The organism is Glutamicibacter sp. ZJUTW, assembly GCF_008370855.1.
Classification (GTDB): Bacteria; Actinomycetota; Actinomycetes; order Actinomycetales; family Micrococcaceae; genus Glutamicibacter; species Glutamicibacter nicotianae.
In genome coordinates this window covers 2118444-2233786 of sequence record NZ_CP043624.1, presented here as the reverse complement: position 1 = coordinate 2233786, position 115343 = coordinate 2118444, and the positions used below count along the sequence as shown (strand labels likewise).

Here is a 115343-nt window from a genome sequence, read left to right as displayed (position 1 = left end):
GGCTGGCCGACGGAAAATTCACCTTCCTTGGCTACCGCGACTACTCGCTGGAAACCATCAACGGCGAAGACGTGCTGGTAGCCCGCCCGGGCAGCGGCCTGGGCCTGATGCGCGACCTGGCGGACCAAGGCCCGCAGCACCTGACCAAGCGCGGCCGGATCACCGCCCGTGACAAGCGCGCGCTGATCGTCACCAAAGCCAATTCCCGTTCCACTGTGCACCGTGGCGTGTACCTCGACTATGTCGGCGTCAAGAGCTTCGATGCCAACGGCGAGGTCAACGGCGAACGCCGCTTCATCGGACTTTTCTCCTCCAGCGTTTACACCTCCAGCGTGAAGACCGTTCCGCTGGTGCGCGAAAAGGTGGAAGCCGTCCTGAAGCGCACCGGCTTCGCTCCCGATTCGCACTCGGGCAAGGACATCACGACCATCCTTGAAAGCTACCCTCGTGACGAGATGTTCCAAATCTCCGTCGATGAGCTGACCAAGATTGCCCTCGGAATCCTGCGCCTGCAGGAACGCCGGCGCACCTCGGTCTTCCTGCGCAAGGACGATTACGGCCGCTTCGTCACGGCCATGGTCTTCCTGCCGCGCGACCGATTCTCCACGGCAGTGCGCCTGCGAGTGGAGCAGGAGCTGCAGCGCAGCTTCAACGCAGAATCCGTTGAATACGAAGCGCAGCTGGGTGCCGGCGCATTGGTTCGCCTGTTCTACCGCCTGCGCTTGCAGCGCCACGGCCTGGCACCGGTGGTCGACCGCAAGGCACTGGAAGATCGAATCGCCAAGGCGGTGCGATCCTGGTCCGATGCTATTGTCGACACCGCACGTGCGCGTCTGGAACTGGGCGATGCGAACACGCTGTCCAACGCCTGGGCCGAAGCTTTCCCGGCGTCCTACAAAGTGCAGTTCGAAATCGAAGATGCGCTGAAGGACATCGATCTGCTCGCCGAGCTGAGCGAGCAGGACGCCGATGGTCCGGTGGTCTCGTTCTACGATGACGAGAAGCAGGACGAGGATTCTGCTGTTTCCAAGCGCATGAAGATCTACGTGACCAAGCCGCTGCTGCTTTCGCGCATACTGCCAGTTCTGCAGCATCTTGGCCTCGACGTCGTCGATGAGCGGCCATATGAGCTGAATCCCGAAGGAATCGGCGAACGCTACATCTACGACATGGGCTTGAAGATCGATGAGGAGATCAACTTCGAGGCCGTGGAAGCCAAGTTGGCTGACGCCTATTGCGCAGTGGTGAGCAACCTCGCCGAATCGGACAGCCTCAACGCCTTGGTCCTGCACGAAGGGCTTACGTGGGAGGAAGTCGCGATGCTTCGTGCCTACGCCCACTACCTGCTGCAGCTCGGTGTTCCGAATTCCACCGGGTTCATTGCCAACACCCTGGTCGGCAACCCGTCGGTGACCCACGCCATCGTGGAACTGTTCCAAGCGACCTTCGACCCGAAGCTGAGCTCCGAGGAATCCGAAGCTGCTCGGGAGGAAGCGCACGCCAAGATCACCGAAGCACTGGAATCAGTGCCGACGCTGGATGCAGACACGCTGCTGCGCCGTTTCGTGAAGGTGATCGAAGCGACCAAGCGCACCAACTACTTCACCACTCACCAGGCGTTGGCATTCAAGCTCGCGCCGGAAGAGATCGACTTCGCGCCGTTCCCGCGTCCCAAGCACGAACTGTGGGTCTACTCGCCGCGTGTGGAAGGTACCCACTTCCGCTTCGGTGCGGTGGCCCGTGGCGGCCTGCGCTGGTCGGATCGCCGAGAAGACTTCCGCACTGAAGTGCTGGGCCTTGTCAAGGCGCAGATGGTCAAGAACTCCGTCATCGTGCCAACGGGCGCCAAGGGCGGTTTCTACGCCAAGCAGCTTCCTAATCCAGCCTTCGACCGAGGCGCTTGGATGGAAGAGGGCAAGGGCGCGTACAAGGTCTTCATCCGCACCCTGCTGGACCTGACCGACAATCTGGTGGCCGATGAAAACGGGGAGCACATCGAGGCGCCGGCCAACGTGGTCCGCCGCGATGGCGATGATTCCTACTTGGTGGTTGCTGCCGACAAGGGCACGGCGAGCTTCTCCGATATCGCGAACTCGATCTCGGCCGACAAGGGACATTGGCTGGGCGATGCCTTCGCATCGGGCGGCTCGGTGGGCTATGACCACAAGGGCATGGGCATCACCGCACGCGGTGCCTGGGAGTCGGTCAAGCGCCACTTCTTCGAGCTGGGCATCGACACGCAGAAGGACGAGTTCACCGCCGTTGGCGTGGGAGACATGTCCGGAGACGTGTTTGGCAACGGCTTGCGCCGTACCCCAACCGTGAAGCTGGTGGCCGCCTTTGACCACCGCGACATCTTCCTGGATCCGAACCCGGATCCCCAGGTCGCTTTCGACGAGCGCCAGCGCCTGTACGACCTGCCGCGCTCCAGCTGGGCAGACTACAACAAGGAACTGCTGTCGGCCGGCGGCGGCGTGTACTCGCGCAGCCTCAAGTCCGTGCCGGTCAGCCCCGAGGTCCGCGAGGTCTTGGGCCTGGACGCCGGCATCACCCAGCTGAGCCCCAACGAACTGCTCAAGGCCATCCTCTCTGCGCCAGTGGACCTGCTGTACAACGGCGGTATCGGCACCTACGTGAAGTCGGCGGCCGAAACCCACGGCCAGGTCGGAGACCGTGCCAACGACGCCATCCGCGTCAACGGCGCAGATCTGCGCGTGAAGGTAGTTGGCGAAGGCGGCAACCTGGGCATGACCCAGCTGGGCCGTATCGAGGCAGCACGCAAGGGCGTCCTGCTGAATACCGATGCCATCGACAACTCCGCTGGCGTCGACACCTCCGACCGCGAAGTGAACATCAAGATTTTCGTGGACCGCCAGATCAAGGCCGGAAACCTCTCCGAGGCCGAGCGCACCGAGTTCCTGCTGTCGATGACCGATAACATCGGTGACCTGGTGCTGAAGACCAACTTCGAGCAGAACGTGTTGCTGTTGAATGAAAAGCACGCGGCATTGACCTGGACTCCTGCCTATGAGCGCTTGATGCAGTGGTTGGAAGCCCATGCTGACTTGAACCGCGGCTTGGAGTTCCTGCCGAACGCGGAAGAGCTGGAAGAACGCCGTGCCGCTGGCGACGCGATGACCACTCCAGAGCTGTCGGTGCTTGCCGCCTACGCGAAGATCCAGCTGGCGAACGCGCTGGCCGAATCCGATCTGGCCGATGATCCGTACTTCAACCAGACGCTGCGCCGCTACTTCCCAACAAAGCTGGTGGAGCGTTTCGGGGATCAGCTCGATAGCCACCCATTGCGCCGCGAGATCATTGCGACGGTGATTGCCAACGATATCGTGAACATGGGCGGCATCACTTACGTCTTCAGGGCCATGGAAGAAACCAGTGCCAGCGAAGTCCAGATTGCCAAGGTCTTCTGCGCCCTGCGTGAGATCTATGGCTTCGACCGCCAGTTCGATGCAATCAATGCACAGCCGGCCGGAACCGATCTGGAACATTGGGGACGCCAGCACCACGACATGCGTCGACTGCTGGATCGCGCCACGCGCTGGTTCATCAACCGCGTCGACCAGCAGCTGCTGGTCACCGAAGCGGTCAATCGCTACGAAGCGACCGTGACCGAACTGCGCGAGGCACTGCCAACCCTGGTCCGCGGCAACGACCTGCAGCGTTTCCAGGAATGGCGGGAAGAAGCCATAGCCCAGGGCATCCCGGAGCGTCGTGCCAGCATGTGGGCGACCCAGTTCGAATCCTACGCGCTGCTGGATGTGGCAGAGTACGTCCACCGCACCGGAACCGCTCCGGTCAAGGTCGCAGAAACCTACTACGTGCTCTACGACCTGTTCGGCGTGGACAGCCTGCTGAACCGCATCACCAACCTTCCTCGTTCGGATCGTTGGCAGGCGTTGGCCCGTGCAGCAATGCGCGATGATCTGTACACCACGATCATCGACCTGACCGACAACATCCTGGATGCCCACGGCGATATTGCGGACCCGGCAGAGCGTGTTGCTGCGTGGGAAGAAGCAAACGCGGCTAACCTTGATCGTGCGAAGACTATGTTCGCGGAAGTGAACAGCCTGGAACGAGACGACATGGCCTCGCTTTCCGTGGCGCTTCGCCTCTTGCGTTCCATCGTCCGAAGGTAAACACCGCTAATGGCCCTCATCACCGAAGAACTACGTCAACGTGCCGCACTTGCACCGGGTGATGAGGATTGGCTCCATCTTCTGGTGGGGGACTGGCAGCTGGTCTCGGATCTCGCATTCGCAGACCTTGTGCTCTGGTTCCCCACCGGGGACGGCTCCTACACGGCCCTGGCACACGTGCGTCCTTCTACCTCGCATACCGCGTTTCATAGCGACTTCGTGGGCGAACGCATCCGCAAGGACCTGCGCATCATGGTTGACCACGCCTGGGAAACCAAAGAAGTGCAACGCTCTGCGGAACAGGCCGGCAAAGACATCATCATGGGCTTGACTACTGTGCAGGCGATTCCGCTGGTGCGCCAGAACCGCCCGGTTGCGGTGATCACCTCCCACTTCGACCCCAACCAGTCCCGCACGCCCAGCAACCTGGAATTGGTCTACCGGCAAAGCGCGGATGACCTGTTGCAGATGGGCACCCAAGGACTGTGGCCTGACTTCGCCAGCCCCACGGGATCGCGCCGAGGAGCGCCACGCGTCGGCGATGGCTTCATCCGTCTCGGTGTTGATGGCGCCGTCGAATTCGCCAGCCCCAACGCTGTTTCAGCTTTCCGCCGTCTAGGCGCAGCCGACGTACTGCAAGGCCAGCCGCTGGCTGACCTGACGATGGCGCTGGTCAGCGACCGACGCGTCGTCGATGAAACTCTTCCACTGGTTCTCCAAGGCAAGATGCCATGGCGTACCGAGGTGGAACACCGCGGAGTCACGCTTTCGCTGCGCGCCATCCCGCTTCGCAACGAATCAAAGCGCTGGGGTGCTCTAGTGCTCTGCCGCGATGTGTCTGAACTGCGCCGCCGCGAAAAGGAACTGGTTACAAAAGACGCGACAATCCGTGAAATCCACCATCGTGTGAAGAACAACTTGCAGACTGTCGCGGCGCTGTTGCGCATGCAATCTCGCCGGATGAGCTCGGAGGACGGCAAGCAGGGGCTTGAGCAGGCCATGCGCCGGGTCTCCACTATCGCTTCGGTCCATGACTTCCTGTCCAAGGGCCTGAACGAAACCGTGAAATTCGATGATCTGATGGATCGCCAGTTCCGATTGATCGTGGAAATTGCTTCTCCGGAACAAAGGGTCTCTACCCGCCGTGAAGGCGATTTTGGCATGCTTGACGCTGATTTGGCAACACCGTTATCGCTGGTGATCAACGAGTTGGTGACCAACGCGGTGGAACATGGACTGGCGCATCGTGATGGCGAGGTTGCCCTGGTCGCAGAACGATACAAGGGTGCCGATAGCAAAGATTGGCTGCGTGTTGTCATTGAGGATGACGGCCATGGCTTGCCGGAGGAACCGCGCCGCGAGGGTCTTGGGCTGCAGATTGTGCGAACCCTGGTGACTAGCGAGCTATCGGGTGAAATCCGTTGGCTGCAGGGCGAGAAAGGCGGCACCAAAGTGGTGATCGACATGCCGCTGGATCTTGACCGGCGTACAGCCTAAAGACCGGATCTAGCCGCAATACGAAGAGGCGAACCAAGCACTCTACGTGTTTGGTCCGCCTCTTCTGTGTCTTTTTAGCGGTAGTTCTTCATGTGAGCCTTGATGCTGGCTACATAATGCTTGGTGTCTTCGTACATGCCGTTGTTGCGAACGCCAGCCAACCCCTGGTAGTAGGATGCGATTGCATCGTCCAGGTTGTCGGTGTTGTCCAAGTTGTAGGCAATAACTGCGACGCCAGCAACGACGTTGTCGCGAGGGTTCAGGACATTCAGGTCCTGGCCAATGACCGATGCGATCCAGTCACCAGTGCTTGGCAGCACCTGCATGGCGCCAACGGCGTTTGCAGGGGATACCGCGCGCATGTTGAAACCAGACTCCTGGTATGCGTGTGCCAATGCCAGTGCAGGGTCAACGCCCATGCTCTGTGCAGTGGAACGGATCAGGGCCTGCATCTCGCCGCGACTCGGCACATCGATCGAGTCAAGGTAATCCTTGTTCGAGTTCGCGTTGCTCACAACGTGGTCTGGATAGGTGCGACCAGCAAAGGTATTGCCGATCTTCTGCTTCTTGACCTCGCCAGACGGCGCAACCGACGAGCCCGATACCTTCAGCTTGGCGCCGATCTTCAGAGGCGAGCTCGCGCTGAACTCCGGGTTCAGATCAAGCAGCGCAGCCAGCTTCATACCGTGGCTGGTCGCGATGCCACTGAGGGTATCGCCGGACTTGACCGTGTAGGTCGAGCTCTTTGCTTTAGGCGCAGCGTTGCTCTTCGGTGTGGAGCTTGACGATGAACCGCCGGATACCTTGATCTTGGCGCCTGGGAAGATCGGCTTGCTGGCTGAAATGTCATTGATCTTCAGCAGATCGGACAGACTCATGCCGTGCTTAGCGGCGATGCCGCTGAGGGTATCGCCGGACTTGACGGTGTAGCTCGAAGAAGCAGACGAGGAGGACTTCTTCTGGGACGACTTCGGAGACGAGCCGGAGGAGGACGAACCCTTGACCTTGATCTTGTCGCCGGGGAAGATCACCTTGCTTGCCGAGATGTCGTTCTTGCTCAGGAGCGACGACAAGCTCATGTTGTGCTTGATGGCGATGCTTCCGAGGGTGTCACCGCTCTTCACGGTGTAAGTCGAAGAACCAGAGGACGAAGACTTCTTCGCATGGGTTGCACCGCTGGAGCTCGAAGCCGAACCCTTGACCTTGATCTTGTCGCCGGGGAAGATCACCTTGCTTGCCGAGATGTCGTTCTTGTCTAGCAGGTCCGACAAGCTCATATTGTGCTTGCTAGCAATGGCGCTGAGCGTATCGCCATTTTTAACCGTGTAGGTGGACGCCGATGACGAAGAGCTTGAAGACTTGCGCTTGGAGCTGCTCTTTGAAGCGTGACCGGAGACCTTGAGCGTCTTGCCGGCAATGATCGAATCGTTCTTGAGGTTATTGAGCTTCTTCAGCTCGGATACCGTGGTGTCGTATTCCCGAGCGATACTCCACAGGGATGCGCCTGCTGGAATCTTGATCTCGGAAACATCTCGTTTCGCTGGCAAGCCCAACGTAGATACGCGCGAAGCGATCAGGTGGGCTTTTATCTGGTCCTCAGCAACCTTGATGGTCTCTGGAGTTACCGCCTTGGCAAAGCTTCCTGAGGTGTTAGGAATAATCGTCGGTGCTGCCTGCGCTGCTGGAGCCAAGGCGAGACTACCGATGACCGCAGCGGGAATGGCCGCGCCTGCTACAACGCCTAACGCATGCTTGGAAGCATGTTTGGATTCGTGGGCCATGAAGTCAATCCTCATTTATACGGTGAAAATAACGGGCTTTGCTCCGCAGGTAACAAAGGGAAATCGTTCCTCATGTTGTCTGTGATGCAATTGTTATCAAAGTGATACAAGAAAATTTACACTACTACTGTGACTGATGGGAACTACTGAGGTGGGTTTCATCCAAATTTCTGCGCGGATCAGGAATTTGTGGGAACCTTGAGAGGTGAAGGAAACCGTAGAACTCGTCGGCCAGTGGCTGACCCTGCCCGATGTGGCTGAAGAATTAGAAGTAGACATTCGCCGTGTGCACCGCCTGCTTGATGAGCGTGCCATTGTTTCGTTGAGAATTGGCGAACGCAATGTCCGTTCGATCCCTGCAGATTTTCTCCAAGACGGCATCGTGGTTGAAAGCCTGAAAGGCACCCTCTCGGTACTGTCGGATTCCGGCTTCTCGGATGAAGAAGCCATTGTATGGCTGTTCACCGAGGACGAGTCGCTGCCTGGCACGCCAATGAATGCTTTGCGTACGGGGCGAAAAACCGAGATCCGCCGCAGGGCGCAGGCACTGGGCTGGTAGGTCCGAAAGAAGTTGCCCCAGCATAAACAAAAGGTCTCAACCATCATCCTGACGGATGCATGGTTGAGACCTTTTGTTTAGTTTTAGTAACGTTTCGCTATTTACTTCTCTTTGTCACGGCGTCGCTAAGCTGTTGCATTCCCGCCAGGGCCAAGGGGGAGACCTGCAATGCTTCGAGCGCGAGATCTGATTGGGTAGTCAATTCGCTAATGCTCTGCTCCGTTGCCGCCAAAGCACCGCTATCACGCAGAATATTGCTGAGCCGTGCAACTTCCTCTTGAGAGAGATCCGCTGCGCCGAGACGCCCCTGAATGAAGTCCTGTTCGTCAGGAGTTGAAAGCAGCAGTGCATGGGCAATCAACTCAGTCCGCTTGCCTTCCAGCAGATCGCCGCCTGTCGGTTTGCCGGTGATTTCTGGATCGCCAAACACGCCCAGGACATCGTCACGCAGCTGAAACGCCTCGCCCAGTGGAAGCGCGAATTCAGAGTAGTGATTCAAAAGCACTTCACTGGCCCCTGCCAACGCGCCGCCAAGTAAGAACGGGTTTTCGGTGGAGTATTTCGCTGACTTGAAGCGCACGATGGTGCGAGCGCGCTTGACCGCTTCCTTCGGATCGTAGGCAGGACCTGCAGACTCTTCGAGAACATCGAGATATTGACCGGCCATCACTTGGGTGCGCATTTGATTGAAGATGGTTCGCGCCCGAGGGGTGAGGGACGTAATGCCCGAGAAAACTTCCTCGCTTAGTGACAGGCATAGGTCACCGGCAAGGATTGCGCTGGCCGTGCCGTAGCTCGAAGCGCTCCCTGACAGTCCAAGCTGCAGGTGCTGGGCCTCGAATCGCTTATGGACGCTCGGCTGGCCGCGTCGGGTATCCGAGTTGTCAATGATGTCATCGTGGATAAGCGCTGCACCCTGGAAGAGCTCCAAGGCGGCCCCGAGGCGAACAATGTCGCGATCTTCAGGTTGTCCGCCGGCGCCAAGGTAGCCCCAGAAGGCGAACAGCGCACGGAGACGCTTGCCGCCACGGGCCAGCGAGGTGATTGCATTGACGATTTCGATGGCGCTGCTGGTGATTTGACCAACTTCATCGCTTTTCGCAGCCAGAAACTCCTCCAGTAGTTGAGCAACATCAGAGGTGTAGCTGCGGCTCAAGCCCTGGGCTTCACTGCTGAGGGCCGGCACGGAATCAGGCATCGACATGCAAAATCATTTCTACGGGTAAGCAACTGGTGGTTAGCAACAACTCTACCGGTGATTCTCGTCTGGCAAAGAAGGCACTGCTGGATTCAGCTCGTGGGCTAAACTCGAATATACATTCGAGCACGCTGATGGTGCGGTCATAAGAAGGGGAGAGGGTTGGAATGACGGAGCGAGCGATCCTGCATGTCGATATGGATGCCTTTTTCGTTTCCGTGGAACTGCGCGACAGCCCTGACCTGGTGGGCAAGCCAATCATTGTGGGGCACCCTTCAGGACGCAGTGTCGTGCTCTCTGCCTCTTATGACTGCCGAGCCCGAGGGATCCATTCGGCGATGCCGATGAGCCAGGCCATCCCGCTGATGCCGGAAGCTACTGTGATCGAGCCAAGCCATCACAAGTACTCGGAAGCCTCAGCGCAGATCATGGCCTACTTCCACACGTTGACTCCCCTCGTTGAGCAAGTCAGTGTTGACGAAGCATTCCTGGACGTTACGGGAAGCATGCGCATGCTTGGCGGTCCGGTGCAAATTGCCCAGAAAATCCGCGAATACATACGCGCGGAAATGGGCCTGACAGCAAGCGTGGGCATCGCAAGGAACAAATTCGTTGCGAAACTGGCCTCGACCTACGCCAAGCCAGACGGATTGGCTGTAATTGCCCCCGAGAGAACCGAGGAATTCCTGCACGAATTGCCGGTGTCAAAAATGTGGGGCGTGGGAAAACGTACCGCCGACCAGCTCCATGCCTTGGGAATTGAGACCGTTGGGCAGCTTGCTACCGAGCCGGAAACGCGATTGATCAGCCGGCTGGGGGAGCATGGCCGGGCCCTGCGCCTGCTCTCTCGGGGGATAGACAACCGTCCGGTGGAAGTTAGCAGGGATGAAAAAAGCATCTCCTCTGAACACGCGTTCGCGGTTGACATCACCGAGCCGCAGGTGCTTGAGGGTGAGCTATTGCGGCTAAGCCATAAGGTCGGTCAGCGACTGCGGCAGCACGGCAAATCAGCCAACGGTGTTGGGATCAAGATCAAGTACAAGGACTTCTCTGGAATTACGCGTTCGAAGGCTCTTGCTGCCGCTACAGATTCATCTACGAAAATTAGCGAGTCCGCTCTGGCACTGTTGCGGAAATTGACCCCGTTGGCCCAACCAGTCCGGTTGATCGGAGTGAGAGCTGAAAGATTGCAAGATTACGAGTTGGGTCTGCAATTCAGCTTGGACCCGCGTGAAGAGAAAGCGCGAGAAGCAGAACGGATCGCTGACCAGATCGGACAGAAATTTCCGCAGTCCATTGTGACCCCGGCTCGTTTTCTGCGACCCAAGGAATAAACGCATTCTGTGTAGAACGTATGGATATCTGGACAGTGGTGAAGATCAACTAGCAGGGCGAGTGCAAAAGAGTCTATCCTTGAAGTAAGTTCAATCGAATCCGGGGAACTTTTCCCATTGGCGCGACGTTGAACTTGGAGACGGTGGACGACCGTCAGGTTTGCCTTTGGAAGGAGAAGACGATGCCGCTATCGGAGCACGAGCAGCGTTTGTTGGAGCAGTTGGAAAAGCAGCTGCATGAAGACCGTCGCTTCGCTTCCAGCATGAAGGGCCCATCGGGCACGGGGCGCCTGTCGACCCGCAATATTGTTTTGGGCATCTTGCTGGTAATCGCCGGCCTTGCGGGGCTCATTTTTGGAATATCCCAGCACATCATCATCGTTGGCGTCCTCGGTTTCGCCGTGATGTTCGCAGGTGTACTGCTCGCCTTGACAAAAACGGCTACCGGAAAAATCGGTCCTTCCAAGGGAGCGGGCGCAAAATCGGCCAGCAAGAATAATTCGCAGTTCCTTTCCGGCCTGGAGGAAAAATGGAACCAGCGGAAACGTGATCAATCCGATAGCTGATCAGCAATAGATATTGAGGTGTGACCCTAAGGGTTGCACCTCTTTTTCGTTTAAGCTGTGCTCCTTGCGCCGCGGCAGCCCCTGTGCGCCAGATGCCGCGATGCGAGAGATTTGGCTTAGTGCCGAGAATGGTTGCCCTGGATACTCGGCATGCCAGCGTCGGGGGAACGCACCAAATTCTAGTGATCTTGAATTCTCTGCAGATTCCAAGGTTCGGTTCCACCTGGTTGGCCGAGCCGGCCTCCACTTTCCACCACAGCGCCTGAAATTAGCTATATTCCGGGGATTCTGCGCGTCAAATTTCTGAATGATGCTCGACCGGGCCGACTGCTGATCCAATTCCCTCCACCTGAGCATAGGCTGAGCACCCGCTAGATTCAGCTGTTTTTTAAGTCCATACCCTCGCGAAACCACTGAAATTGCATTGACAGTGGAGGGTTGTGGAGTAAAGTGGAGGCAAGTAGAGAAGAATGGGGCTTCCGGCCACTTCACGCGAAAGGTGGTGTGCATGTTCTTAGGAACCTACACACCGCGTCTCGATGAAAAAGGCCGGTTGATTCTTCCAGCTAAATATCGGGATGAGCTGTCCTACGGGCTGGTTCTCACCCGTGGCCAAGAGCGTTGCATTTACGTTTTCAGCCAGCGGGAGTTTGAGAAGCAGCACGAGCAACTGGCGCAGGCTTCCTTGACTTCTCGGCGAGCACGCGACTACGCACGTGTGTTTCTCTCAGGGGCCTCGGATGAAGTTCCGGATAAGCAGGGACGCGTAACGATTCCGCAAGTGCTGCGCACTTACGGAGGCCTGGATCGGGAGGTCACAGTTATCGGTGCGGGTAACCGTATTGAAATCTGGGATTCAACTGCATGGCAGCAGTACTTGGACGAACAAGAAGACGTGTTCTCCGATACCGACGAAGACTAGGCCCTCGGGCGCTAGGCCGACAAGACACACCGTTTGTTGGGATGAGATCTCCAGCCACCATGGGGTAGACAATCGTCTGGCTTCACTTCCCCGGAGCCAGAAGATTGGATCGCCACTTGGTTGGAGGGGGATCTGATCTCAACAGCAGATCGAAAGCGAAAGGGGGCGCAGTGCCAAATCAGGATTCCCAACGACCAGCATCCGAACGCCACGTTCCAGTACTTCTGGACCGATGCGTTAATTTGCTAGCTCCAGGTATTGAGCGAGCCAATGCTGAAGGCCGTCGGGCAATTGTGGTTGACTGCACCCTCGGCATGGGCGGGCATTCCGAAGCCATTTTGCGACGGTTCGATAATTTGCACCTGATCGGTCTAGACCGTGACGAGCAGGCGCACGAACTTGCGGGTGCTCGACTCGCTCCGTTCCAAGACCGGATCGACCTCGTGCACGCCGTGTACGACGAAATTGCGGATGTCGTGGAAGACCTTGGATTCCCTGGCGTTGACGGCGTCTTGTTTGACCTCGGCGTATCTTCGCTGCAGCTCGACGAACGCGAACGCGGTTTCGCCTATTCCTATGATGCTCCGCTGGATATGCGCATGGACACTTCGGTCGGTCCAACTGCCGAGGACCTCGTCAACGACTTGGAACGCGACGAACTGCTTCGAATTATCCGGCAGTGGGGCGAAGAGAAGTTTGCCGGCCGCATCTCAACGGCAATCGTCGAGGCGCGTGCCAAGAACCGCATCACCAGCACCGCTGAACTCGTTGACGTGATCCGCAGCGTCGTGCCGGCAGCGGCCGCCCGAAACCATGGCCACCCTGCCAAGCGAACGTTCCAAGCCCTGCGTATTGCGGTGAATGAGGAACTTGACGTCCTGGAACGCGCCATCCCGGCTGCAATGGGGGCCTTGAACGTCGGCGGACGCGTTGTCGTCATGAGTTATCACTCTTTGGAAGACAAGATCACCAAACGGCACTTCGTCCAAGGATCAACCTCGTCGGCTCCTCCGGGGTTCCCGGTGGAACTGGATGAACACAAAGCTGAATACAAGGTGCTCACCAAGGGCACCGAGAAGCCAAGCGATCACGAAATAGCAGAAAATTCACGTGCAGCCTCAGCCCGCCTGCGTGCTGTGGAACGAGTGTTGAAGAGGAGCTAGCATGAGCCAACGAGCCCAGCGCCGCGTGCAGAAGACCGCAGCCGTGAACAGCCAGCCGGTTGTCGACGGTAACACTGCGCGTGTAATGCGACCCGAGCCCGTCCCAGCTAGCAACCTGCCTAAAGGGGATTCGCGCCAGCGCGTAACGCTTTCGCTGGTTCCCAAAATGAACGAGACCAACAAGCGCTCCATGTTCACCATGTCTGCGGTGCTGATCTTCTTGGCCTTCAGCGTGATCGTCACGCTGGTGCTGCTCAATACTTCGGTAGCTCAGCGGCAGTACGACATTGTGAACTTGCGATCGCAGGAACGAGCACTCTCCCAAGAGAATCAGGCGCTGCTGAAGGAAGCACAGTCTTTGGCAGCACCGCAGGCGCTGGCCGCAAAGGCAAAGGACCTCGGCTTGGTTTCGCCAGGCGCTCCAGGGTTGATCAGCCTCTCCGAGGGCAAGGTTACCCAGGACGCTGAGAAGGCCGTCAAGGCCAAGAACAGCAAGCAGGAATACGGAACTATTCCGCTGCCAGGCGACAGCATCCGCAAGGGCGAAAGCAAAACCGATGCCAACGCATCAAACACGCCGAAGACCACTGTGGGTAAAGCCTCAGCAGATTCACAGAAGGAATCAGGAGCGACTGAAGGTTCCAAGGAACCTGAGGTGAAGGCCGAGAAAACCGAACGTGAAATCGACAAGGACGGCCGCCCAGTGTTCCAGGACACTGAGCTAAATGGGGGCACGATCCCTGCACCAAGCATCAAATCCCCAACAGAGTAGCCAGCTCTTTCTAAGCTAGATACAGGTGGCTTTCGCTGCTGGAAAACCGCGCTGAGGGAAAGTTAGGTTCTTTTGTGAGCTCGACCGCAATCGACACTGCAAAAAAGCGAATGCGCTTAGTGCTGATCCTCTCCGTGGTTTTGCTGCTGGTGATCCTCGGGCGGCTTGTCTGGGTTCAGGGCATCAACTCGGCAACCATTGCCAACGCCGCGCAAGAGAATCGCGAACGCGTAGAAACCATTGCGCCCAATCGCGGATCCATTGAAGACCGTAATGGCACCACGCTCGCTGTCTCCGTGGACCGCTACGATCTGGTCATCGACCAGCGCAAGCAGGGCGAGACCATTCGCCGCGCCAAGCGGGACGGCACCAACGGCCAAGAACGCATTACATGGGACCAGGCCATTGATGAACTAGCCGAAACCCTGGACCAGGACCGCGAGGAACTGGCCAAGAAGGTGCGTCCGCAGGGGGATGCCGAGCCGAAAGGCTACGTCGTGCTGGCCAAGAGCGTGACCCCGGAAGTGCGCAACGAAGTCCTTGAAATTGGCATCCCGCGCCTTGCCTCTTTGCTGCGCAGCGAACGCCAATACCCGCAAGGCGTGATCGCCGGACCATTGCTGGGCTTCGTGCGCAACTCCGAAGACCAGACATCCGTGGTTGGTGCCGAAGGCCTGGAATTGAGCCAGGAAGAACACCTCGCCGGTAAGGCAGGCAGCCGCAAATACGAGATCAGCGCCGATGGCGTGCGCATTCCTGTCACCGAGGTCGAAGAAACCCCGGCCGTCGATGGGCAGGATGTCATCCTCACCATCGACTCGGACATCAACTACGTCGCCCAGCGCGCAGCGGAAAAGAAGCAGGCCGAATTCAATGCCGAATGGGTTTCCGTGGTGGTCATGGAAGTCGACACCGGCAAGATTCTGGCCATCGGCGACTCCGCGGAATTGGATCCGAACGATCCAAGCGCCACCAAGCCCGAATTCCGCCGGTCCACCTCCATCACCCGTGCCTTTGAACCGGGTTCCACCGGCAAGGCCCCGATCTTCGCTGCCGCTATCGACCAGGGCGGCGTGGATCCGCTAACCGAGATGCGCGTGCCGCACAAGAAGACGTTCACCAAGGAAACCATCAACGACTCCTTGGAACACCCGACGTACGACATGACCGTTTCGGGCATCTTTGCCCGCTCCTACAACACCGGTACCGTGATGGTCGGCAACACGATGAGCAAGCAGACCCGCTACGACTACATGCGTGCTTTCGGATTGGGTTCGCCCATCCGCGTAGGGCTCAACGGCGCCAGCGCTGGTCAGCTCGCCCATCCCGAGAACTGGGACCGGCGCCAGCAGTACACCACCATGTTCGGCCAGGGCTATTCGCAGACCGTGCTGCACACCGCCTCGATTTTCCAGACCTTGGCCAACGAAGGGGTTCGGCTTTCACCGAGCCTGATTGAGGGCTACCGGAACGAAGATGGTTCGATCACCAAGATTCCGGTGCCTGAAAAGAAGCGCGTGGTCAAGAAGAGCACAGCTGAGGAAATGCTCAAGCTCATGGAATCGGTCGTGGACCACGGCACCGGCTACAAAGAGCGCATTCCCGGGTACCGAGTGGGCGGCAAGACCGGTACCGGCCAGGCGGCAAGCGCCAAGGGCTATGACGGATATACTTATTCCTTTGCGGGTGTTGCCCCGTTAGAGGATCCGCAGTTCGTGGTCGTGGCAACAATGTACCGGCCAAAGGGCAACTGGAAAGACTTCTCGGTAGCGGACACGTTTACCGATGTCATGAGCCATACTCTCAATACATTCAATGTGCCGCCGAGCACGACTAAATCAGAGGCGTACGACGTCTTTGTAGGTGAGGATCAGAAGAAATCTTGGTAGTCCAGAACCCCGACACTCCGCGTGAGCTAGAACGGTACCTACGCCCGGACAGCACCGCCGGCATTGGCTTCGACCAGCTCTGCGGAACAGCAGGTGCCGTGCGAACTGGAGCATTGCTCAACGCCGCTCCGCAAATTCTCGGTGTCAGCCTCAACCCGCAGATCGTCCAGCAAGGAGACGTCTTCCTCGGCATCTCCGGCGCCAAGCGCCACGGAGCCGAATTCGTGGACACCGCAATCGGCAACGGCGCAGTGGCGATGATCACCGATACCGCCGGACTCGAATTCCTCGGCGATGATCTCGCAATCCCGGTGGCTGTCGTGGCCGACGTCCGCAAATCCGCCGCAGTGATCGCGCAGGCCGTCTACGGAACGGACCAGCGCAGTCCGAAGCTGTTCGCCGTGACCGGCACCAACGGCAAGACGACCACCACCTTCATGATCCGCGCAATCCTGGATGCCCTGGGCGAAGAAACCGGCTTGATCGGCACCATCGAGATGTCTGCCCGCGGGCAGATCATCCCCAGCGTGCTGACTACCCCGGAATCCACCCAGCTGCACGGGGTGCTTTCGCGCATGGCCCAGCAGGAAGTGGCTTCGGTGGCCATGGAGGTCTCCAGCCACTCGTTGAGCTACGGACGGGTCGATGCCCTGCGCTTCGCCGTGTCCGGATACACTAACTTGACGCAGGACCACTTGGACCTGCACGGCACGATGGACGAGTACTTCGAAACCAAGGCCGAACTGTTCACCGCCGAACGCTCCGATCGCGCCGTGGTCATGGTCGATGACGAATACGGCCAGCGTCTGGCCGATCGCGCCCTGGTGCCCACCGAAACACTGAGCCTTGATGGCGATCATGCCACGGCGCACTGGCGGGTCACCGAGCTGGAGCACTGCGGCCTGGGCCACAGCTTCACCCTGGTCCACCGCGACGGGCGCCAGCTGCGGACCCGTACGCTGCTGCCAGGCATGTTCAACGTCGCCAACGGCGCCCTAGCGGCCCTGATGGTGCTCGCTGGCGGCGCAGACCTCGACGCCTTGCAGCGTGCCCTCGATTCCAAGGACCCGCTGTCGGTCGCCGTTCCCGGACGCATGCAGGTCGTAGGCGAGTCACCGGTCGCCGTTGTCGACTTTGCCCACAATTCAGATGCCCTGGCCAAGGCCTTGGATTCCATCCGCCCGGGGGAGCAGGGCCGTCGCATCGTTGTCTTCGGCGCCACCGGAGAACGCGATAAGACCAAGCGCCCGGATATGGGAGCGGTAGCGGCCCGTCATGCCGATATCGTGATTGTCACCGACGACGATCCCCATGGCGAAGACCCGGCGCCGATCCGCGACCAGGTCGCCTCCGGCGCACAGCACGTGCTCGAATCCGAGCGTCCGCAGGTGCAGCTGTTCAACATCGCGCCACGCGCCAAAGCCGTAGAGTTCGCTGTGAGTTTGGCCGGTGCCAACGATGCGATTCTGGTGGCCGGGCGCGGACATGAAGTCAGCCAAGACGTCGCGGGAATTGACGTGGAACTGGATGATCGGGTGGAACTGGCGAACGCACTGAATCTTCATGGATTTGTGACCAAATCCTAGAACGTACAAGACCACTATCGCCACCGCTCAAGTGTAAAGTCCTTATTGCCATGATTGAACTGTCTCTGACCGACCTGCTGGACATCACCGGAGGAAAGGCGACTGCCACAGCCGCCTCCGACACGGTGATCACTTCCGTGACCACTGACTCGCGCGAAGTCGTCCCGGGTGCCTTATTTGTTGCCAAGCCCGGAGAATTCTCCGACGGGCACGCCTTTATCGACCGTGCACGCGCCGCCGGCGCCGTGCTGGCCCTAGCCGAACGCGTGACCTATGACGAAGACCGCAGGGAGCACCCGGCGGTCATCGTTGACGATGCGGTGGAAGCGATGGGCAAAATCGCCGCCCGCATCGTTGCGCATCTCAAGGAAAAGAACGACGCCAAGGTCGTGGGAATCACCGGCTCGGCCGGCAAGACCACCACCAAGGACCTGCTCGCAGGCATCTTGTCGCAGGTGGCGCCGACCGTGTCGCCCATTGGCTCCTACAACGGCGAAGTCGGCGTACCGCTGACGGTTTTCAACGCCACCGAAGAGACCAAGTATTTGGTAATCGAGATGGGTGCTACCGGCATCGGCCACCTGACCTACCTCACCGATATGGTGCATCCCCAGGTCGGCGTCGTATTGTGCGTCGGCACCGCGCACGCCGGCGAATTCGGCGGGGTGGAGAACATCGAGAAGGCCAAGGGCGAGCTGGTAGAGGCGCTGGACGCCGACGGCATCGCCATCCTGAATGCCGAAGACCCTCGCGTGGCCCGCATGGACTCGCGTTCCGGGGGAGCAGTGCGCTTCTTCGGCACCGGAAGCAGCAAGCCGGAGAACGCTGGAGTCTGGGCCACCGACGTTGCCGTGAACAAGCACGGGCAGCCAGAACTCACCCTTGAGTTCCCCGGCGGCTTCAGCAAGCGGATCACCTCGGGCCTCTTGGGCCGCCATCATGTCACCAACATCCTCGCCGCAGCCAACGCAGCACTGGCGCTGGATGTTGCCCCGGAGCTGATCTGCGCCGGCCTTGAAGGCCGAGCCGCTGGCAGCCGCTGGCGGATGGAACGCATCGAGCGCCCTGACGGCGTGAGCATCATCAACGACGCCTACAACGCGAACCCCGAATCAATGCGTGCCGCGCTGGTGACCCTGGCCGAATTGGGCCTAGGCGCCGACGGAGCACCAGGCCGGCGCACCTGGGCGGTGTTGGGCGAAATGCTGGAACTGGGAGATGACAGCATCCACCAGCACGACCTGCTGGGCCGCATGGCAGTTCGCATGAACATCAAGAAACTTGTAGTGGTAGGCCGCGGGGCCAAGCCCGCCTACAACTCCGCTGTGCTCGAAGGCAGCTGGGGCGACGAGGCCTTCTACGTGGAAGACGTGGATGAAGCCCGCGCACTGCTGCAGGAACAGCTGCAGCCGGGTGATATCGCGTTGTTCAAATCGTCCAATGGGGCAGGTCTGCGTTTCCTCGGCGACGAGATCGCGGCATTCGCGAAGGAAGGCGATAACGCATGATCGCATTGATCCTGGGGGCAGGCATTGCCCTCGTGCTGACCATGGTGGCCATGCCGCTGTACATCCGCCTGCTCACCAAGAAGCAGTACGGCCAGGTCGTCCGCGATGACGGGCCGAACTCGCACGCCATCAAGTCCGGCACCCCCACCATGGGCGGGGTGGTCTTCGTGCTGGCCGTGTTCGTGGCGTACTTCGCCACCCATGGCATCCTTTCGCTGATGGGGCGCACCTCGTCGGGAATCACCGCCAGCGGCCTGCTGGTGCTGATGCTCTTCGGCGGCATGGGCCTGGTCGGCTTCCTCGATGACTTCATCAAGATCTTCAAGAAGCGGTCATTGGGCCTGCGCGCCTGGCAGAAGATCGTCCTGCAGGCTTTCTTCGGCATCAGCTTCGCCGTGCTGGCCTTGCAGTTCCCGAACGAGCAGGGCCTGACCCCCGGCTCCACCGCGATTTCCTTCCTGCGCGACACCAACATCGACCTGGCATTTGCCGGGCCGCTGCTGGGCATGGTGCTGTTCGTGCTCTGGGCAAACTTCATTGTTACCGGCGCCACCAATGGCGTGAACCTCACCGACGGCCTGGACGGGCTGGCTACCGGTGCCTCGATCATGGTCTTCGGCGCGTACACCCTGATGGGCATCTGGCAGCAGAACCAGGCCTGCAGCAACATCGACTCGCTGGATGTCTGCTACTCGGTGCGCGACCCGCAGGACCTCGCGCTGCTGGGAGCCACGCTCTCCGGTGCGCTGATCGCCTTCCTCTGGTTCAATGCCAAGCCGGCAAAGATCTTCATGGGCGACACCGGCTCGCTGGCCATTGGCGGCGCCGTGGCGGCCTTCGCGATCCTCTCGCGCACCCAGCTGCTGCTGGTGGTCATCGCCGGCCTGTTCGTGATCATCTCCCTGTCGGTCATCATCCAGGTGGGCTACTTCAAGATCTCGGGCGGCAAGCGCGTGTTCAAGATGGCACCGCTGCAGCACCACTTCGAGCTCTCGGGCTGGTCCGAGGAAAACGTCGTTATCCGATTCTGGATCCTTGCCGGCCTGTTCGTCGCCGCGGGCCTGGGTCTCTTCTACTCTGAATGGGTTGTCGCACTGTGAGCGCAAACGCTGGCAAATCACTGGACTCGCTGAACAGCTGGGATGCTGATTGGAAAGGCCTGCGTGTTGTCGTCGCAGGATTGGGGCTCTCCGGATTCTCGGCAGCCGACACCCTCATCGAACTCGGCGCCATCGTCACCGTGATCGATGGCCGTGACGACCAGATGAACCAGCAGCGCGCCGAGACCCTGAAGATCGTCGGCGCCCACGAGGTGCTGCTCGGCACCGCCAACGTCCAGTCCCTGCCGCTGGTCGATGGCCAGCAGGCCCAGCTGGTGATGGTTTCCCCGGGCTGGAACCCCCGCAACCCGGTCATCGCGGAAGCAGAGTCCAAAGGCATCGAGATCTGGAGCGATATCGAGTTGGCATGGCGCGTGCAGAACCGTGCCGGCCACACAGCGCCGCAGTGGCTGGCCATCACCGGCACCAACGGCAAGACCACCACCGTGGGCATGACCGAAGCGATCCTGCGTGCCGAGGGGCTGAAAGCCGTCGCCGTCGGCAATGTCGGCACCCCGATCCTCGATGCGGTGCGCGAACCGGTGGACTACGACGTGTTCGCCGTCGAGCTCTCCAGCTTCCAGCTGCATTACACGCACAGCATCTCGCCGGTCGCCTCGGTGGTCCTGAATCTGGCCGAAGACCACGTGGACTGGCATGGCGGTTTCGAGAACTACAAGGCCGCCAAGGCGAAAATCTACGAACGCACCCAGGTGGCGGCGATCTTCAACGCGGCTGACGAAGTCACCATCACCATGGTGGAAAATGCTGACGTCATCGAAGGCTGCCGTGCCATCGGCTTCACGACAGATACCCCCGCGGTGTCGATGGTGGGCGTTGTCGAGGGCCTGCTGGTGGACCGCGCCTTCATCGAAGAGCGCAAGACCAGTGCGGTGGAACTCATCGCGCTGAAGGACATCGGCGAGATTGTTCCGCGCCATACCGCCGCCAACGCCGCCGCCGCCGCGGCGCTGACCCGCGCCTACGGCGTGAGCCCGGAAGCAGTAGCTGAGGGCTTGAAGAACTTCGACTCCGGAGACCACCGGATCCAGGCCGTGGCCCGCAAGGACGACATCCTGTGGATCAATGACTCCAAGGCCACTAACCCGCACGCGGCCGACGCTTCGCTGGCGGCCTTCACCCGTGTTGTGTGGATCGCCGGCGGAGTGTCCAAGGGCGTGGAATACGGGGAGCTGATCGCCAAGCATGCCCAGCGCCTGGCCAAGGTGCTGCTCATCGGCACCGACACCGCGGGCCTGCGCGAAGCGCTGGCCACTCACGCACCAAAGGTCGAAGTCATCGACATCACCGGCGAGGCACAGGGCAACGACGGATCAGCCCCTAGCGGTGCGCAGGTCATGACCCGTGCGGTGTCCAAGGCCGCCGAAGTTGCCGAGGCAGGGGACACGGTGCTCATGGCACCGGCCGCGGCCTCGATGGACCAATTCAGTTCCTACGCCCAGCGTGGCAACGCATTTATCGCTGCCGTCAGTGATCTGATGGATAAAGCTGGCGAAGAGAAGTAGTCGAGAGCTGACCGAACAAACCAAACCAAGGCAGGAGGCACCGATGGCGATGAAATCGAGCAAGAAGCCAGCGGGATCCAAAGCCAAGATTCCTTGGTACGCGCGATTCGGCAAAATGCTCAGCACCGTGGAGAACTCCAGCCGGCGCATGGCCTCCACCGACTACTGGCTGGTGCTCGTGGGTTCCATCGCGCTGGCAGTCTTCGGCGTGATCATGGTCCAGTCATCGGCATCGGTGGAAGCGATCGCCAAAGGCCGGGACGGCTTCACCGTGGCACTGGCCCAGGGCGGCTTCGCCGCGCTGGGCATTGTCTGCATGCTGATCATGCAGCGCATCAAGCCGGAAGTGCTGAAACGGCTGGCGTGGCCCTCCGTGATCGCGGCGTTCACCCTGCTGTTCCTCGTCGCATTCACGCCACTTGGCCACACGGTACTCGGCAACCGGAACTGGATCCGCATCGGCGGCTTCGGCTTGCAGCCCAGCGAGTTCGCCAAACTCGCCTTGGCAGTATTCGCTGCATTCATGCTGGAAAAGAAGCAGCACATGCTTCACGACATCAAGCACCTGATCGTCCCCGTCGTGGCTCCGGTTGGCGTCCTCATCGTTGGCCTCGTAGTGGTCGGCAAGGATGTGGGTACCGCCCTGGTCCTGTTGATGATCATTGCCGCGGCGATGTTCCTTGGCGGCATCAGGATGAAGTGGCTCGCGGCGTTCTCCGCGGTTGGCGTCGCGGGCTTGTCCATAGCGATCCTGGCTTCGTCCAACCGCCGGCAGCGCATCCTCGCCTGGCTGGATACCGATTGCGGTCCGAGCAATGACCTTTGCTACCAGGCCAGCATGGGCCTGCATGCCTTCGCCTCTGGCGGTTGGTTCGGCGTGGGTGCCGGCCAGTCCCGCATGAAGTGGTCCTATGTCCCCGAAGCGCAGAACGACTTCATCTTCTCCATCCTGGGCGAGGAATTCGGCTTGATCGGCGTGCTCTTCGTCCTGGTCATGTTCATCCTGCTGGCCTTGGCGATGTATCGCATCGCTGCGCGCGCCAACGACCTGTACACCAAGGTGCTCATGGGCTGCTTGATGTCATGGGTAATCGGCCAGACCTTCGTCAACCTGGGTACCGTCACCGGAGTGCTTCCGGTGATCGGTGTTCCGCTGCCCTTCATTTCCTCCGGCGGCTCGGCAATGCTCGCGATCATGCTTGCCATGGGGTTTGTCCTCTCTTCAGCCAGAGCGCAGAAACGTGAATTCGAAGCGAAGCTGGAAGAGAAGCCGGCCAAGAGCAAGAAAACCAAATAGCGGGCCGCAACCGGCCGTTATCAGAAGCAGAGACCATCGCCGGATATGCGGTGGACATTGATCCTGCCCCAGGCAGGTCGAAGGAGTACAGCAACAAATGAGCGAAGCACTTCGCCTAGTGGTCGCCGGCGGCGGAACAGCCGGGCATATCTCGCCCATGCTGGCCATCGCTGATGCCGTGAAGACCGAGCAGCCTGACGCACAGGTCACTGCCCTGGGATCTCCCGGAGGCCTGGAAACGAAGCTGGTGCCCGAAGCCGGCTACCCGTTGGAATTCGTTCCGAAGGCACCGATGCCGCGAAGCATCAACGCCGATCTGCTCAAGTTCCCATTCCGTTTCATCACGGCAGTCAATAACGCCAAGAAGGTTCTGCGCGCCACCAAGGCCGAAGCGGTTCTGGGCGTAGGAGGATACGTCTGCACTCCGGCCTACCTGGCCGCGAAGCAGCTGAAGCTGCCGATCTTCGTGCACGAGGCGAACTCCGTTGCGGGCATGGCCAACAAGCTGGGCGCAAAGAACGCTGCATTTGTCGGAACCACCTTCGCCAACACAGGACTGCCCGGCGAGGTGCAGGTAGGCATGCCGATGCGCTCCAACGTGGCGACCATGGTCAAGGCGGAATTGCGCGAAGCAGCCCGCGAGCACTTCGGTGTCACCGGCGAGAAGCCAGTGCTGCTGGTTACCGGTGGATCTTCCGGAGCGCAGAGCATCAACACAGCCATTGCGCAGTCCCTTGACGAGCTGGACGCAGCTGGCATCCACACCATCCACATCACCGGACGCGACAAGCAGGTTCGCGATGCCGCCGGCGAGCAGCTCGTCCATGAGGGATACACCCAGATCGAATACGTGGATCGCATGGACTACGCGTACGCAGTCGCGGATTTGATGATCTGCCGCTCCGGTGCAGGCACCGTCTGCGAATTGGCCGTCGCCGGTACCGCCTCGGTTTTGGTCCCGCTGCCTATCGGCAATGGCGAGCAGAAGCTCAACGCCCGTGAACTGGTAGCCGCCGGGGGAGCGGTCCTGGTTTCTGACGCTGAATTCACAAAGTCCTATATCACCGAAAATGTCATCAATCTGCTGGCCGATCAGCATAAACTTGAAAAGATGTCTCACGCCGCCGCCTCACTGGGGCAGCGCGACGCCGCGCAGATCATGGCGCGACGGATTATTGAAGAAGTTTCAACCCGCCGCCGTGCGGGTCAGGAAGGCTAGAACCATGGCACTGCGAGCCGACGAACTGAACTCCGATCTGGGCAAGGTGCACCTGATGGGTGTAGGCGGGGTTGGCGTATCAGCGGTTGCACGGCTGATGCTCGACTACGGACTGACCGTCTCCGGAACCGATGCCAAGGATCTGCCGGTGCTCGACGGGCTGCGCGAGCGAGGAGCACGCATCCATGTAGGCTACGATGCCGCGAACCTGGGCGACGCTGACACCGTGGTGATTTCCTCGATCATCAAAGCAGGCAATCCGGAATACGATGAAGCCGTGCGTCGCGGACTGCGCATCCTGCACCGCTCCGAAGGCCTGGAAGCAACGATGCGCGGCCACGAGAAGATCGTGGCCATCGCCGGCACCCACGGCAAGACCACCACCACTTCGCTGACCGCGCACATGCTCAAGACCATCGGCGCACGTCCAAGCTTCGCGGTAGGCGCGAACATTCCAAGCCTGGGCACCAACGCCGAACTCGGTGCCGGATCCTACTTTGTGGCGGAAGCCGACGAATCCGACGCCTCCTTCCTCAACTACCGGCCGGACGTCATCATCGTGACCAACGTAGAGGCCGATCACCTGGACCACTACGGCACTGCTGAAGCGGTGCACCAGGCCTTCGCCGACTTCGCCCGGCTGCTGCCAGCCGACGGCCTGCTGATCTGCTGCGCCGACGATGAAGGAGCCAATGCCTTGGCGCACAAGATGCGCGCAGAGCGCCCGGATATCCGGGTCCAGACCTATGGCTTCAGTGAACATGCCGACCGCAGGCTGTCCGACGCCCGCGCCACCGACGATGGCCGGTTCACCGCGACCATCGAATGGGGCAGCGGACAGAGCCGCATCATGGACCTGGCAGTGCCCGGCCAGCACAATTTGCTCAACGCCGCCGCCGCGCTGTCAGTCGGCATCGACGCAGGCGTGGATGTCGACGAAGCGCTGCAGGCGCTCTCCAGCTTTTCCGGTGCAGCCCGTCGGTTCGAATTCAAGGGAGAGGCTGCTGGTGTCCGGGTCTACGACGACTATGCGCACCACCCCACCGAAGTGCAGGCTGCTTTGACTGCAGGTCGCACCGTGGCAGGCAACGGCCGGCTGCACGTTGTTTTCCAGCCGCACCTGTTCAGCCGCACCCAGGAGTTCTACCGCCAATTTGCGCAGGCCTTGTCCTTGGCTGATTCGGTAGCCGTGCTGGATATCTATCCGGCACGTGAAGAGCCGATCGAAGGGGTAACCAGCGAATTGATTGCCTCGCGCATCGAAGTCCCGTCGCAGGTTCTGGTGCCGGCAGCCGCGGTTGCGCATGCGGTTGAGCAGGCCGAGCCGGGAGATGTCATCATGACCATTGGCGCTGGAGATGTTACCGCGCTGGGCCCAGACATCGTGAAGTCCCTGAGCTGACAACTTCCGTCCAGAGTCCCGGGCCGCAGCGATCGGCCCCATTCCGTCTACCAAGGTGATCCATGGGTGAAGCAGCAAAAGTCGTAGAACTTCCGGAGAACCCGGAGAAGAAGCGGCGCAAGATCCTGATTATTGTCGCGGCCTGCATTGTCGTGCTCAGCCTCGCTGCAGTTCTGATCTTGAGCTTCTCGCCGGTGATCGCTGCCAAGAAGATTGAAGTCACTGGCACCAAGCTGGTGGATTCCAAGAAGTTGGGGGAGTCCCTGGAACCGCTGAAGGGCACCCCGCTGCCGCGGATCTCCGAAGCCAAGGTCCAGGAGCTCATCGGAGACCAGCCCGCCATCAATGAGATCGTAGTCAAGGCGCAGATGCCCAATACCTTGGTGGTGGAGGTGATCGAAGCCGTCCCGGTGGCGATCTTGCTGGAAGGCAAGAAGGAATACCTGGTTTCCGAGACAGGCAAGAAGCTTCGCACCGTCGGCAAGAAGGACAAGGACAAGCTTCCCAAGATTAAGGCCAGTGACGTCACTGCCGATGCTGAGCAGTTCAAGCTGCTGACCGGTATCTTGAGCACGGTTGACAAGAAAGTGCTCGAAGAAGTGTCAACCGCATCGCTGTCCAAGGCCGGCTTTGCCGAATTGGCATTGCCGAAGAACCGCACGTTGATTTGGGGAGACGCGAAGAAGGCGGCCCTGAAAAATGAAGTTGCACTGATTTTCTTGAAAGAGCTCGAGAAAAAGCATGCGGCCAAGACGACAATCGACGTCACCAACCCGGAAAATCCCGTGGTGTATTAAGTCGCGGCGCTCTGGGCGCGGGAAGACCAATAAGCCAAGAAATTCTGGAAAGATAGTCTTGAATAAGCGACACGCCTAGGCGGTCGTTGCAGAAAGACCACTCGACTCATAGCGTTTCTAATAACGACAGCTTGACAGATTCTTAACCTTAAGGCTAAAGGTTAAGGTTTTTGGCTGGAGTCGTGAAATATGTAGCACATCTAACAAGGGAAGCGGGACGTGGCAGCTCCACAGAATTACCTCGCGGTCATTAAAGTCGTCGGAATCGGCGGTGGCGGTGTAAACGCAGTCAATCGAATGATCGAAGTCGGTCTCAAGGGCGTGGAATTCATCGCCATTAACACCGATGCCCAGGCTCTGCTTATGAGTGATGCCGACGTCAAACTGGACGTAGGACGCGAACTGACTCGTGGCCTGGGCGCTGGCGCCAACCCGGATGTGGGACGCCAGGCAGCAGAAGATCACGTAGAAGAAATCGAAGATGTCCTGCGCGGCGCCGACATGGTCTTCGTGACCGCCGGCGAAGGCGGCGGCACCGGTACCGGTGGCGCGCCGGTCGTGGCACGCATCGCCCGCTCGCTTGGTGCGCTGACCATCGGTGTGGTCACCCGTCCATTCACCTTCGAAGGCCGTCGTCGTGCGAACTCCGCCGAGTCGGGAATCGAAGCTCTGCGTGACGAAGTCGATACCCTCATTGTTATCCCTAACGATCGACTGCTCTCCATTTCGGACCGCAACGTATCGGTGCTGGACGCATTCCGCCAGGCAGACCAGGTTCTGCTCTCCGGTGTTCAGGGCATCACCGACTTGATCACCACCTCGGGTCTGATCAACCTCGACTTCGCCGACGTGAAGTCCGTCATGCAGGGCGCCGGCTCGGCATTGATGGGCATCGGTTCGGCGCGGGGCGAAGATCGCGCAGTGAAGGCCGCCGAATTGGCTATCGCTTCGCCATTGCTCGAAGCTTCCATCGATGGCGCCCATGGCGTTCTGCTCTCCATCCAGGGCGGCTCGGATCTGGGCCTGTTCGAAATCAACGAAGCTGCACGTCTGGTGCAGGAAGTTGCCCACCCGGAAGCCAACATCATCTTCGGTGCCGTCATCGACGACGCCCTGGGCGATGAAGCACGCGTCACCGTGATTGCTGCCGGCTTCGACGAGCCAGATGTCACCAGCAAGCCAATGGCCCCGGCCGCAGCAAAGCCAGCTGTGTCCTCGCGCCCGGCCGAACAGGTGCCAGCAAGCATTCCTGAAACCCCGGCACCGGCTCCAACCGAAGCTGCGAAGCCGGCCCAGGCTGCCCAGGAGAAGCCAGCTGCCGCAGAGCAGTCCAGCTCCTTCCAGGACCTTCCAGATGTTGTCGACTCGGACCTGAACGGCTCCAACGACGACCTGGATGTCCCGGACTTCCTGAAGTAAAAACAGCAAGAAGCTGAGCAGTGCTACATTTCGCGTCGAACCTCGATCCGAGTATCCAACTGGCATTCACTTCGCAGGCCGAGGGCAACCTTGCCCTGCACGTGAACGACGATCCCCGCCTCGTGGCGGAGAACCGGGCCAGGCTGGAAGACTTGATCGGGGTTCGACGCTTCTCGCTGAACTTCATGAACCAGGTGCACTCCGCCGATGTCCATGAAGTGCAACCGGTGCAACGCACGTCCTGGCTGGAACCAGCAGCGCCAACTTGCGACGGCTTGCTGGACGCCACGGGTGCCCAACCCCTGGCGGTAATGGTGGCCGATTGCCTTCCGGTTCTGTTCGTTGGCCGGAACTCGCAAAGCGGGCAGACCCTGAGTGCGGCGACCCACGCCGGGCGGCGCGGTCTGCTCGACGGGATTCTGGAAAATACCGTCGAGGCCCTGAGAGCCCATGGTGCCGATGTGATGGAAGCTGTGATTGGCCCTTCGATCTGCGGGCGATGCTATGAAGTTCCCGAAGATATGGCCCAGGAATCCGAGCAGTTGAGACCCGGGATTCGCACCGCGACGCGCTGGGGAACTCCGGGACTGGATCTTCCGGCATCAGCCGAAGATGAGCTGCGCGGACTCGGAGTCGATGTCCGGCAATCCGGAGTCTGCACTTTGGAAGATGAGAACTACTATTCCTACCGACGCTCAAGCCGTTCCGGACGCCTTGCCGGTCTCATCTGGACCGCTGCGTAGGCGTGCGCGACACACCGCCAATAATTGAACGAATGAACGATGCCAGCATTATTTTGTGCGGTAGCGTCGAAGTTAGCGGAAGCATGCAATGGGGTTGCATGCATGGGATAAACGAGGAGAAACATCGTGGCTGACGGACTGCGTAAGGCAATGGTCTATCTCGGCTTGGCGGATGCCGTCGAGCAGGACGAGACCCAGACACAAAACGCTGAGCCCAAAACCCAAGTTCGGGTGGTTGAGGACACTGCTCCGAAGCGACCTGCCGAAGCCCCACGCCCACAGCCTGCCGCGAGGCCAGCTGCGCCGCAAACTCAAGCTAGAGAACCAGAGACGGAATACCGTGCTCCGGTCACCCCTATTAAGCGTGCCCCTTCAGTACGGGATGAGGATTCCGAATTGCGTCAGATTACTACCGTCCACCCTCGTTCTTACAACGATGCCAAGATCATCGGTGAGAACTTCCGTGACGGCATCCCGGTGATTATGAATGTCACCGACATGGGTGAAACCGATGCCAAGCGCCTCGTAGACTTCTCGGCGGGTCTTGTTTTCGCCCTGCATGGCTCCATCGAGCGAGTTACGAACAAAGTCTTCCTGCTCTCGCCGGCAACCGTTGAGGTTCTCGGCGAAGACCGCAAGCAGTCCGAAGCGCAAGCAACCTTCTTTAACCAGAGCTAAGACACCAGGAGCAAACGCACAAAATGGTGTTCGGGATCATCTATCTCGCGTTAGCCATCCTCCAAATTCTGCTTTTGATGAGAATTGTGTTGGATGTAACGGAAAGCTTTGCTCGCCACTGGCGACCCAAAGGCATCGCATTGATTGTCGCAAGTGCAATCGTGTCAATTACCGATCCTCCGCTGCGTTGGTTGCGCCGGAAGATCAAACCCCTAGATCTTGGCGGAATCCGCCTTGACCTGTCGTTTCTTGTGTTGTTTATCGTCGTAATCATTCTTAAAGCGGTGGTAGGTAACCTTGGGCTCAGTACAGGGATCTGATTAGGGCATTTCCGTGCTTCACGGGGATTGTCCTGAACAGTCAAAAGCTGTAGATTCAGAGAATAAGAGACTCGCGCGAAAGCTCGATTTCGTAATAATTGTCCAAATCGTTATATCCTTTAGGAAATGGTGCTCCGACTTCACCGGTCGCGACACTGACAAAAACGGTAAGTGTTTCGCAAGGCAAGACAATGGTCGTGCGGAAATGATCCCAGTATTGAGGTGACCCAATGGCTCTTACGCCAGAAGACGTAGTCAATAAGCGGTTTCAGCCGACCAAGTTCCGTGAAGGCTACGACCAAGACGAGGTAGATGACTTCCTCGACGAAATCGTTGTGGAACTGCGTCGCCTAACCGGTGAGAACGAGGCTCTGCGCAGCCGCCTTGCCGAACTCGGCGAAGATGCGGGTTCAGTATCGAAGGAACAGGCTGTTCCTGCGCCGGTATCGGCCGCTCCAGCTACTCCTGCTGCCAAGCCAGCTGAAGAGAAGAAGGCAGAAGCCAAGCCTGCAGAGCCCGCAAAGGCAGAAACCCCGGCTGCCAAGCCAGCCGAGGAAAAGAAGTCCGAAGCAAAGCCAGCTGCCGCAGAGAAGGCACCTGCAGCTCCGGCCGCGGCAGCGGCACCAGCTGCAGCTCCGCGCACCGAATCCGCAGAATCTGCCGCCAACGTGCTGTCCATGGCTCAGCGCCTGCACGACGAATACGTCGCCGCCGGTGTCGAGCAGCGCGACAAGATCATCTCCGAAGCGAAGACCGAAGCCAACACCTTGGTCACCACCGCTGAAGAGAAGAGCCGCAAGACCCTCTCGGCACTTGAGCAGCAGAAGTCGGTACTGGAGCGCAAGCTCGAGCAGCTGCGTGGCTTCGAACGCGACTACCGTGCTCGCCTGAAGACCTACATCGAAGGACAGCTGCGCGACCTTGAGTCCCAGGGTTCGATCGATGCTGGCGCAGCAGGCAAGACCAACTAGTCGCTGACAGTTCATGGCTTGATCTAGCTATCAAGTAAGATCAACGGTGGTGTACGGATTTACTCCGGTCACCACCGTTGACGTTTAAGAGGAAATCATGGGTACCACTGTGGACGCAGTTCAATCCGGGAGCACGGGCGCTAAGGCCAGGAAATACGTAGGCCTTGGCCTTGTGATCGCTCTGATTGCGCTGGTATTGGACCAATCGGTCAAGATTATCGTTGAGCAGAACATGCGGCTTGGGCAGTCGATCGAAGTGATTCCCGGGTTCTTCAACATCCACTACATCCTGAATCCCGGTGCAGCGTTCTCCATTGGCGAAGACTTCACGATCGTCTTTGCGATCCTGCAATCCGCTGTGGCGATCTATGTCATCTACCTGCTCTTCCGCAAGGTGCTAGCCAGAAGCTGGGCCATCGCCCTGGGCTGTCTGCTCGGAGGCGTGCTGGGCAATGTCGTGGACCGGCTCTTCCGTGAACCGGGTTTCGGATTCGGGCATGTGGTGGACATGCTGTCCGTCAACCACTTCGCGATCTTCAATGTCGCAGACTCGTTCATTGTCTGCTCCATGATCGCCGTGGCGTACATGCTCATCCGTGGCCGCAACCTGGATGGCAGCATTGGCGATCCTCCCAAGAAGGACCAGGCGGATAAGGGCGAAGCAGAACCAAGCGCATGATCTCGAAGGAAACCGCCATACACGAACTGCTGGTCGAACCAGCCGATGCCGGCACGCGCCTTGATGCCTATATCTCCCGATCCCTGCAGATCCCGCGAACCTTGTCCGCTAGCCTCTGCAAGGACTCGCAGATCCAGGTCAACGGGCGCACCATTACCAAATCCTTGAAAATCAAGGCGGGCGACCGGCTGGTTGTCACCATCCCGCCGCAAGCAGACCCATTAGAAATTAAGGTTGAGAAAGTGGAAGAGCTGAAGATTGTCGCGGACGACGATGACTATGTGGTCATCGACAAGCCCGTGGGCGTCGCAGCCCATCCATCCCCAGGCTGGGTCGGCCCGACAGTGGTCGGCGCACTCATGGCCGAGGGGTACAACATCACCACTTCCGGTGCCGCCGAACGCCAAGGCATCGTGCACCGCCTGGACGTGGGTACCAGCGGCCTGATGGTGGTAGCGAAGACCGAACGCGCCTATACCGAATTGAAGCGCGCCTTCAAGGAACGCACCCCGAAGAAGATCTACCACGCGGTAGTGCAGGGCTTGCCCGACCCGATGGAGGGCACCATCGACGCGCCGATCGGACGCCATCCGGGCCACGACTGGAAGTTCGCCGTCCTGGAAGGCGGACGCGACTCGGTCACCCACTACAAGGTCATCGAAGCCTTTGGCCGGGCCTCTCTGGTCGAGGTGCATCTGGAAACCGGACGCACCCACCAGATCCGTGTCCACTTCTCGGCCTTCGGCCATCCCTGCGCCGGAGACCAGACGTACGGCGCGGATCCCAAGCTGGGGGCCGCCCTGGGCCTGACCCGCCAGTGGCTTCATGCCAAGCGGCTGGGCTTTTCCCATCCGGTGACCGGCCAGTGGATGGAATACGAAAGCGAATATCCTGCGGATCTGGCAGGGGCCGTCGAGCTGCTTCGCGACGGCGGATACTAGCCTCCAAGGTGCTGCTGGCCACTGGCCGTCAGCACCCTGTGTCGCGCTAGCCACAGCACCGCGCCGAGGTGAGCCCAAGACCAGGATTGATCGCTAGACTGGTTGGGTGAGTGCTACACGTGACGGATTTGTCCATCTTCATACCCACACCGAATACTCCATGCTGGATGGTGCGGCGCGGCTTGGCGAACTCTTCGCTGAAGCCAACCGGCAGGGCATGGAAGCCATGGCGATTACCGACCATGGATATCTGTTCGGTGCCTTCGATTTCTGGCGCCAGGCCACCGGCGCCGGCGTCAAGCCGATCATCGGTGTCGAAGCCTATGTCACCCCCGGTACCGCACGCGATGACAAGACCCGCGTGAAATGGCGTACCGACGAATCGCAAAAGGGCGATGACGTCTCCGGTGGCGGCCTCTACAACCACATGACCTTGCTCTCGTACAACAACAAGGGCATGGACAACCTCTTCAAGGGTTCTTCCCGCGCCTCGCTGGACTCCGTTTTCGGCAAATACCCCCGCTGGGACCGCGAGCTGCTCAACGACCACCACGAAGGCATAATCGCCACCACCGGCTGCCCATCGGGTGAAGTGCAGACCAAGCTCCGCCTGGGCCAGTACGACGCTGCCAAGGCCGCCGCAGCAGAACTGCAGGATCTGTTCGGCAAGGAAAACTACTACTGCGAGATCATGGACCACGGTCTGGAGATCGAACGCCGCATCACCAAGGACTTGCTGCGCCTGGCCAAGGAACTGGACATTCCGCTGGTGGCCACCAACGACCTGCACTACACCCACGAATCCGATGCCAAGGCCCACGAAGCGCTGCTGGCCATCAACTCCGGATCCACGCTCGACGAGCCCACCTACGACCAGGGTGGCAGCCGCTTCGCCTTCTCCGGCACCGGCTACTACCTGAAGTCGGCGCGCGAGATGCGCGAGCTGTTCAAGGAATTGCCGCAAGCCTGCGACAACACCCTGGAGATCGCAGACCGTGTTGAAGTCTCCTTCGACACCAACGCCAACTACATGCCGAAGTTCCCCTGCCCGCCGGGAGAGGACGAGACCAGCTGGCTGATCAAGGAGGTCGACAAGGGGCTGCACTACCGCTACCCGAACGGCATCCCGGACGAGTCGCGCAAGCAAGCGGACTACGAGCTGGACGTCATCATCAAGATGGGCTTCCCGGGATATTTCCTGGTGGTGGCCGACTTCATCAACTGGTCCAAGGACCACGGCATCCGCGTAGGCCCGGGACGCGGTTCCGGTGCAGGTTCCATGGTCGCCTACGCCATGCGCATCACCGACCTCGACCCGCTGAGGCACGGCCTGATCTTCGAGCGCTTCCTGAACCCGGAACGTGTTTCCATGCCCGACTTCGACGTCGACTTCGATGATCGCCGTCGTTCCGAGGTCATCAAGTACGTGACCGAAAAGTACGGCGATGAGCGCGTATCGATGATCGTGACCTACGGCTCGATCAAGACCAAGCAGGCGCTGAAGGACTCCTCGCGCGTGCTCGGCTACCCATTCAGCATGGGCGAATCCCTGACCAAGGCGCTGCCGCCGGCGGTGATGGCCAAGGACATCCCGCTCAACGACATCGACAATCCGGAATCCAAGCGCTACTCCGAAGCCGGCGATTTCCGCAACCTGGTGGCAAATGACCCGGAAGCGGCACGCGTCTTCGAGACCGCCAAGGGCCTGGAAGGGCTGAAGCGCCAGTGGGGCGTGCACGCCGCCGGCGTGATCATGAGCTCGGACCCGATCATCAACGTCATCCCGATCATGCGCCGTATCCAGGATGGCCAGGTCATCACCCAGTTCGACTACCCGACCTGCGAAGGCCTGGGGCTGATCAAGATGGACTTCCTGGGGTTGCGCAACCTCACCATTATTTCCGATGCGCTGGAGAACATCGAGTACAACACCGGCAAGAAAATCGATCTCGAAACCCTGACCATCGAGGACCCCGAGGCCTACAAGCTGCTGGCCCGTGGAGATACCCTGGGCGTGTTCCAGCTCGATGGCGGCCCGATGCGTTCGCTGCTGAAGATGATGCGCCCGGATAACTTCGAGGACATTTCCGCAGTGATCGCACTGTATCGCCCGGGCCCCATGGGCGCCAACTCGCACACCAACTATGCGCTGCGCAAGACCGGGTTGCAGGAAGTCACCCCAATCCACCCGGAGCTGGCCGAGCCGCTGGAAGAAATCCTCGGCGGCACCTACGGCCTGATCGTGTACCAGGAGCAGGTTATGGCTATTGCGCAGAAGCTGGCCGGCTACTCGCTGGGCCAGGCAGACATCCTGCGCCGCGCCATGGGCAAGAAGAAGAAAGCCGAGCTGGACAAGCAGTTCGCCGGCTTCAAGCAGGGCATGAACGACAACGGCTACTCCGATCAGGCCGTGCAGACCCTGTGGGACATCCTGCTGCCCTTCTCCGATTATGCCTTCAACAAAGCCCACTCGGCGGCCTACGGCGTCGTCTCCTACTGGACCGCCTACCTCAAGGCGCACTACCCGGCTGAATACATGGCTGCGTTGCTGACCTCGGTGGGCGACGACAAGGACAAGCTGGCGCTGTACCTGAACGAATGCCGCCACATCGGCATCACCGTGCTGCCGCCGGATGTCAACGAATCGGCATTGAACTTCACCCCAGTGGGCAAGGACATCCGCTTCGGCATGGGCGCGATCCGCAACGTCGGAACCAACGCGGTGGCCGGCATGGTCGAAGCCCGCACGGAGAAGGGCCACTACAACGACTTCAACGATTTCCTGGGCAAGGTCCCGGCCGTGGTCTGCAACAAGCGGACCATTGAATCGCTGATCAAGGCCGGCGCCTTCGACTCCATGAAGCATCCGCGCCGGGCGCTGGTGGCCATCCACGAAGAAGCCGTGGATTCGGTGATCCAGGTCAAGCGCAACGAGGCCGCCAACCAGTTCGACCTGTTCAGTGCCCTGGGTGCCGAGGAATCCTCCGAGTCCATGCATGTGGCGATCCCCGACATTCCCGACTGGGACAAGAAGGAAAAGCTGGCCTACGAGCGCGACATGCTCGGCCTGTACGTCTCCGACCACCCGCTGCAGGGCCTGGGCTCCGCCCTGGAGCAGTACGCCGATATGCCGGTCACGCACGTGCTCTCGGACGACGGTCCGCAGGACGGCCACATCATTTCGATCGCCGGCATGATTTCCGGCCTGCAGCGCCGCATCGCCAAGAAGAGCGGCAACCCGTATGCCCGCTGCGAGATCGAGGACCTCTCCGGCTCAATGGAAGTCATGTTCTTCGGCCAGGCCTACCAGCCGATCGCCGAGATCCTGGCCGATGACCTGATCGTAGTGGTCAAGGGACGCGTGCAGCGCCGCGATGACGGCTCGATCACCCTGAACGCGCAGGAAATGATGATCCCGGAAATTTCCGAGGACGCCAACGGGGGACCGGTAGTCATCGGCATTCCAACCCACAAGGCCACCGAAACCCTGGTGCAGAAACTCGGCGATGTGCTGCGCACGCACAGCGGCAACACCGAGGTGCGGGTCAAGCTCACCGGAAGCCGCGGCACCTCGCTGATGCGCCTGGGCATGAACTTCCGGGTCAACCCGAACCCCGCGCTGTTCGGCGATTTGAAGGTCCTGCTCGGCCCGCACTGCCTGGACGTGTAGGAACCCGAATGGCCGACCCGATGACCGGGGAAGGTAACTAATAAAACCTTCCCCGGCCATCAGCGTTAAACTAGGAAGGTGAGCACTATTCCAGAAACTGAATTCTCGGCACTCGCCACCCTCGATTGGCGCAACGAATCCCTGAGCTACGCGCAGCTGAAGGCCAAACTGCCCCGCCCGGCGGTGAACTCCCAGACCGCTGCCGACGCAGTACAGCAGATCATCGACGATGTGCGCGCCCATGGCATGGAGACGCTCAAGGACCTGTCCAAGCGCTTTGACCATGTCGAGCTGGAACACACTCGCGTGCCGCAGCACGAACTGGACCGTGCCCTGGAAGAACTGGAACCGAAGGTCCGCCGGGCATTGGAAGAATCCATTGACCGCGCCCGCGTCTTCGCCAAGGCCCAGCGCCCAGACGACGCCGAAGTGCGCTACGCCAACGGTGCAACCGTCACCCAGCGGTGGGTCCCGGTGCGCCGTGTCGGCTTGTACGTCCCAGGCGGCCTGGCCGTCTATCCTTCCTCGGTCATCATGAATGCGGTGCCTGCCCAGGCTGCCGGGGTCAGCTCGCTGGCCCTGGCCAGCCCGCCGCAGAAGGAATTTGGCGGCCTGCCGCACCCAACCATCCTGGCTGCGGCCAAGCTGCTGGGCATCGATGAGGTGCACGCCATGGGCGGCGCCCAGGCTGTTGCAGCGTTCGCCTACGGGGTGGAGGTGCCTAACGACGAACGCGGCGGCATCGAACCGGTGGACGTGATCTCCGGCCCGGGCAACGTGTTCGTGGCCACCGCCAAGCGACTGGTGAAGGGCGTGGTGGGAATCGATGCTGAAGCAGGTCCCACGGAAATTGCCATCCTTGCCGATCAGGGAGCCGACCCGGGCTTTGTCGCCGCAGACATGATCTCGCAGGCAGAACACGATGCCAACGCTGCGGCCGTGCTGATAACCGATTCGCCGGACCTGGCGGCCGGCGTGCGCAAAGAACTTGAAAAGCAGGTAGCCGCCACGAAGCACACGGCCCGCGTGACCGAAGCGCTGTCGGGTACCCAGTCTGCCATCATCCTGGTCAAGGACCTGGAGCAGGGCATCGAGGTGTGCAATGCGTACGCTGCCGAGCACCTGGAAATCATGGTGGCCGACGCGGAAGCCACCGCCGCCCGCATCACCGCGGCCGGTGCCATTTTCGTCGGAGCCTACTCTCCGGTGTCCTTGGGCGACTACTGCGCAGGTTCCAATCACGTGCTGCCAACCAGCGGCACGGCGCTGCACGCCTCGGGCCTGAATGTGAACACTTTCCTGAAGGCCATCCAGGTAATCAACTACGACAAGGCGGCACTGGGCGAAGTGGCCGCTCACGTGATAAATCTTGCCAATGCCGAGGACCTGCCGGCCCATGGCGACGCGGTCGCGGTGCGAAACGCGCAATAGACGCTAAACTGATAGGTGACATGAGTTGATTCTTGCCGCCGCAGGTGCGCGAGAATACTTGTTGGGCTACAGATGGAGGTGCCGTGAACTGCCCGTATTGCCGTAATGCCGATTCCCGAGTGGTCGATAGTCGAGTGGCCGACGACGGCGTCTCAATCCGTCGCCGCCGCCAATGCACTGCCTGCTCGCGCCGTTTCACCACTACCGAAACTGCGAGCCTGAACGTGCTCAAGCAGTCCGGTGCCGTAGAACCGTTCTCACGTAACAAGGTCATCAACGGCGTCCGCAAGGCCTGCCAGGGCCGTCCGGTCACCGATCACGACCTTGCAATCCTGGCCCAGGAAGTCGAAGAGGCGGTCCGGACCTCCGGTGCCGCCGAAATCCCGGCGCACCAGGTGGGCCTGGCAATTCTGGAGCCGCTATCGCGCCTTGACGAGGTCGCCTACCTGCGCTTTGCCAGTGTCTATCATAACTTCCAGTCGTTGACGGATTTCGAGACGGCCATTGCACGCTTGCGCGACCGCCGGGGCAAGGTTCCGCAGGGAACCCAGCGTCCGCTTTCGGCCGACTAGCCGCCTTCGTACAAAGCAAAACGCCAGTGCCCATAGCCTTTCGAGGCTGGGGACACTGGCGTTTGCGCTAGGCTGGGCAGTCGCTTATGGCAGCGTGAGGATTTCGGCGCCGTCGTCGGTGACGAGCAGGGTGTGCTCGAACTGCGCGGTGCGCTTCTTGTCCTTGGTCGTCACGGTCCAATCGTCCTCCCACATATCCCATTCGATGGTGCCCAAGGTGAGCATCGGTTCGATGGTGAAGACCATGCCCGGTTCAATCAGGGTGTTGTAGCCGGGGGCCGCATCATAGTGCGGAATGATCAATCCGGAGTGGAAGGCTTCTCCCACTCCGTGGCCGGTGAAGTCCCGGACCACGCCGTAGCCGAACCGCTTGGCGTAGGTTTCAATGCTTCGGCCAATGACGTTGATCTCGCGTCCTGGCATCACGGCTTTGATGGCGCGCTTCAGCGAATTCTCGGTGCGCTCAACCAGCAGGCGGGATTCTTCATCCACGTCACCGACCAGGAAGGTGGCGTTGTTGTCGCCGTGAACGCCGCCAATATAAGCGGTGATATCGATATTGATGATGTCCCCATCTTGCAACACGGTCGTGTCCGGGATGCCATGGCAGATGACTTCGTTCAATGACGAGCACAGTGACTTGGGGAATCCGCGGTATCCCAAGGTTGACGGGTACGCGTTGTGATCCATGAGGAATTCATGGCCCAGACGATCCAGCTGATCCGTGGTTATCCCTGGCTGGCAGGCCCTGCCCACTTCCTGCAGCGCCTGGGCGGCAATCTTGGAAGCTATCCGGATGCGCTCGATGACTTCTGGGCTTTTGACTTCGGAAGCCGTGTTGGCGGCAGGTTCCTTCTTGCCAACGTATTCGGGACGTTCGATGTGTTTCGGTACCGGAAGTTCCGGGGATACCGTGCCGGCGGTGAGATTTCCAAGTGGTGCAGTTGAAGCAATAGCCATGCTTTTATTCTAGCTACAGGTATCTTCAGCCTCACCAAGAGATAGCCGAAAGAACTGGTGGTGTTGCACCTATTTTCCACCGGTTGGGATACCGTGGAAGCAATAGCAGGTTTCGAGATTAGAGGAGTTTTCCATGAGCTCAGTTGGCACCCCGGGTGAAGGCCAGTACTGGTACAACGTCTCAACCAAGACCGTGGAGAAGGGCCCGCAGTCTGATTGGTCGCAATTGCTCGGGCCATATGACACGGTTGCTGAAGCCGAAGCCGCGATGGCGAAGGTCCAGGCCCGCAATGAAGCCTGGGACGAGGCGGAGGAAGACGACCAGTAGTCGCTGAAGGCACCGGGCCCAGCGGTGCTGTGAATGGCAGGATGGTGCGCTTCCGGGTTGGGCAACCTGGAAGCGCACCATTGTGCTATGCGGCGTGAGCCAGTCTCATTCCTTGAATTCGTACTCTGCGGACGGGAAAGCGCCGGCTACGACGTCCTGGTGGTATTCGCGCACCGCGGTGCCGATAACCTCACGCAGATCTGCGTACTTCTTGACGAAGCGTGGGGTGCGGCCCCCGCCAAGGCCAAGCATGTCCTGCCAGACCAGGACTTGTCCGGTGGTGGAGTTGCCGGCGCCGATGCCAATGGTCGGGACCTTCAGCGCGGCATCGATTTCGGCGGCGACCGGGCTTGGCACCATTTCCATCAGGATGCAGAAGGCGCCGGCATCTTGCAATGCGACAGCGTCGTGCTTCATCTGCGCGACGGCGTCGCCGCGGCCCTGCACGCGGTACCCGCCCAATGCATGCTCGGACTGCGGGGTGAACCCGATGTGCCCGATGACGGGCACACCGGCAAGGACCATGGCGCGAACGTGCTCGGCGTATTGCGCGGTGCCTTCCATCTTGACCGCGTGGGCATGGCCTTCCTTCATCAGGCGCACCGCGGTGGCCACGGCCTGTGCCGGAGACTGCTCGTAGCTGCCAAACGGCAAGTCGGCGACGACCAACGCGCGCTTGGCGCCATTGGCAACAGCTTTGGTGAAGACGATCATTTCGTCGAGGCTGATCGGCAGCGTGGACTCGTAGCCGAGGACGGTATTGGCGGCTGAGTCGCCAACCAGCAGGATCTCGATCCCCGCCGAATCGAAAATTTCGGCCATCATGACGTCATAAGCAGTTAACATCGCGAATTTTTCGCCATTGTCCTTGGCCTTCTGCAAATGATGAAGTCGGATACGGGACGGGCCTTTTTCAGGAATCCCTAGGTATGGTTGTGGCATGAAACGACTTTATCGCACTTGGACAGGGCGATGCAGATCGTGGGGACCGTCCTGACCCGATATAGTGTTGCCACAGGTCAATTTTCTTGCCGGTTGTAATCAGCGCCGGATATCAGAATCCCGAAGGTGGTGGAAAATGGATCGTCAGCAGGAATTCGTACTGCGCACCATTGAAGAACGCGACGTTCGATTTGTGCGAATGTGGTTTACCGACGTGGTTGGTTCACTCAAGTCCGTGGCCCTGGCTCCTGCTGAAGTTGAAGATGCTTTCGAAGAAGGTCTGGGCTTTGACGGTTCCTCCATTGACGGACTGTCCCGGATCTCGGAATCTGACATGCTGCTTCAGCCCGATCCTGCCACCTTCCAGATTCTTCCTTGGCGTGGCGAGGTTGAACCGACTTCCCGCATGTTCTGCGACATCCTGACTCCGGAAGGCCAGCCATCCAACGCCGATCCGCGCCAGGTGCTCAAGCGCCAGCTGGCCGAAGCCTCCAACATGGGCTTCACTTGCTACACCCATCCGGAGATCGAATTCTATTTGCTGCAGAACGATCAGCTGGATGCCAATGGCCGTCCGCAGCCGATCGACAACGGCGGCTACTTCGACCATGTGCCAGATGGCGTGGGACAGGACTTCCGCCGCGCGTCGGTGACCACGCTGGAAGCCCTGGGCATTTCGGTGGAGTTCTCCCACCATGAAAACGGCCCGGGCCAGAACGAAATCGATTTGCGCTACGCCGATGCGCTGCAGACCGCCGACAACATCATGACCTTCCGTACCGTCATCAAGGAAATGGCGATGCAGAAGGGAATCCACGCGACCTTCATGCCCAAGCCCTTTGCCGACCATCCGGGCAGCGGCATGCACACCCACTTCTCATTGTTCGAAGGCGATGCGAACGCATTCTTCGAAGCAGGCCGCGAATACCAGCTCTCCGACGTGGCGCGCTCCTTCATCGCAGGCATCCTGCACCACGCGCCGGAAATGACCGCCATCACCAACCAGTACGTGAACTCGTACAAGCGCTTGTGGGGCGGGGGAGAAGCGCCGAGCCACCGTTCGTGGGGACACAACAACCGTTCGGCACTGGTCCGCGTGCCGCTCTACAAGCCGGGCAAAGGCCAGTCGGCCCGCGTCGAATACCGCGGGATCGACTCGGCAGCGAACCCGTACCTCGCCTATGCAGTCTTGCTCGGCGCCGGCCTGAAGGGCATCCGCGAAGACTACGAGCTGGAGGAGCCGACCGAGGACGATGTCTGGAGCCTCTCCACGGCGGAACGCCGTGCTTCGGGCCACGTTCCGCTGCCCGGCAGCCTGCACGACGCATTGCGCGCTATGGAAGAGTCGGAACTCATGGCCGAGATCCTCGGCGAACAGGTGTTCAACTCGTTCCTGTCGAACAAGCGCACCGAATGGGAAGAGTACCGCCAGGTCATCACCCCATACGAACTGAACAAGTATTTGGGAATCCTCTAGAGACTTCGCCGCGTGAAGCTGCGCGGCGAAATGCGGGAGAACACGAGAAACCATGCCGGAAGTACCCTCGCGAGCATTGATCAACGCTGGCTTCAGCGACGTCGAACGGGCCAAGAATTTCCTTCAATCCAAGGAATTGTCCAAGATTGATCCCCACCTGATCGTGAGCAAGATGGCGCACGCGCCAGATCCGGATCAGGCGCTGCTGCTGGCGCTGAGGTTGGTTGACCGGCATCCGGAAGCCATCGACATCTTCACGCAGCCGGCCAGCTGCCAAGGGCTGGTAAGGCTCCTGGGCAGCTCGTCGGCGCTGGGCGAGTTCCTCATACGCTGCCCCGAGGCCTTGGATATCGTCCGCCAAGCTCCTCCAGGCGAATTCGAGTCCGTTCCCTCGGATCAACTGGTCGAGGACTTGCTGGCTTCCATCGAGGCCAATGAATCCGAGGGCGGGCACTGGGTTTCTTCCTATACCGGTGCTGAAGCACGCCAGCGTTTGCGCACCGCCTACCGAAAGGCCTTGCTATCGCTGGCACACCGGGACTTGGGATCCACCCAGCCGCAGCGCATCCTGCCCAAGGTTGCCGCCGAACTGGCCGACATGGCTGGGGCCGCGCTCGAAGGAGCCCTGGCCATTGCCCGGGCCGAAGCCGCCGAACAATATGATGCGGACGACGTCGACCGGGTGAAGATCACCATCATCGGCATGGGCAAATGCGGTGCACGTGAACTGAACTACATCTCTGACGTGGACGTTATCTATGTCCATGATTCAGCCCTGGGCATGGACGAAGATCTCGCCGCCGCGATCGCCACGGTCATCTGCGGCAACACGGCGCGTGCCCTGATGGTGCCAGGACCGGAGCCGATGCTGTGGGAAGTGGACGCGAATCTCCGCCCCGAGGGCAAGGACGGGGCGTTGACCCGTACGCTTTCTTCCCATGAAGCGTACTACCGGCGTTGGGCCCACTCATGGGAATTCCAAGCCTTGCTCAAGGCCCGCGCCATAGCCGGAGACAAGGAACTGGGACGCTCCTACGAGCGCATGGTCTCGCCCATGGTGTGGTCCAGTTCTGAACGCGAGGGTTTTGTCGAATCGGTCCAAGCGATGCGCCGCCGCGTCAGCGACAACATCGACAAGCAAGACGTCGCGTGGCAGATCAAGCTCGGCCCCGGCGGGCTGCGCGACGTCGAATTCACCGTCCAGCTGCTCCAGCTTGTCCATGGACGTGTGGAACCTGCCATTCAGGTGGCAACAACCACCCTGGCCATCCAAGCCATGAGCGACACCGGCTACATTGGCCGTGACGACGCCACGAATTTCGATGACTCCTACCGTTTCCTGCGTTTGCTGGAGCACCGAATCCAGCTCAGCCAATTGCGCCGAACCCATTTGATGCCCCGGGCCGAAAGTGCCCAGCGCGTACTGGCGCGATCAATTCGCGGTGCCGGAGACCTGCAGCCGAGCAGCCCGGAGAAGCTGATGCGCCGGTGGAATGAAACCAAGCGCATGGTGCGTTCGCTGCACGAGCGTATTTTCTACCGGCCGCTGCTGGTGAGCAGTTCCAACCTCTCGGCCGATGATGTCAGGCTCACCGCAGAATCCGCGCAGGCCCGACTTCGCGCCCTGGGTTATCTCGACCCCAAGGCAGCGATGCGGCATATCGAAGCCTTGACCGGCGGGGTCTCGCGCAGCGCCTCCCTGCAGCGGCAATTGCTCCCGGTGCTCTTGGACTGGTTTGCCCGCGGGGTGGACCCGGACGCAGGTTTGCTGGGCTTCCGCAGGCTCAGCGAGGCGCTGGGGAAGTCCCATTGGTTCCTCGGCATGCTGCGCGATACGAATGCCGCCGCCGAGCGATTGAGCCATCTGCTGTCGAACACGCGCTTCCTGACTGATCTGCTGGCCAATGAGCCTGCCGCAGCCGCCTGGCTGGGCTCTGACGCCTCATTGGCGCCGCAGACCTTCGAGAACCTGCTGCAGCAGAACACTTCCATCATCCATCGCACAAAACAGCCCGAGGCGGCCATCCGGATGATCCGCATGGTGCGCCGCCGCGAGTTCTTGCGTGTTGCGCTGGCCGACGGAGCGGGCCTGCTAACTGTTGATGAAGTCGGCAATGCCCTGTCGAACATTGACGCCGCCATGGTGGACGGGGTGCTGAAGGTCCTTTTGGCTGACGACCAGGCCAAGCACGGGGAGCATGCGGTAATTGCGGTCATTGCCATGGGCCGCCAAGGCGGTCGGGAAATCGGGTACGGCTCCGATGCGGACGTTCTGTTTGTCCAGCGTCCGGTCCCCGGCGCCAAAGACCAAGCCGCCCAGGAACAAGCGCTTCGGGTGGTCACCGACCTGGTGTCGTGGACTTCGAAGCCTTTGAAGCCGGCGATTCCAGCGGAAGTGAAATTGAAGGTCGACTCGGATCTTCGTCCCGAGGGCCGCCAAGGCATGCTGGTCCGGTCGATTGACGCCTACGCCAGCTACTACCAGCGTTGGGTGGAAATCTGGGAGCGCCAGGCATTGCAGCGTGCCCGCCCGTTTGCCGGAGACGACCAGTTGGCCGCAGACTTCATGGAACTGATCAAGCCGGTGCGCTATGGAAAGGGGCTCGAAGACACGGAGATTCGTGAAATCCGCAAGATCAAGGCCCGCGTCGAGTCTGAACGGCTCCCGCGCGGTGCCGACCCGAACCGCCACCTGAAGCTGGGACGCGGCTCGCTGTCGGATATCGAATGGCTGGTGCAGTTCTACCAGCTGCAATACGCGTGGAAACACGAATCCTTGCGCACCACATCCACGCTCAAGGCGTTGGAAGAATCGGCCAAACTGGAGCTCATCTCCGAGCAAGACAGCGAGCTGCTGGCGACTGCCTGGCGGCTGGCTACCCGGATCCGCAGTGCCGAGATCATCACCTCCGGACGTTCCAGCGATGTGCTGCCCAGCTCGGCGCGCGATATGGAAGCCGTGGCTCGCTGGTGCGGCTATGAGCCGAACACCGGCATGGAACTGGAAGAAGACTACCTGCGCGCCACCAGGCACTCGCGAGCCCTGTTCGAGCAGCTGTTCTACGGCTTCGAAGACTAACCCGGATGTCCCTGACACGGATCAGCGAGAAGCTGTGGAACCCTGAGCTCGGGCACTACCGGGTGTGGCAACGCCAAGCCTATCTGGGCTCGGGCGAAGCATTCTGGGGGCAGGCCGCGGTCGCGCTGCTGCGCTGGGAGGTGAAGACCCGCAGCGGATTTCGCATCAGCCCGCAGGACAAAGTCCGCAGCGGAGCCAAGCCGCAGATCATCGTCCCGGTGGGGCCGGTGTCCATCCACGAGCCCGTCGAGGTTGTGGAAGTCCTTGAACGCAGCGATGTTGTGGGATTCGCCTATCGAACGTTGCCCGGGCACGCGGTCTCCGGGGAGGAAGCGTTCATCCTGCGTCGGCTGGGGGCATCAGTGTTTTTGGAAATCCGTTCGCTCACGGACGCGTCGGATCGCCGGGCCTGGCGTTCGGTCTTCTGGCTGCTGCTGGGCGCACAGAAGCTTACTCGATGGCGCTACCTACGGGCGCTACGCCAACGATAACTCTGGACATCGCCGCGCGCAGGGTGCGGTCGCCACAGCATCAATTTTCCGAAGTCCTCGCACCGGAGTCTGATAAGGGGATATGCTAGGCACCCAGATCCAGATTTCGGTTCGGCGTTTGCGCAGTGCCTGATGGCGCCGATGGTGCGAGGGGAGCAGGCCATGGATCCACAGCTAATGCAGGCAGCGGTCGACCAGTCGTTGCTGGCGTTGGGCAGCAACGACAGCGGCCCATTTGGGGCCGTAGTGGTACTGGACGGCAAGGTCATTGCCGCCGGCTACAACACCGTGGTGCATGATTCCGATCCGACAGCCCACGCGGAAGTCAATGTGATCCGCAAAGCCGGGCAGGAGCTCGGGACTTTCGATTTGTCCCAGTGCGAGCTGTACACCAGTTGCGAGCCGTGCCCGATGTGCCTCGGCGCCATCTACTGGGCGCGATTCAAGCACGTCTACTATGCCAACGACCGGCAGGACGCGGCAAGCATCGGTTTCGACGACAACTTCATCTACACCGAGCTGGAACTGCCCATGAGCCAACGCCGCATCCCCTTCACCAAGGTTGACATGCCTTCAGCCCTTGCCGCTTTCGAGGCGTGGACCGCCAAGGGCGACAAGCAGGAATACTAGCCGCCGCCGTATCAGCGCTGGACTGGTGCCAGCCGATGCTCCACATCAGGCCACGGGACATGGATGCGTTCGGCAGGCTGCAATGCCTTAGCCCGCAACGCATTGGCCAGCACAATGCCGTGGGGCGAGACCTCCACGATGGACAGCAATTCAGTAGCGTCGCAGGATCCGGCATCCAGCACCCAGGAATTCATCAACTCGCTGATGCCGCGCTCGACGAGCAGCTGTTCGCCGTCAAGGTAGTCGCAATCATCGGCTACGGCGTGGCCCAAGACATTGCGCGGGGTCACCCGCTGGTAGTCGGGATCCGCTGGGTCGAGATAACCGACGGTTTCACCGTCTTCGCGCTGCACCCTGACCCAAGTTGTAATGTTCATGACGCCAGCCTACCCCGAGACGAAACAACGCCGGGTCCCGCCAACAGGCGGGACCCGGCGTTGAGCCGTTACCGTACGAGACGGTGATTAGCAGCCATAGTAGAGCTCGAATTCGTATGGGTTCGGGCGCAGGCTCAGTGGCTTGATTTCGTTTTCACGCTTGTACTCGATCCAAGTCTGGATCAGGTCCTCGGTGAAGACGCCGCCTTCGAGCAGGAACTCGTGGTCGGCTTCCAGAGCCTTCAGCGCTTCTTCGAGGCTTTCAGGTGCGCGCTGGATTTCCTTGGCCTCTTCGGCAGGAAGCTCGTAGAGGTCCTTGTCGATTGGCTCTGCTGGTTCGATGCGGTTCTTGATGCCGTCCAGGCCAGCCATCAGCTGCGCTGCGAAGGCCAGGTACGGGTTCGAGGAAGCATCCGGGGCGCGGAACTCGATGCGCTTGGCCTTCGGGTTCGAACCGGTGATCGGGATGCGGATGCCAGCGGAGCGGTTGCCCTGCGAGTACACCATGTTCACCGGGGCCTCGAAGCCCTTGACCAGACGACGGTAGGAGTTCACGGTTGGGTTGGTGAACGCGAGCACGGCGTCTGCGTGCTTCAGCAGGCCGCCGATGTACCAGCGAGCGGTGTCGGACAGGCCGGCGTACCCCTTTTCGTCGTAGAACAGCGGATCGCCGTTGGACCACAGCGACTGGTGGACGTGCATGCCCGAGCCGTTGTCGCCGAAGACAGGCTTCGGCATGAAGGTCGCGGACTTGCCCCAGGCGTCGGCCACGTTCTTCACGATGTACTTGAAGAGCATCAGTTCGTCCGCGGCGTGCACCATGGTGTTGAACTTGTAGTTGATTTCGGCCTGGCCGGCTGCGCCAACTTCGTGGTGGCTGCGCTCTACCTCAAGGCCTGCCTTATCCAGCTCAACGCAGATGGCGTCGCGCAGGTCGGCCTGCTTGTCGGTTGGTGCAACAGGGAAGTAGCCGCCCTTGAAAGCAGTCTTGTACCCCTGGTTGCCGCCTTCTTCCTTGCGACCGGTGTTCCAGGGTGCTTCGTCGGAATCGATCGAGTAGAACGCGCCCTGCGGCTTGGATTCGTAGCGAACGTCTTCGAAGATGAAGAATTCAGCTTCTGGGGCGAAGAATGCGGTGTCAGCGATGCCGGTGGATTCCAGGTATGCCTCAGCACGCTCGGCAACGCCACGTGGGTCGCGGTGGTAAGGCTCACCGGTGCGTGGGTTGATGATCGAGAAGTTAAAGGCCAGGGTCTTTTCCAGGCGGAACGGATCGATGAAACCGGTGGTGACATCTGGGATCAGCTGCATGTCGGACTCAGAGATGCCGGCGAAGCCGCGGATGGAAGAACCATCAAAGAGCTGGCCGTTGACGAAGAAGTCGGCATCCACGGACTTGGCCGGCACGTTGAAGTGTTGCTGTACACCTGGTAGGTCGGTGAAACGGATATCGACGAACTTGATGTCCTCTTCGGCAATATATGCCAAGACTTCTTCTGGACTGGTAAACATGTGCAGGTGACTCCCTGGTGAGATATGAGGTTTGGTAAACGGAACCCGTAGCCAGAATTATCTGCCTGGTCCTCTTGCTTACGTATCAAGCTTACCTATAATCCATTTCTGAATGGTGTCTCTATTGTTTCCAACCTGTTACAAGCGGAGAATCCGGGCGTGTCGTATCGATCTGATCTGCGCAGATTGCCAGCTGTAACAATCTGACTTGGATACTTGCTACCGCGTTATGGGGTTCTAACTGGCGCACAGAATCGCTGGATAGACTGTATAGGTGGAAAGAAAAGACTTCAGCTCGTGGCTTGAAGGGCCGCCGCAGCACAATACGCAAGAATGGCCCGGACAGGATATGGGACGCCCAGTCAAGGGTCCTGGCTCCGTTGCCAGGTTCCCGCGAAGGGTCGGCGCCCTGCTCCTGGACTGGGGACTGTCCATGCTGCTCAGCTGGTGGCTGTTCAATAGCCATGACCTGGCAACGCTGGGCCTGTTTTGTGCCGGGCAAATCATCGGTGTCGGGTTCACGGGGCACACGATCGGTCATCGCACCTTTGGCATGCAGGTGCAGGCGCTGGATGGAACCGCGATCAAGCCATTGCAAGGCTTGAGCCGTTCGTTGCTGCTTTGCTTGGCTATTCCGGCCTTCATTACCGACAAGGACCAGCGTGGCCTTCATGATCGGTTGCCGAAAACCATCTTGGTGAATATCTCCTAGCCTTCAAGTCCGGACAGCACTAAAGAAGCCGCAACAGGAAAATCCTGTTGCGGCTTCTTTAGTGCTGTCTTTAGCGTCCACGCATAGCGCGGCGGTTTGGACGTACGCGGTTTGGATCTACGCCCTTGGGGATGGGCAGACGGTTCGCAGTCAACGTGCTCAGACGCTTGTCGATTGCGCTGACTTCCAGCTTCGTAATCGACTTCGGAAGCTTCTTCATTGCCTTGCCAACTTCAGCCAATGGAGTCTGGCCTTCTTCGGAACCAGCGTTGATGATGTGCACAGGCACGTTCGGCAGAACACGGGCAATGCGCTTGCGCTCGGATGCGGCAAGTTCGCGAACGCGGTTCTTCGGGCCCTCGGTGACCAGGACGATGCCTGGACGGCCGATGCCGAGGAACACCAGATCCTGGTGGCGGTTGTAGGCAACCGGTTCCTGCTTCAGGATCCAGCCGCGACGCAGCACGCTCATAGCAGCGCCAGCGGCACCTGGGCGACCCTCAAGCTGCGAGAACGCAGCCTTCTCGGCACGGCGCGACATGATGAACATTGCAGCAAGAAGCGCCAACGGGATTGCGATGATCAACATCGTGATCCAGTTATTGATCAAGAAGCCGATAACTAAGCAGACAGCAATGACGGCCAAGGCGGCCAATGCCATCCACCACACGACCATAGGGTCGTTGCGGCGCGTCATCTGGAAGACCTGGCCAATTTGCTTCAGGCGGCCTGGTTCTTTGTTCTTCTTCTCAGCTTTTGGTTTACGCGAAAACAAGCCACGCTTAGGCGCGGCTGCGTCGTTGTCGGAGTTTTTGGCCATAGTGCCTTAATTCTACGCGATGAAGTTGATAGTTCTAAGCCGTGCTGGAACGAACATGGCATTTTCGGCTGAATTGTCCATGAACGGGCAGTGGAATGGCCCCGGAACCCGCGATGGTTTCCATCTGCAGGCCCGGGGCCATCGTCCAAACTGGTTCGCAAGAACCAGCTACTTGATCAGCGAAGCTGCTTCCTGGCGAGTGTTGCCCGAGGACTCGATATGCGACAGGGCCTCAGGGATTTCCCGGCCCTTCTTGCGCATGGCACCAGCCCAGAGACGGCCAGCGCGGTAGGAAGAGCGAACCAGTGGCCCGGCCATGACGCCCGAGAATCCGAGTTCTTCGGCTTCCTGCTGAAGTTCAAGGAACTCCTGCGGAGTGACCCAACGGTCAACTGGCAAATGCAGGTCCGTGGGGCGCAGGTACTGGGTCAAGGTGAGCAGATCGCAGCCGGCCTCATAGAGGTCGCGCATGGCCTCTGAAATTTCTTCACGAGTTTCGCCCATGCCCAGGATCAGGTTTGACTTGGTGATCAATCCGCGCTTGTGGCCATGGGTGATGACATCCATGGAACGTTCGTAGCGGAAGGCCGGGCGAATGCGCTTGAACAGGCGGGGCACGGTCTCGACATTGTGGGCGTAGACCTCCGGCTCCGAATCGCAGATGACATCCAGGTTCTCGGGCTTGCCGCTGAAGTCGGGAATCAGCAACTCGACGCCGGTGTTCGGGTTCATCTTGTGGATCTGCCGCACCGTCTCCGCGTACAGCCACGTGCCCTCGTCTTCGAGGTCATCGCGGGCAACACCGGTGACGGTGGCGTAGCGCAAATCCATCTTCTTCACGCTCATGGCCACCTTGAAAGGTTCCGAGCGGTCGATGGCCACCGGCTTGCCGGTGGCAATCTGGCAGAAGTCGCAACGGCGGGTGCATTCGGAACCGCCGATGAGGAACGAGGCCTCGCGGTCTTCCCAGCACTCGAAGATATTCGGGCAGCCTGCCTCTTCGCAGACGGTGTGCAGCCCCTCGGACTGCACCAGGTTCTTCAGCCCCACGTATTCCGGGCCGATGTTGAGTTTCGCCTTGATCCACTCGGGCTTGCGCTCCACGGGAACGGCGGAGTTGCGCTTTTCGACGCGCAGTAGTCGACGGCCTTCTGGCTCGATGCTCATTGACTGCTCTTTCTGAATGAAGTGAGTGGTTGTCTAGACGACTTGCGGGGTAAGCAGACGCTCTATTTCCGCTTGAACTCGGTCAACGACGTCTTCAGGGGTGACGGTACGGCCCAGTTCTTCGGAAATGGTGGTGACACCTGCATCGGAGATGCCGCAGGGGATGATCTGGTCGTATGCGGAAAGCGCGTTCGAGCAGTTCAAGGCGAATCCGTGCATGGTGACGCCGTGGTTGATACGGATGCCGATGGCTGCAATCTTGCGGTCCTGCGCGCCGTCTTTGCCTGGTACCCAAACTCCGGAACGGCCCTTGATCTGGGCCGTTGGAATGCCAAGCTCGCTCACGACGTTAATTAGGGCTTCTTCCAGGGTCTCCACGTAAAGCCGGATTGCGCTGATCTTGCGGAGCTTGACAATGGGGTAGCCAATGAGCTGTCCCGGGCCATGCCAGGTCAACTTGCCACCGCGGTCCACATCCACGACGGGGGTGCCGTCCAGCGGGAGGTCTTCGGGTTCGGTGCGCTTGCCTGCGGTATAAACCGCTTCGTGCTCCAGGAACAGGACTCTAGGGGTTTGCGTGTCCGCGGCTACCGCATCATGCAGTTGGATCTGATAATCCCAAGCTTCCATGTAGGGCACAAATTTTGAGCCTAGTCCGACTCGTTCGAATTCGATCGCCATGACGGCTAGCCTACGCTCTTGAACGATCGGTCGCTAATTCAGTGCCGTTCAGCTTGCCTGTGGATATCCAGCTTGCATTTCCTGTTTGTGGGATACAACGGAAACATGGATGAATCAACGAATGTTCTAGCGTGGCCGACAAGCCCTGGGCATGTGACTGTCAAGCCGCTAAGTGCCAAGTCACCATGCAAAGTTTGGCTGATCCGGAGGGAAAGCGACCAGATGTATCTGACGCTTAAACTTAGCCTGACTATGGAAAACATCACTTCTCTGCGCCAGGAAGAGGTCAGGCAGTCGCGGAAATATGTCGTCGATTTTTACGGAACCCTGCCGACTCAATTCGGTGAGGGGCTGGTCATGGAATATTGTCCCGGCGGGAGTTTGGCAGACCTCGTTTCCAGCCGCAGCGCCTTTGCGCTTGGTGAATGCGTGACTGCGTTGGCTCCCATTGCGCAAACTCTATCGGTCATGCATTCGCAGGGCCAACGCCATGGGGACTTGTCGCCAGCCAACATCCTGCTGACCGCCAAGGGCATGCCGAAGATCATCGACTTCCAGGAAGCTGCTTCGTCAAGTCAAGCGCTTACTGGTTCCGGCACACCCGGATTCGTCGCCCCTGAAATGCAGGCCGGGGCGATGGAAAGCCAAGCTGGAGAGCAGGACGTGTACTCGCTGGGCGCCTGCTTGTGGTTTCTCCTGTCGGGACGGGTTCCCGAAGAGGAACTGATGCGTCCACCAGCTAGCGTGATGTTCCCCGGCGTCCCCTCGATTATTCATGAGCTCTTGATTGATTCCATGAATCCGGTGCCGCAAGCGAGGCCAACCGCCGACCAGTTTGCTCGAACGCTGTTCGCGAGCTGTCCAGCTGAGCCCATCCATTGGGAAGGTCATGTAGCTGCTGAAGCTACTCATCTGATGGAAACCATCCATCCAACCCAGGAATCGGGTGCTGCGCACAGGCGCTCAAAGCGCGCAAGGGATAACGCAGCAAGGCAGCGGAACAGCGGGAATGATGAATCCTGGCACAGCCATCGGTTGCGCAGGACACCCGGGGCCGTGAAGCTGGCTGGTGCTGCAGTCTTGGGCATCATGGTCATATTCGGGAGCATGCTGGGCGTCAATCATTTCCGGGCCGCTGAGGCGAAGGAAGCGACTGCGCCGGCAATGGCGCCCCCAGCAGACCTAGACTGCAGAATCATGGATGGTGCGCAAGTGCCCGCCTGTGCATTGAATCGGGATACAGTGGTCTCTGCATTCTTGGCACTTTCACGAGAACGAGACAAAGCGATGGGTCAGCTGGCGGGGGAGAAACTCAAGGGGCTCTACACTCCGGGAGCCGAGCAATTGCAGCGAGATCTCGAAACGATAGATCAGCTTCTGGATTTGGGTTTGGGACTTGAAGGCTTGCGCACAAAACTGACGGATGTGGTGGTATCCGCCCGTGGACAGGGTGACACTGTCATTCTTGCCGCGACATCGACCCAAGAGGAATACCGATACGTGGATGCTGAAGGGGTCACGATGCACACCGTCCAGGCCGCAGAGCCGCAACGCATCGAAGTTGAAATGGTGCTGGAAGAAAGCGGCTGGAAGATCGGCAAGGTATTACGACGTTAAATGCTTAATGGCGGGAGACGACACCAAAGCTTGCTCAAAGCTGTTGGTTGCTTCTCCCACCATCAAGGCTGCTACGGACTAGCTCCAGAGAACCGCAATTGCGATGTTGATGAAGGCCATGCCGCCCACTGCGTGAGCAATACCGGTAGAAACTTCCTCGCCGTTCTTCATCTTCTTACGGCCAATGAAAGCTGCGACCAGGATGATGATTGCAATCAGCGACTTGATGCCAATCTTCATGTGGTTTGGCGAACCGTCGCCGGCCTCGAGAATGCCGACCATGGCCAGACCCGTTACCAGCTGCACGATGGCTCCGTACCACTGCCATACAGAGACAGTAGGGGTCTTGAAGTTGGCCAGCCAGCCACCGAAGATAGCTGCTGCGCCCAAGATATGCACGAAAATCAGGAGAGAAAGAAGAATAGTCATGACACTAGCCTAATCTATTTTCGACTGATCGTAGAAAACGCAGAATCGCCCCTGTCGAATCAACGACAGGGGCGATTATTTACCTAGGCTACGAGGGCCACGACTGGATCTTTACAGTCCCAGTTCGCCTTCGAAGGCGCCACCTTCAAGGCGAGCCTTGACGGTCTGCAGGAAGCGGCCTGCATCGGCACCGTCAACCAGGCGGTGATCGTAGGTCAGGCACAGGTACATCATGTGGCGGATGGCGATCGAATCGTTGCCTTCTGCATCGGTGACGACCATTGGACGCTTCACGATCGCACCGGTGCCCAGGATGGCTACCTGTGGCTGGTTGATGATCGGGGTGTCGAACAGTGCGCCAACCGAACCGATGTTGGTGATCGAGAAGGTGCCACCGGACAGCTCGTCTGGACCGATCTTGTTGCTGCGGGTGCGTGCAGCAACATCAGCGATGCGCGAAGCCATGCCTGCCAGGTTCAGATCGCCAGCGTTCGACACGACAGGAACCAGCAGGCCCTTGTCGGTGTCGACTGCGAATGCCAAGTGCTCGGCATTGTGGTAGGTGATCTTCTGGGTCTCTTCGTTGTACTCAGCGTTCAGCTTAGGGTGTGCCTTCAGGCCTTCGGCAACAGCCTTGGCGATGAATGGCAGGTAAGTGAGGTTCACGCCGTTGGTGGCCTTGAAGTTGGCCTTGGCCGCAGCTCGCAGCTTCACGATGCGGGTCATATCGATTTCGTGGACCTGGGTCAGCTGAGTCGATATGTCCAGGGACTCGCGCATGCGGCGAGCGATAACCTGGCGGATACGTGGAGCCTTTTCCTCGGTGCCGCGCAGCGAGGAAACCTCCACTGCAGGTGCAGCCGGCTTTGCGGCGGCAGGAGCAGCGGCGGCAGGAGCAGCTGGAGCAGCAGCTTCCTGGGCGGCAACAGCGTCCAGCACATCCTGTTTGCGGATGCGACCGCCAACACCGGTGCCCTTCACCGAAGCGATGTCGATGTTGTGCTGGTTAGCCAGGCGGCGTACCAGAGGGGTGACGTACCCGGACTCGTTGTTTGCCTCGGCAGCAGATGCAGCTGGAGCGGCAGGGGCAGCGGGTGCTTCTTCCTTGGCTGGAGCTGGGGCGGCCGGAGCCTCTTCCTTTGCAGGAGCAGCAGCTGGAGCCTCTTCCTTTGCAGGAGCAGCAGCTGGAGCCTCTTCCTTTGCAGGAGCAGCAGCTGGAGCCTCTTCCTTTGCAGGAGCAGCAGCTGGAGCCTCTTCCTTGGCTGGAGCAGCTGCTGGAGCGGAGCCAGCGGCACCGATTACGGCCAGAACAGCGCCAACTTCAGCGGTCTCATCTTCTGGAACGCGAATTTCCAGCAGGGTGCCAGCAACTGGGGACGGAACTTCGGTGTCTACCTTATCGGTGGAAACCTCAAGCAGCGGCTCGTCAACGGATACCTCATCGCCAACTTCCTTCAGCCAGCGGGTAACGGTACCTTCGGTCACCGACTCGCCCAGGGCTGGAAGGGTAACTTCGGTACCCGAGGCAGCGCCACCGGCAGGTGCGGCTGCAGGAGCTTCTTCGGCTGCCGGTTCAGCTGGTGCTTCCTCTGCGGCTGGTGCGGCAGGTGCTTCTTCAGCGGCTGGTGCTGCCGGTGCAGCGTCGCCGGAGCCGGAGCCATCGCCGATGCGAACCAGTGGGGCGCCAACTTCGGCGTCCTCGTCCTCGGCCACAAAGATTTCCTCGATGACACCAGCTACCGGCGAAGGAACTTCAGTGTCAACCTTGTCAGTGGAAACTTCCACCAACGGCTCGTCTACCTCTACGCGGTCGCCGACCTGCTTCAGCCAGCGGGTTACCGTACCTTCGGTAACGCTTTCACCCAGTGCGGGTAGGTTTACGGTTTCAGACATCGTCCCGTATCTCCTTGTTTTATAAAGCTTGAAAAGTGGTGGGAGGCGTTGCCTCCGAGCCTAGTGCATTCAGGCAGCGCGTTACATCAACGCGCTGCCTGAATGACCAAAACGTGATTAACCGTGCAGCGGTGCGCCGGCCAAAGCCATTGCGGCTTCGCCCAGGGACTCGTTCTGGGTTGGGTGAGCGTGGATCAGCTGCGATACGTCCTCTGGGTATGCTTCCCAGTTCACGATCAGCTGCGCTTCACCGATCTGCTCGCCAATGCGTCCGCCGATGCCGTGAACGCCAACGATTGGGCCGTTCTTGACGCGGACCATCTTGATCAGGCCACTGGTGCCCAGGATCGAAGACTTGCCGTTGCCAGCCAGGTTGTATTCAGTGGTTTCGATCTGGTCTGCACCGAACTTCTCCTTGGCCTTTGGCTCGGAGTAGCCCACCGAAGCGATCTCAGGCTCGCAGTAGGTCACCTTCGGGATGTTGATGTCCTCGATGATGGTTGGCTTCAGGCCGTGGATTTCCTCGGCAACGAAGCGACCGTGCTGGTAGCCGCGGTGTGCCAGCTGTACACCTGGGACGATGTCGCCAATGGCGTAGATGTTGCCAACGCCGGTGTGCAGGCGCTCGTCGGTGATCACGAAGCCGCGATCGATGGTGATGCCCTGCTCTTCGAAGCCGAGGCCTTCGGTGACTGGACCGCGACCCACTGCAACCAGAACGATGTCTGCTTCCAGTACGTTGCCGTCAGCCAGCGAGACCTTGACGCCGTTGGCGTCCTGCTCGACCTTTTCGAAGAAGACGCCGGTGTTGAACTTGATGCCGCGCTTCTTGAAAGCACGCTCCAAGGTCTTGATGATGGCTGGGTCTTCGTTTGGAACCAGCGAAGGAAGGCCCTCGACGATGGTGACATCGACACCGAAGGAGTTCCATACGGAAGCGAACTCGACGCCGATGACGCCGCCGCCGAGCACGATGGCGCTCTTTGGCAGGTCTTCCATGTTCAATGCTTCGGTGCTGGTCAGTACGCGGCCGCCGATTTCTAGACCGAAGGTCTTGGAGGTGGAGCCGGTAGCCAGGATGATGTACTTGCCCTTGTATACGGTGCCATCAACGTCGATGGAATCTTGGGAGACAAGACGGCCGTTACCGGTGATAACGTTGACCTTCTTCATCTTGAGCAAGCCCTGCAGGCCCTTGTGCTTGCCAGCAACAATGCCTTCCTTGTACTTGCGCACGCCAGCCAAGTCGATCGACTCGAGCGTGGTGTTGATGCCGTACTTGGCACCCTCGCGAGCGTTTTCAGCCAACTCTGCTGCGTGCAGGTAAGCCTTGGTTGGGATGCAGCCGGTGTGCAGGCAGGTGCCGCCCAGCTTTTCCTTTTCAATCAATCCAACGGTGTAGCCCAGCTGGATGGCACGCAATGCTGCCGAGTATCCAGCGGATCCGCCGCCGAGGATGAGGACATCAAATTCTTGCGTTGCTGCCGAATCGGCCACGTGAACGCTCCCTCGTATTCGCTTAGTGAGGCCGGCTTTGGCCGACCAGGGGATCGGGTGTGGACTTTCTGGAGCGTGACACATGCTGGCGCGCACCTTTGATCCACGGTGATGTTTCAAAACTTACCTTAGTACCGTCGAATGGCTAGAGTCACCTTCGGGGCACTAAAAGTCAGGTATGTCTCTAATTTTGAGCTCATCCCGGCATCGGCCAATTGATTCTGGCGATACCGGGATGAGTTTCATGGCACTGCAGCTGCTTTGCCGCTGCGTTTAACGGCTAGTTCGCTGCGGCAACCTGTTCTGCGTAGGCAACCAGAGTGCGTACCTGCGAGCCGGTGCCGTTCTTCGGGGTGTAGCCCCAGGCGCTTCCCTCGTTGAAGGCCGGACCAGCAAAGTCGATGTGGGCCCAAGGGATCTTCTTGCCGTCGACTTCGCCGACGAACTCTTCGAGGAAGACGGCTGCGGTCATCATTCCGCCCATGCGTTCACCGATGTTCGCCAAGTCGGCGACCTGCGACTCGATGGATGGACGCAGCTCTTCCGGAAGCGGCATGGCCCAAGCCAATTCGCCCACCTTGTCCGAAACGGCAACCAGGTCGCTGGTGACCTGCTTGTCGCCCATGACGCCTGCAGTGCGCAGGCCCAGAGCCAGCATCTGCGCGCCGGTCAGCGTAGCGATGTCGATCATGACATCCGGCTTTTCCAGGCTGGCTGCGGCCAAGCCGTCAGCCATGACCAGACGGCCTTCGGCGTCTGTGTTCAGCACCTCCACTGTCTTGCCGCCGAACATCGTCAGCACATCGCCCGGACGGGTCGAGGCGCCGCCTGGCATGTTCTCCGCCAGGCAGAGCCACGCGGTGACCTTCACGTTCAGCCCTAGTTCTGCGACGGCGGCGACCGTCTGGAAGACTGCGGCGGCACCGGACATGTCCGACTTCATGGCGTGCATGCCTGCAGCAGGCTTCAGCGAGGTGCCACCGGTATCAAAGGTGATGCCCTTGCCGATCAAGGCAATGTGCTTGGCTGCCTTCGATGGCGCGTACTCGACCTTGACCAAGCGCGGCTGGCGAGCCGAACCGCCGCCAACGCCGATCAGGCCTCCGAAGCCGTCCTTGGCCAGGCGCTTCTCATCGAAGATGGTGACCTTCAGCGGCAGCGACTTGGAGTAGTCCTTGACCGCCGCGGCGAAGGTCTCCGGGTACAGCACGTTGGCGGGGGCATTGATCAGGTCGCGGGTGCCGCGGACCGCGCGGCCCAGGATTGCTGAGCGCTTGAGCACGGCTGGAAGATCCTTGGAAGTGGCCACCGAGGTGACGATCTGGGCTTCGGCCAGTACTGGCTTCTCGCTCTTCTTCGAACGGTGGTTCTCGTAGCGGTAGCTGCCCAAGGCGATGCCTTCAGCCACGGCGGCAACGCGCTCAACGCTGTCGGCCGGCAAAGCGAAAATGGCGCTCTTGGCGTTGCTCAACTGGCGGGCAGCCGAGCCCGCTGCACGGCGCAGCTTCTCTTCGGTCAGATCGGCGAGCTCGTCAACGCCAAGGCCGATGAACTGCAGGACCTTGGCCTTCGTGCCGTCCACGCCAGGCAGCGCGGTGATTTCGTCGGCCTTCCCGGCAACGCCCAAAGCCGAGAGCGACTGCTCCAGCGAGGTAGTGGTGTCGGCGGCGAAGGGGGATGCCGCGATGGACACCTTGTCGCCGTTCTTGAGTACGCCCAGGATGAGGGCGTCAGCGCTCTTGCGCTTGATGTCAGTGCCAATGGCGCTCAGAGTGAGATCACTGGAGTTGATCACAAAATCATTCCTTCTATGCCTTTGTAGGGTCTAAGGTCGCGACAGCCCAAGTGGTATTCCGGAGCAGATCCTGCCGGTGGGCTGTGCGTCTCCTGCATCTAGGTTATCCGAGGTTCCGCGTCATCGTGCGTTACTTCACAGCGAGCGAAAGCCAAGTAGCGATAGGATGGAGCATTGATCTGTTGTAGAAGTTCAGTCCTGGCCGATGGTTGCCGCCCTGCTGTGCCGGATGCCGACCCTGAATGAGGAGAAAATGTCCAAGGATTCGTTGATGACGCTGGTCGCAGACGATTTGGATGACTCGCGCCTTCAAGGTCTTGGGATGTTCATCTCGCTGAAGAGCATCAGTGATGCCGGGCATAATCACGCGCAGGTCTCCAACGAGCTTTTCGGCCGTCTGGAATCCGAACTCTTCGCCACTTTCGATGCCGACGAGCTGATCGCCTACACCTCCCAGCGACCGCGGGTCTCGTTCCTTGGCGACCACTTCGCCGGATACCAGGCCCCGCGCATCGAGATCTACCTTATGACTGATGAGATGGACCGCAAGTTCTGGTTCCTCAACGGAGTTGAACCGGATCTGAAGTGGGAACGCGTGATCGCGGAACTGCAGTCATTCATCGAGGCCTTCAACGTATCGCTTGTTGTTGGGACCGCATCATTGCCGATGCCGGTGCCGCATACCCGGCCGGTCGGCGTAACCGCCCACGGCAACCGCAAGGATCTGATCGAGAACATCTCGACGTGGAGTCCCACGGTTGAATCTCCGGCAGGCTTGGCCTCGCTGCTCGAAATCCGCCTGAGTGAAGCCGGCCGGGATGTCGTGGGCTACTCGATGCATACCCCGCACTACCTTGCCGAATCCGAGTACCCGGCGGTCGCCGTTGCGACGCTGGAGTATGTGGGCGCGGCGCTGAAGCTGGCTCTGCCGACCGACAAGCTGCGCGAAGCGGCCCGATTGGTTGACCAGCAGCTCGCCGAGCAGCTTCAAGCCAATAGCGACGTCCGCCAGATGGTGGACGGATTCGAGGAACGTTTCGACGCGCATGCCAAGGAGCACGAGTCGCGTTCGCTGTTGCTGGACGAAGATGAGCAGATGGCGGATGCCGAGGAACTGGGCGCCAGTGCCGAGCATTTCCTGGCCGCCATCGAGAACACCGAAGATTGGTTGAAAAACGGTCATATCGAACCGTTGCCAGGTGATCACGACCAGTGAGCCAAGCCCAGCTGAATTCGCCGAAATCGTGGCTCGTCTTCGGCTTCGCAATTCTTGCCTACATTTCTGCAATTTCCCAACGCACCAGCTTCGGAGTCGCAGGCATCCAAGCCACCGAACGCTTCGATGCCAGCGCACAGATCCTGGCGACGTTCTCGGTCGTGCAGCTCGTTGTCTATGCCGGGGCGCAGGTCCCCGTAGGGCTGCTGCTGGATAAATTCGGGCCCCGCATCCTGATTACCTGCGGCGCCTTGCTGATGGCTGCCGGCCAAGCGTTCCTGGCGATTTCGGTCAACGTGCCCATGGGCTTGGCCGGGCGCGTTATGGTCGGCATGGGCGACGCGATGGTCTTCGTCTCCGTGCTCAAGCTCTTGCCCCTGTGGTTCTCCGGTTCGCGCATTCCGGTGCTCACCCAGCTCACCGGTACTTTTGGCCAGCTCGGGCAGCTGATCAGCCTCTTTCCATTCCATATGATCCTACTTGGCGTCGGCTGGTCCGCGGCATTCTCGATCATGTCAGGGTTCGCTTTCGCCACCTTCATCACGACGATCGCCTTCGTGCGCAATGGGAAGAACTGGAATGGGCATGGCGCGGGGGAGCAGGAGACCGGCTCGCGGATCTCGCAGGCATGGAAGCAGCCAGGGACCCGCTTGGGTTTCTGGACCCACTTCTCTACGGCCTTCATGATCAACACCTTCATGATGACGTGGGGCTACCCATTCCTTGTCGAGGGCCAAGGCATAGACGGTGCGTTAGCTTCGGGCCTGATGGCTGTATTCGTTGTCGTCGCCATCGTGCTGGGCCCCATCCTCGGCGCCTTGACCGCGCGCCATGCCAGCCAGCGTTCCAATATTGCGTTGTCCATCGTGGGCTCCATCTTGGCGCTATGGGCGGCCGTTCTGCTCTGGCCAGGACAGGCGCCGCTATGGATTCTGGTGCTGCTGATGGTCGCCATTGCCGCCGGCGGCCCGGCCTCAGTGATCGGTTTCGACTTCGCACGTACGTTCAACCCGCCGCGGGTTCTGGGAACTGCCACCGGCCTGGTGAATACCGGCGGATTCATCGGAGCATTCGTCACCATCTACGTCATCGGTTTCATCATGGACATGCTGCACAAGGCCAACGGGTCGGTCGGAGAACTCTACAACCTGCCGGCTTTCCGGGTGGCACTGTCCTTCCAATTCGTGATGGCATTGCTCGGGATGGCATTCATGGTCATCGAACGCCGCAAGGCGCGCCGATTCCTCGCCGAACAGTAACCGCCGGCCCCGAGGCCCGGACCAGAAGGTTCTCCACAGCTCGCACGCGTTGACGTCCTGTGCCAAGCGCCGCGATGCACCGTGGAGCCATGACAACTACACCAGAACGCCATCCCCTCTCGCTGTCCAGCTGCGAGGACATCCTGGCCTATGTGCCTCATGCCCTCGGCTTCTATCCGCAAAATTCCGCCGTGCTCATGCTGATCGACGAGGACCACCTGGAAGCGACCCTGCGTGTCGATTTGCCGGAAGAGGACACTTCGTCCGAGCGGGAGTCGTGGACCGCGCAGGTGCTTCGCCTCCTGGATCGTATGCCCCATATCCAAGGGGTGGTTCTGGTGGTCTACGCGCCGGAAGATTCGCTGGCCGAGGGCCGTATTCCGTACTCGCACATGGTTGCGCAGCTCGAACAGGGGCTGGCCGGCAAAAAAGTCCTGTTGCGCCACAGCTGGTGCCGGCAGGGCCGATTCGTCTGGAACTACGCGACCGACGACTACGCAGAGCCGACCCCGGTGCGCCCGCTGGAAACCAACGAGACGCATCTGTCGCTGGTCTTTGCTGGATCAGCACCGTTGGATGTTCCATGGGACGGCAGTGGAATCCCTGAGTGGCCGCAGGCCGCCGAGATCCTGAAGATTGTATCCAGCCAGCAGCACAACGTGATCAACTGCCTTGAAGCATGGCTGCAGACGATGGACCTCGCCGAGGCGGAAGCCCGAACTTGGATCCACGAAGAGCATGAGCACACCGCACTGCTGCTTGGTTCCCTGGAAGTGAAAATCGTCCGAGACCTGCTTCCGTATTTGGCTGGCCAAGGTCTGGACGCGGCATTGGATGTGCTGTTTGGCGTGATGCGCGGAGATCGGGAAGCCGCTGCCTCGCCCTTGACCAACTACTTGCTGGGCCGTGGTTGGCATGCGCCAGACTGGCAGCGGATTGACCGGCTGTGGTCGGTAGCCAGAGACCTGCTCGGTGTGGCCGAAGGCAACGCCCGGCAGGCCCTGCTGTGCATTCTTGCCTGGATCGAGTGGGCACGAGGCCGGGGGACTATGGCCTTGTGCCTGCTGGGCAGGGCTGTAGAAGAAAACCCGAACTACGAGTTGGCGCGGTTGCTGCAGAAACTGATGTCCCATGGAATCATGCCCGAGTGGGCGACCGATCAAATGCGGGCTTGGCGTGCCAATTTCAGCTGAGCAACGGAGGCCGGAGTGTCTCAAGTGGTGTCCTGATGCTAATTCATGGATAATGGGACAACAGACCCGGTTAGGTTCGAATTGCCTAGGTCTTGAAATCTGTGGATTTCGGGAACATTAGGCGGGCTTGATGCGTTGATACCAATGTGCCAGCCCTAGGTGTTTAGTCAGCGACTGAGCACTATCGGACTTGACAGGGTCATAGTGGTGTTACCGGCAGGTGCATCCGGAACGCATCGTTAGAAAGGTTATTCGTGTCATCTTCTGAGACGAACGCTAATCGCATAGCAACTGAGGCCGAGGTCGACGCGGCTGAGGCCGAATCAGCCACCCCTGCAGCGAAGAAGCGCGCTACCAAGGCCAAGCCTCGGACTAAAAAGGTCGCTGCCGAAACCGCAGCGCAAGACGAATCAACCGGAGCGTTGGCTGACGCCGATGACGATGCTGAGCCAGGCACCGATTCGAAGGATGCGAAGTCCGACGATGAATCAAAGGGCTTCACACTTTCAACCGGTGATGACGACGCTCCGCAGCAGCAGGTCATGGTGGCCGGCGCGACCGCTGACCCGGTCAAGGACTACCTGAAGCAGATTGGCAAGGTTGCCCTGCTGAACGCCGAGCAAGAAGTCGACTTGGCCCTGCGCATTGAAGCTGGCCTGTTCGCAGCTGACAAGCTGGAGAAGGACGATGGTTCGATGGATCAGCGTCTGCGCTGGGACTACGAGCAGATTATCCATGATGGCAAGATCGCCAAGAACCACTTGCTGGAAGCAAACCTTCGACTGGTAGTTTCCCTGGCCAAGCGCTACACCGGCCGCGGCATGCTCTTCCTGGACCTGATCCAGGAAGGCAACTTGGGCCTGATCCGTGCGGTGGAGAAGTTCGACTACACCAAGGGTTTCAAGTTCTCGACCTATGCCACTTGGTGGATTCGCCAGGCAATCACCCGTGCCATGGCTGACCAGGCGCGTACCATTCGTATTCCTGTGCACATGGTTGAAGTCATCAACAAGCTGGCCCGTGTCCAGCGCCAGATGCTTCAGGATCTCGGTCGCGAACCGACCCCAGAAGAGTTGGCCAAGGAATTGGACATGACCCCTGAAAAGGTCGTCGAGGTCCAGAAATACGGCCGCGAACCGATTTCCCTGCATACCCCGCTTGGCGAAGACGGCGACTCCGAATTCGGTGACCTGATCGAAGACTCGGAAGCTGTTGTGCCAGCCGATGCAGTGTCCTTCACCCTGTTGCAGGAACAGCTGCATTCGGTGCTCGACACGCTTTCGGAACGCGAAGCAGGCGTCGTGGCAATGCGTTTCGGCCTGACCGATGGCCAGCCTAAGACGCTGGACGAAATCGGCAAGGTCTACGGGGTGACCCGCGAACGCATTCGCCAGATCGAATCCAAGACGATGTCGAAGCTGCGCCACCCATCGCGTTCCCAGGTGCTGCGCGACTACCTGGACTAAGAATCTGAGGATGTGGCCAGCAGTTCATGCAAGGAACTGCTGGCCACATTTTTTATTGCCATTAATGCAAGAAGAAGGCGACCCAAAGCGGGTCGCCTTCTTTGATCAGCAGTTGGCCACGAGATTAGTCGTTGGCGTCTACCTTGGGCTTTTCGTAGAGCCGCGAGGACTCATCCTGCCATAGGGAAGTCTGCGGACGCAGTTTTTGCTCTACATCGCGGCTATGGTGAGCGCAGAAAAGCAGCTCACCGCCGGTCGAAGCCAGCACGGCTCGCACGTAGGCCTGTGCGCCGCAACGGTCGCACCGGTCGAGGGCGTTAAGTTCACGACTAGCGGTCGTAGTAGTCATTGCCAGCCTCCTAAAGTTGATGGTTACTCTATACAACCAGCTTGGATCCCGACTTTATCCCGAATTGGCTGTTCTTTCGCTCACCGCGTAGCGCATGTGGATAAGCTCATACCTGCCCGGCGTGCTCGCCAGCACCGGAAAATAGCGGGTATTCGAACACATTAACGATTAGAATATGAACCAAGACGTACTTTCTCATGCAAGTAGGAGACATCAGCTCAGTGGCTTCATCCGACAATTACAGTGCCCGGCACCTTTCCGTATTGGAAGGCCTGGAAGCAGTTCGTAAGCGACCAGGCATGTACATTGGCTCCACCGACTCCCGTGGCTTGATGCATTGCCTCTGGGAGATCATCGATAACTCTGTTGACGAGGCGTTAGGCGGGTTTGGGCAGGCCATTGATGTTATCTTGCACTCTGACGGCTCGGTCGAAGTCCAAGACGATGGCCGTGGCATCCCCGTGGATGTTGAACCCAAGACTGGGCTGAGCGGTCTGGAAGTCGTCTTCACCAAATTGCACGCCGGTGGCAAGTTCGGCGGTGGCTCCTACAGCGCATCCGGCGGCCTGCACGGCGTGGGCGCCTCAGTAGTAAATGCTCTGTCGGCCCGCTTGGACGTGGAAGTTGACCGCGGCGGCAAAACCTACGGCTTGCAGTTCCGTCGCGGCGAACCAGGAAAATTTACCGATAAGGGGCGCAAGAAAGCCGATGCGGCGTTCAAGGCCCATGAGACCGCAACGCCTCCGGGAATTATCGGCAAAGCCAAACGCGGCGTAACCGGAACGCGCATTCGCTACTGGGCCGACAGCCATATCTTCACCCCGGATGCGAAATTCTCCTATAAGGAATTGCAGGATCGCGCCCGCCAAACCTCCTTCCTGGTCCCGGGGCTGCGCATCACCCTGCGTGATGAACGCGGACTGCCGGACACTCCGGGCGCAGACGGACCTCATGAGGAAGTGTTCCAGCACGACGGCGGCATTAGCGAATTCGTCGACTACCTGAGCAGCGATTCACCGGTTACCGACATCTGGCGCTTCCACGGCAGCGGTTCCTTCCATGAAAAGGTTCCGGTCATCGACAGCAACGGCCGCAGCCATATTGAAGATGTGCAGCGTGTCTGCGAAGTGGACGTGGCGGTCCGCTGGGGGATCGGCTACGAAACCACCCTGCGCAGCTTCGTCAATATTATTGCGACACCCAAGGGCGGTACGCATACCGCAGGCTTCGAGCAGGCCCTGCTCAAGTCCTTCCGCAAGAATATCGAGGCCAACGCGCGCAAGCTCAAGTTCGGCCAGAAGGACAAGCTGGAAAAGGACGACGTTCTGGCCGGCCTGACTGCCGTGCTGACCGTCCGATTGGCCGAGCCCCAGTTCGAGGGCCAGACCAAGGAAATTTTGGGCACCCCACAAGTGCGCCAGATTGTTTCCAAGGTGCTGGAAAAGGCGCTCAATGATCGTCTGGGCTCCAGCAAGCGCAACGAAAAGGCTGAAGCCTCCACGCTGATGGAGAAGGTCGTCAACGAGATGAAGTCTCGTGTGTCGGCACGCATGCATAAGGAAACCCAGCGTCGCAAGACGGCTTTGGAATCCTCGTCGCTGCCAACCAAACTGCTTGATTGCCGGAGCAAGGAAGTCGGCAAATCCGAACTGTTCATCGTCGAGGGCGACAGCGCATTGGGCACCGCCCGACTTGCACGCTCCAGCGAGTACCAGGCGTTGTTGCCGATTCGTGGCAAGATCCTGAATGTGCAAAAGGCGTCGATCTCGGACATGCTCTCCAATGCAGAGTGCGCAGCGATGATCCAGGTGATAGGTGCTGGTTCGGGCCGCAGCTTCGACATCGAGCAAGCGCGATACGGCAAGATTATCCTGATGACCGATGCTGACGTTGACGGTGCGCACATTCGGACCCTGCTGCTGACGCTGTTCTATCGCTATATGCGCCCGATGATTGAGCACGGTCGCGTCTATGCGGCGGTCCCGCCGTTGCACCGCATCGAGGTAATTAATCCGGGCGCCAAGCAGAACGAAGTCATCTACACCTACTCAGAGACGGAAATGACCAAGCTGCTGGCCAGCTTGGAGAAGGAAGGCCGACGCTACAAGGAGCCGATCCAGCGCTATAAGGGCCTGGGTGAGATGGATGCAGACCAGCTGGCTGAAACCACCATGGATCCACGCCATCGCATGCTGCGCCGTGTTGGCATCGAGCATGCGCAGGCAGCCGAAGAAGTCTTCGACCTGCTGATGGGCTCGGATGTGGCACCGCGCAAGAAGTTCATCATCGACGGCGCCGACGATCTTGAACGGGAACGCATCGACGTTTAGAACCGCAGATGCAACGACGTCCTTGAGCTCCACTGGGGTTCAAGGACGTCGTTGCATGGGATCGAGCGGGTGCTACCAGTCCAGCAGCCGTGGCGCTATGAGCAGAACTGTCGGGCAGACCATCAGCATGATGGTGCTCAGCAGCACCAGTGCCCGTTGCGGGCGGCTCAGCGGATCTTGCGGGGAGAGCAAGCGCTTGAGCCTGCGGGATGATACTTCGCCATCGGGCATGCCAACCAGACCGGCGCTAGAGGCATGAGGCGTTGACGAGCGGTCATCCATGGTCGCTGCGGTGGCCACAGTGACGATGGCTTTGAGCAGCGTCTGCCGATTGGCCTTTTCCAGCGCTTTGTCGTCGGCCAGCATTTCGATCAGTTGGCGCACTGCATCGAGTCCAAGCCGTGAGGTCGGCAACCAGGGCAACGCTTCGTGCCAGGCAGTGAAGGCCAGGATTAGCAAATCATGGCGTTGATCCAAATGGGAGCGTTCATGGGCGATGACCGCCTGCTGCTCTTGAGCCGAAAGCTGGGTGAGCAATCCCCGTGACAGCACGGTCACCGACTGCGAGATGCCGGGCACGCAGTATGCCACGGGCATATCATGATCGATCACCAAGGTGTTCGCGCGCGTCTGCGAGGGGTTGCTCAACAGGCGAAGTAGCTGCCGGTGCTTGGCTCGTTGGCGGGAGGTGCGCCAAGCAGCGCGCATGAGGGTCAATACCAGGTGGAAACCGAAGAGCAGAGCTGTGCTCAAGGCGAAGAGGTGCACGATGCCGGGGTAGGGCACACTCGTGTCTCCTGTCAGTAGGAGCCATCCACCATGCAGCGCGGAGATCAGATCATCGCCCAGTGGGTCCAAGCCCCAGACAAGCATTGAGCCGATCATGGAAAGGCCACCGCCTAAAGCAATGGCTTGCCACAGGAGTACCGCTTGCACTGGTGAGCGCGCGGTCCAATTCGCCTTGGATAAAGCCAACGGCGTCGGCCACGCCAATGCGATAGCCAACGCCGCTAGGAAATATGAGGTGAGAAGCACTCAGTCCCCGAAGTTCATCTAAATTATGCGGACTTTACTGAGTCCAAGATAGCACGCAGGGAAGCTGCTTCGTCGGGGGAGATGCCTCCAATGAATCGTGCCAAAACTGCTTCACGGTCCTGAGCGGTGCCCAGTGCGTCGTTGAGCAGTCCAACGGTGTGATCCTCACGGGAGGATGAAGCTGCGTATCGGTGAGGGCGGGTAGTGCGCTCGCGCTCCACCAGACCCTTCTTCTCGAGACGTGCTAGTACGGTCAGCACCGTCGTTACTGCGAGTTCTTTCGCGTCGGTGCCAAGCACCGCCAAATCATCACGAAGGTCATTCGCGGTGAGTGGTTCTGCGGAATCCCACAGAAGATCCATGACGGAGCGTTCCAGATCGCCAAGGCTGGCCACTAGGTCGTACCTCACTTGCATTAGTTCTAACGCGGTTGCTTGCACTCAGCGAGAGCATGCAGACTGCTTGGGCTCTTAATTGTAGCCATCTTTCCACAATATTTCTACGGAGCGTAAAAGAGATGGGTGAGTACAGGCTTTAGCAGTTTCGCTGCGCGTTATGGGAATGTCCCGGGTGAAACTTGTTGACTTGGGTTTTTTAAGATCCGTAGACACAACCCTGTCAATAGGCTTACTATTTGCGCTCGCGCCCGCGGTGTTGAAATTTGCAGCCGGCAAAACCTGCTAATCCCGTCGATTTCTACAAGCTGTCGAAATCGTCTATTCTGGCCTTGGAGGTCTTTTCTACGAAACGTAGAAAAGCGGTTTATATTCCATCCCACGATAGTTGAGGAATCCATGGATGCTCTAGAGATTGCCCGCTGGCAATTCGGCATTACGACGGTCTACCACTTCTTGATGGTGCCCCTGACCATTGGACTGGGCTTGACCGTGGCCACATTGCAAACCATGTGGCATCGCACCGGCAACGAACACTGGCTGCGAATGACAAAATTCTGGGGAAAGCTTTTCCTCATCAACTTCATCATGGGCGTTGCCACGGGCATCGTCCAAGAGTTCCAATTCGGCATGGCCTGGAGCGAATACAGCCGCTATGTTGGCGACGTTTTCGGTGCGCCGTTGGCCATGGAAGCCCTGCTGGCTTTCTTCGTGGAATCCACCTTCCTGGGGCTCTGGATCTTCGGCTGGAAGAAGCTACCCAAGCGTGTCCACCTGGCAACGATCTGGTGCGCTTCCTTGGCGACGATCCTTTCGGCCTACTTCATCCTCGTTGCGAACTCGTGGATGCAGCACCCCGTCGGAACGAAATTAGTTGACGGCCGTGCCGTGATGACCGACGCATGGGCGGTGTTCACCAACAACACTGCGCTCGTGACCTTCCCGCACACCATCTTCGGCGCCTTCGCCGTTGCCGGCGGCTTCCTGCTGGGCATCTCCTGGTTCCACCTCTACCGCCGCCGCAAGGAAGGCATCGACACCGTGGATGCCAACGGATATGTAGTCGTGGGTGAAGACCCAAACCGCGGCAAGAACCGCGACAAGACCGACTACCAGGTCTGGATTAAGTCACTGCGCATTGGTGCTTCGGTAGCCATGGTCGCCTTTCTCGGTGTTGCTCTGAGCGGGCACGAGCAAGCAAAGCTGATGTTCGAACAGCAGCCGATGAAAATGGCAGCGGCAGAGGCAGCTTGCCATGATGGTACCGGCTTCTCCGTGCTGTCGTTGGGCGATATCACCGCCCAAGGCGCAACCAACTGCGACAACGTCGTAGCTGTCTTCGAAATTCCGGGCATTCTCTCGTACCTGGCCAACGGAGATTTCACCACCGAAATCAAGGGCGTGAATACCCTGATTCCGGAATACCAGGAAAAATACGGCAAGTACTATCCAAGCGATGAGTCCTTCGGCCAGTACGCGGGCCAGGAAATCAACTACCTGCCCGTGATGGAAGTGACTTACTGGGGCTTCCGCTTGATGATCACTCTGGGCGGACTCTCGGCACTGGCAGCCGGCGTCGCGCTGTGGATCACCCGCAAGGGCACCGTCCCGGAAAGCAAATGGCTTTCGAGACTGGCGGTATTGGGCATCGCCGCACCCTTCGGCGCCAACGCCACCGGCTGGATTTTCACCGAAATGGGCAGGCAGCCGTTCACCGTTGCGCCTAACCCGCAGATGGGCGGGGTGGACCAGGTGTTCATGTATACCGCGGCCTCGGTCTCTCCTACCGTCAGTGCAGGAGAAATGCTGTTCTCGCTGATCTCGCTCACTGCAATCTATGGCGTGCTGCTGGTTGTGGAACTGGTCCTGCTCACCCGCTACATCCGAGGCGGCGTGGCATCGGCAATGCCGGAGCTCGAAGCGGCAGATCATTCGTCATCCGGGGGCCCTAAGGGGCCTGACAACGATGATGACGACGTACTGGCATTCGCCTACTAGCGGAACGGACGAAGGAGAATTTCAATGGATTGGCTTCCAACACTTTGGTTCGTTGTGATAGCGCTGCTCTGGTGCGGCTATCTCTTCCTTGAAGGCTTCGACCTCGGGGTCGGCATGCTCATCGGGCTTGGACGTTCCACTGAGAAACGCAAGCGCCTCTTGCTGAATACCATTGGCCCGGTCTGGGACGGCAACGAAGTGTGGCTGCTGACCGCCGGTGGCGCGACCTTCGCCGCCTTCCCGCACTGGTACGCTTCGCTGTTCTCGGCACTCTACATTCCGTTGACCATTGTCCTGGTGGCATTGATCTTCCGTGCTGTGGCCATCGAATACCGGGGCAAGGCGATCACCGTCGCAACCCGGAAAGCATGGGATCTGGCCCTGGGCCTCGGATCGTTGGTCGCTGCCTTCGGCGTCGGAGCCATGCTGGCGTTGACCACCTTGGGGTTGCCCTTGAATGAGAACGGGGACCGGATCGGCGGAGCCTTCGCCTGGCTGAATTGGCATGCCATTCTCGGTGGCGTAGCGGTGGTGGCGTTCTGCTGGATCCATGCATTGGCTTTCCTGCGGTTGAAAACCGACGGTGCGGTCCGCCACGAAGCAGGCAAGCTCGTAGGCCGCTGGCTGCCGGTAGCAATCCTGCCCCTGGTCGCGTGGGCACTGCTGGTGCTGCTGGATAACGACTCCGGCATCGCATGGGCAGTGATGGGCCTGGCGGTCATCGCCCTGGCTGCATCGATGATCAGCGGACGCGCTGGACGCGAAGGAGTTTCCTTCATCGCACTGGGAGTAACCCTGTTGGCCGGAGTCGCCGCGATCTTCACCGCCGCTTACCCGGTGGTGCTGCCGTCGACCATTGACTCGGCCTTCGATCTCACCGTGGCCAACGCGTCAAGCACGGCCTACACCTTGAAGCTCATGAGCATCGTCGCTGCCTTTGGCGTGCCGATGGTCCTGGCCTACCAGGCGTGGAGCTACTGGGTATTCCGCAAGCGCTTGCGCGAAGAGCATATTCCCGACACCCATCGTGTCGTCTCGATCATCAAGTAACTGCGTTTTCGACGGAAAGAGTAGCAATGCCAACCCCGCGATTCCTGCCGCGTGAACTGATCACGCCACGACAATTCCTGGTCTTGGCACTGTTCTCAGCGCTCAAGGTCGCGGGGCTGGTCCTCGTCGCCTACGCCCTGGGCCAATGGATCGCCACCATGGCCGCGGGGGGCGCCAATGAACCGCAGTTGCTGGTCCTGGCATTAGCCGGGGCCGCGCTTCGAGCATTCAGCGCGTGGGGCTTGAATGCAGGAGCCCGGCGCATGGGCCTAGGCGCAAAGGAACGCTTGCGGTTGAACCTGGTCCGCAGGCAAGCCGAGCAGCCGGCCATCGTCCCCGCGGCACAGCAGCAGTCCATACCGGTCACCGCCACCCTGGCCAGCCATGGCCTTGAGAAGCTCGATGACTACTTCACCAAATTCATTCCCGCGTTCATTGGCGCCGTGGCCGTACCGCTGCTGCTTGGCATCTTCATCCTCCAGCTGGACTGGATCAGCGCGGTGGTGCTGGTCCTGACCATCCCGCTGGTCCCGGTGTTCATGGCACTGATCGGCCTGCACACCCAGGACACCCTCAATGAATCCCAGGCCACCCTCGACCGGCTTGCCCATCAGCTCTATGAACTGGCCCAAGGCCTGCCGGCGCTGCTGGGACTTGGCCGAGCCCGTTCCCACGGCAACGCCATCGCGGCCGTGAGCAACAAGTACCGGGTGGCCACCATGGCCAACCTGAAGACCGTCTTCATGTCCAGCTTCTGGCTGGAACTGATCTCGACCCTCTCGGTGGCGGTCCTCGCGGTGATGATCGGCGTGAGGCTGGTCGGCGGGAACATGGATCTCGCCTCCGGGCTGATCATCCTGATCCTGGCACCCGAGCTGTTCTCCGCACTGCGTGAAGTGGGCTCCGCCTACCATGCGGCTGATGACGGGCTGGCCGCCTACCAGAAGTACACGGCCCTCACCGCACCCACCCCGGCCCGTCAGCTGCGGGCTGGCACCGCAGCGAATCCGCAGAACGTCCTGGAAGTCTCGGATCTGCAGATCAGCTATGATGGCGAGCATCCAATCCACCGCGCCGTCGATATCCAGTTGCGCGCCGGCGAACGGCTCGTGCTGTCCACGGCCAGCGGCACGGGCAAGAGCACGCTGCTCAAGCTGATCGCCGAGGCACACAGCAGCGACAACACCTTCGACCCGGCCTTGGCTAGCGGGCGGATCTTCATTGCCGGCCAGTTGGCCATGATCAGCCAGCATCCGCAGTTCAACGCAATGACCGGCAGCGAACAACTTGACCAGGATGCCCCGGCGGCACCTGCCGAATTGCGCGAGGAGCTCAGCACCCGGCTGTCGCTGCGCTCCATGCTCGACCGTCCAATCGGAGAATACTCGCCCGGCGAGCTGCGCCGCCTGGAAGTGCTGCGAGCCCTGCTGCGGGTCCACAGCGACGATCAGTGCACGGTGCTGCTGGCCGACGAGCCAACCGCGCACCTTGATGAGGCCAACGCCCGGGCAGTGCGCGAACTGCTTGGGGAATTGCCTGCCCGCTGCGCCATCCTGCTCGCCAGCCATGACCCAGCCTTTGGCCAGAGCCAGAATCCGGGACGTGCCGTTGAGGCTGCTGAAGCCGTGGCGTATGGGCAAGCCATGTGCCACCAGCAGCCGGATGCCTCGCAGACCCAGCCGGGGGCAACAGCCCAAGCGCCTGGGAACACCCGCTTCAATCCGATGCGCGATTTGCTTATGGGCTACAAGGCTGCCCCGAAAGCGGTGCTCTGGGGGACCGCGAGCGTGCTGTGCGCCGTGGCGCTCGCGGCGCTGAGCGGATGGCTGATCGTTGAATCCAGCTACCAGCCGGCCATTCTCCACCTGACCGTAGCTTTCGTCATGGTCCGCACCCTCGGCATCGGGCGAGCAGTCTTCCGCTACCTGGAACAACTGGCAATCCACGACGCGGTCCTGGCCTACGCTGCTGATCTGCGCGAGAAGATGTGGAACGCCATGGTGGCCAACCCGGCACGATGGGGCCTGCTCAGCCGTTCCTCGGTCATCCTGCGATTCTTGCTGGCCGAGGTGGATGAACTGCGCGACCTCTTGGCCCGCGTGCTGTTCCCGCCGCTGCAGGCAATCGCACTGTGGGTGGCCGCTGCTGCGGCCTTGTACATCATCCAGCCGGAGTTCGGTTATCTTGCCCTTGGCGCGTTCGGGGTGCTGGTCTTCCCGGTTCGTTGGCTTGTCCAGCGCATTGAAGGCGAGCACTTCGTGCTCCAGCTGCGCCACCGGATGCAGATGAACCAGAGCGTGCTGGGCATCTTGCGGCACAAGTCCGCGCTGCGCAGCAACCAGGTACTGGAACGCATCCTAGGCCGCTTCCAGGAAGCAGAAACCCGCAATACGCAACGCGCTTGCCGGCACGCACTAGGCCAAGGCAGCGCCACCGCCCTGGCCACGTTGGCCAGCGTGCTGCTTGCCATCGCCATCACCGCGCTATCGCACAGCAGCGCATCCCATACAGCGCTCGCCGTGCTCTTGAGCCTCGCGCTGGGGGAGAGCGCTGGAAATGCCTTGCTCGCGGTGCAGCAGGGACGTGCGCTGAAGGAACTGTCATCGAAGCTGGCCGAACGCGGCATGCGCAGCAGCCCGGCACCAGCGGCGCAAGGCAATGCTCCAGCCATGCCGCGAAAGATCGCCGGCTACGAAGCGCAAGATCTCAGCCTCGGATACGACGATGGTCCATCGGTCGTGGAGAATCTGAGCGTGCGCATTCCCGCGGGACAGTGGACGGCCATTACCGGGCCTTCGGGCTCAGGGAAATCCACATTGCTCACCGCCTTGCTCGGCGCGTTGCCTGCACGCTCGGGAGCGCTGAAGGGAATCGATGCCCACGGCAACCTGCTGGATCTGCAGCAGGCAAACCTGTCGTCGGTGGCGTGGTGCCCGCAAGAAGCGCACCTCTTCGACTCGTCGATTCGCCGGAACCTGATGCTGGGAGTCGATGACGACCAGCAGCGCAGCGATGCCCAGCTGGAAGCGGTTTTGGCGCAGGTCGGGCTTGCGGACTGGCTGGCAACACAGCCCGAAGGCCTCGAATCGCGCATTGGTTCCGGCGGGCACCAGCTGTCCGGCGGGCAACGCTGCAAGCTCGCCGTAGCGCGCGCCTTGGCAGGCGGCCACCAGGTCATCCTGCTCGATGAGCCGACAGCACACCTCGGCGTCGATGAGGCCCGAGAGCTGCTCTCGACCTTGCATCAGGCTCTTGCCGGGCGAACCGTCGTCATGATCACCCATGACCAGCAGCTCGCCGAGCAGTGCACCCACCGCATTGAACTGGGCAGCCGGAAGCCGGCCGTCTGCGTATAGACCGGCGGCGCCGTGCCCGCAGTGGAATGCAAGGGGGATACGGCGCCGCGTTCAATCCTGGCGCTGACGGCTCAGCGCATTTCGGTTCAGAGGATTACGCCGCCGTCATCGAAAGGCAGCGCATCTTCTCCCGGCGTGATGGCGGGAGCTGGCTTGGCCTTGGCCGGTTCGGGAATCAACGCTTCCTGTGCTGCGGCTGGGATGGGTTCCTGGGCAGCGGGTGCCGCCGGAGCTTCGTCTCCTCCGCTGATGGCTCCGCCAATGATGTTCACTGATTGGGCCAACGGGGCTCCCGAACCATCGCGTTTGCCGTATTCGGTAGGCAATGCACGCACCACACCCGCCGTGGAACTGGCGCGTGCCGGGCCCTGGCCGGCATAAGCCAGCTGCAGGTGGTCCTCGCCCTTGACGAAACGGTGCGCCCGCACGCCCGCGGTGGCGCGGCCCTTGGCCGGGAACTCGGAGAACTCGGTGAGCTTCACCGACTGGCCCGACGTCCCAGGAAGGGTTTGCGAACCGGCAGCGATGGTGGCTACCACGGCGTCGCTGGCACCGGCAGGGACCACTCCGAAGAAAATCACTTGGTCGTCGGCAGCGAGCTTGATGCCCGCCATGCCTTGGCCGGTGCGGCCCTGGGCGCGCACGGCCGAAGCGCTGAAACGCAGCAACTGCGCGTTCTTGGTCATGAACACCAGCTCGTCGGCGTCTTCGGCCGGTGCCGCGGCAATCACCACGTCCTTGTCCTTGAGCGTAATCGCCTCGAACTCGTCACGGTTCAGCGGGTAGTCAGGGCTCACGCGCTTGACCACGCCGTTCTGCGTGCCAATGGCAAGGACCCGGTTCAGCGGAACCAGCGCCACCGCGCTTTCGCCCTTGCCCAGCTTGAGGAATTCGGAGATCGGCACGCCATGGGCCAGCTGCGGGAAGCCGTGGGACTCGGGGAGCACCGGAACATCGATCAGCGAGATGCGGATAATGCGGCCGGCAGATGTCAGGGCGCCGATTTCTCCGCGGGCGCTGGAGGCGACCTGCGAGGTGAGCACATCATGCTTGATGCGCGCCGCGGCGTAATCCACGGCCTGCCGATCGGGGGTCCGGGCGATCTGCCCGGTGGCAGAGAGCAGAACCCAGCATGGGGTATCGGATACTTCCATCGCCAGCTTGGCCTTCTTGCCGGTTCCGACTTCTTCGGGCAGCGCGGTGCCCTTCAGCGGTGCCAGCTGGGCAGACTTCAGCAGCTTGGTCCGGCGCGGGGTGCCGAAGGTTTCGGCCATTTCACCGAGTTCGTTGGAAACCACGGTGCGCAGCAGCTCGTCGGACTCCAGGATGGCGCGTAATTCCTCGATTTCGTTGCGCAGCTGCTCGGCCTCGGTTTCAAGCTCCAGCTTGGAGAACTTGGTCAGCTGGCGCAGCCTCAGTTCCAGGATGTGGCTGGCCTGCGGTTCGCTCAGGTCGAAGACCGTCATCAGGCGTTCGCGTGCTTCAGCGGTCTGCTCGGAAGAACGGATGATGGCAATGACATCGTCAATATCAACGATGGCAATGAGCAGGCCCTCAACCAGGTGCAGGCGGTCCTCGCGCTTGGCCAGGCGGTGCACGGTGCGGCGGCGTACTACATCTATCCGATGGTCCACATACACGGTCAGCAGCTCACGCAGCCCCATGGTGCGCGGCTGGCCATCGACCAGGGCAACGTTGTTGATGCCGAAGGAATCTTCCATCGGGGTGTACTTGTACAGGCTGGCAAGCACGGCGTTCGGGTTGAAACCGTTCTTCAGCTCGATGACCAGCTTCAGGCCGTGATGCCGGTCGGTCAGGTCCACGACATCGGAAATGCCGGAGATCTTCTTGCTGTTGACACCATCCTTGATTTTCTCGATGACCTTTTCAGGACCCACGCCATATGGCAGTTCGGTGACCACGAGGCCCGACTTGCGTGCTGAAATCTTCTCCATGATCACCGTGGCCCGGGTGCGGAACAATCCGCGACCGGTGCGGTAGGCATCCTTGATGCCGTCCAAGCCGATGATGCTGCCACCTGAAGGCAGATCCGGGCCCGGAATGAACTTCATGAGCTCTTCGACGGTGGCTTCAGGTTCCTTGAGCAGGTGCTGCGCAGCGGCGACCACTTCGCCCAGATTGTGCGGAGCCATGTTGGTGGCCATGCCCACGGCAATGCCGGTGGTGCCATTGACCAGCAGGTTCGGGAACGCAGAGGGCAGCACTTCTGGCTGCATGAACTGGTTGTCGTAGTTCGGCACGAAGTTGACGACGTCTTCATCCAGATTTGCGGTCATCGCGACGGCAGAAGCTGCCAGGCGGGCCTCCGTGTAGCGCGGGGCTGCTGGTCCGTCATCGAGCGAACCGAAGTTGCCATGGCCGTCGATCAGCGGAAGGCGCAGCGAGAAATCCTGGGCCAAACGGACCATGGCGTCGTAGATTGCGGTGTCGCCATGCGGATGCAGCTTGCCCATGACCTCGCCGACCACGCGGGCCGACTTGACGTGGCCCTTCTCGGGGCGCAAGCCCATCTGGGCCATCTGGAACAGGATGCGCCGCTGAACCGGCTTCAGGCCGTCTCGGGCGTCGGGAAGCGCACGGGAGTAGATGACAGAGTAGGCGTACTCCAAGAAGGATGATTCCATTTCATTGGTGACGTCTATATCGACGATATTTTCAACGAAATCCGCTGGAATCTCTTCAGACTTCTTAGGAGCCATTACTCTGTTCGTCCTTCATCTACTGTCTTAGGGCCGGAACTGCCGAATCTTCGTGTTGCATCTGGGCGCAACGCCGAACTGCCGACTATCCTAAGCCTATGGTGGATCGTAAACTTTCGGCGGCATATCCGGCGCATTGGGAAGCAGATGTTGTGCTTCGCGACGGGACAACAGCGCACCTACGGCCAATCACCCCGCAGGATTCCCAAGCGCTCCAGGACATGCACAAGCAGCAGTCCGAGACGTCAGTCTACCTACGCTATTTTACGTACAAGTCGTCGCTGACCCCCAAAGAGCTGGAGCGATTCACGAATGTGGACCATGTGAATCGCGTCGCCTTTACAGTGGTTCGTGGCGCAAGGATCATCGGTGTCGGCCGCTACGATCGCTTGGATGATCCGCGGGAAGCCGAAGTAGCTTTCAACGTCTCGGACGAGTACCAGGGAACTGGGATCGGCTCGATCCTGCTGGAGCACCTGGCCGCGGCGGCCCGTGAAAACGACATTGAGAAATTCTCAGCCGAGGTGCTTCCGGAGAACCGCAAGATGCTCACTGTCTTCTCGGATGCGGGCTACGCCGTCGCCCGCCATTTCGAAGATGGAGTGGTGATGCTCGAGTTTTCCATCAGCCCCACCGAGAAGTCCCGCGAAGTGACCGAGGCGAGAGAGCACCGCGCCGAAGCGAGCAGCGTGGCAGCGCTGCTGGCGCCCAAGTCGGTGGCAGTGATCGGTGCCAGCCGCACCTGGGGCAAGCTCGGGCACGACGTGCTGGAGCAAATTATCGAATCCGGGTACACCGGTGCGGTCTATGCGGTGAACGATGCGGCCCTGGAAGTCGGCGGCATGGTGGCCTACGGAAAGGTCACCGAAATTCCAGGACCGGTGGATGTCGCCGTACTGTGCATTCCGCGTGAGGGGGTCAAGGACGCCATTGCCGACTGCGCCGCCCACGGGGTGAAGTCCCTGGTCATCATGACCACAGGATACGAAACCCTTGAAGGGCTGGGCGCACAGCGCGAACTTGTGGCGCTGGCTCGTGCCAACGGCATGCGCGTAGTCGGGCCGGGATCGGCCGGGTTGATGAATACCGACCCGCAGGTGAAGCTGTATGCCACTGGGAGCCAGCATGTCCCGGCCGCAGGAAACGTAGGATTCTTCACCCAATCGGCGGCCATGGGCACGATCATCCAGGGCGTCGCCCTGCAGCAGGGGGTAGGCCCCAGCAGCGCCATTTCCGCCGGCCTGCGCGCTGATGTTTCCGGCAACGACGCCATGCAGTTCTTCGAGGACGACCCGCGGACCCATGTGGTGGCGCTGTACCTGGAATCCTTTGGCAACCCGCGCAAATTCGCGCGCATCGCTCGGCGCCTGGCCCGCAGCAAGCCGGTAATCGTGGCCAAGTCCGACGTGATGGGCCGTCGCCTTCCACCCGGCCATTCTGTGCGCGTAGGGCAGGCAGCACCGGGGGCAATGAACGCAATTCTTCGCCAGTCCGGCGTGATCCGCGTCCGCTCCGCCGAAGAGCTCCTGGATGTCACCTCCCTGCTTTCAGTCTTCCCTCCGCCCAAGGGCCCGAACGTCGCGATCCTGTCCAATTCCTTGACCATCGCCGAGGTGGTGTGCGATGTCGCTGAAGACCGGAACCTGAACACCGTGGTGGAAGGCGAAGAGCTGGACTACAGCATCGGCCAGTCAAAGGCCATACCCGTGCTGCGCGCCCGGATCCAGGAACTGGTGGATGACCCGGAAGTCCACGCAATCCTGTTGGCGCACCTGCCCTACTCGGAGCTGGATACCCGTGCGGTGCTCAAGGTCGCCAAGGAGTTCATAGGCCAGCCGAAACCGGTGGTGGCCCTGGTTCCGGGGCTGGCGGATACGAAGATTACCGGAGGCCTCAAGCAGGGAATTCCGGTGTATACGTCGCCCACCACGGTCATCGGCGCCTTGGCCAAGGCCTATGGATACCAGCAGTGGGTGGACGTTCCCTACGAGCCGATGAGAGACCCGGAAGGAATCGATGTCGAAGGCGCGGCAGAGTACCTTGACGAGTTGGTGAAGACCATTTCGGGGACCAACCTGCTGGAATTGAACGACGAGCAGGTGCAGAAGCTGCTGGACTTCTACGGGATCAAGTTCCTGTCCCACCGGGTGGTGCACAGCGCAGAGGAAGCTGTCGCAGCGGCCGACGAGCTCGGCTGGCCGGTCGCGTTGAAAGCCAACGACCCCGATCTGCGGCAACGCCTGGACCTGGGCGGCGTGCGCTTGAGCATCCCGGACAAGCAGAGCCTGGAAGCGAACTTCGCCCACATGAAGTCGCTGATGGCCGCATACGGCGTGGACTCCCTGGATGTGCAGAGCATGGCGCCAGCCGGGCAGGCTTGCGTTGTCAAGGCCATGGAGGACCCGTTGCTGGGTCCGGTTATTTCCTTCGGGCTTAGCGGCGATCCGGTCAACCTGCTCGATGACTGGGCCCACGGCGTGGCGCCGTTCTCCACCCATGACCTGGAACAGCTTATCCGCCGTCCGCGCAGCAGCGTGCGTCTATTCGGCTACCAGGGATTGCCGGCAGTGGATCTGGAGGCCTTGAAAGACTTCATCACCCGTGTCTCGCTCTTCAAGGACAACCATCCTGAAGTGACAGTTGCCAAATTCGCGCCGATCACTGTTGCCACAGATTCGCTGAGTGTGCTGGCAGTGAGCATCCAGATCAGCAACGCAGAGCAGCGCACGGATAGCGTCCGCCGTGCGCTGCGCAGCTGAGTGCAAACGCCGAAACGTGAATTGCCGGTGGCGACTGAGTAGAATTGGGGCATGAGTTCTCCAACGTATTCGACCACTCCTGGCGCTGAGCTTCAGCATGACTTGGTCCGTGCGGGTTTTTATCCGCAGATGGTCCAGGATGTCCTGGCTGAGGCCATGATGGGCCAACCGGTGCTTGACCACTATGTGCATCTGGAAACTCACTTCGACCATACCGAGGTCCACCGCCACATCACCGTCATGGTGATGAGCGAAAAGGTGCTTTTCATCTTGCACGTAGATGACCAGCAGCTTGATGACCATGGCAAAGATGTCATGGCGCAAGTATCAGTCGAGATGATTTCGTTGGCGCGCATCGCTTCGGTTGCCACGAGCTTCGTCTATCACCAGCCGCAGCATTACTCGTCCGCTGACCCAGTCAAGGAACTGACCTTCGGGCTGTCCTGGGACGGAACCAAGCGGATCGACCTGGCCCCTGCTTCCTGCGGAGATCCGCAGTGCGATGCCGACCACGGGCTGAATGGCACCTCGCAGCCTGAGGACTTGGTCATCCGCGTCAGTGCCGAAGCCGATGGCCAGCAGGCCGTGAACAAGGCCCGCGAGTTCGCTGTGCGCCTGCGCCTGGCCACGATCGCCTGAGCATGATCGAGGAACAAAAGCTCAGCAGCCTGCCTGAACCGCCGCAGAAAATCCCGGAAGCACCCAAATACGGCCAGGCTACGCTGTCGGAGATTCTTCCCTCAGCGGCAGCGGCAATGGGGGTTGACGGCTATCAGAATGCCTTGGGCTTCGCCCCAACCAAGCGAGTAGCCCTGATCATGGTTGATGGACTGGGCTGGAACCAGCTTAAAAGCCATCTCGGGCATGCGCCCTTCCTGCGCGGCCTGTTCGAGAAGGGGCAGAAGCTGGGCACTGGCTTCCCTTCGACCACCGCGACATCCCTGAGCAGCCTGGCCACGGGCCTGGCTCCTGGCGAGCATGGAATGGTCGGCTATGACGTCATCGACCCGGCCAAGCGTCGTGTGGTCAACCAGTTGGGCGGGTGGCCTGGGGACTTGGACCCCGAAACCTGGCAGACTCGCCCGACCGTTTTCCAGAAGATCGCCGAGAACGGCATCCACGTGGCGACCGTGTCGATCCCCATGTTTGCCAAGTCGGCCCTGACCCGTGCGTCCTTGCGCGGGCCCAAATTCGTGCCGGCCAACCAGCCGGCGGCGCGCGCACGTGCCACCCGCACGATCTTCGACTCGAACCGCAACGCGCTGGTCTACACGTACTTCAATGAATTGGACAAGGCAGGCCACAAATACGGCGTCGACTCCAGCCAGTGGCGGGACACCCTCGAAGAACTGGACTACGTCATCAAGACCCTGGTGTCCAAGCTGCCGGAAGAAACCACGGTGCTGATCACCGGCGACCATGGAATGGTGGATATTCCAGCGTCGCAGCGCATCGACTACAGCCAGCAGCCTGAGCTGGTCGAGGGCGTCGAGCTGACCAGCGGTGAACCTCGTGGCGTCCAACTGACCTTCGACCCGCAGGCCGATGACGCCTGCCGGCTACGGGTCCGCGAGGCCTGGCAGCGGGCCTATGGCACCAAAGCCTGGGTGATGACGCGCGAGGAAGCCATAGAACGCGGCTACTTCGGCGCCATCACCGAAGAACATGCGGCACGGCTGGGCGATCTGATGATCTTGGCGGCCGAAGCCATCGCATTCTATGACGGCCGACGCGTCGCACCGATGGCCTTCGACATGGTGGGGCAGCACGGGTCGCTCACTGCGGGGGAGCGGTTCGTGCCATTGCTGGTGCACCGCACCAAATAGCCGGCAACGCAAAGGGAGCGGGAACAGCATTGGTCCAATGCTGTTCCCGCTCCCTTGTGCTCTCCAGTGTCAGCTGCGCACTAGGAGTCGGTGTCCTTCTTGCGCTTGCCGAACATGATGTCATCCCAGCTGGGAACGGACGAACGCTTGGCCTTGCGCGGAGCCGACTCCTCGGCAGGCTGTTCAGCTGGCTTGTCCTCGGCACGGCCCGAATCGTCGTCTTCATTGGTGACAACCACCAGCTGCGAGGTGCGCGCGGAAATCCCTTGCGGAAGATGCGGCAGCGCGTCCTCGTCATCGGTATCGTACTTGCTCATGCTGCGTTCGATGATCTCGTTGTAACGAGCCTCGCCTTCCGGATCCTGGTCCTTAGTGCGCTGCCCGCGGCGAGCGTTGAGCAAGGTGACCAGTTCTTCGGTCTCATCGGGCTCCGGAGTGCTGGCTGCGGCGGCCGGTTCCGCCTCTGGCTGGTTCAGTGCAGAGACCGGGCGAAAGTATTCAGGAGCTACCTGCTCGCTCAGGGTCTGGGCCCAGCGGTTCAGGTTCTTCAACGTCTTGCGCGCGGGAGTGAAAGCCCACCGTGCAATGTTCTCGGCAGCGGCAGTCGAATCCGAATCCAGTGACTCGACATTCTCGGTCGGCAGCGGGGAATCGAACTCCACGGTGACGATCCACTGGCCTTCCGGATCTTTCCAGGCATTCCAGCGCGCCGACTCGGCATCGATGTGCAGCTGGTGCAGGCGGTGGACCACCATGGAACCGAGATCGGCCGGCTCTTCGCCGAACACCTCGCGGTATTCGGCGTCGGTCTGCGGTCCGGAAACCTCGACGCGGCGTGCCAGCTCGGCGATGTGCTCGCGTTCAGCCAGTACCGGGCCTTCGTACTTGACGATATCCTCGACGGGGACATCCCATTCAAGCGACAGGTCGTAGGCGGACGCGCCAGCGCGCACTCGTGCCTGGATTTCGCGCGGCGAATGGACCGAGGACTCCTCACGGTTCCTCGGAGCCCTCGAACGGGCGATTTCAGCCATTGCACTGCGCAGTGCATCGTCAACAGGCAGCTCGAAGCTCATCCCGTCGTCACTGCTGACCTGCAGGCTGGAACCATTTTCATGAATTCCCACCAGTCTCAGCTGACGCATTCCTACCCTCCACACGCTCTATTTCCTGTGTAAAACTTTGCCACCTTGAGGCCCGAATTCCTACCACCACGCAGGGTGTGGCGCAAGATTAGTCCTCAACTTCACGCCGTAATTCCTCGAACCTTGCGCCCATGGCATAGCGTGGCAGGAACGGGAATGGATTACCCGGAAGAACGTTATACTTCTATGCCGGTACAAGTTTCCACCTCGTGGAGCAGCCGGCTAGGACGAAGACCTGCAGGAAAGAGCAAAAACGATTATGGCAAGTGAATCTGCTGCACCCGTGGCAATGTCAGAAGCGGAACGAGCCAAGGAAATCGCTCAGCTCAAAGCAGGCAAGACCGCAGCCATGGCCAACCTGGTTGACGAAGCGGAAACCCCCTTGGCTGAAGAGTACGTTCTGCCCGGCGGCGAGGCGCCGCAGGAGGAAGCGAGCGTCGAAATCCTGCCGGAACAGGCCGATGAATTCACGTGCGCGTCATGCTTCATGGTGCGCCACCGCACGCAGCTGGTCCGTGAGGACAACGGGCAAAAATTCTGCAGCGAGTGCGAAGGATGAAAACCCGCGCAGCAGTTCCGAAAAGCGCATGGCGCCCAACCAGAAGGTTGGGCGCCATGCGCTTTTCGGGCTCCAAGGCAGTCAACGCTATTCGCCGGCAGCGTCTTCGGACTGTTCCAGCTTGGCTGCTTCTGCCTTGCCTTCGTCGGTGAATTCGTACATCACGCCCGAGAGGGCGGCCGCCAGCTCTTCGGGACGCCGGGTAGACGTCAGCCAGTACGGCGTGGTGTCACGCTCGTCGGTGACCTCCATCCGCACGACTCCGTCGATCCAGCCGCGCAGCAGCATGTAGGCCAGGCCGTGCAGTTTCTGCCCACGCTGCTTGAATGCCTCATCTCCGCGGTAGCCGACAACCTCCCCGATGTACTTGCGTTCAATGCTGGCCCGTCCAACGGTCACCAATTCATCGGTGACCTCGATGGTCGGCGTGCGCAGCAGGAACACCGCGATCAGCGAAAGCAACACGACGGCACCGGCAATCCATCCAAGGATGCTGCTGATCGGAGCTAGCGCAATACCTGCGGTGATGGAAATGATGATTGGCCAAATCCAGGTGCTGGCCGATGGCCAAAGCTTTTCGCTGTACTGGACGTTCGAACCCGCGGGGCTGGAATTACTCATGGTTCCAAGTCTAGGCAATAATTCTCCGATTCAAGACCTCGAAGCCGGTTGGCAGGCCATTGGACGGCGTGCGCGATAGAGTTAGGCACGAGAAACTATCGAGTGACCATTTCACAAGACTCCGGGGGAAGACCTACATCGATGAGTGAGCCATCATTTTCCATTGCCATCAAGATGCTTGACACCGATTTGCCGGTCCCCAGCTACGCGCATCCTTCGGACGCCGGTGCTGACTTGCATGCTCGCGAATCCCTTGTGCTGGAGCCAGGTGCCCGCGCGCTCGTTCCTACCGGCATCGCGCTAGCCATCCCGCATGGCTACGTTGGTCTGGTGCACCCACGCAGCGGCTTGGCAACCAAGCACGGCATTACCGTGGTAAATGCACCGGGTACTGTTGACGCTGGGTACCGGGGTGAGATCATGGTCACCTTGTTGAACACCGACAAGTCCGAGTCCTTCGAAATCAGCCGGGGCGACCGAATTGCCCAGCTGGTTATCCAGAAAGTCGAGCAGGCGGCCTTCATCGCAGTGGATTCGCTGGAGGACAGCGCCCGCGGCGCAGGCGGATTCGGTTCGACCGGCGGATTCAACTCCAAGTAAGTACCCTTGAGAGCAAGACAAGATTTTCTAAGGACACCATGATTTTCAAGCGCAAGAAGGCCAAAGAGCAGCCAGTCGCCGAACCAGCTGAGGATGCAGCCCAGAACGAGCAGGAGCCGAAGACCGGCCCGTTCGATTACGACGACATCGAGAATACGCAGGAGTACCTGGACTTCGGCTCAATCCTGATCAAGCCGGTAGCCGGCTTGAAGGTCCGCATGGACGTTGAAGAGTCCAACAAGCGTGTCATCGCGGTGTCGCTGGAGATCGCCGAGTCGCGGATCCAGTTGATGGCTTTCTCGTCTTCGAAGTCCGAGTCGCTGTGGCCAGGCATCAGCGACAAGATCAAGAGCGACATCAGCGCCCAGAACGGTGAAATCTTCACCCGTGATGGCGAGTACGGCCAGGAGCTGCTCGCCAAGGTGCCGCAGCAGCTGCCAGACGGCCGCGCCGGGCATGTTGCGCTGCGCTTTGTCGGCATCGATGGCCGCCGCTGGTTCCTGCGTGCAGTCATTGGCGGCGCGGCCATCGGCAACGAGGAGGCCGCCAACATTGTCGACGGGATTCTGCGTGACGTCGTGGTCAATCGCGGCGACAAGCCGCTGCCTCCGGCTGAACTTCTGCCATTGAGCGTCCCGTCCAATGCCCAGGCCCGTCCGGCAGCCCCCGAGCAGAACCCTGAGCTGAAGCGTCCAGAACGCGGACCAGAGATCACCCAGATCGGCTAGAGAATGTCGCTGAAGGACAAACCCGTCACTCCGCAGCTCGGCCCCTCGGGCCAGAAGCCCACCTACCAGCGGCTGGACAGCCTGGAACAGCTGCCATCCAAGGGGCGGGTCGAGCACACCGGGTACGTCCAATCGGTGAGCTACTCCGCGACGAATGTCGCCCCGCGGCTGACCGCTGTAGTGGTGGATCGGCTCGGTACCGTGTCGGCCCGTCGCGGAACTGTGCCGCATGTTCGCTTGGCGTTCATGGGACAGAAAACCGTTCCGGGCATCAAGCCGGGCGTGAAGGTGGAGTACTCGGGAATGGTTGCTCCTGTGGATCAGATCCCGACGATCTTCAATCCGCGCTACGTCATCGTGCCGGAAGCCCGTCGATGACCGGCGACGGCCACTCAAGGATTCGAGAACGCCAGCCAGCTGGCGTCTAATTGGAAGTAGGCATGGTGAACAACGACGCATCCCGTCCGGACGATGATTCCGCACCGGAAACTAAGCATCCGAGTTTCGCCGAGATGATCGGCTCGAACTCCAACATCACGCAAAACGCTGACGGCGGAATTGACTTGCTCTCCACCGTTGGCGGCGTGCGCGGCATCCTGGAAACCGTGCTTCCCGGTTTCGTGTTCATCATGGTCTTCGCGCTTACCAGCAATCTGGGCTGGGGGCTGATCGCCTCGATCAGCCTCGGCGTCGTGTTCATGATCATCCGCCTGGTCAAGCGCTCGACGCTGATCCAGGCAGGCTCTGGGCTGATCGGCATCCTGATCTGCGCCTTCGCCGCACGGACTTCGGGCAACGCCAAGGACTACTACATTCCGGGGTTCTACGTGTCTGCCGCCTATCTGGCGGGACTGCTGATTTCGGTGATGGCCCGCTGGCCGCTGATCGGCCTGCTCTTCGGATTCATCCGCAATGAAGGCACTGAATGGCGCAAGAAGCCCGAACGCCTGCGCCGCTACCAGGTGGCTACCTGGATCATCATTGCTGTTTTCGCGCTGCGCCTGGCGGTGCAGATCCCGATGTACATCGCAGATGATGTCGTGGCCCTGGGCTTGGCCCGTGCCCTGATGGGAGTGCCGCTGTATGCGGCGGGGCTGTGGTTCGCGTGGCTGGTCTCGAAGCCGGCGGCCGTAGCCGGCGACGAGACCAGCACGCCCAAGCCAGCGGCCTAGCGGGTGGCGTCGCGCAACGTGCGGCGCAGCAAGGGTTCTGCGTGCGGGGTGGTGATGAAGAAGATTTCATCGCCACCCTCAATTACATCATCGGCACTGGGCGGGAACGGCGTCTTGTCGCGGACCACTGCCATCATGGTGGTGTCTTCGGGCCACGAGATGCGCCCGATGCTGCGGCCGATCAAGGCCGAATCGTGCGGGACTGTGAACTCGACCATGTAGACCTCGCCGGTCTTCAACGTCAGCAGCCGCACCAGGTCCCCGACCTCCACGGCTTCCTCGACCAGCGCGGTCATCAGCCGCGGCGTGCTGACCGCAACATCGACGCCCCAGGCATCGTCGAACATCCATTCATTCTTCGGATTGTTCACGCGGCCCACAGTGCGGCGGATGCCAAACTCGCTCTTGGCCAGCAACGAGACCACAAGGTTGACCTTGTCGTCGCCGGTCGCCGAAACGACCACGTCGTACTCTTCAAGCTGCGCCTGCTGCAAGACAGCTAATTCGCAAGCGTCGCCAATCAGCCACTTCACCGCTTCAAGATCTGCGCGTTCGGCCATTTCCGGTTGCAGATCGATCAGCAGGACTTCGTGGTGGTTGATGATTAGTTCACGGGCAATGGAGGAACCGACCGAGCCGGCCCCGGCAATCATGACCTTCATGGGATGCCTCTCAGGTTATTCGTTGGTCTGCGCCGCTGGCGGGCTGGCAAGGATCTTTTCCACGTCTTTGGACTCGTCCAGCCGCATCATCACATGCACCAGGTCGCCGCCCTGCAGCCGGGTGCGGTTCTCCGGGATGGTGCCTTCGCCGAAGCGGGTCAAATAGGCCACGCGCACCCCGGCGGCGGCTTCCAGCTCCTTGACCAGGTGGCCATACCAGTCGCGGTGCAAGGCCACTTCGGACAGCACCAGGCGTCCCGAGGGCTCCCGGAAGTCCCCGCGCATCGAATAGTCCGGCAGGATCCGGCGAAGCACCTGATCGGTGCTCCAGCGGACCGCTGCCACGGTGGGGATGCCCAGTCGCTGATAGATCTCCGCTCGTCCTGGGTCATAGATGCGGGCCACGACGTGGGGCACATTATAGGTTTCGCGCGATACGCGAGTGGCGAGAATGTTGGAATTATCACCGCTGGAAACAGCTGCGAACGCGTAGGCCTCGCCAATTTTGGCAGCGTCCAGCGTGTCCTTGTCGAATCCCATGCCGGTCACCGTGGTGCCGGAGAAATCCTTGCTCAGCCGGCGGAAGGCATGCGGGTCCTGGTCAATGACTGCCACGGAATGCCCCGCCGAATCCAGCGTGTGGGCCAGCGCGACACCGACGCGTCCGCACCCCATGATCACGAAATGTGCCACCGAGAACTCCTTGGTTTTGCTGCTTGCCGCGTGCCGCTTGGCGCCCACGGGCTGTGTGCTACGAATGCAACAATAGCGCTGATCGCGCCCAGTTTATCGATGGTGAAGCACGCCCGCGCCGTGCACCCTGCGATAACGTTGTGTCGTGCCTGCATTATTTGACGGTTTGAAGCGGATCCTGGTGGGCCGGCCTTTCAGCACTGAACAGCTGAAAAAGAAGCCGTTGCCACCCAAGGTCGCGTTGCCGATTTTCTCCTCCAGCGCCCTGTCGTCCTTGGCGTACGCGCCGGACGAGATCCTGCTGACCCTGGCCATTGCGGGCATCGCCGCGACCGCGCTCTCGCCAATGGTTGGACTGGCGGTCCTCGCGGTGCTGGTGGTGCTGGTGCTGTCCTACCGCCAATCGGTAATGGAGTACCCTTCCGGTGGCGGCGACTATGAAATCGTGAAGAAGAACCTCGGTGCACGTCCGGGCACTGCGGTGGCCGCGGCGCTGCTGGTCGACTTCGTGCTCACCGTTGCTGTTTCCAGCTCGTCGGCGGCCCTGTATCTTGCCGCCATTTTCCCTGCAGTGGCCGAATACAAGGCGTGGGTGGCCGCCGCCCTGGTCGCCTTCCTCGTGGTCGGCAATTTGCGCGGCAAAGGGCAAGGCCGCTGGACGCTGGCCATCCCGGTCTACCTTTTCGTCATCGGCATGCTGCTGCTGGTGGCCATTGGCGGCGTGATGGCGCTGACCGGTTCCCTCGGGCTCGCCCCGAGTGCGGACTTCACGATTGTGCCGGAGGCCGAGTTCGCCAATGGCCTGCATGGCGTTGTCGGTGCGCTGCTGATCCTGCGTGCCTTCAGCACGGGGTCGGCCGCGTTGACCGGCATCGAGGTTCCGATCTCCAACGTGCAGACGCTGGCCAAGCCGCGGGCGAAGAACGCGGCGCGGATCCTGCTGGTGCTGGGCCTGCTCTCCGGCGTGCTGACGCTGGGCACGCTGATGCTTGCCCGGGCCACCGGCATCAAGGTCGTCGCCGATCCGCAGGCCTCGTTCCTGCTTCACGGCGAGCCGATCCCCGAAGGCTTCGTGCAGATCCCGGTGTTGGGCCAGCTGGCCCAGGCGGTGTTCGGCGACTTCACCTTCGGCCTGGTGATCGTCTCGGTGCTGACCATTGCCGTGCTGCTGCTGGCCGGCAACCAGGCCTTCAATTCCTTCCCGCTGCTGGCCAGCCATCTGGCGACCGACGGCTTCCTCCCGCGCCAGCTGCGCACCCGTGGCGATCGCCTGGGCTTCTCCAACGGCATCCTGTGCCTGGGCATTGCCGCGATCGCGCTGGTGCTGCTGTTCCAAGGCGATGTCACCTTGCTGGTCCAGCTGTACGTGGTGGGCGTATTCGTTTCCTTCACGCTGAGCCAGCTGGCCATGCTCAAGCACTGGAAACGTGTTCTGGTGCCCATTGCAGACCGCAAGATCCGTGCGGCCAAGCAGCGCAAGCGGCTGCTGAACCTGCTAGGCCTGGTGCTCTCGGCGCTGGTGCTCGTGGTCGTCTTGGCCACCCGCCTGGTCCATGGTGCGTGGCTGGCCGTGCTGGGCATTGCCGTCCTGATGGTGATCATGGATTCGCTGCAGCGGCACTACCAGAAGGTCGACGACGAGCTGGCGGTCGACGAGGACTCCGCCGTCACCGCATTGCCCTCGCGCGTGCATGCGCTCGTGCTGGTATCCACCGTGCGCAAGCCGGTGCTGCGTGCCCTGGCCTTCGCCCGCGCTTCGCGTCCCTCGAAGCTTGAAGCGATCATCGTGGACGTGGAACGCGGCAAGACCGAAAAGACCCTGCAGGATTGGGAACGGCTGCAGATCCCGGTGCCGATCACTGCGCTGGCCTCGCCGTATCGCGATATTCCCGGAGCGCTGATTGAGCATATCCGTTCCATCAAGCGTGAATCGCCGCGGGAACTGATCGTCGTGTACATTCCCGAATATGTCGTGGGCCATTGGTGGGAACAGCTGGTGCACAACCAAACCGCGCTGCGCGTGAAGAACCGCCTGCACCATGAACCGGGAGTAGTGATTGCCTCGGTCCCGTGGCGCCTGCTCAGCGCCTCGCATGCCCTTGGCGGAGGCCCGACCGAAGAATCCTCGGCGCACCGCTGAATTGACTGCTTCTGAAGAAGGACTGGAACGATGACTGATACTCCAATGCTCACCGTCCGCTTGGGCAAGATTGCCCATGGCGGGCACACCGTCGCCCGCCACGAGGGCCGGGTGATCTTCGTGCGCCATGGCATTCCCGGCGAACTGGTCAAGGTGCGCCTGACGGACAGCGCGCCGGAGGCCAAGTTCTGGCGTGCCGACGTGGCCGAAGTGCTCGAAGCCAGCGAGCACCGGGTGCCGCACTTCTGGGATGCAGCTGATGCCTTGAAGCACCGCGATCCGGTGGGCGGCGCAGAGTTCGGCCACATCATCCTGGAGCACCAGCGTGAGCTGAAGTCGCAGGTGGCTGCCGAGCAGATGACCCGGCTGGGCGGCCTGAACGCGGAAGACTACAACTTCCCTGCGGTGCAAGCGGTCAAGGGCTCGGTCGATGGCCTGGGCTGGCGCACTCGGATGTCGTATTCCGTAGACGCCCAGGGCAGACTGGCAATGAGCGCATTCCGCAGCAACCAGTTGACCGGCATTGCGCAGATGCCCTTGGCCCATCCGGCCATTGAAGCCACCGGGCTGTACTCCGTGGACTACACCGGCATTGAACGTGTCGAAGCCGCGGTATCCAGCCAGGATGACCGAACCGTGCTGATCTTGCTGGCCGAGGCCAAGCCCGGCGCCGCGGCAAAGGTTGCCAAGCAATTCGCCGAGGGCGTCAACGTCGCCTCGTTCAGCCAGCAGGGCGGCTCGGCGGCCGACGGCAAGGGGCGGCTGCAGGTTCTGGCCGGTTCGGCGTACCTGACCGAAAAGGTGCTGGGGGAGAAATTCCGGATTACCGGGGAAGGCTTCTGGCAGGTGCACCGCGAGGCGGCCAGCCTGCTGACCCGGCGCGTGATCGAGCTGACCGAGCCGGCCGCCGGCGAGCAAATCGCCGACCTCTATGCCGGTGCCGGCCTGTTCTCCGTTCCGCTGGCCAAGGCGGTTGGCCGCGAGGGCCGCGTCTTCTCGATTGAGGGTGCTCCGGGCACCCATGCGGATGCGAAGAAGAACCTGCGCTCCTACTCGCAGGCCACGGTGATCCGCGGCCGTGTTGAGCGAGTGTTACGGCAGGTCGCCCGGGACGCTTCGCTGGATGCGGTGGTGCTTGATCCGCCCCGTACCGGAATCGACAAGCAAGTCGCCGCGGAGCTGGCCGCCAGCGCTGTTTCGCGGATTTGTTACGTGTCCTGCGACCCTGCGGCTTTCGCCCGCGATACCGCGCGCTTGATGGCCCGAGGCTACGAATTAGAGCACATGGAGATTCACGATTTGTACCCGCACACCCACCATATGGAGTCCATCGGGCTGTTTGTGCGCCGTTAAGCACCTGAAAGTGTCCGTTTAGACACGAATTTGGACCAAAATTTATTCCGAGGAGTCTTTTTGCGGGCTTTGGCGATAGACTGTTTTTAGCTCTGCCGCGCTAGGAGCCTGACTATCTCAGTTAGGAACTCCTAACTGGAATTGAAGTGTGCGTGTGCAACAGAATGAGTGTCTGGCGAGAGGAGTCCCACGTGAGCAATGTGGACAGCTTCGGTGCCAAGGGCGTACTTGACGTCAATGGAACCGAATACGAAATTTACCGACTAAATACGGTTGAAGGCTCGGACAGCCTTCCTTACAGCCTTAAGGTTCTTCTTGAGAACCTGCTTCGCACCGAAGACGGCGCGAACGTAACCAACGAGCACATCAATGCACTGGGTCAGTGGGATGCTTCGGCTCAGCCGAACACCGAAATCCAGTTCACCCCCGCTCGTGTCATCATGCAGGACTTCACCGGTGTGCCTTGTGTCGTCGACCTTGCCACCATGCGCGAGGCCGTCAAGGACCTGGGCGGCGACCCGACCCGCGTGAACCCGCTGGCACCGGCCGAAATGGTCATCGACCACTCCGTGCAGATCGACACCTTCGGCTTCGAAGGCGCCGTCGAGCGCAACATGGAGATCGAATACCAGCGCAACGGCGAACGCTACCAGTTCCTGCGCTGGGGCCAGACCGCGTTTGACGACTTCAAGGTCGTTCCTCCGGGCACCGGCATCGTGCACCAGGTCAACATCGAGTACCTGGCCCGCACCGTCATGACCCGCGAGGTCAACGGCGTGCTGCGCGCCTACCCGGACACCTGCGTGGGCACCGACTCGCACACCACCATGGTCAACGGCCTTGGCGTGCTGGGCTGGGGCGTCGGCGGCATCGAGGCCGAAGCAGCAATGCTCGGCCAGCCTGTCTCCATGCTGATCCCACGCGTTGTCGGCTTCAAGCTGTCTGGCTCGATTCCAGCTGGCGCCACCGCAACCGACGTGGTGCTGACCATCACCGAAATGCTGCGCAAGCACGGTGTTGTCGGCAAGTTCGTCGAGTTCTACGGCGACGGCGTGGCCGAGGTGCCGCTGGCAAACCGCGCCACCATCGGCAACATGTCCCCGGAATTCGGCTCGACCGCCGCCATGTTCCCAATCGACGATGTCACCCTCGACTACCTGCGCCTGACCGGCCGCAGCGAGGAGAACGTTGCACTGGTCGAGGCCTACGCCAAGGAACAGGGCATGTGGCACGATCCAAGCCGCGAGATCCGCTTCTCGGAATACCTCGAGCTGGATCTGTCGACCGTGGTTCCATCGATCGCCGGCCCGAAGCGCCCGCAGGACCGCATCGAGCTGTCCTCCTCGAAGGAGCAGTTCCGCAAGGACCTGCACAACTACGTATCGAACGCCGACGACACCCAGGGTGCTGGCCGCCCATCGGTAGCCGTCGAGGTCACCAAGGAAGATGGCACCCAGTTCACCCTGGACCACGGCCTGGTTTCGATCGCTTCGATCACCTCGTGCACCAACACCTCGAACCCTTCGGTCATGCTGGCCGCAGCCGTCCTGGCTCGAAACGCCGCTGACAAGGGCCTGACCTCCAAGCCATGGGTCAAGACCTCGGTCGCCCCAGGCTCGAAGGTTGTCACCGAGTACTACGAGAAGTCCGGCCTGCTGCCATACCTGGAGAAGCTCGGCTTCTACGTGGTCGGCTACGGCTGCGCCACCTGCATCGGCAACTCCGGCCCGCTGGACACCGAGATTTCCGAGGCTATCCAGGCCAACGACCTCGCAGCAACCGCAGTGCTCTCGGGCAACCGCAACTTCGAAGGCCGCATCAACCCGGACGTGAAGATGAACTACCTGGCTTCCCCGCCACTGGTCATCGCCTACGCCCTGGCTGGCACCATGGACTTCGACTTCGAGACCGACGCACTGGGCCAGGACGCCGAGGGCAACGATGTCTTCCTGAAGGACATCTGGCCATCGCCAGTCGAGGTCCAGGAGATCATCGACTCGTCGATCGATAAGGAAATGTTCGCCAAGGGCTACGACGGAGTCTTCGAAGGCGACGCACGCTGGAAGGCACTGGACACCCCAGAGGGCTCGACCTTCGCATGGGACGAGAAGTCGACCTACGCACGCAAGGCACCGTACTTCGAGGGCATGACCGCTGAGCCTCAGCCGGTCCAGGACATCAGCGGCGCTCGCGTGCTGCTGAAGCTGGGCGACTCGGTCACCACCGACCACATCTCGCCTGCAGGTTCGTTCAAGTCGGAAACCCCGGCTGGCCGCTACCTGATCGAGAACGGCGTGGATCGCAAGGACTTCAACTCCTACGGCTCGCGCCGCGGCAACCACGAAGTCATGATCCGCGGCACCTTCGCCAACATCCGCATCAAGAACCAGCTGCTGGACGGCGTCGAGGGCGGCTTCACCCGCGACTTCACCCAGGAAGGTGCTCCGCAGGCCTACGTCTACGACGCTGCAGAGAACTACAAGGCCGCCGGCACCCCGCTGGTCGTTCTGGGCGGCAAGGAATACGGTTCGGGCTCCTCGCGTGACTGGGCTGCCAAGGGCACCGCACTGCTGGGCGTCAAGGCCGTCATCACCGAGTCCTTCGAGCGCATCCACCGCTCGAACCTGATCGGCATGGGCGTTCTGCCGCTGCAGTTCCCAGAGGGCGAGTCGGCTGATTCGCTGGGCCTGACCGGTACCGAGACCTTCGCAGTCTCCGGCGTGACCGAGCTGAACAACGGCACCACCCCGAAGACCCTGAAGGTTACCGCAACCGCTGAAGACGGCAAGGTCACCGAGTTCGACGCAGTTCTGCGCATCGACACCCCAGGTGAAGCCGACTACTACCGTAACGGTGGCATCCTGCAGTACGTGCTGCGCCAGATCGCCGCTGCCAACTAGCAGATCCACTTCGACTGCGGTCGAAGCGAATCTCTAAGTAGTTCCGCATCGCGGGAAAACCTGAGACCCAAGGCAATTGCCTTGGGTCTCAGGTCATTTAAGCACGCTTGTGCGCGCTCAGATGGCCATGGGTACGGGCAGTAGGCCGGGTGCGAGTGGCACCTTCCAGCACGCCAAAGCCCGACTGTTCGAGGATCTCGCCTAGGTGCACGGGCGGCCAATACCAGGCGGGGGCGACCTGATGGCCAAAGGCTTCCAGCTGGTCCCCGGCAAAGAAGCCGAGCAGCAGCTTCCCGCCAGGCTGGAGCACGCGGGCCAACTCGTCCAATATGGGTGGAAGATCTGCCGGGGCAGCATGGATCACCGAGTACCAAGCGAGCACCCCGGAAAACTGCTCGTCGTCGAATGGCAGGTGCGCCAGATCAGCATGCAGGAAATTGGGCTTCCGGAAGGTGCGCCGTGCGAAGTCCAAGAACTCCGGCACCAGATCGACGCCGGTGGCCGGCCGATCGCCATCGGCAATGAACTGCGTCCAATGCCCAGGCCCGCAGCCAGCGTCCAGGACCGGGCCCCGCAGCTGCGCGGCCCACGCCGCAATCAGTTCCCGGTCCTCAGCCTCCGCCTGCTCCGGTGAACCGAACAGATCGATATACGCCTCGGCCACCTGCGAGTAATGAGCGGCGGTTTGGCCCGAGCGTTGCGATGCTTCCATGCGACAAGCCTAGCGAGCCGCAGGGGCCTGGAGAACAAACCTTGCTAGGCTCAGGAAAAATACCAGTCATGGAGGGCAGCATGGTAGAACTCTCGGTGAAATGCCCGTTGCAGCCTCTGGCTGGGCCTCGCAACGCCCGGCAGGGAGCGTACCGATGACTAGGCTAAACCTTGATGCCTTGGTGCCAGCAGCCCCGGCACAGCAAATACGGCAGTGGCTCGGCGACGTAGAAGTGCTGGCGGACATGTCGTGGAACCTTGGCGACACCAAAGTGCTGCACCTGCAGGCGGGGATGAAGCACGTCGTGGCCAAGACCGGGGGGGGAAGAGAACCACCACATAGTGCGTGAGCTGCTGGCGCACCGCCGCTACACGGGGCCGCTGATAGAAGCCGGGAAAGCAGCCAAGCTGCTGCACGCCAGCGATTCCTTGCGCTTGATGATTCTGGACTTCCAGCCAGGCGAGCTCAGCGCGGGCAGCGAATATGAATTCGACCCGGAGTTCCATCGTCAGGCCGGCGCGGCGCTGAAGCTGCTGCATTCGCAAGCGCAATGCCTGGATCCCGGCTATGAAGCTCGGCTGACGCAGAAGTTTCTCGTGCTCCTGGAACGCGAACATCGGATCGAGCCAGCGGCTTGCCGGCAGATCGAGCAGATGCTCAGAAGCTATGAACCGCAACCAGCCGTCTTGGTGCCGACCCACGGGGATTGGCAACCGCGCAATTGGCTGGCCGATCAAGGCGGACTGCGAGTTATCGACTTCGGCCGCTTCGAATTCCGCCCAGCTGCCAGCGACCTGGCCCGGCTGGCTGTCCAGCAGTGGAGGGTGCGTCCAGATTCGGAAGCCGCTTTTCTCCAGGGATATGGCCACGATCCACGGGAAGGCGAAGCCTGGCGGATCATGCAATTGCGCGAGGGACTTGGAACGGCAGTCTGGGCTCACCAAGTTGGCGACAGGGACTTCGAAGCCCAGGGGCTCCAGATGCTGGCCGAAACGCTGGCGCAGGCATGAACCAGCTAAAGCGCATGCCTTGACCCGGCAGGGTAGCGAACGTCATTGCCGGGAAATTAGCACCAGCAGGAACGTTGGCGGATAATGAAAGAAGCCTTGGACGCGGTAAACTGGGTATTTCGCATGGGCTTTCCAGCCTATCGTCGGCGAATTTGTGAAGGGGATGAACGTGTCTTTACTGAAGACCATCAAGAAACCAAGCGACCTGCGGGCGCTTACCCTTGAACAGCTCGGCGACTTGGCAGAGGAAATCCGCAGTTTCCTCATCGACAATGTCGCACGGACCGGCGGGCATCTGGGCCCGAACCTCGGCGTGATCGAACTGACCCTGGGCATCCACCGCGTCTTCGATTCCCCCACCGATTCCATCGTCTTCGACACGGGGCACCAGTCGTACGTGCACAAGCTGGTGACCGGACGCCAGAACTTCGAGACCCTGCGCCAGCAAGGCGGGCTGTCCGGCTACCCCGACCGCGGTGAATCGGAACACGACGTTGTCGAGTCCTCCCATGCCTCCTCTTCGTTGTCATGGATTGACGGCATTTCCCGCGCGAACAAGCTGATGAATCACAATGACCGCTACGCCGTGGCGCTGGTCGGCGATGGCGCCCTGACCGGCGGCATGGCCTGGGAAGCGGTCAACAACATCGCTGCCGACAAGGACCGCAAAGCGGTCATCGTGGTCAACGACAACGGCCGCTCCTACGCCCCGACCATCGGCGGCCTGGCCAACCAGCTTTCCGGCCTGCGCCAGCAGCTGGACAAGTTCCGCACCCACCCCGCGTACGAGAACGCCATGGACAAGCTCAAGGTCAAGCTCAAGGGTTCGGGTCCCATCGGCGACTTCACCTACAAGTCGCTGCACGCCACCAAGAAGGGCATCAAGGACTGGTGGGCACCGCAGGGATTGTTCGAAGACCTTGGCCTGAAGTACATCGGCCCCATCGATGGCCACAACCAGCGTGCCGTAGAAGAGGCGCTGCAGCAGGCGAAGCAGTACGCCGGCCCGGTGCTGGTGCACGCCCTGACCGAGAAGGGCCATGGCTACGCCCCGGCACGCGCCGATGAAGCCGACCAGTTCCACGCTGTTGGCGTAATCGATCCGGTCACCGGACTGCCAGTGTCCAAGCCCAGTGCGCAAAGCTGGACGAGCGTCTTCGGCGAGGAAATCGCCGCCGTGGCCAATGAGCGCGAGGACATCGTGGCGATCACCGGCGCCATGCTGCAGCCGGTGGGCCTGAAGAAAATGTCCCAGGAGCACCCCGACCGCGTGATCGACGTTGGCATCGCCGAACAGCACGCCATGACCACCGCGGCAGGCCTTGCCTTCGGCGGCCTGCATCCTGTCGTCTGCGTCTACGCGACCTTCTTGAACCGCGCCTTCGACCAGCTGCTGATGGACGTGGCCCTGCACAAGGCCGGAGTCACCATCGTGCTGGACCGTGCAGGAGTCACCGGCCCGGACGGCGCCAGCCACCATGGCATGTGGGATATGGCGCTGACCCAGATCGTGCCGAACCTGCACCTGGCCGCACCACGCGATGCGGACCGCCTGCGCGAAGAACTGCGCGAAGCCCTGGATATCGACGATGCGCCGAGCGTCGTGCGGTTCTCCAAGGGCTCGGTGGGAGAGCCGGTGGAAGCCGTGGATCGCCTGCCTGATGGCGTGGACGTGCTGGCCCGGCTGGGGGACCGGTCGGCGCCGGATGTCCTGATCGTTTCTGTCGGTGCCATGAGCGAGCTGTCGCTGGATGTTGCCCAGCGCCTGAACAGCCAGGGTGTGTCGGTCACCGTCGTCGACCCGCGCTGGGTTCTGCCGATGCCGAAGTCGGTGATTTCCCTGGCTGCCCGCCACCGCATCGTGGTGTGCATTGAGGACGGCGTGCGTGCCGGAGGCGTCGGTTCGCGCCTGCGCACCGAGATGCGTGCCGCAGGGGTGGACACCGCGTTGAACGAAGTGGGCCTGCCTACGGAATTCCTGGCTCACGGCACCCGTGGAGAGGTGCTTGAACGCGTCGGATTGACCGCCAAGCAGGTAGCCCGCGATACGCTCGCACAGGTGCTCGGTACCAAGGTGCCTTTCGCCCGCCCGCTGCCTGGCCAGGACCTTCCCACCGGACAGATCCCGAAGCTGTGAGCACCTTGAGAGGTTGCCCGGCAGATCTGCCCCGCAGCCCTGAGAACATCGGCTTCGGCGCGCTCGTTGTCGCGCGCGCGTGGAAGTTCGACGGGAGTCCGCACTGGGTTGTCCCGGGCTTCTACCTTGGACAGGACGAATTCGGCCACTGGCTGCATCAGCCAGCCGGTTCCCTGGTCGCCCGTCCAGGAACCGCCCACCTGGCTGCCACCAACGCGTTGTGCCTGATCCCGCATCGTGGAGACTGGGTCGCCACGATGTATTCGGATGCCTCAGAGGATTTCGATGTCTACATTGACCTGTCCAGCAATGTCGGTTGGCTGCAGATGAAACGCGATGCCTGGGAGGTCAATTCCATTGACCTGGACCTGGATGTCATCCGTTCCCGGAGCAAAGGCACGTTCCTTGACGACGAGGACGAATTCGCAGAGCACGCGCTGTCGATGGGGTATCCGCAGAAGCTCCAGGATTCAGTTCGCGATACCAGCGAGAAGCTCTTGGAATCCGTGGCGGAGAATTCGCCTCCGTTCAACCATGCTCATCGGGAATCATGGTTAGCTAAAGTCGCGGACCTCCCGACAGCCTGAAGCTGTCCAAGAATTTCATACTTGAATGATTCACTGACCTGAAAAGGGAAAACCTATGGCGATTGTTCGCACCTACCGTTTGGATGAGAAGAACGTACTGCATTTCCGCGAAGCGTGGTTCCAGCAGTTCGAGAACGAAGAACTGGGCCAGTTCGTGATCAACCACGGCTCCGTTGGCCATATGTCGCAAACCAGCGATGTGCAGGACGTCGACAACGATCGCGCGGACGAGTTGTTCGCCGGCTTCATGGAAGCCTGCGCAGAAGCTGGCTACAAGGAAATCGAAGCGGAAGACCAGTCGTGGGTGATCGTCCAGTATGCGCTGAAGTCGGCCAACGGCACCGAGCGTGACCACTACCTTGAAAAGAAAGCCAAGGAAGCATTGACCGGCCACCTGGCCTGGCGCGGACTGGGTACCGTGGAGTCCAGCGATTTCGGCAACCGCAAGCTGAACATCAGGGTACTCTCTCCAGCACCAAAACTGGCAGTTGCGGCGATCAAGACGTGCATCCGCGAAGCGAAGCTGGACTTCACCAAGATGAGCATCGGCGTCGCACCCTACGCTGAAGTGAACAAGCTGAAGATGGCCCACCCAATGCCGTCAAAGCCCATGTCCATCGACTAGCCGCAGATGGGACTGGGCATTCCCGCGCCGCAACCGATGCGGGCAGTGGACTACCCGGCCATCCGCAGGCTGTCCCAAAGCTTGGGGCGCCATGCAGAACCTGAACTGTGGGGGAGCGGAGAGTGCCAGCTGGTCATCAAGAACCTGGATGGCCAACTGCTTGGCTGGTCCCGTGCCCATTGGTGGGAACCGGCTGATGCAACAGCTCCAGCTGGTTATTACCTGGCTGGGATCGAGGTTGCCCACGGATGCCGGCACCGGGGAGTGGGTCGGAGCCTGACGGAAGCACGGCTGGACTGGATTGCCCAGCGCGCTTCGAGCGCATGGTGCGTGGTCAATGCGCAGAACGCCGCGTCATTGGCGCTCCACCGCTCCCTGGGCTTCGAGGAAGTGGCCCGGGCTGCGCAGCTGGGTACCGTGGTTTTCAGCGGCGGCAGCGGCGTGCTGCTGTCCAAGGATTTGGTGTCTTCGCGCAGTGCAGCGAAGGCGCAGGTTTGAACGAGCAGGATACAAGGAGAAATGATTCCACAAGAAGACCGGGACGAAACCCCTGGCGCTCAGCGTAGGGCGCCGCGGATGGGCGCAACCCGCACACCGCTGCACCTGGTGTTCCAGGCCTGCGTTGGCGTCATTATCGGCATCGGCATCACCTCGCTGTTCTCCGGGGCCGGCCACGCGCAGCTGGCTCTGGCTGGCGTCATCGTGGTGATCGCAGCCTGGATCGTCGAGCAGGGTTTCCGCCTGCCAGCACCGAACACCACTTCCGGCGCCCGCATCCGGCTGGTGCTGCGCCTGGTCTCGCTGGTCGGCTTCACCATCGCGGTCAGCCCGCTGCTGCAGCTGATCGAGGCCTAGCCTTGGGGCGTCGGGCGCTCCAAGCTCCAGCGCACGTTGCGTCCGATGCTGTGGCCTGCTGCCCAGGTGCTGATCGGGTTCGCTGCCGGGATCGTGCTGGCCAAGACGATGACGCTGCCCGAGGAGCAAATCGCGTTGATCGCCACCGTGATCACGCTGGTTACCTGGTTGACGGATGAAGCGGTGAAGCTGAGGGCCAAGGACACCCGTGTGGGAACTGTGGTGCACGGAATCCTCAGGTTCCTCCCGCTGGTCGGGTTCATCATGGCCCTGCACTCCCTGGCCGCGCTCAACGGCCTGGCCCCTCTAAGCCCCTGTCGCCCGGCTGCAAACCGGGCAGTGCCCTGGCCTGCTGCACAAGAAAAAGCTCGGGCGGATCCTTCCAGTCAAGGAAGGACCCGCCCGAGCTTTTCAGCGATTGGGGCGTGAGCCCGCAAGCTTAGTCGGTGCCTGCGTCGAAGGCAGCAGACTCGATAGCGCGGTCGGTAGCCAGATCGTCGCTGTCGACCTGGGTAGCGTTCACGATCGCGTCGGCTCCGCCGGCTTCCAGCGAGCCGACCAGCTTGGCGGTGGTGCCGCCGACCAGTCCCATGTTGGCGTACTGTTCCAGGCGGCCTCGGGAGTCGGCGATGTCCAGGTTGCGCATGGTCAGCTGTCCGATGCGGTCAACCGGGCCGAAGGCTGCATCGCCTACGCGCTCCATGGACAGCTTGTCCGGGTGGTAGCTCAGGTTCTCGCCCTCGGTGTTGAGGATGGTGTAGTCGTCGCCGCGGCGCAAGCGGATGGTCACGGTACCGGTGATGGCCGAGCCGACCCAGCGCTGCAGCGATTCGCGCAGCATCAGGGCCTGCGGGTCCAGCCAGCGGCCTTCGTACATCAGGCGGCCCAGGCGGCGGCCTTCGTTGTGGTAGCTGGCCACGGTGTCTTCGTTGTGGATCGCGTTGACCAGGCGTTCGTAGGCGATGTACAGCAGCGCCATTGCAGGTGCTTCGTAGATGCCGCGGGACTTGGCCTCGATGATGCGGTTCTCGATCTGGTCGCTCATGCCCAAGCCATGGCGGCCACCGATGATGTTTGCTTCGTTGACCAGGGCCACCGGATCGGTGAATTCCTTGCCATTGATGGCCACCGGGCGGCCGGCGACGAAGGAAATCGAAACGTCTTCGGTCTTGATCTTGACGCTTTCGTCCCAGTACTTCACGCCCATGATCGGCTCAACGGATTCGATGGAGCTGTCGAGCAGTTCCAGGGTCTTCGCCTCATGCGTCGCGCCCCAGATATTGGCGTCGGTCGAGTAGGCCTTTTCAGCCGAGTCGCGGTATGGGAAACCGTGTTCCTGCAGCCATTCGGACATTTCCTGGCGGCCGCCGAGTTCTGCAACGAAGTTCGGATCCAGCCATGGCTTGTAGATGCGCAGCTTCGGGTTGGCCATCAAGCCGTAGCGGTAGAAGCGCTCGATGTCGTTGCCCTTGTAGGTCGAACCGTCGCCCCAGACGTCCACGCCATCTTCGCGCATGGCGCGAACCAGCAGGGTGCCGGTGACGGCGCGGCCCAGCGGGGTGGTGTTGAAGTAGGTCTTGCCGCCGGTGCGGATGTGGAAAGCGCCGCAGGCGAGTGCTGCGAAGCCTTCTTCAACCAAGGCAGGCTTGCAATCAACCAGGCGGGAGTTCTCTGCACCGTACTCCAGCGCACGGCCAGGTACTGCATCGATATCTGGCTCATCGTACTGGCCGAGGTCGCCAGTGTAGGTGTAAGGAATGGCGCCCTTGTCGCGCATCCAGGCTACTGCGACCGAGGTGTCGAGGCCACCGGAGAACGCGATACCGACGCGCTCGCCTACAGGGAGATTGGTAAGAACTTTAGACATGTCTCCATCCTAATGGATAAATATGCAATGCAGTGAATTGTGCTGTGAAATGTTGAGCACATGTACCTACCAGATAGCCTAGGGGTATAACGTCGCTCAGTGAAGCGGATGAGCAAACCAACAGATGAGGTGTCCATGGAATTCCGTCAGCTAGGCCGCAGCGGCCTGAGCGTTTCCGTCGTCGGGCTAGGATGCAACAACCTTGGCCGCGCAGGTACTGCAACGGAATCCCAGGAAGGAACCGACGCAGTGATCAAGGCGGCCCTCGATGCGGGCATCACGCTCTTCGACGTCGCGGACATCTATGGCAAGGAACCGGGGCTTTCCGAAATCCGCCTCGGCAAGGCGCTGGGTCCTGCACGCAAGGACATCGTGCTGGCCACCAAGTTCGGCATGGATATGCAGGGCGTGAACGGACCGGACTTCAACGCACGAGGCTCGCGCCGCTATATCGTCAGAGCGGTCGAAGCGTCGCTCAAGCGACTGGGAACTGACTACATCGACCTGTACCAGTTCCATACGCCGGATGCGAAGACCCCTATTGAGGAAACCTTGCGGGCCCTGGATGATCTGGTGTCTAGCGGCAAGGTTCGCTATATCGGCCATTCGAACCGCTCCGGCTGGCAAATTGCCCAGGCGGAGTACGTCGCCCGTGAGTTGGGGACCGAACGCTTCATTTCGGCGCAGAACCACTACAACCTGATTGACCGCCGCGCGGAACTCGAAGTGCTGCCGGCTGCTCGTGAATTCGACCTGGGTGTTTTGCCCTATTTCCCGCTCGCGAACGGGCTGCTGACCGGCAAGTACTCCAAGGGGCATGCCCCGGAGGGCACCCGCCTGACGCATGCGCGCCAGCACCTGGTGGAAACCAGCGATTTCGAGCAGCTGGACCGGTTCAATGCCTTCGCTGCCGAACGGGATCTGACGCCGGTCGAATTGGCGTTCTCGTGGCTGGCCGCGCAGTCGCCTGTGGCCTCGGTGATTGCGGGCGCTACTCGTCCCGAACAGATACGCGCCAACGCCGCTGCCGTTCGCTGGGTTCCGACGGAGACCGAGCAGGCCCAGATGGACGAGCTCTTCCCGGGTCCGGAAAAGGTTGCCTTGTTCTAGCGGCATCTGGGCCAAGCGCGAAGGGCTGAACCCTGTGGGGTTCAGCCCTTCGCGCTTGATTAGAGCTAGGAAACTACTCTGCGGCGGTGACGTAGGCGATGATGTCGTCGCCTTGAATTGCCGCAGCGTATCGTGGCAAGGCGGCGATAGCTGGACCATCGGTTACGGTTCCGTCAGCGGGTGCAAATCGTGAGCCGTGGCAGGCGCAGTAGAAATCTTCTTTGCTGGATTTAGGGGTTACCGCGCAACCCTGATGGGTGCAAACGTTCGAGTACGCCAATACGGTCTTCTCATCCTTTCGGAAAAGCAGAATGCCGACATCCTTTCCGGACGGATCCTTGGCCGGTGCCAAGGCGCGTGATCCAACGGGCAGATCCTTCGTCTTCATGAGCGCCTGTCCTTCGCCGGTTGGTTCCGGGATCGGCAATGCCTCGGGGGTGTCTGCTTCAGAATGTCCATCACCGCAGGCGGTCAGAAGAGCGGCGGAACCAAGTGCTGCCGAAGCGCACATGAATGTGCGGCGGGCTGGTCGGGCAATGTCAGTCATGATCCCATTCTGGCAGAGATCTCTGTGCTGGCGCTAAGTGCCGAACGCCCGTGCTTGGCGATCGCCGCGTTCGTGGAATGCAACCGGCAAAGGCGCCGTTCATTTGCCGTTCACCTATCCGGCTATCGAACCTTATGCATATTTATGCATCAGCGTCGAATTCACAGCGTGGGCCGTTGGGGGGCGGTCTCGTTGGATGCGGCTTGAGCCCTGTGTTATACCCATGGTTAGTAATCTAGGTGGGGTTTTTCCTGCGCGTGGAGCTTCGTCGCAATGCCGCCTTACAGTTGGACTGGAAGTGGCCAAATCTAGATATTTTCCTGCTGAGGTTTTCCTGTTTTTGTGCGCGACGTTACGCGCGAATGAACGCCGTCTGGTAATTGATGCAGGAGATGGATTGATTTGAATGGCTTGGTTCGCGCTTGGCGGGCTGGTCGGCTGGCTCACTGCCTGGCGGCTGATAGTTCGGATATCTTTGCATTCATGCTAATATTTGGATAGCTAGTTGAAGCTAACATTTTCGGAGAGTGCTTTAACTGTTCACCTGTCAGGCATATTGACGCCGACCGAGATACTCCGCGCGGTGATCGCGTGTTGAGTTCCAGGTAGCAGTCCTCCGATGGAAAACAGGCGGTATTCGCCAATGCGAATGCCATGCCTGTACTGACCCGAAGCGCCGTTACGCGCAAGGCTGGATAGCCGCAAGCGAGATGCAGGCGAGCCAGGGGTCTGGATTCACGTTGTGAAGCCAAAACACCAGGTTCTGGAGTGAATCCAGACGGTGGTGCTCCCCGTTACCAGGGATGAACGATACGAATGAGAAACGAACGAAACTTGAGTGTAGGGAAGTGATTCATGGGCCCAGGGGCTTGTGCGCGTCAGCTGAAATTTACCCCTTGCGATGACATCTCGCGGGAAGACGTGCAGGACAAGTCGCCGGTTGAGCAAATAGCTCCCGGCGCGGATCTCATCACTGTCTAAAAGAGGGAGGTGGCGCGTGGATAACGAAATCGTGCAATTCAGCGCCCTAACTGTTGTCTTGCTTTTGGTGCTCTTCTACGGAGGAACCTTTTTAATTTCCACCCGGATCGGGAAAAAGAAAGAAAATGCCGACGATTACATGACGGCGGGAAATAAAATCGGATTCGGCATTTCTGCTGCGAGTATGACCGCGACGTGGATTTGGGCTTCGTCGATGTATGCCTCGGCCACGTCCGGCTACACCTACGGAATCTCCGGCCCCATCCACTACGGTCTCTGGGGTGCGTTGATGATTCTGTTCATCTACCCATTCGGCAAGCGGATCCGCAAGGTCGCGCCACGCGCGCACACCCTCGCCGAGGTCATGCACGCACGCCACGGCCGCTCCAGCCAGCTGATGCTGGCCGGATCCAATATTGTCGGTTCGGTCATCTCCCTGATGTCCAACTTCATTGCCGGCGGCGTATTGATCTCGATGCTCTCGCCCTTCAATTTCATCCAGGGCGTGCTGGCCGTCGCCGGTGGCGTTCTGCTCTACACCCTGTGGTCCGGGTTCCGTGCTTCGGTGCTGACCGACTTTGTCCAGGTCGTTGCGATGCTCGGCGCCGTGGCGATTATCGTGCCAGTCATCTTCTTTGCCGCAGGCTTCCCGGCCGCGTTCGAAACCGGCGCAAGCAACCTGACCCCGCAGCAGTCCAACTTCTTCTCTTCCGAAGCATTCCTGGGCCAGGGCGCACCGTATATTGCCGCGGTACTGGCCTACGCAATCGGCAACCAGACCATTGCCCAGCGTCTGTTCGCAGTGCGCGAGGACCTGATCAAGCCGACGTTCATCACCGCAACCGTCGGATACGGCGCGATGGTCATCGGCGTGGGCATGCTCGGTGTGCTGGCCCTGTACCTCGGATTCGAGCCATCCGGTGGCGACATGAACAACCTCATTCCTGAGATGGCAGCCAGCTACCTGCCCGGTGTTCTGCTGGCGCTGTTCTTCATCATGATTATTGGTGCGCTGTCGTCCACAGCCGACTCTGACTTGGCGGCACTGTCTTCGATCATGATGGCTGACGTATACGGGCAGAACGTCGCCGGCAAGGACAAGGCTGATCCGAAGAAGATGCTGCTCATTGGACGTGCGACCATGGTCGTTGCCACGGCCCTGGCAGTCGCTTTCGCGAGCATGCAGCTGAATATCCTGGACCTGCTGGTCTTCGTTGGTGCCCTTTGGGGCGCACTGGTATTCCCGGTTTTGGCCAGCTTCTACTGGAAGAAGGTCACGAACAAGGCCTTCACCGTCTCGGTACTGGTTGCCCTGGCGATCTTCATCCCGGTTCGCTTCGAACTGATCCCAATCAACGGCATCACCGGATTCCTGATCGAGTTGCTCGCGGTGATTGGCATCGGCGTGGTCCTGGCATTGATGAGCTTCGGCTTCTTCGGCCTGCGCGTCGCCAAGATTGTCGGAGTCGTGGCAATCCTGGGCAGCGCTCCGTTCGCCTTCGGTTTCCTCCGCGATTACACCACCTTGAGCGCGTCGCTGGTGGCCTACTCGGTCAGTACCATCGTCTGCTACCTCATGTCCTTCAGATCCAAGATGGAATTCGACTTCGATGTGATCGCGATACGCACCGGCGACTTCGACGTAGTTGAGGCGCAAGCCGAAACCGCAGAAGCCGGACGCGACGCACAGAGCCTGGGAGGCAAATAATGACGGCGTTTTTCTTGAGCCTGTATGTGCTGGTATGGCCAGCGATCGTAGCAGGAGTGCTGTTCTTCATCAGCAGGGGTTTCATCCAGGAATGGCTGGAAGCCCGTCGCAACGGCGAGGACATCATCTAGCTGCTAGCAGGCGCAGCTCCTCAGAACGCGCGAACCCCGTACGGCGGATCCAGCTTTACGGGGTTCGCGCATCTTCAAGACAGCAAGGAGCCGAGACCAGCTTCCCGATGGGGAAGAGTCTCGGCTCCTTGCCTGGTTCCAGCGCCCAGGGAAAAGCGATGCAACCAAAAACGGCCGGTTGGGTACTAGCCGTTGAACTTCTTGCCGTTGACGCGTTCGGAGGCGCCAACCTGGTCAAGATACGGGGTAATGCCGCCCAGGTGCATCGGCCAGCCGGCACCGGTGATCATGCACAGGTCAACGTCGGCGGCTTCGGCAACGACGCCTTCATCCAGCAGCAGACCGATTTCTTCGGCCAGCGCGTCCTGGACACGGGCCAGGATCTGTTCTCCGGTCGAGGGCTGATCGCCGAAGGACATCAGCTTTTCAGCTTCAGGGTTGAGCACCTGGTTGCCTGCCTCGTCCTTGACCCAGAGGGTTGTGATCTTTGCATCGATCAGCTTCTGCAGATTCTCCGAGATGGTGAAGCGATCTCCGAAAGCGGCGTTCAGCGACTCGTTGACGTGCTGCGCGACCGGCAGGCCCACCATGGCCAACAGGGTCAGCGGGGTCATCGGCAGGCCCATTGGGGCCAGTGCCGAGTCAGCTGTCTTCGCGTCGGTGCCCTCATCGAAAGCTGCCTGGACTTCGCTCATCAGGCGAAGCAGTACGCGGTTGACCACGAACGCGGCGGAATCCTTGGTTTTCACCGCGGTCTTCTTCAGCTTCTTGCCCAGCACGAACGCGGTGGACAGCGCGGAATCGCTGGTCCATTCGGTAGCGGCGATTTCCAGCAGCGGCATCACTGCGACCGGGTTGAAGAAGTGGAAGCCGACCAGGCGTTCTGGGTGCTCAAGGTCGCGCCCCATCTCGGTGACCGAGAGCGAGGAGGTGTTGGTCGCCAGGATGCACTCGGGGGAGACCACTGCCTCTACCTCTGCGAAAACCTGCTTCTTCACGCTCAGTTCTTCGAAGACTGCCTCGATGACGAAATCGGCATCGGCGAATGCCTCCTTGGTGACCGAGCCGGTAACCAGGGCCTTGGTGCGGTTCACCGCATCCTGGCTCATCCGGCCCTTGGCGTGCAGCTTGTCGATCTCGCCGTGGATGTAGGCCAGTCCCTTGTCCACCCGCGATTGATCCAGATCGGTGATCACCACCGGCACGTTCAGCCGGCGGACGAACAGCAGGGCCAGCTGGCTGGCCATCAGGCCGGCGCCGACGACGCCCACCTTGGTGACCGGACGGGCGAGCTTGGGATCCGGTGCGCCGGCCGGACGCTTTCCGCGCTTCTGGACCAGGTCCAGGAAGGCGTACACGGTGTTCTGGAACTGCGGGGTGCGCATCAGCCCGGTCAATGCCTCGACCTCAAGGGCGGCCGACTCCTGCTGCGAGATGGCCAGGCCCCGGCGGAAGACCTCAAGCACCTTGTACGGCGCGGGGGCCGCACCGGAAAGCTTTGCGTCGACGAACTTCTCGGCGGCATCGGCCGCCTCAAGCCAGCGGCGGGCAACTTCGGGATCGCTGGGGTCAACGGCGTTGGGGCGCTTGACCTCGGTGGTTCCGGAGATGACGCCGTCAGCGAAGGCAATTGAATGCTCGATGAAGTCGGCCGATTCGAATAGGGCATCGGCAACGCCCATCTTCGCGGCGGCCGGACCGGAGAGCGTACGGTTGTTGTTCAGCGGGTTCTCGATCATGACCTTCAGCGCGTTCTCCGGGCCGACCAGGCGTGGCAGGCGGTAGACGCCGGCCCAACCCGGGATCAGGCCGAGGAAGCCTTCCGGCAAGCCCAGTGCGCCGGCGGTGGTGCTGACCGTGCGGTAGTTGCAGGCCAGTGCGATTTCCAGGCCGCCGCCGAGCGCCAGGCCGTTGATGAAGGCGAAGGTGGGGACGCCCAAATCGGCAAGCAGCTCATAGGTGTAATGGCCCAGCGAAGCCATGGCCGTGGCCTGGCTCGGTTCGCTCAGGCGGGTGACGGCCGACAGGTCGGCGCCGGCGATCAGGAAGAATGGCTTGCCGGTGATCGCCAGTGCGTGGATCTCGCCGTTCTTCGCGCGTTCTGCCTGGACTTCAAGCGCAGCGCGCAATTCCAGCAGGCCGTTGGGCCCGAGCGTAGTCGGCTTCTTGTGGTCCAGCCCGTTGTCCAGGGTCAGCAGCGCCATGGTCTTGCCGCTGGGCAGTGCCACATCCTTCACGTAGGAGTGGGTGACGGTCTCGTCGTGCATCAGCTGCGCGACAGCCTGGAAATCTTTGCTCAATGCAGTCATTGTCTCTTCCTTATGCCTTGCTGCCGAAGTCCGCGTGGTTTGGATTTTCCCAGATCACTGTGCCGCCCATGCCCAGGCCGATGCACATCGTGGTGATGCCGTAGCGCACCGAGTGGTCCTCGGAGAACTGGCGGGCCAGCTGGGACATCAGGCGCACGCCGGAGGAGGCCAGCGGGTGGCCCACCGCGATGGCCCCGCCGTAGCGGTTCACCCGCTCATCGTCTTGGTCGATTCCGTAGTAGTCGAGGAAGGAGAGCACCTGGACGGCGAAGGCCTCGTTGATTTCGAACAGGCCGATGTCGTTGATGCCCAGGCCGGCCTTGGCCAGGGCTTTTTCGGTGGACGGAACCGGTCCGTAGCCCATCACATCCGGTTCCACGCCGGAGAAGGCGAAGGAGACCATGCGCATCTTCGGTTCCAAGCCCAGTTCGCGCACTGCGGCGCCACTGGCCAGCAGGGCGGCGGTGGCGCCGTCGTTCAGGCCGGCTGCGTTGCCTGCGGTCACGCGTCCGTGGGCGCGGAATGGGGTGCGCAATTCGGCCAGCGATTCCATGGTGGTTCCCGGCCGCGGAGGCTCGTCAACCGTGTTCACGGCCCAGCCTTCGCCCGGGCGCTTGGCGGCCACTGGGATCAGGTCCGCCTGGATCTGCTGGTTCTCGTAGGCCTTGGCCAGCTTTGCCTGGGATGCGACGGCGTACCGGTCGGCGCGTTCCTTGGTGATCGCCGGGAAGCGGTCGTGCAGGTTCTCTGCGGTATTGCCCATGTTCAATGCCTGAGGGTCGACGATGCGCTCGGAGAGAAAACGCGGGTTCGGGTCGGCTCCGGCGCCCATGGGGTGGTTGCCCATGTGCTCCACGCCGCCGGCGACGACAACGTCGTAGGCGCCGAAGGCGATGCCGCCTGCGGTCGCGGTCACCGCTGTCATGGCCCCGGCACACATGCGGTCGATGGCGAAGCCGGGCACGGACTGGGGGATGCCGGAGAGCAGGCCGACGGTGCGGCCCAAGGTCAGGCCCTGGTCGCCGGTCTGCGTGGTTGCGGCGATGGAGATTTCGTCGATTTTCTCGGCGGGTACTTCAGGGTTGCGTTCCAGCAGGCCGCGTACCGCCTTGACGGCAAGGTCATCGGCGCGGGTACCGTGGTAGATTCCCTTGTCGCCGGCTTTGCCGAACGGGGTGCGTACCCCGTCGATGAAGACGACATCGCGGTCGTCGAGCGATGGGTGCGCGCTGTTGCGCACGGTCGAAGCGTTGGCAGTCACCGTCGGGCTCCTTGGGTTGGTTCATGCTGCCCGTGGAGTACAGGGCAGTGGCCAGCATCACTGTGACCTGAACCATACGTTACTCAGGAGTAACTTGAAGTGCAAGTTGCCGATCCCCGCGAATCGGTGAACCTTCGGCGAATTACTCTGCGGATCCGCTCAGGCCTGCTTCAATGCCGCGGCCAGCTTGTCCGAAAGCAGTTCACGCTGCCATTGGCGGGCACCGAGGTTTTCCAGCATGTCCGCCACACTGGCTTCGCTGATCCGCGCCGGTGCATTCCAGCACACCTCGCGCAGGTACTTGGGAGTCAGCAGATTCTCGCCGGGAATGTTCCACTGCTCTCTCACGTCATTGACCACTTGCTTGGCAGCTTCAAAGCGGTTCGCGGCATCAGGGTTCTTCTCGGCCCAGGAGCGGGGGTGCGGCAGACCGTTTTTGGGTGCCCGCAGATCGGGCAGGTCGCGGGTGCTGTTGCCGCGCTGGATGGCATCGACCCAGCGCGCGGCATCGCGCTTGGCATTGCGTGTGTGGAACCCCGGAATCTGCAAGAGCGCCGGAACGCTGGTGGCGCGCTGCTCCACAGCTGCCATGATGGCGCGATCCGGGATCAGCCGGCCTGGGGCCACGTCGCGGCTCTGGGCCAGGGATTCGCGCGAGATCCACAGTTCGCGGGCTACCGCGAGGTTGCGGCGGCTCTTGAGCTTATGGATGCCGGATAATTTCCGCCACGGCGTTTCTGCCGGGACAGGGTCGGGCAACGTGCGCTCATGCTCGAATTCCTGTCGGGCGAACTCCAGCTTGCCCTGCTCTTCGAGCACCTGGGCGATGGCCTGGCGCAGCTCTTCGAGGACTTCCACATCCAGCGCGGCGTAATTAAGCCACGATTCGGGTAGCGGGCGGGTGGACCAGTCGACGGCCGAATGCTCCTTGGCCAACTGCAGCCCGAGCAATTCGCCGACCATCGTGCCCAGGGAAACTCTGGGGAATCCTGCGAGGCGGCCAGCCATCTCGGTATCGAACAGCGAGGTCGGTGACATGCCCAATTCATGCAGGCAGGGCAAATCCTGGGTGGCGGCATGCAGGATCCAGGGCTGCTGGTTGACGAACTCGCGCAGCGGCGCCAAGTCATCCAAGGTCTCCGGATCGATCAGCCATGTTCCTGAGCCGTCTCGGCGGATCTGCAGCAGGAAGGCGCGCTGGCCATAGCGGAACCCGCTGGCTCTTTCGGTATCCACGGCCAAGTCGCCGGTGCCCGCTTCCAAGGCACGTACTGCACGGCGCAACGCTGGTGCGGTGTCGATGACTTCGGGGATCCCGTCGCGCGGTGCGGCCAGCGGTGTCAGAACCGGCGCGGCAGCCTCTGCGGCGGGAGTGGATGATGCGGGAGCGGAAGAGTCAGAATTCGGCATGATGCTTCCATTCTAGGACTAATCGGCGCCACCGCAGCGATGATCGCTAGCTCAGGCGGCGGTGGGGCAGTTGCTGCACACCTTCGGGCAAGGGCGGCAGTCCGGCAAAAGTGCAGACCATATCTGCCCACGCGCTCAGGTGCGCGCCGAGATGATCCGAGTCCGGCGACCATGAAGCGCGCAGCTCGATATCGATGTGGTCTTGTTCCCCGGCTAGATTGCCGAAGGACTCGGAAATCACGCGGGTCGCGGTGCCGCCTGCTGAATGGTAGGCGGCGTCGCGCTCGCGCAGAGCTTCTTCGAGCCACGACCACGCGACCGAAGCCAGCATGGAATCCTGGCCCATTTCATGATCCAGCCGGGCGCGAATATAGGTGACGATGCGGAACTGGCCATTCCATAGTTCTTGGCCCGCCGGGTCGAAAAGGAGAATGAAGCGACCGGTGGCAAGCTGCTCGGCTGGTTGCAGGAACGGGGTGCGGCCGATTTCCTGGCCCTGGGGTCCGTGTCCGGGGGCAACCACATCCATCACATCGCCGCTGAGCGCCAGCGCGAAAGGAGCCAGCCTGCCGGGGGCCGGGATTTCGGTGAATTTCAGTTCCTTGCGCACCTTGGCATGCGACAACTCGTCAAGGGCCTTGGCAAAGGCCTTCGGAATGGCGGAAGCAGGGCGATCATTGGTCACAATTTGAGTCTAAGCGTGCCGTACCCGCGCATGGGTACGGCACGCCGACCGGGACTGCATGCTATGCGGCGGCGTAGGCGCCCATCAGCTCGCGCAGCTTCGCGATGAACGCGGCAACATCTTCCTCGGTGGTGTCGAAAGAGCACATCCAGCGCACCTGGCCGGCCGCGCGGTCCCAGTCGTAGAAGCGGAAGTGCTCGCGCAGCTGATCGCTGACTTCGGTAGGCAGCTGGGCGAAGACGCCGTTGGCCTGGGTGGGGTAGACCAGCTGGACGCCATCAATTTCGTCGACTGCCTGCGAGAGCTTGGCGGCCATGGCATTGGAATGGCTCGCCAATTCGCGCCACAGATCGGTGCCGTAGAGCTCGATCAGCTGGGCGGAGATGAAACGCATTTTGGAACCCAGCTGCATGTTCATCTTGCGCAGGTACTTCAGATCCTTGGCCAGCTCGCTGCGCAGGGTCAGGATGCCCTCGCCGAGCAGGATGCCGTTCTTGGTGCCTCCGAGCGAGACGATATCCACGCCGGCATCCGTGGTCAGCGCGCGCAGCGGAACGCCCAGGGACGCCGCGGCGTTGGACAGGCGCGAGCCATCCAGATGCACCTTCATGCCCAGCTTGTGCGCATGGTCGGTGATGGCCTTGATCTCCTCGGGCGTGTACAGCGTGCCCAGCTCGGTGGCCTGGGTGATCGACACGGCCAGCGGCTGCGCGCGGTGCTCGTCGCCCCAGCCCCATGCTTCTTGGTCGATCAGCTCCGGGGTGAGCTTGCCGTCCGGGGTATCCACCTGCAGCAGCTTGAAGCCGCCGATGCGCTCGGGCGCACCGTTCTCGTCCACATTGATATGCGCCGACGATGCGCAAATGACCGCGCCCCAGCGCGGCAGCAACGACTGCAGCGCGATGACGTTGGCACCGGTGCCGTTGAACACCGGGAAGATCTGGGCTTCGGGGCCAAAAGTATTGCGGGCGACGTTGCCCAGTTCCTCGGTGTACTGGTCTTCGCCGTAGGAAATCTGGTGGCCGCCATTGGCGCGGGCAATGGCATCCATGATCCGCGGGTGCACGCCCGAGTAGTTATCCGAAGCGAATCCGCGAACCGAAGCGTCGTGGGTAAAAGTCATGCTGAGGTGGTCCTTAGTGGTTCAAGGGGTGAAGTGGTGTGCGATGCCAGGTCGCGCCTGGGTGCGTGTCCTGGCCAATCATCAGGCCTTGGGCAAGGCGATGCGGGCGCCATTGAACTCGCCGGCATCCTGCTCCAGCAGGTCCACGGCGGCCTGGGCGAGGAATTGCACCGGGGTATGCCCGGAACGGGCTTCCTCAGGTGACTTGTCGCTCAATGCCTTGACGACCCAACTCACTGCGGCGGCGTTTTCGGCCTGCTTGGCGAACAGGCGGGCGATCGCATTGACCCAATGCTCCGCGGCGGCCTTGATGGCTCCGTAGTTGGCATTGGACGGGGTCGGGTTCAGCACCGCTTCGGCGCTCACGATGGCCAAGCGTCCTGCGGGGGAAGAGACCAGATCATCGACGAACGCGCGGGAAGTGTTGCGCAGGGTGGTCAGCACGCTGTGGTGCAGGAACTCCCAGTCCTCGTCACTTTGCCCGGTGATGGATTTGCCGCCGCGCCAGCCGCCGACCAGATGGATCAGCGCATCGATGCTGCCGTGCTCTTCATGGACCTGCAGTGCCAGTTGCTTGACCGCGGCGAAGTCGCCCAGATCGCATTCATAGCGTGCATGGACGAACGGCAGGCGCTCATCGAGCCGGTCTTGGTTGCTTCCTACCGCAAGCACCCGCGCTCCGGCATCAACCAGCGCGGTGGCGCTGGCAATGCCGGAGGCGGAAGTAGCGCCGGCAAGGAACACTAATTTGGATGTCTCGTTCAAGGAGATGCTTTCTCTGCTCACATTTTCCAGCCTAGAGGAAAGGCTAGATTTTCGTTGCCCCGGTCATGCCCTTGGTCGATTCGATGACGGAGGCCATCTTCTTGTTCAGTGCTTCATAGAACATCGACAGCGGGAATTCGTCGTCCATGACCTGGTCCGTGATTTCGCGCAGCGGTGCGGTCAACGGCAGGGCCTCGGGGCCCTTGGCCCAGACCGAAGCGGGGTTCGGGGTAACGGTGGCAGAAACCAGTTCGTAGGCTGCAAGCCAGTGAGCCAGCTTCGGGCGGTCGATGGACTTCCAGTACAGTTCGTCGATCGCATCCCCCAAGGCTGCAACCACTTCGGGCACCTGATCCCAGTCAATGCTCAGCTTGGTGTCGGTCCAGTGCAGCACATGGTGCTGGTGCATCCAGGCGAACAGCAGCTGGCCGCCGAGGCCGTCGTAGTTGCGCACGCGCGAGCCGGTGATGGCGAAGCGGAAGATGCGGTCGAAGATCACCGCGTACTGCACGAGCTTGGCCATCTTGGCGCTTTTCTCATCCGAATCCGGATTCGCGGCGATCTTCATGCATTCGCGGAACGCGGTCAAATCGCAACGCAATTCTTCCAGCGAGTACAGGAAGAAGGGCATGCGCTGCTTGATCATGAACGGATCGAACGGCAGGTCGCCACGCATGTGGGTGCGGTCGTGGATCAGGTCCCACATGATGAAGGTTTCTTCGGTCAGGTGCTGGTCCTTGAGCAGCTCTGCTGCGTCCGCGGGCAACTCGAGGTTGGTGATGCGGCTGGCTTCCTGAAGGACCTTGCGGAAGCGCACTGCTTCACGATCCTGGAAGATTGCGCCCCAGGTGAATGACGGGGTCTCGCGGATCGCTACGGACTCCGGGAAGAGCACGGCGGAATTGGTGTTGTAGCCTTCGGTGAAGTCGATGAAGCGCAGCGGCACGAACAGCGCGTTGGTGTAGTCCTTGGCTTCCAGGTCGGCGATGAACTCGGGCCACATCACCTGCACCAGTACAGCTTCGAGGTGGCGGTTGGTGGAGCCGTTCTGCGTGTACATCGGGAAAAGCACCAGGTGCAGCAGGCCGTCGATGCGCTGGGTCTGCGGCTGGAACTGCATCAGCGAATCGAGGAAGTCGGGCACGCCGAAGCCGGCATCGGCCCACTGGCGCAGATCCGCGACCAGCTGCTCGAGGTATTCGGCATCGTGCTCGAAGTGCGGGCGCAGGGACTGCACCGACTCGATGATGGAATCAACGAGTTGGACGGCCTTCGGTGAGAAAGCGCTATCGGCCAAGGAACCGTCCTGAGCCTGCAGTCCCTGGAACTCGGTGGCGGCAGACTTCAGCTTCAGCCAAGCTTGCGAGTTTGCGATCTGCAGTACTTCTGCGTCGGTGGCCGGTACTGGCTTGGAGGAAATCTGAGTCATTTCATACACCTTCTTTTTCATGTTTTGGGGCAGCGTTCAAGTGCTTACCTTGAACGCTACGCCCAAACAACAGAAAAGGTGATGCTAAAACCTTAGTGAATAAGCAACTCTTGCTCTAAATGTGATCCACGCCTTGCCACCGTCAAGGGCATTAGCCCTGGGCCGGGCGCAGGGTCAGGCTCAAGGAGTTCATGCAGTAACGCAAATCAGTCGGCGTCTTGAATCCTTCGCCCTCGAAAACGTGGCCCATGTGCGAATCGCAATTGGCGCAGCGCACCTCAACTCGCTTCATGCCCAGGGACTCATCGCTGATGTAGCGCACCCGGTCCTCGGCCAAAGGCGCGAAGAAGGAGGGCCAGCCGCAGCCGGCATCGAATTTCGTGGTGCTCGCGAACAGTTCCGAACCGCAGGCCCGGCAGGAATACACGCCCTCGGTCGTGGTATCCCAGTACTCGCCGGTGA

95 protein-coding genes (2 of these 95 cut by a window edge) are annotated in these 115343 nt (G+C 60.8%); 62 read left to right on the top strand and 33 right to left on the bottom strand.

Translation table 11 applies throughout. The features are described 5' to 3' along the window. Together F0M17_RS10485 and F0M17_RS10480 are read left to right on the top strand one after the other, a co-directional pair. Positions 1-4157, top strand: partial view of an NAD-glutamate dehydrogenase gene (locus F0M17_RS10485; protein WP_149597082.1) — the 3' portion only. The gene continues 637 nt to the left of window position 1, outside the view; 4157 of the gene's 4794 nt are visible here — the last part of the coding sequence; its start codon lies off the left edge, out of view; its stop codon occupies positions 4155-4157. Positions 4158-4166: 9 nt separating this feature from the next. Further along, positions 4167-5654, top strand: a complete 1488-nt coding sequence (locus F0M17_RS10480) for a sensor histidine kinase (RefSeq protein WP_038990534.1) — start codon at positions 4167-4169, stop codon at positions 5652-5654. Between the two features lie 74 nt (positions 5655-5728). Here the strand turns inward: F0M17_RS10480 and F0M17_RS10475 are convergent, their stop codons facing one another. Continuing rightward, positions 5729-7435, bottom strand: coding sequence for a LysM peptidoglycan-binding domain-containing protein (locus F0M17_RS10475; RefSeq protein ID WP_168201998.1), 1707 nt, complete (start codon positions 7433-7435; stop codon positions 5729-5731). 205 nt (positions 7436-7640) lie between these two features. On the opposite strand from F0M17_RS10475, the gene F0M17_RS10470 reads away from it, so the two are divergent. After that, the gene (locus F0M17_RS10470; RefSeq protein WP_038990532.1) at positions 7641-7994 is read left to right on the top strand and encodes an Rv2175c family DNA-binding protein; all 354 of its coding nucleotides are present in this window, start codon (positions 7641-7643) and stop codon (positions 7992-7994) included. 97 nt (positions 7995-8091) lie between these two features. Here F0M17_RS10470 and F0M17_RS10465 read toward each other — a convergent pair whose 3' ends face one another. Beyond that, positions 8092-9198 carry a polyprenyl synthetase family protein gene (locus F0M17_RS10465; RefSeq protein ID WP_149597080.1) on the bottom strand — a complete coding sequence of 369 codons (1107 nt, stop codon included), beginning with the start codon at positions 9196-9198 and terminating at the stop codon, positions 8092-8094. 161 nt (positions 9199-9359) lie between these two features. Here F0M17_RS10465 and dinB point away from each other — a divergent pair, with 161 nt between their 5' ends. The 24 genes from dinB to nrdR all read left to right on the top strand — a co-directional run bounded on the left by dinB (position 9360) and on the right by nrdR (position 37697). Next, entirely contained in the window at positions 9360-10526 is a 1167-nt protein-coding gene (dinB, locus tag F0M17_RS10460; protein WP_149597079.1) for a DNA polymerase IV, read from the top strand. A 182-nt stretch (positions 10527-10708) separates the two neighbouring features. After that, positions 10709-11092 (top strand): DUF3040 domain-containing protein, encoded by a 384-nt coding sequence (locus F0M17_RS10455; RefSeq protein ID WP_038990529.1) that lies wholly within the window; start codon positions 10709-10711, stop codon positions 11090-11092. A 508-nt stretch (positions 11093-11600) separates the two neighbouring features. After that, the gene (gene mraZ, locus F0M17_RS10450) at positions 11601-12014 is read left to right on the top strand and encodes a division/cell wall cluster transcriptional repressor MraZ (protein ID WP_038990697.1); all 414 of its coding nucleotides are present in this window, start codon (positions 11601-11603) and stop codon (positions 12012-12014) included. Positions 12015-12184: 170 nt separating this feature from the next. Then, positions 12185-13177 carry a 16S rRNA (cytosine(1402)-N(4))-methyltransferase RsmH gene (gene rsmH, locus F0M17_RS10445; protein WP_038990528.1) on the top strand — a complete coding sequence of 331 codons (993 nt, stop codon included), beginning with the start codon at positions 12185-12187 and terminating at the stop codon, positions 13175-13177. A 43-nt stretch (positions 13178-13220) separates the two neighbouring features. After that, positions 13221-13949, top strand: a complete 729-nt coding sequence (locus tag F0M17_RS10440) for a hypothetical protein (RefSeq protein ID WP_168201997.1) — start codon at positions 13221-13223, stop codon at positions 13947-13949. Positions 13950-14059: 110 nt separating this feature from the next. Beyond that, positions 14060-15838, top strand: coding sequence for a penicillin-binding protein 2 (locus F0M17_RS10435; RefSeq protein WP_149597078.1), 1779 nt, complete (start codon positions 14060-14062; stop codon positions 15836-15838). Beyond that, positions 15832-17424 carry a UDP-N-acetylmuramoyl-L-alanyl-D-glutamate--2,6-diaminopimelate ligase gene (locus F0M17_RS10430; protein WP_149597077.1) on the top strand — a complete coding sequence of 531 codons (1593 nt, stop codon included), beginning with the start codon at positions 15832-15834 and terminating at the stop codon, positions 17422-17424. The genes F0M17_RS10435 and F0M17_RS10430 overlap by 7 nt, the downstream gene beginning before the upstream one ends. Positions 17425-17474: 50 nt before the next feature. Beyond that, positions 17475-18932 (top strand): UDP-N-acetylmuramoyl-tripeptide--D-alanyl-D-alanine ligase, encoded by a 1458-nt coding sequence (gene murF, locus F0M17_RS10425; RefSeq protein ID WP_038990525.1) that lies wholly within the window; start codon positions 17475-17477, stop codon positions 18930-18932. Beyond that, positions 18929-20032 carry a phospho-N-acetylmuramoyl-pentapeptide-transferase gene (gene mraY / locus F0M17_RS10420; RefSeq protein ID WP_038990524.1) on the top strand — a complete coding sequence of 368 codons (1104 nt, stop codon included), beginning with the start codon at positions 18929-18931 and terminating at the stop codon, positions 20030-20032. The genes murF and mraY overlap by 4 nt, the downstream gene beginning before the upstream one ends. After that, positions 20014-21558 carry a UDP-N-acetylmuramoyl-L-alanine--D-glutamate ligase gene (gene murD, locus F0M17_RS10415; RefSeq protein ID WP_141358393.1) on the top strand — a complete coding sequence of 515 codons (1545 nt, stop codon included), beginning with the start codon at positions 20014-20016 and terminating at the stop codon, positions 21556-21558. The genes mraY and murD overlap by 19 nt, the downstream gene beginning before the upstream one ends. 43 nt (positions 21559-21601) lie before the next feature. Beyond that, positions 21602-22855: a putative lipid II flippase FtsW gene (gene ftsW, locus F0M17_RS10410; protein ID WP_073706014.1), complete on the top strand. Its 1254-nt coding sequence runs from the start codon at positions 21602-21604 to the stop codon at positions 22853-22855. A gap of 97 nt (positions 22856-22952) precedes the next feature. Beyond that, positions 22953-24074 (top strand): undecaprenyldiphospho-muramoylpentapeptide beta-N-acetylglucosaminyltransferase, encoded by a 1122-nt coding sequence (murG, locus tag F0M17_RS10405; RefSeq protein WP_073706015.1) that lies wholly within the window; start codon positions 22953-22955, stop codon positions 24072-24074. A gap of 4 nt (positions 24075-24078) precedes the next feature. Then, positions 24079-25476 carry a UDP-N-acetylmuramate--L-alanine ligase gene (gene murC / locus F0M17_RS10400; protein ID WP_038990520.1) on the top strand — a complete coding sequence of 466 codons (1398 nt, stop codon included), beginning with the start codon at positions 24079-24081 and terminating at the stop codon, positions 25474-25476. A gap of 62 nt (positions 25477-25538) precedes the next feature. Next, on the top strand, positions 25539-26273 hold the full coding sequence (locus F0M17_RS10395; protein WP_073706017.1) for a cell division protein FtsQ/DivIB: 735 nt from the start codon (positions 25539-25541) through the stop codon (positions 26271-26273). Between the two features lie 219 nt (positions 26274-26492). Next, positions 26493-27692 (top strand): cell division protein FtsZ, encoded by a 1200-nt coding sequence (gene ftsZ, locus F0M17_RS10390; protein WP_073706018.1) that lies wholly within the window; start codon positions 26493-26495, stop codon positions 27690-27692. 20 nt (positions 27693-27712) lie between these two features. After that, positions 27713-28435 carry a polyphenol oxidase family protein gene (locus F0M17_RS10385; protein ID WP_121867022.1) on the top strand — a complete coding sequence of 241 codons (723 nt, stop codon included), beginning with the start codon at positions 27713-27715 and terminating at the stop codon, positions 28433-28435. Between the two features lie 126 nt (positions 28436-28561). Beyond that, the gene (locus F0M17_RS10380) at positions 28562-29113 is read left to right on the top strand and encodes a cell division protein SepF (RefSeq protein ID WP_038990516.1); all 552 of its coding nucleotides are present in this window, start codon (positions 28562-28564) and stop codon (positions 29111-29113) included. A 23-nt stretch (positions 29114-29136) separates the two neighbouring features. Beyond that, on the top strand, positions 29137-29433 hold the full coding sequence (locus F0M17_RS10375) for a YggT family protein (protein ID WP_073706020.1): 297 nt from the start codon (positions 29137-29139) through the stop codon (positions 29431-29433). 230 nt (positions 29434-29663) lie between these two features. Next, positions 29664-30404, top strand: a complete 741-nt coding sequence (locus F0M17_RS10370; RefSeq protein WP_038990514.1) for a DivIVA domain-containing protein — start codon at positions 29664-29666, stop codon at positions 30402-30404. Positions 30405-30576: 172 nt separating this feature from the next. Next, a complete protein-coding gene (lspA, locus tag F0M17_RS10365; protein ID WP_233125262.1) occupies positions 30577-31083 on the top strand; it encodes a signal peptidase II in 507 nt (168 codons plus the stop codon). Continuing rightward, positions 31080-32024 (top strand): RluA family pseudouridine synthase, encoded by a 945-nt coding sequence (locus F0M17_RS10360; protein ID WP_073706021.1) that lies wholly within the window; start codon positions 31080-31082, stop codon positions 32022-32024. Before lspA ends, F0M17_RS10360 begins: the two co-directional genes overlap by 4 nt. 106 nt (positions 32025-32130) lie before the next feature. Then, a complete protein-coding gene (gene dnaE, locus F0M17_RS10355) occupies positions 32131-35694 on the top strand; it encodes a DNA polymerase III subunit alpha (RefSeq protein WP_073706022.1) in 3564 nt (1187 codons plus the stop codon). A gap of 78 nt (positions 35695-35772) precedes the next feature. Continuing rightward, positions 35773-37125 carry a histidinol dehydrogenase gene (hisD, locus tag F0M17_RS10350; RefSeq protein ID WP_149597076.1) on the top strand — a complete coding sequence of 451 codons (1353 nt, stop codon included), beginning with the start codon at positions 35773-35775 and terminating at the stop codon, positions 37123-37125. An 83-nt stretch (positions 37126-37208) separates the two neighbouring features. After that, positions 37209-37697 (top strand): transcriptional regulator NrdR, encoded by a 489-nt coding sequence (gene nrdR, locus F0M17_RS10345; RefSeq protein ID WP_073706024.1) that lies wholly within the window; start codon positions 37209-37211, stop codon positions 37695-37697. A gap of 84 nt (positions 37698-37781) precedes the next feature. On the opposite strand, the gene map is transcribed toward nrdR, so the two are convergent. Then, positions 37782-38657: a type I methionyl aminopeptidase gene (map, locus tag F0M17_RS10340; RefSeq protein WP_073706025.1), complete on the bottom strand. Its 876-nt coding sequence runs from the start codon at positions 38655-38657 to the stop codon at positions 37782-37784. A gap of 133 nt (positions 38658-38790) precedes the next feature. On the opposite strand from map, the gene F0M17_RS10335 reads away from it, so the two are divergent. Further along, complete coding sequence (locus tag F0M17_RS10335) at positions 38791-38985, top strand: hypothetical protein (RefSeq protein ID WP_038993845.1); 195 nt, start codon at positions 38791-38793, stop codon at positions 38983-38985. 105 nt (positions 38986-39090) lie between these two features. On the opposite strand, the gene panB is transcribed toward F0M17_RS10335, so the two are convergent. Continuing rightward, positions 39091-39927, bottom strand: coding sequence for a 3-methyl-2-oxobutanoate hydroxymethyltransferase (gene panB, locus F0M17_RS10330; protein ID WP_038993844.1), 837 nt, complete (start codon positions 39925-39927; stop codon positions 39091-39093). 136 nt (positions 39928-40063) lie between these two features. Here panB and glnA (F0M17_RS10325) point away from each other — a divergent pair, with 136 nt between their 5' ends. The 4 genes from glnA (F0M17_RS10325) (at position 40064) to F0M17_RS10310 (ending at position 45604) form a co-directional block, all read left to right on the top strand. Beyond that, a complete protein-coding gene (glnA, locus tag F0M17_RS10325; RefSeq protein WP_038993843.1) occupies positions 40064-41404 on the top strand; it encodes a type I glutamate--ammonia ligase in 1341 nt (446 codons plus the stop codon). 52 nt (positions 41405-41456) lie between these two features. Next, entirely contained in the window at positions 41457-44483 is a 3027-nt protein-coding gene (locus F0M17_RS10320) for a bifunctional [glutamine synthetase] adenylyltransferase/[glutamine synthetase]-adenylyl-L-tyrosine phosphorylase (RefSeq protein ID WP_149597075.1), read from the top strand. Between the two features lie 5 nt (positions 44484-44488). Continuing rightward, on the top strand, positions 44489-44974 hold the full coding sequence (locus tag F0M17_RS10315; protein ID WP_149597074.1) for a DUF1990 family protein: 486 nt from the start codon (positions 44489-44491) through the stop codon (positions 44972-44974). A gap of 162 nt (positions 44975-45136) precedes the next feature. Then, positions 45137-45604 carry a nucleoside deaminase gene (locus tag F0M17_RS10310; RefSeq protein WP_038993847.1) on the top strand — a complete coding sequence of 156 codons (468 nt, stop codon included), beginning with the start codon at positions 45137-45139 and terminating at the stop codon, positions 45602-45604. Positions 45605-45615: 11 nt separating this feature from the next. On the opposite strand, the gene F0M17_RS10305 is transcribed toward F0M17_RS10310, so the two are convergent. After that, positions 45616-45981, bottom strand: a complete 366-nt coding sequence (locus tag F0M17_RS10305) for a hypothetical protein (RefSeq protein ID WP_149597073.1) — start codon at positions 45979-45981, stop codon at positions 45616-45618. Between the two features lie 87 nt (positions 45982-46068). Then, the gene (gene glnA / locus F0M17_RS10300; RefSeq protein WP_038993839.1) at positions 46069-47493 is read right to left on the bottom strand and encodes a type I glutamate--ammonia ligase; all 1425 of its coding nucleotides are present in this window, start codon (positions 47491-47493) and stop codon (positions 46069-46071) included. A 433-nt stretch (positions 47494-47926) separates the two neighbouring features. Here glnA (F0M17_RS10300) and F0M17_RS17680 point away from each other — a divergent pair, with 433 nt between their 5' ends. Next, entirely contained in the window at positions 47927-48205 is a 279-nt protein-coding gene (locus F0M17_RS17680; RefSeq protein WP_233125263.1) for an RDD family protein, read from the top strand. A gap of 70 nt (positions 48206-48275) precedes the next feature. Here the strand turns inward: F0M17_RS17680 and F0M17_RS10290 are convergent, their stop codons facing one another. From F0M17_RS10290 to lipB, 3 genes are all read right to left on the bottom strand, one after another. After that, on the bottom strand, positions 48276-49025 hold the full coding sequence (locus tag F0M17_RS10290; protein ID WP_038993837.1) for a DUF4191 domain-containing protein: 750 nt from the start codon (positions 49023-49025) through the stop codon (positions 48276-48278). Between the two features lie 168 nt (positions 49026-49193). Continuing rightward, positions 49194-50192 (bottom strand): lipoyl synthase, encoded by a 999-nt coding sequence (lipA, locus tag F0M17_RS10285; RefSeq protein WP_073706029.1) that lies wholly within the window; start codon positions 50190-50192, stop codon positions 49194-49196. A 33-nt stretch (positions 50193-50225) separates the two neighbouring features. Continuing rightward, positions 50226-50900, bottom strand: a complete 675-nt coding sequence (lipB, locus tag F0M17_RS10280) for a lipoyl(octanoyl) transferase LipB (protein ID WP_255314534.1) — start codon at positions 50898-50900, stop codon at positions 50226-50228. 195 nt (positions 50901-51095) lie between these two features. Here lipB and F0M17_RS10275 point away from each other — a divergent pair, with 195 nt between their 5' ends. After that, the gene (locus F0M17_RS10275) at positions 51096-52490 is read left to right on the top strand and encodes a protein kinase (protein ID WP_038991889.1); all 1395 of its coding nucleotides are present in this window, start codon (positions 51096-51098) and stop codon (positions 52488-52490) included. A gap of 78 nt (positions 52491-52568) precedes the next feature. Here F0M17_RS10275 and F0M17_RS10270 read toward each other — a convergent pair whose 3' ends face one another. The 4 genes from F0M17_RS10270 to F0M17_RS10255 all read right to left on the bottom strand — a co-directional run bounded on the left by F0M17_RS10270 (position 52569) and on the right by F0M17_RS10255 (position 58104). Beyond that, positions 52569-52919: a hypothetical protein gene (locus F0M17_RS10270; protein ID WP_141358363.1), complete on the bottom strand. Its 351-nt coding sequence runs from the start codon at positions 52917-52919 to the stop codon at positions 52569-52571. A gap of 111 nt (positions 52920-53030) precedes the next feature. Continuing rightward, on the bottom strand, positions 53031-54812 hold the full coding sequence (gene sucB, locus F0M17_RS10265) for a 2-oxoglutarate dehydrogenase, E2 component, dihydrolipoamide succinyltransferase (RefSeq protein ID WP_149597071.1): 1782 nt from the start codon (positions 54810-54812) through the stop codon (positions 53031-53033). A gap of 117 nt (positions 54813-54929) precedes the next feature. Continuing rightward, the gene (gene lpdA / locus F0M17_RS10260; RefSeq protein WP_121867014.1) at positions 54930-56309 is read right to left on the bottom strand and encodes a dihydrolipoyl dehydrogenase; all 1380 of its coding nucleotides are present in this window, start codon (positions 56307-56309) and stop codon (positions 54930-54932) included. A gap of 280 nt (positions 56310-56589) precedes the next feature. Then, positions 56590-58104 (bottom strand): leucyl aminopeptidase, encoded by a 1515-nt coding sequence (locus F0M17_RS10255; RefSeq protein WP_073706033.1) that lies wholly within the window; start codon positions 58102-58104, stop codon positions 56590-56592. A 253-nt stretch (positions 58105-58357) separates the two neighbouring features. Between F0M17_RS10255 and F0M17_RS10250 the strand changes: the two genes are divergently transcribed. From F0M17_RS10250 to F0M17_RS10235, 4 genes are all read left to right on the top strand, one after another. Continuing rightward, the gene (locus F0M17_RS10250) at positions 58358-59320 is read left to right on the top strand and encodes a proteasome assembly chaperone family protein (RefSeq protein WP_073706437.1); all 963 of its coding nucleotides are present in this window, start codon (positions 58358-58360) and stop codon (positions 59318-59320) included. Then, complete coding sequence (locus F0M17_RS10245) at positions 59317-60579, top strand: nitrate/nitrite transporter (protein WP_149597070.1); 1263 nt, start codon at positions 59317-59319, stop codon at positions 60577-60579. The genes F0M17_RS10250 and F0M17_RS10245 overlap by 4 nt, the downstream gene beginning before the upstream one ends. An 89-nt stretch (positions 60580-60668) precedes the next feature. Next, positions 60669-61772 carry a DUF4192 family protein gene (locus F0M17_RS10240; RefSeq protein WP_168201996.1) on the top strand — a complete coding sequence of 368 codons (1104 nt, stop codon included), beginning with the start codon at positions 60669-60671 and terminating at the stop codon, positions 61770-61772. A 254-nt stretch (positions 61773-62026) separates the two neighbouring features. Then, on the top strand, positions 62027-63238 hold the full coding sequence (locus tag F0M17_RS10235) for an RNA polymerase sigma factor (protein WP_121867011.1): 1212 nt from the start codon (positions 62027-62029) through the stop codon (positions 63236-63238). A 124-nt stretch (positions 63239-63362) separates the two neighbouring features. On the opposite strand, the gene F0M17_RS10230 is transcribed toward F0M17_RS10235, so the two are convergent. Beyond that, positions 63363-63587 carry a hypothetical protein gene (locus F0M17_RS10230; protein WP_038991880.1) on the bottom strand — a complete coding sequence of 75 codons (225 nt, stop codon included), beginning with the start codon at positions 63585-63587 and terminating at the stop codon, positions 63363-63365. A 221-nt stretch (positions 63588-63808) separates the two neighbouring features. Between F0M17_RS10230 and F0M17_RS10225 the strand changes: the two genes are divergently transcribed. Then, positions 63809-65917, top strand: coding sequence for a type IIA DNA topoisomerase subunit B (locus tag F0M17_RS10225; protein WP_066144392.1), 2109 nt, complete (start codon positions 63809-63811; stop codon positions 65915-65917). A gap of 72 nt (positions 65918-65989) precedes the next feature. Here F0M17_RS10225 and F0M17_RS10220 read toward each other — a convergent pair whose 3' ends face one another. Together F0M17_RS10220 and F0M17_RS10215 are read right to left on the bottom strand one after the other, a co-directional pair. Further along, positions 65990-66952, bottom strand: a complete 963-nt coding sequence (locus tag F0M17_RS10220; protein WP_066144395.1) for a M56 family metallopeptidase — start codon at positions 66950-66952, stop codon at positions 65990-65992. A 23-nt stretch (positions 66953-66975) separates the two neighbouring features. Continuing rightward, entirely contained in the window at positions 66976-67347 is a 372-nt protein-coding gene (locus tag F0M17_RS10215; protein ID WP_073706036.1) for a BlaI/MecI/CopY family transcriptional regulator, read from the bottom strand. A gap of 399 nt (positions 67348-67746) precedes the next feature. Here F0M17_RS10215 and F0M17_RS10210 point away from each other — a divergent pair, with 399 nt between their 5' ends. From F0M17_RS10210 to cydC, 3 genes are read left to right on the top strand one after another with little or no spacing between them, the layout of a single operon-like run. Continuing rightward, positions 67747-69345 (top strand): cytochrome ubiquinol oxidase subunit I, encoded by a 1599-nt coding sequence (locus F0M17_RS10210; protein ID WP_121867010.1) that lies wholly within the window; start codon positions 67747-67749, stop codon positions 69343-69345. Positions 69346-69369: 24 nt separating this feature from the next. Beyond that, positions 69370-70395 carry a cytochrome d ubiquinol oxidase subunit II gene (gene cydB, locus F0M17_RS10205; RefSeq protein WP_149597068.1) on the top strand — a complete coding sequence of 342 codons (1026 nt, stop codon included), beginning with the start codon at positions 69370-69372 and terminating at the stop codon, positions 70393-70395. A gap of 26 nt (positions 70396-70421) precedes the next feature. Continuing rightward, positions 70422-73751: a thiol reductant ABC exporter subunit CydC gene (cydC, locus tag F0M17_RS10200; RefSeq protein ID WP_149597067.1), complete on the top strand. Its 3330-nt coding sequence runs from the start codon at positions 70422-70424 to the stop codon at positions 73749-73751. An 86-nt stretch (positions 73752-73837) separates the two neighbouring features. On the opposite strand, the gene F0M17_RS10195 is transcribed toward cydC, so the two are convergent. After that, the gene (locus F0M17_RS10195; protein WP_149597066.1) at positions 73838-76471 is read right to left on the bottom strand and encodes a DNA topoisomerase (ATP-hydrolyzing) subunit A; all 2634 of its coding nucleotides are present in this window, start codon (positions 76469-76471) and stop codon (positions 73838-73840) included. Between the two features lie 98 nt (positions 76472-76569). Here F0M17_RS10195 and F0M17_RS10190 point away from each other — a divergent pair, with 98 nt between their 5' ends. From F0M17_RS10190 to F0M17_RS10180, 3 genes are read left to right on the top strand one after another with little or no spacing between them, the layout of a single operon-like run. After that, on the top strand, positions 76570-79230 hold the full coding sequence (locus F0M17_RS10190) for a GNAT family N-acetyltransferase (protein WP_141358347.1): 2661 nt from the start codon (positions 76570-76572) through the stop codon (positions 79228-79230). Positions 79231-79281: 51 nt separating this feature from the next. Then, complete coding sequence (locus F0M17_RS10185; RefSeq protein ID WP_038991869.1) at positions 79282-79869, top strand: DUF5998 family protein; 588 nt, start codon at positions 79282-79284, stop codon at positions 79867-79869. Between the two features lie 2 nt (positions 79870-79871). After that, positions 79872-81056 carry an alkaline phosphatase family protein gene (locus F0M17_RS10180; protein WP_149597065.1) on the top strand — a complete coding sequence of 395 codons (1185 nt, stop codon included), beginning with the start codon at positions 79872-79874 and terminating at the stop codon, positions 81054-81056. An 80-nt stretch (positions 81057-81136) separates the two neighbouring features. On the opposite strand, the gene sepH is transcribed toward F0M17_RS10180, so the two are convergent. After that, on the bottom strand, positions 81137-82201 hold the full coding sequence (gene sepH / locus F0M17_RS10175) for a septation protein SepH (protein WP_149597064.1): 1065 nt from the start codon (positions 82199-82201) through the stop codon (positions 81137-81139). Positions 82202-82460: 259 nt separating this feature from the next. Between sepH and F0M17_RS10170 the strand changes: the two genes are divergently transcribed. After that, complete coding sequence (locus tag F0M17_RS10170; RefSeq protein WP_038991867.1) at positions 82461-82760, top strand: DUF4193 family protein; 300 nt, start codon at positions 82461-82463, stop codon at positions 82758-82760. An 87-nt stretch (positions 82761-82847) separates the two neighbouring features. Here the strand turns inward: F0M17_RS10170 and F0M17_RS10165 are convergent, their stop codons facing one another. Further along, positions 82848-83381, bottom strand: coding sequence for a DUF3093 domain-containing protein (locus F0M17_RS10165; protein ID WP_038991865.1), 534 nt, complete (start codon positions 83379-83381; stop codon positions 82848-82850). A gap of 141 nt (positions 83382-83522) precedes the next feature. Here F0M17_RS10165 and dut point away from each other — a divergent pair, with 141 nt between their 5' ends. The 4 genes from dut (at position 83523) to F0M17_RS10145 (ending at position 85881) form a co-directional block, all read left to right on the top strand. Then, complete coding sequence (dut, locus tag F0M17_RS10160; RefSeq protein ID WP_149597063.1) at positions 83523-83981, top strand: dUTP diphosphatase; 459 nt, start codon at positions 83523-83525, stop codon at positions 83979-83981. 38 nt (positions 83982-84019) lie between these two features. Next, on the top strand, positions 84020-84709 hold the full coding sequence (locus F0M17_RS10155) for a DUF3710 domain-containing protein (RefSeq protein ID WP_121867000.1): 690 nt from the start codon (positions 84020-84022) through the stop codon (positions 84707-84709). 3 nt (positions 84710-84712) lie between these two features. Next, complete coding sequence (locus tag F0M17_RS10150) at positions 84713-85087, top strand: hypothetical protein (RefSeq protein ID WP_121866999.1); 375 nt, start codon at positions 84713-84715, stop codon at positions 85085-85087. Positions 85088-85149: 62 nt separating this feature from the next. After that, entirely contained in the window at positions 85150-85881 is a 732-nt protein-coding gene (locus F0M17_RS10145) for a DUF3159 domain-containing protein (protein ID WP_246857051.1), read from the top strand. Here the strand turns inward: F0M17_RS10145 and F0M17_RS10140 are convergent. Together F0M17_RS10140 and F0M17_RS10135 are read right to left on the bottom strand one after the other, a co-directional pair. Then, positions 85878-86543 carry a TrkA family potassium uptake protein gene (locus F0M17_RS10140; protein WP_038991861.1) on the bottom strand — a complete coding sequence of 222 codons (666 nt, stop codon included), beginning with the start codon at positions 86541-86543 and terminating at the stop codon, positions 85878-85880. The two genes, F0M17_RS10145 and F0M17_RS10140, sit on opposite strands and share 4 nt — an antisense overlap. A 15-nt stretch (positions 86544-86558) precedes the next feature. Then, positions 86559-87236: a TrkA family potassium uptake protein gene (locus F0M17_RS10135; RefSeq protein WP_038991859.1), complete on the bottom strand. Its 678-nt coding sequence runs from the start codon at positions 87234-87236 to the stop codon at positions 86559-86561. Between the two features lie 145 nt (positions 87237-87381). Here F0M17_RS10135 and F0M17_RS10130 point away from each other — a divergent pair, with 145 nt between their 5' ends. The 3 genes from F0M17_RS10130 to acnA all read left to right on the top strand — a co-directional run bounded on the left by F0M17_RS10130 (position 87382) and on the right by acnA (position 93629). After that, positions 87382-89376: an APC family permease gene (locus F0M17_RS10130; protein WP_073706048.1), complete on the top strand. Its 1995-nt coding sequence runs from the start codon at positions 87382-87384 to the stop codon at positions 89374-89376. Positions 89377-89406: 30 nt separating this feature from the next. After that, positions 89407-90729, top strand: a complete 1323-nt coding sequence (locus F0M17_RS10125) for a class I SAM-dependent RNA methyltransferase (RefSeq protein WP_073706049.1) — start codon at positions 89407-89409, stop codon at positions 90727-90729. Between the two features lie 191 nt (positions 90730-90920). Next, positions 90921-93629 (top strand): aconitate hydratase AcnA, encoded by a 2709-nt coding sequence (gene acnA, locus F0M17_RS10120; RefSeq protein ID WP_073706050.1) that lies wholly within the window; start codon positions 90921-90923, stop codon positions 93627-93629. 97 nt (positions 93630-93726) lie between these two features. On the opposite strand, the gene F0M17_RS10115 is transcribed toward acnA, so the two are convergent. Beyond that, positions 93727-94341 (bottom strand): class I SAM-dependent methyltransferase, encoded by a 615-nt coding sequence (locus F0M17_RS10115; RefSeq protein ID WP_149597062.1) that lies wholly within the window; start codon positions 94339-94341, stop codon positions 93727-93729. 341 nt (positions 94342-94682) lie between these two features. Here F0M17_RS10115 and F0M17_RS10110 point away from each other — a divergent pair, with 341 nt between their 5' ends. From F0M17_RS10110 to F0M17_RS10085, 6 genes are all read left to right on the top strand, one after another. Next, positions 94683-95351, top strand: coding sequence for a phosphotransferase family protein (locus F0M17_RS10110; protein WP_210416631.1), 669 nt, complete (start codon positions 94683-94685; stop codon positions 95349-95351). Between the two features lie 169 nt (positions 95352-95520). Continuing rightward, positions 95521-97488, top strand: coding sequence for a 1-deoxy-D-xylulose-5-phosphate synthase (gene dxs / locus F0M17_RS10105; RefSeq protein WP_038991906.1), 1968 nt, complete (start codon positions 95521-95523; stop codon positions 97486-97488). Then, positions 97485-98075: a DUF402 domain-containing protein gene (locus F0M17_RS10100; protein ID WP_052253829.1), complete on the top strand. Its 591-nt coding sequence runs from the start codon at positions 97485-97487 to the stop codon at positions 98073-98075. The genes dxs and F0M17_RS10100 overlap by 4 nt, the downstream gene beginning before the upstream one ends. Before the next feature lie 55 nt (positions 98076-98130). After that, positions 98131-98700: a hypothetical protein gene (locus F0M17_RS10095; RefSeq protein WP_038991854.1), complete on the top strand. Its 570-nt coding sequence runs from the start codon at positions 98131-98133 to the stop codon at positions 98698-98700. 6 nt (positions 98701-98706) lie between these two features. Then, positions 98707-99198, top strand: a complete 492-nt coding sequence (locus tag F0M17_RS10090; RefSeq protein ID WP_149597061.1) for a GNAT family N-acetyltransferase — start codon at positions 98707-98709, stop codon at positions 99196-99198. 21 nt (positions 99199-99219) lie between these two features. Then, complete coding sequence (locus F0M17_RS10085; protein ID WP_149597060.1) at positions 99220-99555, top strand: hypothetical protein; 336 nt, start codon at positions 99220-99222, stop codon at positions 99553-99555. Here the strand turns inward: F0M17_RS10085 and F0M17_RS10080 are convergent. Together F0M17_RS10080 and argG are read right to left on the bottom strand one after the other, a co-directional pair. After that, positions 99552-99821 carry a hypothetical protein gene (locus F0M17_RS10080; RefSeq protein WP_149597059.1) on the bottom strand — a complete coding sequence of 90 codons (270 nt, stop codon included), beginning with the start codon at positions 99819-99821 and terminating at the stop codon, positions 99552-99554. The two genes, F0M17_RS10085 and F0M17_RS10080, sit on opposite strands and share 4 nt — an antisense overlap. A gap of 173 nt (positions 99822-99994) precedes the next feature. Then, on the bottom strand, positions 99995-101422 hold the full coding sequence (argG, locus tag F0M17_RS10075; protein ID WP_149597058.1) for an argininosuccinate synthase: 1428 nt from the start codon (positions 101420-101422) through the stop codon (positions 99995-99997). Positions 101423-101557: 135 nt separating this feature from the next. Between argG and F0M17_RS10070 the strand changes: the two genes are divergently transcribed. Next, positions 101558-102532 carry an aldo/keto reductase gene (locus F0M17_RS10070; RefSeq protein WP_149597742.1) on the top strand — a complete coding sequence of 325 codons (975 nt, stop codon included), beginning with the start codon at positions 101558-101560 and terminating at the stop codon, positions 102530-102532. Between the two features lie 73 nt (positions 102533-102605). Here F0M17_RS10070 and F0M17_RS10065 read toward each other — a convergent pair whose 3' ends face one another. Next, a complete protein-coding gene (locus tag F0M17_RS10065) occupies positions 102606-103079 on the bottom strand; it encodes a Rieske (2Fe-2S) protein (protein ID WP_038991849.1) in 474 nt (157 codons plus the stop codon). A 997-nt stretch (positions 103080-104076) separates the two neighbouring features. On the opposite strand from F0M17_RS10065, the gene F0M17_RS10060 reads away from it, so the two are divergent. Continuing rightward, positions 104077-105768, top strand: coding sequence for a sodium:solute symporter family protein (locus F0M17_RS10060; RefSeq protein WP_149597057.1), 1692 nt, complete (start codon positions 104077-104079; stop codon positions 105766-105768). Then, positions 105768-105899, top strand: a complete 132-nt coding sequence (locus F0M17_RS17615; protein WP_038991847.1) for a putative transporter small subunit — start codon at positions 105768-105770, stop codon at positions 105897-105899. Before F0M17_RS10060 ends, F0M17_RS17615 begins: the two co-directional genes overlap by 1 nt. Before the next feature lie 185 nt (positions 105900-106084). On the opposite strand, the gene F0M17_RS10055 is transcribed toward F0M17_RS17615, so the two are convergent. The 8 genes from F0M17_RS10055 to msrB form a co-directional block, all read right to left on the bottom strand. Next, on the bottom strand, positions 106085-108208 hold the full coding sequence (locus F0M17_RS10055; RefSeq protein ID WP_149597056.1) for a 3-hydroxyacyl-CoA dehydrogenase NAD-binding domain-containing protein: 2124 nt from the start codon (positions 108206-108208) through the stop codon (positions 106085-106087). A 10-nt stretch (positions 108209-108218) separates the two neighbouring features. Further along, a complete protein-coding gene (locus F0M17_RS10050) occupies positions 108219-109469 on the bottom strand; it encodes an acetyl-CoA C-acyltransferase (protein ID WP_174787687.1) in 1251 nt (416 codons plus the stop codon). A gap of 159 nt (positions 109470-109628) precedes the next feature. Further along, on the bottom strand, positions 109629-110879 hold the full coding sequence (locus F0M17_RS10045) for an HRDC domain-containing protein (protein ID WP_149597055.1): 1251 nt from the start codon (positions 110877-110879) through the stop codon (positions 109629-109631). Positions 110880-110925: 46 nt separating this feature from the next. Then, positions 110926-111564 carry a DUF3000 domain-containing protein gene (locus F0M17_RS10040; RefSeq protein WP_038991840.1) on the bottom strand — a complete coding sequence of 213 codons (639 nt, stop codon included), beginning with the start codon at positions 111562-111564 and terminating at the stop codon, positions 110926-110928. Between the two features lie 61 nt (positions 111565-111625). Then, positions 111626-112687 carry a low specificity L-threonine aldolase gene (locus F0M17_RS10035; protein WP_073706059.1) on the bottom strand — a complete coding sequence of 354 codons (1062 nt, stop codon included), beginning with the start codon at positions 112685-112687 and terminating at the stop codon, positions 111626-111628. 81 nt (positions 112688-112768) lie between these two features. After that, positions 112769-113473, bottom strand: coding sequence for an SDR family oxidoreductase (locus tag F0M17_RS10030; protein WP_246857050.1), 705 nt, complete (start codon positions 113471-113473; stop codon positions 112769-112771). 22 nt (positions 113474-113495) lie between these two features. Continuing rightward, positions 113496-114881 (bottom strand): DUF6421 family protein, encoded by a 1386-nt coding sequence (locus F0M17_RS10025; protein WP_121867827.1) that lies wholly within the window; start codon positions 114879-114881, stop codon positions 113496-113498. Between the two features lie 151 nt (positions 114882-115032). Next, positions 115033-115343, bottom strand: the 3' portion of a protein-coding gene (gene msrB / locus F0M17_RS10020) for a peptide-methionine (R)-S-oxide reductase MsrB (protein ID WP_073706060.1). The gene runs 133 nt beyond the window's last position; 311 of the gene's 444 nt are visible here — the last part of the coding sequence; its start codon lies beyond the right edge, outside the window; it ends in the stop codon at positions 115033-115035.

Excerpts from the sequence above, each read along its gene's own strand:
- cydC (WP_149597067.1), top strand. The coding sequence starts at position 70,422 with ATGCCAACCCCGCGATTCCTGCCGCGTGAACTGATCACGCCACGACAA.
- glnA (WP_038993843.1), top strand. The coding sequence starts at position 40,064 with ATGGATCGTCAGCAGGAATTCGTACTGCGCACCATTGAAGAACGCGAC.
- murD (WP_141358393.1), top strand. The coding sequence starts at position 20,014 with ATGGGTTGTCGCACTGTGAGCGCAAACGCTGGCAAATCACTGGACTCG.
- F0M17_RS10210 (WP_121867010.1), top strand. The coding sequence starts at position 67,747 with ATGGATGCTCTAGAGATTGCCCGCTGGCAATTCGGCATTACGACGGTC.
- F0M17_RS10360 (WP_073706021.1), top strand. The coding sequence starts at position 31,080 with ATGATCTCGAAGGAAACCGCCATACACGAACTGCTGGTCGAACCAGCC.
- sepH (WP_149597064.1), bottom strand. The coding sequence starts at position 82,201 with ATGCGTCAGCTGAGACTGGTGGGAATTCATGAAAATGGTTCCAGCCTG.
- F0M17_RS10140 (WP_038991861.1), bottom strand. The coding sequence starts at position 86,543 with ATGAAGGTCATGATTGCCGGGGCCGGCTCGGTCGGTTCCTCCATTGCC.
- panB (WP_038993844.1), bottom strand. The coding sequence starts at position 39,927 with ATGCCACAACCATACCTAGGGATTCCTGAAAAAGGCCCGTCCCGTATC.
- F0M17_RS10045 (WP_149597055.1), bottom strand. The coding sequence starts at position 110,879 with ATGCCGAATTCTGACTCTTCCGCTCCCGCATCATCCACTCCCGCCGCA.
- F0M17_RS10170 (WP_038991867.1), top strand. The coding sequence starts at position 82,461 with ATGGCAAGTGAATCTGCTGCACCCGTGGCAATGTCAGAAGCGGAACGA.
- mraY (WP_038990524.1), top strand. The coding sequence starts at position 18,929 with ATGATCGCATTGATCCTGGGGGCAGGCATTGCCCTCGTGCTGACCATG.
- F0M17_RS10240 (WP_168201996.1), top strand. The coding sequence starts at position 60,669 with ATGACAACTACACCAGAACGCCATCCCCTCTCGCTGTCCAGCTGCGAG.
- F0M17_RS10375 (WP_073706020.1), top strand. The coding sequence starts at position 29,137 with ATGGTGTTCGGGATCATCTATCTCGCGTTAGCCATCCTCCAAATTCTG.
- F0M17_RS10290 (WP_038993837.1), bottom strand. The coding sequence starts at position 49,025 with ATGGCCAAAAACTCCGACAACGACGCAGCCGCGCCTAAGCGTGGCTTG.
- F0M17_RS10480 (WP_038990534.1), top strand. The coding sequence starts at position 4,167 with ATGGCCCTCATCACCGAAGAACTACGTCAACGTGCCGCACTTGCACCG.
- F0M17_RS10115 (WP_149597062.1), bottom strand. The coding sequence starts at position 94,341 with ATGGAAGCATCGCAACGCTCGGGCCAAACCGCCGCTCATTACTCGCAG.
- F0M17_RS10250 (WP_073706437.1), top strand. The coding sequence starts at position 58,358 with ATGTCCAAGGATTCGTTGATGACGCTGGTCGCAGACGATTTGGATGAC.
- F0M17_RS10275 (WP_038991889.1), top strand. The coding sequence starts at position 51,096 with ATGTATCTGACGCTTAAACTTAGCCTGACTATGGAAAACATCACTTCT.
- F0M17_RS10150 (WP_121866999.1), top strand. The coding sequence starts at position 84,713 with ATGTCGCTGAAGGACAAACCCGTCACTCCGCAGCTCGGCCCCTCGGGC.
- F0M17_RS10090 (WP_149597061.1), top strand. The coding sequence starts at position 98,707 with ATGGGACTGGGCATTCCCGCGCCGCAACCGATGCGGGCAGTGGACTAC.
- F0M17_RS10315 (WP_149597074.1), top strand. The coding sequence starts at position 44,489 with ATGTCCCTGACACGGATCAGCGAGAAGCTGTGGAACCCTGAGCTCGGG.
- map (WP_073706025.1), bottom strand. The coding sequence starts at position 38,657 with ATGGCTATTGCTTCAACTGCACCACTTGGAAATCTCACCGCCGGCACG.
- F0M17_RS10085 (WP_149597060.1), top strand. The coding sequence starts at position 99,220 with ATGATTCCACAAGAAGACCGGGACGAAACCCCTGGCGCTCAGCGTAGG.
- sucB (WP_149597071.1), bottom strand. The coding sequence starts at position 54,812 with ATGTCTGAAACCGTAAACCTACCCGCACTGGGTGAAAGCGTTACCGAA.
- F0M17_RS17680 (WP_233125263.1), top strand. The coding sequence starts at position 47,927 with ATGCTGCTCAGCTGGTGGCTGTTCAATAGCCATGACCTGGCAACGCTG.
- murG (WP_073706015.1), top strand. The coding sequence starts at position 22,953 with ATGAGCGAAGCACTTCGCCTAGTGGTCGCCGGCGGCGGAACAGCCGGG.
- dinB (WP_149597079.1), top strand. The coding sequence starts at position 9,360 with ATGACGGAGCGAGCGATCCTGCATGTCGATATGGATGCCTTTTTCGTT.
- argG (WP_149597058.1), bottom strand. The coding sequence starts at position 101,422 with ATGTCTAAAGTTCTTACCAATCTCCCTGTAGGCGAGCGCGTCGGTATC.
- F0M17_RS10035 (WP_073706059.1), bottom strand. The coding sequence starts at position 112,687 with ATGACTTTTACCCACGACGCTTCGGTTCGCGGATTCGCTTCGGATAAC.
- F0M17_RS10455 (WP_038990529.1), top strand. The coding sequence starts at position 10,709 with ATGCCGCTATCGGAGCACGAGCAGCGTTTGTTGGAGCAGTTGGAAAAG.
- F0M17_RS10310 (WP_038993847.1), top strand. The coding sequence starts at position 45,137 with ATGGATCCACAGCTAATGCAGGCAGCGGTCGACCAGTCGTTGCTGGCG.
- ftsW (WP_073706014.1), top strand. The coding sequence starts at position 21,602 with ATGGCGATGAAATCGAGCAAGAAGCCAGCGGGATCCAAAGCCAAGATT.
- dut (WP_149597063.1), top strand. The coding sequence starts at position 83,523 with ATGAGTGAGCCATCATTTTCCATTGCCATCAAGATGCTTGACACCGAT.
- F0M17_RS10230 (WP_038991880.1), bottom strand. The coding sequence starts at position 63,587 with ATGACTACTACGACCGCTAGTCGTGAACTTAACGCCCTCGACCGGTGC.
- F0M17_RS10335 (WP_038993845.1), top strand. The coding sequence starts at position 38,791 with ATGAGCTCAGTTGGCACCCCGGGTGAAGGCCAGTACTGGTACAACGTC.
- F0M17_RS10190 (WP_141358347.1), top strand. The coding sequence starts at position 76,570 with ATGGTGGATCGTAAACTTTCGGCGGCATATCCGGCGCATTGGGAAGCA.
- F0M17_RS10435 (WP_149597078.1), top strand. The coding sequence starts at position 14,060 with ATGCGCTTAGTGCTGATCCTCTCCGTGGTTTTGCTGCTGGTGATCCTC.
- F0M17_RS10125 (WP_073706049.1), top strand. The coding sequence starts at position 89,407 with ATGACTGATACTCCAATGCTCACCGTCCGCTTGGGCAAGATTGCCCAT.
- F0M17_RS10270 (WP_141358363.1), bottom strand. The coding sequence starts at position 52,919 with ATGACTATTCTTCTTTCTCTCCTGATTTTCGTGCATATCTTGGGCGCA.
- F0M17_RS10070 (WP_149597742.1), top strand. The coding sequence starts at position 101,558 with ATGGAATTCCGTCAGCTAGGCCGCAGCGGCCTGAGCGTTTCCGTCGTC.
- F0M17_RS10065 (WP_038991849.1), bottom strand. The coding sequence starts at position 103,079 with ATGACTGACATTGCCCGACCAGCCCGCCGCACATTCATGTGCGCTTCG.
- F0M17_RS10165 (WP_038991865.1), bottom strand. The coding sequence starts at position 83,381 with ATGAGTAATTCCAGCCCCGCGGGTTCGAACGTCCAGTACAGCGAAAAG.
- F0M17_RS17615 (WP_038991847.1), top strand. The coding sequence starts at position 105,768 with ATGACGGCGTTTTTCTTGAGCCTGTATGTGCTGGTATGGCCAGCGATC.
- F0M17_RS10180 (WP_149597065.1), top strand. The coding sequence starts at position 79,872 with ATGATCGAGGAACAAAAGCTCAGCAGCCTGCCTGAACCGCCGCAGAAA.
- murF (WP_038990525.1), top strand. The coding sequence starts at position 17,475 with ATGATTGAACTGTCTCTGACCGACCTGCTGGACATCACCGGAGGAAAG.
- F0M17_RS10320 (WP_149597075.1), top strand. The coding sequence starts at position 41,457 with ATGCCGGAAGTACCCTCGCGAGCATTGATCAACGCTGGCTTCAGCGAC.
- F0M17_RS10305 (WP_149597073.1), bottom strand. The coding sequence starts at position 45,981 with ATGAACATTACAACTTGGGTCAGGGTGCAGCGCGAAGACGGTGAAACC.
- cydB (WP_149597068.1), top strand. The coding sequence starts at position 69,370 with ATGGATTGGCTTCCAACACTTTGGTTCGTTGTGATAGCGCTGCTCTGG.
- murC (WP_038990520.1), top strand. The coding sequence starts at position 24,079 with ATGGCACTGCGAGCCGACGAACTGAACTCCGATCTGGGCAAGGTGCAC.
- lipA (WP_073706029.1), bottom strand. The coding sequence starts at position 50,192 with ATGAGCATCGAGCCAGAAGGCCGTCGACTACTGCGCGTCGAAAAGCGC.
- F0M17_RS10395 (WP_073706017.1), top strand. The coding sequence starts at position 25,539 with ATGGGTGAAGCAGCAAAAGTCGTAGAACTTCCGGAGAACCCGGAGAAG.
- F0M17_RS10155 (WP_121867000.1), top strand. The coding sequence starts at position 84,020 with ATGATTTTCAAGCGCAAGAAGGCCAAAGAGCAGCCAGTCGCCGAACCA.
- F0M17_RS10080 (WP_149597059.1), bottom strand. The coding sequence starts at position 99,821 with ATGATGAACCCGACCAGCGGGAGGAACCTGAGGATTCCGTGCACCACA.
- F0M17_RS10145 (WP_246857051.1), top strand. The coding sequence starts at position 85,150 with ATGGTGAACAACGACGCATCCCGTCCGGACGATGATTCCGCACCGGAA.
- F0M17_RS10025 (WP_121867827.1), bottom strand. The coding sequence starts at position 114,881 with ATGACTCAGATTTCCTCCAAGCCAGTACCGGCCACCGACGCAGAAGTA.
- F0M17_RS10370 (WP_038990514.1), top strand. The coding sequence starts at position 29,664 with ATGGCTCTTACGCCAGAAGACGTAGTCAATAAGCGGTTTCAGCCGACC.
- F0M17_RS10465 (WP_149597080.1), bottom strand. The coding sequence starts at position 9,198 with ATGTCGATGCCTGATTCCGTGCCGGCCCTCAGCAGTGAAGCCCAGGGC.
- F0M17_RS10095 (WP_038991854.1), top strand. The coding sequence starts at position 98,131 with ATGGCGATTGTTCGCACCTACCGTTTGGATGAGAAGAACGTACTGCAT.
- F0M17_RS10185 (WP_038991869.1), top strand. The coding sequence starts at position 79,282 with ATGAGTTCTCCAACGTATTCGACCACTCCTGGCGCTGAGCTTCAGCAT.
- F0M17_RS10475 (WP_168201998.1), bottom strand. The coding sequence starts at position 7,435 with ATGGCCCACGAATCCAAACATGCTTCCAAGCATGCGTTAGGCGTTGTA.
- mraZ (WP_038990697.1), top strand. The coding sequence starts at position 11,601 with ATGTTCTTAGGAACCTACACACCGCGTCTCGATGAAAAAGGCCGGTTG.
- F0M17_RS10195 (WP_149597066.1), bottom strand. The coding sequence starts at position 76,471 with ATGGCTCCTAAGAAGTCTGAAGAGATTCCAGCGGATTTCGTTGAAAAT.
- glnA (WP_038993839.1), bottom strand. The coding sequence starts at position 47,493 with ATGTTTACCAGTCCAGAAGAAGTCTTGGCATATATTGCCGAAGAGGAC.
- F0M17_RS10055 (WP_149597056.1), bottom strand. The coding sequence starts at position 108,208 with ATGACTGCATTGAGCAAAGATTTCCAGGCTGTCGCGCAGCTGATGCAC.